95 protein-coding genes, 1 tRNA gene and 2 pseudogenes (2 of these 98 cut by a window edge) are annotated in these 114,867 nt (G+C 71.1%); 44 read left to right on the forward strand and 54 right to left on the reverse strand.

The window, feature by feature from the left end; genetic code table 11:
• Both JOD63_RS03655 and pntB read left to right on the forward strand, forming a co-directional pair.
• Positions 1-29, forward strand: the final stretch of a protein-coding gene (locus JOD63_RS03655; RefSeq protein ID WP_045274392.1) for a Re/Si-specific NAD(P)(+) transhydrogenase subunit alpha. The gene continues 1,516 nt to the left of window position 1, outside the view; 29 of the gene's 1,545 nt are visible here — the last part of the coding sequence; the start codon falls outside the window, past its left edge; it ends in the stop codon at positions 27-29.
• On the forward strand, positions 26-1,456 hold the full coding sequence (pntB, locus tag JOD63_RS03660) for a Re/Si-specific NAD(P)(+) transhydrogenase subunit beta (RefSeq protein WP_045274391.1): 1,431 nt from the start codon (positions 26-28) through the stop codon (positions 1,454-1,456). Before JOD63_RS03655 ends, pntB begins: the two co-directional genes overlap by 4 nt.
• Before the next feature lie 19 nt (positions 1,457-1,475).
• Here pntB and JOD63_RS03665 read toward each other — a convergent pair whose 3' ends face one another.
• Together JOD63_RS03665 and JOD63_RS03670 are read right to left on the reverse strand one after the other, a co-directional pair.
• Positions 1,476-1,829: a histone-like nucleoid-structuring protein Lsr2 gene (locus JOD63_RS03665; protein WP_045274390.1), complete on the reverse strand. Its 354-nt coding sequence runs from the start codon at positions 1,827-1,829 to the stop codon at positions 1,476-1,478.
• A 120-nt stretch (positions 1,830-1,949) separates the two neighbouring features.
• Positions 1,950-2,822, reverse strand: coding sequence for a LuxR C-terminal-related transcriptional regulator (locus JOD63_RS03670; RefSeq protein WP_245617930.1), 873 nt, complete (start codon positions 2,820-2,822; stop codon positions 1,950-1,952).
• Positions 2,823-2,958: 136 nt separating this feature from the next.
• Here JOD63_RS03670 and JOD63_RS03675 point away from each other — a divergent pair, with 136 nt between their 5' ends.
• A complete protein-coding gene (locus JOD63_RS03675; RefSeq protein ID WP_045274389.1) occupies positions 2,959-3,312 on the forward strand; it encodes a DUF485 domain-containing protein in 354 nt (117 codons plus the stop codon).
• Positions 3,309-4,922 (forward strand): solute symporter family protein, encoded by a 1,614-nt coding sequence (locus JOD63_RS03680; protein ID WP_045274388.1) that lies wholly within the window; start codon positions 3,309-3,311, stop codon positions 4,920-4,922. The genes JOD63_RS03675 and JOD63_RS03680 overlap by 4 nt, the downstream gene beginning before the upstream one ends.
• Before the next feature lie 79 nt (positions 4,923-5,001).
• On the opposite strand, the gene JOD63_RS03685 is transcribed toward JOD63_RS03680, so the two are convergent.
• A complete protein-coding gene (locus JOD63_RS03685; RefSeq protein ID WP_045274387.1) occupies positions 5,002-5,541 on the reverse strand; it encodes a methylated-DNA--[protein]-cysteine S-methyltransferase in 540 nt (179 codons plus the stop codon).
• 232 nt (positions 5,542-5,773) lie between these two features.
• On the opposite strand from JOD63_RS03685, the gene JOD63_RS03690 reads away from it, so the two are divergent.
• Positions 5,774-9,436, forward strand: a complete 3,663-nt coding sequence (locus JOD63_RS03690; protein ID WP_045274412.1) for an ATPase AAA — start codon at positions 5,774-5,776, stop codon at positions 9,434-9,436.
• 206 nt (positions 9,437-9,642) lie between these two features.
• On the opposite strand, the gene mscL is transcribed toward JOD63_RS03690, so the two are convergent.
• The 3 genes from mscL to JOD63_RS03705 are packed head-to-tail and all read right to left on the reverse strand — an operon-like array spanning position 9,643 to position 10,986.
• Positions 9,643-10,062, reverse strand: a complete 420-nt coding sequence (gene mscL, locus JOD63_RS03695; RefSeq protein ID WP_045274386.1) for a large conductance mechanosensitive channel protein MscL — start codon at positions 10,060-10,062, stop codon at positions 9,643-9,645.
• 32 nt (positions 10,063-10,094) lie between these two features.
• A complete protein-coding gene (locus JOD63_RS03700) occupies positions 10,095-10,379 on the reverse strand; it encodes an FmdB family zinc ribbon protein (RefSeq protein WP_045274385.1) in 285 nt (94 codons plus the stop codon).
• Between the two features lie 13 nt (positions 10,380-10,392).
• Positions 10,393-10,986 carry a 5-formyltetrahydrofolate cyclo-ligase gene (locus JOD63_RS03705; RefSeq protein WP_045274384.1) on the reverse strand — a complete coding sequence of 198 codons (594 nt, stop codon included), beginning with the start codon at positions 10,984-10,986 and terminating at the stop codon, positions 10,393-10,395.
• A gap of 113 nt (positions 10,987-11,099) precedes the next feature.
• On the opposite strand from JOD63_RS03705, the gene galU reads away from it, so the two are divergent.
• Genes galU through JOD63_RS03720 form a run of 3 tightly spaced genes read left to right on the forward strand, consistent with a single transcriptional unit; the run spans position 11,100 to position 13,575 of the window.
• A complete protein-coding gene (galU, locus tag JOD63_RS03710) occupies positions 11,100-11,987 on the forward strand; it encodes a UTP--glucose-1-phosphate uridylyltransferase GalU (protein ID WP_045274383.1) in 888 nt (295 codons plus the stop codon).
• 24 nt (positions 11,988-12,011) lie between these two features.
• The gene (locus tag JOD63_RS03715) at positions 12,012-12,641 is read left to right on the forward strand and encodes a GNAT family N-acetyltransferase (protein ID WP_045274382.1); all 630 of its coding nucleotides are present in this window, start codon (positions 12,012-12,014) and stop codon (positions 12,639-12,641) included.
• Positions 12,642-12,690: 49 nt separating this feature from the next.
• A complete protein-coding gene (locus JOD63_RS03720) occupies positions 12,691-13,575 on the forward strand; it encodes a hypothetical protein (protein ID WP_045274381.1) in 885 nt (294 codons plus the stop codon).
• A 26-nt stretch (positions 13,576-13,601) separates the two neighbouring features.
• Here the strand turns inward: JOD63_RS03720 and JOD63_RS03725 are convergent, their stop codons facing one another.
• Entirely contained in the window at positions 13,602-14,798 is a 1,197-nt protein-coding gene (locus tag JOD63_RS03725) for an amidohydrolase family protein (RefSeq protein WP_045274380.1), read from the reverse strand.
• A 90-nt stretch (positions 14,799-14,888) separates the two neighbouring features.
• Here JOD63_RS03725 and JOD63_RS03730 point away from each other — a divergent pair.
• Positions 14,889-14,964: transfer RNA gene (locus tag JOD63_RS03730), tRNA-Ala, on the forward strand.
• A 50-nt stretch (positions 14,965-15,014) separates the two neighbouring features.
• On the opposite strand, the gene JOD63_RS03735 is transcribed toward JOD63_RS03730, so the two are convergent.
• From JOD63_RS03735 to hemE, 9 genes are all read right to left on the reverse strand, one after another.
• A complete protein-coding gene (locus JOD63_RS03735) occupies positions 15,015-16,202 on the reverse strand; it encodes an IS481 family transposase (protein ID WP_045274019.1) in 1,188 nt (395 codons plus the stop codon).
• A gap of 146 nt (positions 16,203-16,348) precedes the next feature.
• Positions 16,349-17,158, reverse strand: coding sequence for a DUF6338 family protein (locus JOD63_RS03740; protein ID WP_045276060.1), 810 nt, complete (start codon positions 17,156-17,158; stop codon positions 16,349-16,351).
• A gap of 146 nt (positions 17,159-17,304) precedes the next feature.
• Entirely contained in the window at positions 17,305-17,994 is a 690-nt protein-coding gene (locus tag JOD63_RS03745) for a DNA alkylation repair protein (RefSeq protein ID WP_045276059.1), read from the reverse strand.
• 2 nt (positions 17,995-17,996) lie between these two features.
• Positions 17,997-19,310 (reverse strand): glutamate-1-semialdehyde 2,1-aminomutase, encoded by a 1,314-nt coding sequence (hemL, locus tag JOD63_RS03750; RefSeq protein WP_045276058.1) that lies wholly within the window; start codon positions 19,308-19,310, stop codon positions 17,997-17,999.
• On the reverse strand, positions 19,307-20,287 hold the full coding sequence (gene hemB / locus JOD63_RS03755) for a porphobilinogen synthase (protein WP_045276057.1): 981 nt from the start codon (positions 20,285-20,287) through the stop codon (positions 19,307-19,309). Before hemB ends, hemL begins: the two co-directional genes overlap by 4 nt.
• A complete protein-coding gene (gene hemC, locus JOD63_RS03760; protein WP_045276056.1) occupies positions 20,284-21,195 on the reverse strand; it encodes a hydroxymethylbilane synthase in 912 nt (303 codons plus the stop codon). The genes hemB and hemC overlap by 4 nt, the downstream gene beginning before the upstream one ends.
• A complete protein-coding gene (hemQ, locus tag JOD63_RS03765; protein ID WP_045276055.1) occupies positions 21,192-21,887 on the reverse strand; it encodes a hydrogen peroxide-dependent heme synthase in 696 nt (231 codons plus the stop codon). The genes hemC and hemQ overlap by 4 nt, the downstream gene beginning before the upstream one ends.
• 65 nt (positions 21,888-21,952) lie before the next feature.
• The gene (locus JOD63_RS03770; RefSeq protein ID WP_045276054.1) at positions 21,953-23,158 is read right to left on the reverse strand and encodes a protoporphyrinogen/coproporphyrinogen oxidase; all 1,206 of its coding nucleotides are present in this window, start codon (positions 23,156-23,158) and stop codon (positions 21,953-21,955) included.
• Positions 23,151-24,209: a uroporphyrinogen decarboxylase gene (gene hemE, locus JOD63_RS03775; protein ID WP_045276053.1), complete on the reverse strand. Its 1,059-nt coding sequence runs from the start codon at positions 24,207-24,209 to the stop codon at positions 23,151-23,153. The genes JOD63_RS03770 and hemE overlap by 8 nt, the downstream gene beginning before the upstream one ends.
• 72 nt (positions 24,210-24,281) lie before the next feature.
• Here hemE and JOD63_RS03780 point away from each other — a divergent pair, with 72 nt between their 5' ends.
• Positions 24,282-25,526 (forward strand): glutamyl-tRNA reductase, encoded by a 1,245-nt coding sequence (locus JOD63_RS03780; protein WP_045276052.1) that lies wholly within the window; start codon positions 24,282-24,284, stop codon positions 25,524-25,526.
• 25 nt (positions 25,527-25,551) lie between these two features.
• Here JOD63_RS03780 and JOD63_RS03785 read toward each other — a convergent pair whose 3' ends face one another.
• From JOD63_RS03785 to JOD63_RS03795, 3 genes are all read right to left on the reverse strand, one after another.
• Positions 25,552-26,313, reverse strand: coding sequence for a ZIP family metal transporter (locus JOD63_RS03785; protein WP_045276051.1), 762 nt, complete (start codon positions 26,311-26,313; stop codon positions 25,552-25,554).
• A 65-nt stretch (positions 26,314-26,378) separates the two neighbouring features.
• Complete coding sequence (locus JOD63_RS03790) at positions 26,379-27,971, reverse strand: AMP-binding protein (RefSeq protein ID WP_045276081.1); 1,593 nt, start codon at positions 27,969-27,971, stop codon at positions 26,379-26,381.
• Between the two features lie 214 nt (positions 27,972-28,185).
• On the reverse strand, positions 28,186-29,262 hold the full coding sequence (locus tag JOD63_RS03795; RefSeq protein WP_045276080.1) for a Glu/Leu/Phe/Val dehydrogenase family protein: 1,077 nt from the start codon (positions 29,260-29,262) through the stop codon (positions 28,186-28,188).
• 210 nt (positions 29,263-29,472) lie between these two features.
• Between JOD63_RS03795 and JOD63_RS03800 the strand changes: the two genes are divergently transcribed.
• Complete coding sequence (locus JOD63_RS03800; RefSeq protein WP_407664968.1) at positions 29,473-29,958, forward strand: YbaK/EbsC family protein; 486 nt, start codon at positions 29,473-29,475, stop codon at positions 29,956-29,958.
• A gap of 6 nt (positions 29,959-29,964) precedes the next feature.
• Here the strand turns inward: JOD63_RS03800 and JOD63_RS03805 are convergent, their stop codons facing one another.
• Positions 29,965-30,750, reverse strand: a complete 786-nt coding sequence (locus JOD63_RS03805; RefSeq protein ID WP_045276078.1) for an IclR family transcriptional regulator — start codon at positions 30,748-30,750, stop codon at positions 29,965-29,967.
• Between the two features lie 61 nt (positions 30,751-30,811).
• On the opposite strand from JOD63_RS03805, the gene hutH reads away from it, so the two are divergent.
• From hutH to hutI, 3 genes are all read left to right on the forward strand, one after another.
• Positions 30,812-32,455 (forward strand): histidine ammonia-lyase, encoded by a 1,644-nt coding sequence (hutH, locus tag JOD63_RS03810; RefSeq protein WP_084613558.1) that lies wholly within the window; start codon positions 30,812-30,814, stop codon positions 32,453-32,455.
• Positions 32,456-32,527: 72 nt separating this feature from the next.
• A complete protein-coding gene (locus tag JOD63_RS03815) occupies positions 32,528-34,210 on the forward strand; it encodes a urocanate hydratase (protein WP_045276050.1) in 1,683 nt (560 codons plus the stop codon).
• A gap of 16 nt (positions 34,211-34,226) precedes the next feature.
• On the forward strand, positions 34,227-35,477 hold the full coding sequence (gene hutI, locus JOD63_RS03820; protein ID WP_045276049.1) for an imidazolonepropionase: 1,251 nt from the start codon (positions 34,227-34,229) through the stop codon (positions 35,475-35,477).
• Positions 35,478-35,530: 53 nt separating this feature from the next.
• Here hutI and JOD63_RS03825 read toward each other — a convergent pair whose 3' ends face one another.
• The 7 genes from JOD63_RS03825 to JOD63_RS03855 form a co-directional block, all read right to left on the reverse strand.
• Positions 35,531-37,906, reverse strand: a complete 2,376-nt coding sequence (locus JOD63_RS03825; protein ID WP_045276048.1) for a LamG-like jellyroll fold domain-containing protein — start codon at positions 37,904-37,906, stop codon at positions 35,531-35,533.
• A gap of 163 nt (positions 37,907-38,069) precedes the next feature.
• Positions 38,070-38,540, reverse strand: a complete 471-nt coding sequence (locus JOD63_RS03830) for a SixA phosphatase family protein (protein WP_045276047.1) — start codon at positions 38,538-38,540, stop codon at positions 38,070-38,072.
• The gene (locus JOD63_RS03835; RefSeq protein ID WP_045276046.1) at positions 38,537-39,463 is read right to left on the reverse strand and encodes an arginase family protein; all 927 of its coding nucleotides are present in this window, start codon (positions 39,461-39,463) and stop codon (positions 38,537-38,539) included. The genes JOD63_RS03830 and JOD63_RS03835 overlap by 4 nt, the downstream gene beginning before the upstream one ends.
• Positions 39,418-39,783 (reverse strand): gamma-glutamylcyclotransferase family protein, encoded by a 366-nt coding sequence (locus JOD63_RS03840; protein ID WP_045276045.1) that lies wholly within the window; start codon positions 39,781-39,783, stop codon positions 39,418-39,420. Before JOD63_RS03840 ends, JOD63_RS03835 begins: the two co-directional genes overlap by 46 nt.
• An 18-nt stretch (positions 39,784-39,801) precedes the next feature.
• Positions 39,802-41,070 carry a DUF445 domain-containing protein gene (locus JOD63_RS03845; protein ID WP_045276044.1) on the reverse strand — a complete coding sequence of 423 codons (1,269 nt, stop codon included), beginning with the start codon at positions 41,068-41,070 and terminating at the stop codon, positions 39,802-39,804.
• A 42-nt stretch (positions 41,071-41,112) separates the two neighbouring features.
• Positions 41,113-41,589, reverse strand: a complete 477-nt coding sequence (locus JOD63_RS03850; RefSeq protein WP_157004012.1) for a hypothetical protein — start codon at positions 41,587-41,589, stop codon at positions 41,113-41,115.
• 100 nt (positions 41,590-41,689) lie between these two features.
• Complete coding sequence (locus JOD63_RS03855; protein WP_045276042.1) at positions 41,690-42,874, reverse strand: acyl-CoA dehydrogenase family protein; 1,185 nt, start codon at positions 42,872-42,874, stop codon at positions 41,690-41,692.
• Between the two features lie 145 nt (positions 42,875-43,019).
• Between JOD63_RS03855 and JOD63_RS03860 the strand changes: the two genes are divergently transcribed.
• Positions 43,020-44,018, forward strand: a complete 999-nt coding sequence (locus tag JOD63_RS03860) for a TIGR00341 family protein (protein WP_045276041.1) — start codon at positions 43,020-43,022, stop codon at positions 44,016-44,018.
• A gap of 76 nt (positions 44,019-44,094) precedes the next feature.
• Entirely contained in the window at positions 44,095-44,514 is a 420-nt protein-coding gene (locus JOD63_RS03865) for a hypothetical protein (RefSeq protein ID WP_045276076.1), read from the forward strand.
• A gap of 36 nt (positions 44,515-44,550) precedes the next feature.
• Here JOD63_RS03865 and JOD63_RS03870 read toward each other — a convergent pair whose 3' ends face one another.
• Positions 44,551-45,756, reverse strand: a complete 1,206-nt coding sequence (locus tag JOD63_RS03870; protein WP_045276040.1) for an MFS transporter — start codon at positions 45,754-45,756, stop codon at positions 44,551-44,553.
• 362 nt (positions 45,757-46,118) lie between these two features.
• Here JOD63_RS03870 and nrdH point away from each other — a divergent pair, with 362 nt between their 5' ends.
• The 4 genes from nrdH to nrdF are packed head-to-tail and all read left to right on the forward strand — an operon-like array spanning position 46,119 to position 49,985.
• On the forward strand, positions 46,119-46,352 hold the full coding sequence (gene nrdH / locus JOD63_RS03875; protein ID WP_045276039.1) for a glutaredoxin-like protein NrdH: 234 nt from the start codon (positions 46,119-46,121) through the stop codon (positions 46,350-46,352).
• Between the two features lie 4 nt (positions 46,353-46,356).
• Complete coding sequence (gene nrdI, locus JOD63_RS03880) at positions 46,357-46,821, forward strand: class Ib ribonucleoside-diphosphate reductase assembly flavoprotein NrdI (protein WP_045276038.1); 465 nt, start codon at positions 46,357-46,359, stop codon at positions 46,819-46,821.
• Between the two features lie 38 nt (positions 46,822-46,859).
• Positions 46,860-48,959, forward strand: coding sequence for a class 1b ribonucleoside-diphosphate reductase subunit alpha (nrdE, locus tag JOD63_RS03885; RefSeq protein WP_045276075.1), 2,100 nt, complete (start codon positions 46,860-46,862; stop codon positions 48,957-48,959).
• Between the two features lie 51 nt (positions 48,960-49,010).
• Positions 49,011-49,985, forward strand: coding sequence for a class 1b ribonucleoside-diphosphate reductase subunit beta (nrdF, locus tag JOD63_RS03890; RefSeq protein WP_045276037.1), 975 nt, complete (start codon positions 49,011-49,013; stop codon positions 49,983-49,985).
• Between the two features lie 319 nt (positions 49,986-50,304).
• On the opposite strand, the gene JOD63_RS03895 is transcribed toward nrdF, so the two are convergent.
• Positions 50,305-50,682 (reverse strand): YciI family protein, encoded by a 378-nt coding sequence (locus JOD63_RS03895; RefSeq protein WP_045276036.1) that lies wholly within the window; start codon positions 50,680-50,682, stop codon positions 50,305-50,307.
• A 664-nt stretch (positions 50,683-51,346) separates the two neighbouring features.
• Between JOD63_RS03895 and JOD63_RS03900 the strand changes: the two genes are divergently transcribed.
• Positions 51,347-51,733 (forward strand): DoxX family protein, encoded by a 387-nt coding sequence (locus tag JOD63_RS03900; protein WP_045276035.1) that lies wholly within the window; start codon positions 51,347-51,349, stop codon positions 51,731-51,733.
• A gap of 46 nt (positions 51,734-51,779) precedes the next feature.
• Here JOD63_RS03900 and JOD63_RS03905 read toward each other — a convergent pair whose 3' ends face one another.
• A complete protein-coding gene (locus JOD63_RS03905; RefSeq protein ID WP_045276034.1) occupies positions 51,780-52,913 on the reverse strand; it encodes a class I SAM-dependent methyltransferase in 1,134 nt (377 codons plus the stop codon).
• A gap of 76 nt (positions 52,914-52,989) precedes the next feature.
• On the opposite strand from JOD63_RS03905, the gene JOD63_RS03910 reads away from it, so the two are divergent.
• Complete coding sequence (locus JOD63_RS03910) at positions 52,990-53,454, forward strand: DUF3817 domain-containing protein (RefSeq protein ID WP_045276033.1); 465 nt, start codon at positions 52,990-52,992, stop codon at positions 53,452-53,454.
• Between the two features lie 38 nt (positions 53,455-53,492).
• On the opposite strand, the gene JOD63_RS03915 is transcribed toward JOD63_RS03910, so the two are convergent.
• On the reverse strand, positions 53,493-53,870 hold the full coding sequence (locus tag JOD63_RS03915; protein WP_045276032.1) for a VOC family protein: 378 nt from the start codon (positions 53,868-53,870) through the stop codon (positions 53,493-53,495).
• A gap of 172 nt (positions 53,871-54,042) precedes the next feature.
• On the opposite strand from JOD63_RS03915, the gene JOD63_RS03920 reads away from it, so the two are divergent.
• Entirely contained in the window at positions 54,043-56,601 is a 2,559-nt protein-coding gene (locus JOD63_RS03920) for an ATP-dependent Clp protease ATP-binding subunit (protein ID WP_045276031.1), read from the forward strand.
• A gap of 82 nt (positions 56,602-56,683) precedes the next feature.
• Here the strand turns inward: JOD63_RS03920 and JOD63_RS03925 are convergent, their stop codons facing one another.
• Positions 56,684-57,553 (reverse strand): LLM class flavin-dependent oxidoreductase, encoded by an 870-nt coding sequence (locus JOD63_RS03925; protein ID WP_052682526.1) that lies wholly within the window; start codon positions 57,551-57,553, stop codon positions 56,684-56,686.
• Between the two features lie 152 nt (positions 57,554-57,705).
• On the opposite strand from JOD63_RS03925, the gene JOD63_RS03930 reads away from it, so the two are divergent.
• From JOD63_RS03930 to JOD63_RS03950, 5 genes are read left to right on the forward strand one after another with little or no spacing between them, the layout of a single operon-like run.
• Positions 57,706-60,375, forward strand: a complete 2,670-nt coding sequence (locus tag JOD63_RS03930) for an FtsX-like permease family protein (RefSeq protein ID WP_045276030.1) — start codon at positions 57,706-57,708, stop codon at positions 60,373-60,375.
• A complete protein-coding gene (locus JOD63_RS03935; RefSeq protein WP_045276029.1) occupies positions 60,372-63,101 on the forward strand; it encodes an FtsX-like permease family protein in 2,730 nt (909 codons plus the stop codon). The genes JOD63_RS03930 and JOD63_RS03935 overlap by 4 nt, the downstream gene beginning before the upstream one ends.
• A complete protein-coding gene (locus tag JOD63_RS03940; RefSeq protein ID WP_084613557.1) occupies positions 63,101-64,111 on the forward strand; it encodes an ABC transporter ATP-binding protein in 1,011 nt (336 codons plus the stop codon). Before JOD63_RS03935 ends, JOD63_RS03940 begins: the two co-directional genes overlap by 1 nt.
• The gene (locus JOD63_RS03945) at positions 64,104-64,841 is read left to right on the forward strand and encodes an ABC transporter ATP-binding protein (RefSeq protein ID WP_045276028.1); all 738 of its coding nucleotides are present in this window, start codon (positions 64,104-64,106) and stop codon (positions 64,839-64,841) included. Before JOD63_RS03940 ends, JOD63_RS03945 begins: the two co-directional genes overlap by 8 nt.
• A gap of 57 nt (positions 64,842-64,898) precedes the next feature.
• Positions 64,899-66,428: an ATP-dependent DNA ligase gene (locus JOD63_RS03950; RefSeq protein ID WP_045276027.1), complete on the forward strand. Its 1,530-nt coding sequence runs from the start codon at positions 64,899-64,901 to the stop codon at positions 66,426-66,428.
• 105 nt (positions 66,429-66,533) lie between these two features.
• On the opposite strand, the gene JOD63_RS03955 is transcribed toward JOD63_RS03950, so the two are convergent.
• Entirely contained in the window at positions 66,534-67,190 is a 657-nt protein-coding gene (locus JOD63_RS03955; protein ID WP_045276026.1) for a response regulator, read from the reverse strand.
• Positions 67,187-68,989 carry a sensor histidine kinase gene (locus JOD63_RS03960; RefSeq protein WP_084613556.1) on the reverse strand — a complete coding sequence of 601 codons (1,803 nt, stop codon included), beginning with the start codon at positions 68,987-68,989 and terminating at the stop codon, positions 67,187-67,189. The genes JOD63_RS03955 and JOD63_RS03960 overlap by 4 nt, the downstream gene beginning before the upstream one ends.
• 185 nt (positions 68,990-69,174) lie before the next feature.
• Between JOD63_RS03960 and JOD63_RS03965 the strand changes: the two genes are divergently transcribed.
• Both JOD63_RS03965 and JOD63_RS03970 read left to right on the forward strand, forming a co-directional pair.
• Positions 69,175-70,722 carry a CitMHS family transporter gene (locus JOD63_RS03965; RefSeq protein WP_045276025.1) on the forward strand — a complete coding sequence of 516 codons (1,548 nt, stop codon included), beginning with the start codon at positions 69,175-69,177 and terminating at the stop codon, positions 70,720-70,722.
• A 60-nt stretch (positions 70,723-70,782) separates the two neighbouring features.
• On the forward strand, positions 70,783-71,484 hold the full coding sequence (locus JOD63_RS03970) for an NAD-dependent deacylase (protein ID WP_045276024.1): 702 nt from the start codon (positions 70,783-70,785) through the stop codon (positions 71,482-71,484).
• 67 nt (positions 71,485-71,551) lie between these two features.
• On the opposite strand, the gene JOD63_RS03975 is transcribed toward JOD63_RS03970, so the two are convergent.
• The 7 genes from JOD63_RS03975 to JOD63_RS04005 all read right to left on the reverse strand — a co-directional run bounded on the left by JOD63_RS03975 (position 71,552) and on the right by JOD63_RS04005 (position 79,576).
• Positions 71,552-72,826 carry a sugar ABC transporter permease gene (locus JOD63_RS03975; protein ID WP_045276023.1) on the reverse strand — a complete coding sequence of 425 codons (1,275 nt, stop codon included), beginning with the start codon at positions 72,824-72,826 and terminating at the stop codon, positions 71,552-71,554.
• On the reverse strand, positions 72,823-73,632 hold the full coding sequence (locus JOD63_RS03980; protein ID WP_045276022.1) for an ATP-binding cassette domain-containing protein: 810 nt from the start codon (positions 73,630-73,632) through the stop codon (positions 72,823-72,825). Before JOD63_RS03980 ends, JOD63_RS03975 begins: the two co-directional genes overlap by 4 nt.
• A 105-nt stretch (positions 73,633-73,737) precedes the next feature.
• Positions 73,738-74,820, reverse strand: coding sequence for a substrate-binding domain-containing protein (locus JOD63_RS03985; protein WP_045276071.1), 1,083 nt, complete (start codon positions 74,818-74,820; stop codon positions 73,738-73,740).
• Positions 74,821-75,093: 273 nt separating this feature from the next.
• Positions 75,094-76,341, reverse strand: a complete 1,248-nt coding sequence (locus JOD63_RS03990) for a sugar ABC transporter permease (RefSeq protein WP_084613555.1) — start codon at positions 76,339-76,341, stop codon at positions 75,094-75,096.
• On the reverse strand, positions 76,338-77,252 hold the full coding sequence (locus tag JOD63_RS03995; RefSeq protein ID WP_245243872.1) for an ATP-binding cassette domain-containing protein: 915 nt from the start codon (positions 77,250-77,252) through the stop codon (positions 76,338-76,340). The genes JOD63_RS03990 and JOD63_RS03995 overlap by 4 nt, the downstream gene beginning before the upstream one ends.
• Before the next feature lie 32 nt (positions 77,253-77,284).
• Positions 77,285-78,379: a sugar ABC transporter substrate-binding protein gene (locus JOD63_RS04000; RefSeq protein WP_045276021.1), complete on the reverse strand. Its 1,095-nt coding sequence runs from the start codon at positions 78,377-78,379 to the stop codon at positions 77,285-77,287.
• 9 nt (positions 78,380-78,388) lie between these two features.
• Positions 78,389-79,576: an ROK family transcriptional regulator gene (locus JOD63_RS04005; protein WP_045276020.1), complete on the reverse strand. Its 1,188-nt coding sequence runs from the start codon at positions 79,574-79,576 to the stop codon at positions 78,389-78,391.
• Between the two features lie 118 nt (positions 79,577-79,694).
• Between JOD63_RS04005 and JOD63_RS04010 the strand changes: the two genes are divergently transcribed.
• Complete coding sequence (locus JOD63_RS04010; protein WP_045276068.1) at positions 79,695-81,080, forward strand: FAD-binding oxidoreductase; 1,386 nt, start codon at positions 79,695-79,697, stop codon at positions 81,078-81,080.
• 4 nt (positions 81,081-81,084) lie between these two features.
• Positions 81,085-81,888 carry an alpha/beta fold hydrolase gene (locus JOD63_RS04015; protein ID WP_045276019.1) on the forward strand — a complete coding sequence of 268 codons (804 nt, stop codon included), beginning with the start codon at positions 81,085-81,087 and terminating at the stop codon, positions 81,886-81,888.
• A gap of 56 nt (positions 81,889-81,944) precedes the next feature.
• Here the strand turns inward: JOD63_RS04015 and JOD63_RS18345 are convergent, their stop codons facing one another.
• The 3 genes and pseudogenes from JOD63_RS18345 to JOD63_RS04030 all read right to left on the reverse strand — a co-directional run bounded on the left by JOD63_RS18345 (position 81,945) and on the right by JOD63_RS04030 (position 84,201).
• A complete protein-coding gene (locus JOD63_RS18345; protein ID WP_407665032.1) occupies positions 81,945-82,649 on the reverse strand; it encodes an OST-HTH/LOTUS domain-containing protein in 705 nt (234 codons plus the stop codon).
• A gap of 2 nt (positions 82,650-82,651) precedes the next feature.
• Positions 82,652-83,216, reverse strand: a pseudogene (locus tag JOD63_RS18350) (NYN domain-containing protein); the annotation flags it as partial.
• 1 nt (position 83,217) lies between these two features.
• Positions 83,218-84,201 carry a Gfo/Idh/MocA family protein gene (locus JOD63_RS04030; RefSeq protein ID WP_045276017.1) on the reverse strand — a complete coding sequence of 328 codons (984 nt, stop codon included), beginning with the start codon at positions 84,199-84,201 and terminating at the stop codon, positions 83,218-83,220.
• Positions 84,202-84,236: 35 nt separating this feature from the next.
• Here JOD63_RS04030 and JOD63_RS04035 point away from each other — a divergent pair, with 35 nt between their 5' ends.
• Positions 84,237-85,568 (forward strand): M20/M25/M40 family metallo-hydrolase, encoded by a 1,332-nt coding sequence (locus JOD63_RS04035; protein WP_045276016.1) that lies wholly within the window; start codon positions 84,237-84,239, stop codon positions 85,566-85,568.
• Here the strand turns inward: JOD63_RS04035 and JOD63_RS04040 are convergent.
• Positions 85,541-86,929, reverse strand: a complete 1,389-nt coding sequence (locus JOD63_RS04040; RefSeq protein WP_211088040.1) for an O-acetylhomoserine aminocarboxypropyltransferase/cysteine synthase family protein — start codon at positions 86,927-86,929, stop codon at positions 85,541-85,543. The genes JOD63_RS04035 and JOD63_RS04040 overlap by 28 nt on opposite strands.
• An 82-nt stretch (positions 86,930-87,011) precedes the next feature.
• Positions 87,012-91,004, reverse strand: a complete 3,993-nt coding sequence (gene hrpA, locus JOD63_RS04045) for an ATP-dependent RNA helicase HrpA (RefSeq protein WP_045276015.1) — start codon at positions 91,002-91,004, stop codon at positions 87,012-87,014.
• Between the two features lie 478 nt (positions 91,005-91,482).
• Here hrpA and JOD63_RS17685 point away from each other — a divergent pair.
• From JOD63_RS17685 to JOD63_RS04055, 3 genes and pseudogenes are all read left to right on the forward strand, one after another.
• A pseudogene (locus tag JOD63_RS17685) lies at positions 91,483-91,692 on the forward strand (ArsR/SmtB family transcription factor); the annotation flags it as partial.
• Between the two features lie 315 nt (positions 91,693-92,007).
• Positions 92,008-92,844, forward strand: a complete 837-nt coding sequence (locus JOD63_RS17690) for an aldo/keto reductase (protein WP_045276066.1) — start codon at positions 92,008-92,010, stop codon at positions 92,842-92,844.
• Positions 92,845-92,891: 47 nt separating this feature from the next.
• Positions 92,892-94,763, forward strand: coding sequence for a thioredoxin domain-containing protein (locus JOD63_RS04055; RefSeq protein WP_045276014.1), 1,872 nt, complete (start codon positions 92,892-92,894; stop codon positions 94,761-94,763).
• A gap of 48 nt (positions 94,764-94,811) precedes the next feature.
• Here the strand turns inward: JOD63_RS04055 and JOD63_RS04060 are convergent, their stop codons facing one another.
• Positions 94,812-96,437, reverse strand: coding sequence for a dolichyl-phosphate-mannose--protein mannosyltransferase (locus JOD63_RS04060; protein ID WP_052682525.1), 1,626 nt, complete (start codon positions 96,435-96,437; stop codon positions 94,812-94,814).
• Between the two features lie 40 nt (positions 96,438-96,477).
• On the opposite strand from JOD63_RS04060, the gene rsmI reads away from it, so the two are divergent.
• Complete coding sequence (gene rsmI, locus JOD63_RS04065) at positions 96,478-97,296, forward strand: 16S rRNA (cytidine(1402)-2'-O)-methyltransferase (protein ID WP_045276013.1); 819 nt, start codon at positions 96,478-96,480, stop codon at positions 97,294-97,296.
• Positions 97,297-97,362: 66 nt separating this feature from the next.
• Here the strand turns inward: rsmI and JOD63_RS04070 are convergent, their stop codons facing one another.
• The 4 genes from JOD63_RS04070 to JOD63_RS04085 all read right to left on the reverse strand — a co-directional run bounded on the left by JOD63_RS04070 (position 97,363) and on the right by JOD63_RS04085 (position 103,436).
• On the reverse strand, positions 97,363-98,283 hold the full coding sequence (locus JOD63_RS04070) for a sugar ABC transporter permease (protein ID WP_045276012.1): 921 nt from the start codon (positions 98,281-98,283) through the stop codon (positions 97,363-97,365).
• Entirely contained in the window at positions 98,283-99,905 is a 1,623-nt protein-coding gene (locus tag JOD63_RS04075; protein ID WP_045276011.1) for an ABC transporter permease subunit, read from the reverse strand. Before JOD63_RS04075 ends, JOD63_RS04070 begins: the two co-directional genes overlap by 1 nt.
• 80 nt (positions 99,906-99,985) lie before the next feature.
• The gene (locus tag JOD63_RS04080; RefSeq protein WP_045276010.1) at positions 99,986-101,230 is read right to left on the reverse strand and encodes a sugar ABC transporter substrate-binding protein; all 1,245 of its coding nucleotides are present in this window, start codon (positions 101,228-101,230) and stop codon (positions 99,986-99,988) included.
• Positions 101,231-101,375: 145 nt separating this feature from the next.
• Entirely contained in the window at positions 101,376-103,436 is a 2,061-nt protein-coding gene (locus tag JOD63_RS04085; protein ID WP_045276009.1) for a beta-galactosidase, read from the reverse strand.
• 188 nt (positions 103,437-103,624) lie between these two features.
• Between JOD63_RS04085 and JOD63_RS04090 the strand changes: the two genes are divergently transcribed.
• From JOD63_RS04090 to JOD63_RS04105, 4 genes are all read left to right on the forward strand, one after another.
• Positions 103,625-104,641 (forward strand): LacI family DNA-binding transcriptional regulator, encoded by a 1,017-nt coding sequence (locus JOD63_RS04090; RefSeq protein ID WP_045276008.1) that lies wholly within the window; start codon positions 103,625-103,627, stop codon positions 104,639-104,641.
• 99 nt (positions 104,642-104,740) lie between these two features.
• The gene (gene metG, locus JOD63_RS04095) at positions 104,741-106,315 is read left to right on the forward strand and encodes a methionine--tRNA ligase (protein ID WP_045276007.1); all 1,575 of its coding nucleotides are present in this window, start codon (positions 104,741-104,743) and stop codon (positions 106,313-106,315) included.
• Positions 106,316-106,445: 130 nt separating this feature from the next.
• Positions 106,446-107,357: a TatD family hydrolase gene (locus tag JOD63_RS04100; protein ID WP_045276006.1), complete on the forward strand. Its 912-nt coding sequence runs from the start codon at positions 106,446-106,448 to the stop codon at positions 107,355-107,357.
• Positions 107,358-107,361: 4 nt separating this feature from the next.
• Positions 107,362-107,877 (forward strand): NUDIX hydrolase, encoded by a 516-nt coding sequence (locus tag JOD63_RS04105; RefSeq protein WP_045276005.1) that lies wholly within the window; start codon positions 107,362-107,364, stop codon positions 107,875-107,877.
• Between the two features lie 12 nt (positions 107,878-107,889).
• Here JOD63_RS04105 and JOD63_RS04110 read toward each other — a convergent pair whose 3' ends face one another.
• Positions 107,890-109,191: an MFS transporter gene (locus tag JOD63_RS04110; protein ID WP_045276004.1), complete on the reverse strand. Its 1,302-nt coding sequence runs from the start codon at positions 109,189-109,191 to the stop codon at positions 107,890-107,892.
• Between the two features lie 74 nt (positions 109,192-109,265).
• On the opposite strand from JOD63_RS04110, the gene JOD63_RS04115 reads away from it, so the two are divergent.
• On the forward strand, positions 109,266-109,931 hold the full coding sequence (locus JOD63_RS04115; protein WP_045276003.1) for an SDR family oxidoreductase: 666 nt from the start codon (positions 109,266-109,268) through the stop codon (positions 109,929-109,931).
• 18 nt (positions 109,932-109,949) lie between these two features.
• On the opposite strand, the gene JOD63_RS04120 is transcribed toward JOD63_RS04115, so the two are convergent.
• Positions 109,950-111,386 (reverse strand): sugar porter family MFS transporter, encoded by a 1,437-nt coding sequence (locus tag JOD63_RS04120; protein ID WP_045276002.1) that lies wholly within the window; start codon positions 111,384-111,386, stop codon positions 109,950-109,952.
• A gap of 85 nt (positions 111,387-111,471) precedes the next feature.
• On the opposite strand from JOD63_RS04120, the gene rsmA reads away from it, so the two are divergent.
• Positions 111,472-112,314 carry a 16S rRNA (adenine(1518)-N(6)/adenine(1519)-N(6))-dimethyltransferase RsmA gene (rsmA, locus tag JOD63_RS04125; protein WP_045276064.1) on the forward strand — a complete coding sequence of 281 codons (843 nt, stop codon included), beginning with the start codon at positions 111,472-111,474 and terminating at the stop codon, positions 112,312-112,314.
• Between the two features lie 158 nt (positions 112,315-112,472).
• The gene (locus JOD63_RS04130) at positions 112,473-113,393 is read left to right on the forward strand and encodes a phosphodiesterase (protein WP_045276001.1); all 921 of its coding nucleotides are present in this window, start codon (positions 112,473-112,475) and stop codon (positions 113,391-113,393) included.
• On the opposite strand, the gene JOD63_RS04135 is transcribed toward JOD63_RS04130, so the two are convergent.
• Positions 113,341-114,867: the 3' portion of a stealth family protein gene (locus tag JOD63_RS04135; RefSeq protein ID WP_045276000.1), read on the reverse strand. The gene runs 57 nt beyond the window's last position; 1,527 of the gene's 1,584 nt are visible here — the last part of the coding sequence; the start codon falls outside the window, past its right edge; the stop codon is at positions 113,341-113,343. The genes JOD63_RS04130 and JOD63_RS04135 overlap by 53 nt on opposite strands.

Genomic DNA, 114,867 nt, shown 5'->3' on the forward strand with positions numbered 1-114,867 from the left:
CGATGTTCCAGAAGGGCGAGACCCGATGATCGCCGTCGCAGGCCAGGTGGCCGGCGCCGCGTACATCGTCGCGGCCCTCCTCTTCGTGCTGAGCCTCGCCGGCCTCAGCCGGCACGAGACCAGCCGGCGCGGCGTGACCTACGGCATCGTCGGCATGGCCATCGCCCTCATCGCCACGGTGGGGGTGGTCGCCGCCGGAGCGTGGGGTTCTTCGACCGGCTCAGCGAACGCGGGCGCGACGACGGGACTCGTGCTGCTCGTGGCCGCCGTCGTGATCGGCGCGGCCATCGGCCTGTGGCGGGCGCGCATCGTCGAGATGACGGGCATGCCCGAGCTCATCGCCCTGCTCCACTCGTTCGTCGGGCTCGCGGCCGTGCTCGTGGGATGGAACGGCGCGCTGTACGACACCGGCCTCGAGGGTGCGCTCGCCGACATCCACCACGCCGAGGTGTTCATCGGCGTGTTCATCGGCGCCGTGACCTTCACCGGTTCGATCGTGGCGTTCCTCAAGCTCTCGGCGCGCATGTCGTCGAAGCCGCTGGTGCTCCCCGGCAAGAACGCGCTGAACGTCGGCGCGCTCGTCGCCTTCGTCGCCCTCACGGTCTGGTACGTGATCACGCCCGAACTGTGGCTGCTCGTGGTGGTGACACTCCTCGCCCTCGCGCTCGGCTGGCACCTCGTCGCGTCGATCGGCGGCGGCGACATGCCGGTGGTCGTCTCGATGCTCAACAGCTACTCGGGCTGGGCGGCGGCGGCAGCCGGTTTCCTCCTGAACAACGACCTGCTGATCGTCACCGGAGCGCTCGTCGGGTCTTCGGGTGCGTACCTCAGCTACATCATGTGCAAGGCGATGAACCGCTCGTTCCTCTCGGTGATCGCCGGCGGCTTCGGGATCGAGGCGCCGACGGGCGGCGAGGAGGAGTACGGGGAGCATCGTGAGATCGACGCCGAGGCTGCCGCCGACATGCTCGCCGGAGCGTCGACCGTGGTGATCACCCCCGGCTACGGCATGGCGGTCGCGCAGGCGCAGCACGGTGTGGCCGACCTCGTCGCGCGGCTGCGTGAACGGGGCGTGGACGTGCGCTTCGGCATCCACCCCGTCGCCGGCCGGCTTCCCGGCCACATGAACGTGCTGCTCGCCGAGGCGAAGGTGCCGTACGACATCGTGCTCGAGATGGACGAGATCAACGACGACCTCGCGCAGACCGACGTCGTGCTCGTGATCGGCGCGAACGACACCGTGAACCCCGCCGCGGCGGAAGACCCGGGGAGCCCGATCGCGGGCATGCCGGTGATCCGCGCGTGGGAGGCCGCGAACGTCATCGTGTTCAAGCGATCGATGGCATCGGGCTATGCGGGCGTGCAGAATCCCCTGTTCTACCGGGAGAACGCGCAGATGCTGTTCGGCGACGCGAAGGAGAAGGTGGAGGAGATCCTCTTCCAGCTCTCGCGCTGATGAGCCGCGAGGCGGTGCGTCAGTGCGCCGCCTCGTAGGCCTCGAGTACGGATGCCGGCACCCGGCCGCGCTCCGAGACGGTGTAGCCGTTCTTCTTGGCCCACTCGCGCACGCCGCTGAAGTCCTTCTGACCGCTGCGACGACGCTTGGGTGCGCCCGACGCGGAGGAGCCGCCGCGTGATGCGGCGGAGATCCGTCGCCCGGCTGTCAGATAGGGGGCGAGGGCGCTGCGCAGCGCGGCGGCGTTCTCGTCGGTGAGGTCGATCTCGTAGGCGATGCCGTCGAGCGAGAACAGCACGGTCTCGCCGTCGCCGACTTCGAGGATGGTGCCGTCGAGGTCGTCGACGAGCTGATGCACGATTTTGCGGGCCATGAACGGAACGATACGCGGAATTCGGTGTCATCCGTCGGACGAATTGTCGCGTGTCCGCGCGGTTGCCGCATCGCGATCAGCGCACCGCGACAATTGCGCGCGAATTCGAGCCGGCTGAATTCAGGGGAGAAGTCCCATTCGGCGGGCGGTCGCCACCGCCGCATGGCGGGTGGAGGCATCCAATTTCGCCATCGCCGACTGCAGGTACGACTTGACCGTTCCCTCGCGAATGGAGAGCATCGCGGCGATCTCGGCATTCGTCGAACCGAGAGCCGCGCACGCGAGCACATCGGTCTCGCGGGGGGAGAGGCGGATGCCGGCCTCGTCAGCTGCAGCGGGGGCCGGACTGGAGAGCGCCGCCAGGCGCCGCTCGAGCCGCTCGAGCCGCCCCCGCAGTGCGGCGTCGTCGATGCCGGCGGTGATGCTCCGCAGCTCGGCGTAGCTCTCGCGCAGCTCCTCCCGGGTGCCGGCCGACAGTGCACCGCTCTCCGACGGGAGTGGGATGCGCGCGACCCGGCGCTCGACCTCGTCGCGTACGCGCAGTTCGGTGGAGAGCTCCTCGGCGACCGCGAAGGCCGGGCGTGCGACCACATCGCCGACGGGGGAGGCGTTCCAGGAGCCGCAGTAGATCACGCCGCGCGCGCGAGCGCCGACCATCACCGGCACCGCGAAGAGCGTCGCGATGCCCTCGCCGAGCACCGCGCGGTCGTAGTCGTGCGTGATGCTGCGCGAGGAACCGTAGTCGAGGGTGAGTCGCGGCCGCTTCTCGACGAGCGCGCGCCCGCCGAGGCCCCGCGACGCCTCGACGACGAGTCCGTCGAGGCTGCGCGTGCGTGCGCCGACGACGGAGGTGACGTGGATGCGCTGGTCTCGCTCGAGCCCGCCGAACGCGACGGGGAAGCGGGTGCGGCGGACGAGCTCCGACACCGCACGGGCGAGCACGGTCTCGGCGCCGTCGGCGCCGACCGAATCGACCACGGGTGCGGATGCCACGCACTACCTACTTCCGGGGGTGACGGCTGCGTCGCCGTCGTACGTAGCGTCGACCATACCACCCGTGAAACGACCGGAACCGTCCGCGGGTTTCCCCCGGCGCAGCGCTGCGCTCCCCATGAGGCAAGGAGGCCACATGTCAGATTCCGGAACCCAGACCGCTCCTCCGGGCGGCATCGATTACGTCGCGGTGGAGGAATCCCCGCGGTTCGTCGAATTGAAGAGAAAGCAACGCGGATTCGTCTTCCCGATGGCCGTAGCGTTTCTCGTCTGGTATTTCGCCTACGTCCTGCTCTCGTCATTCGCCCGTGATTTCATGGCGCAGCACGTGTGGGGTGACATCACGGTCGGCCTCCTCCTCGGGCTCGGTCAATTCGTCACCACATTCGCGATCACGATGACGTACGTCTGGTACGCGAACCGCAAGCTCGACCCCATCGCCGAGGAGATCCGCGGCGACCTCGAGAAGCAGCAGGAGGCGTCCGCATGAACGAGGTATTCGGCGCGGTCCACGCCGCGGTGCAGACGGTGGAGAACAACCCGATCCTGAACATCTCGATCTTCGGCGCATTCGTCGCCGTGACGCTGTTCATCGTGATCCGGGCGAGCCGCAACAACAAGACCGCCGCGGATTACTACGCGGCCGGCCGCTCGTTCACGGGGCCGCAGAACGGCTTCGCGATCGCAGGCGACTACCTGTCGGCGGCGTCGTTCCTCGGCATCTGCGGCGCGATCGCGATCAACGGCTACGACGGCTTCCTGTACTCGATCGGATTCCTCGTCGCCTGGCTCGTCGCGCTGCTGCTGGTCGCCGAGCTCATGCGCAACACCGGCAAGTTCACGATGGCCGACGTGCTCTCGTTCCGCCTGAAGCAGGGCCCGGTGCGTCTGGCCGCCGCGATCACCACGCTCGCGGTGTGCTTCTTCTATCTGCTCGCGCAGATGGCGGGCGCCGGCGGACTCGTGTCGCTGCTGCTCGGCATCACCGAGACGCTCGGACAGTCGATCGTCGTCGCCGTCGTCGGCGTGCTGATGATCGTGTACGTGCTGATCGGCGGCATGAAGGGCACCACCTGGGTGCAGATCGTGAAGGCGTTCCTGCTCATCGGCGGGGCCGTCGTCATGACGATCTGGGTGCTGGCGCTCAACGGCTTCAGCCTCAACACGCTGCTCGAGAGCGCGGTCGAGACCGCCGGCACGACCGACATCCTCGGCCCGGGCCTGCAGTACGGCGCGAACCCGTGGGACTTCATCTCGCTCGCGATCGCCCTGGTGCTCGGCACCGCGGGTCTGCCGCACGTGCTGATGCGCTTCTACACGGTGCCGACCGCGAAGGAGGCGCGTCGCTCGGTGGTGTGGGCGATCTGGCTCATCGGCCTCTTCTACCTGCTCACCCTGGTGCTCGGCTACGGCGCCGGCGCCCTGGTCGGCGCGGAGACGATCAAGGCCGCGCCCGGCGGCGTGAACTCGGCAGCGCCGCTGCTCGCGCTGTACCTCGGCGGTCCGCTGCTGCTGGGCTTCATCTCGGCGGTGGCATTCGCGACGATCCTCGCGGTCGTGGCGGGGCTCACCATCACGGCGGCCGCCTCGTTCGCTCACGACATCTACGCCAACGTCGTGAAGAAGGGCAATGTGCCGCCGGACGGCGAGGTCAAGGTCGCCCGCCGGACGGTCATCGTGATCGGCATCCTCGCGATCCTGGGCGGCATCGGCGTGCAGGGGCAGAACGTGGCGTTCCTCGTCGCGCTCGCCTTCGCCGTGGCGGCGTCGGCCAACCTGCCGACCATCCTGTACTCGCTGTTCTGGCGCCGGTTCACCACCCGGGGAGCGGTCTGGAGCATGTACGGGGGCCTCGCGGCCGCGATCATCCTCATCGTGCTCTCGCCGGTGTTCTGGGGCACGCCCACCAGCGTGTTCAAGGATGTCGGAACCGCGATCTGGCCGCTGAACAATCCCGGGATCGTCTCGATCCCGCTCGGGTTCTTCCTCGGCTGGCTGGGTTCGGTCACGACGCGCACCGCAGAGGATCCGAAGAAGGCGGCGGAGATGGACGTCCGCTCGCTCACGGGATTCGGCGCAGAGAAGGCGTCGAACCACTAGCCGGGGCCAGGGGGGCGAACCGGGGGGAACGCAGCGGCCCGGGTGGGAGACCACCCGGGCCGCTGTGCGCGTGGCCGGCCTACTCGGCCACGCCTTCGGCGGCCACCCGTCGCTCGAAGTCGATGAGGTGCTGCTTGACCTCGGAGTGACCGCCGTACTCGCCGAGCGAGCCGTCGGCGCGCACCACGCGGTGCACGGGCACGACGATCGAGAACGGCGTGGTGGCACACGCGGTGCCCACCGCACGGGCGGCTCGCGGGCTGCCCGCGGCGATCGCGACCTCGCCGTAGCCGGCAGTCTCGCCGTAGGGGATGTCGCACACTGCGCGGAGCGCCTCACCGGTGAAGCCGCGCACGCGGCTCCAGTCCAGCGGCAGGTCGAAGCTGCGCCGGTCGCCGGAGAAGTACTCGTCGATCTGCTCCGCCGCCGCGCAGGCGGTCGGGTCGCCGTCGTCGAAGACGGGAGCGGCACCGGTGAGCGCTTCGATCGCATGCAGGTCGGCGTCGGGAGCGCCGTGCACCGGATGGAGGGCGATGATGCCGCCTCCGTCGGTCACGATGAGGATGTCGCCCACCGGGGAGTCGTGGAGGAGGAAGCGGGGTGCGCGGGGGGCCGTCATGCGACCATCCTGCCCGTCGGTCGGCCACCGGCGGGAGGCCGACGGGTCACTGTGGACGGTGGCTCGGGATGATGAGCCTGGGGAGGAACAGAGATGCCCGCACAGCCCCAATACCGCGAAACTCGCCTTCGGTGCAAGTGCCCCGCCATGACGTGCGCTTAGTGTGGCTCGTGTGTGGCGAGCAGAGAACAGAGCGGTGGCCGGCGACGAGCCCGGTACCGTCTTCACGGTGATGCCCGGCGACCTCGGCGTCGCCGAGCCCGACGCCACCGTGGTGCACATCGCGCAGCCCGAGCGTGACCGGCTGCGCGGACAGGCTGCCGACCTCGGCGGCCGGTCGACGCTGCTCCACTACGCCGAGTCCGATGCGGCGGCCATCGAGATCACCAAGGCGCACCCCGGCAGCCTGCCGCAGTTCATCACCGGCCGCTCCACCCTCCTGTCGAACCTGTTCCGCGACGAGGTCGCGCTGCGCAACGCGCGGCTCGCGGCAGAGCGGATCACGACCAAGAACCTCGAGCTGCGCACGGCGCGCGGTCTCGACGCCGTGCGTCTGGCCGTCGGCCTCGCCTCCTGGCGCGTCGGCGACATGACCTGCGTCGCCCCGGTGCTGCTGCGGCCGCTCGCGATCCGCCGGCACCACAGCGACTTCGAGCTCAAGCTGCACGGCGGGTTCGTCGTCAACCCGCAGCTCGTGCGGGCGCTGCGCACCCACTTCGGCATCGTGGTCGACCCCGCCGCGCTCGCAGCGCTCGCCCAGGAGGGCGGCCTGTTCAAGCCGCAGCCGGTCATCGACAAGCTGCGCGCCCTCACCGCCGAGATCGGCTCGTTCTCGGTGCGAGCGCGGCTGCTCGTCTCGACGTTCGCCGACGTCGGCGAGGCGATGGCGCGGGATGCCGCCGACCTCGACCACCCCATCCTCAATGCGCTCGCCGGTCACCCCGCCGACGCCGAGTCGGTGACGATGATCCGCGAGGTCGCCGAGCGCCCCGGCCCCGATGATCGTCCGCCCGCATCCGACGACCTGCTCCTCGACGCCGACTCCGAGCAGGAGCGCGTGCTCGCGCGCATCCTCGCCGGTCAGTCACTCGTGGTGCACACCCTGCCCGGTACCGGCGGCACGCAGACCGTGATCAACGCCCTCGGCGCCCTCGTGCGCGACGGCAAGCGCGTGCTCGTGGTGAGCGCGCGCCGCTCCACCCTCGAGGGCGTGCGTCATCGCCTGGCCGGGGTCGGGCTCGCGGGCATGCCCGTGTCTCCCGCCACGCTGCAGCGCGATCTCATCCGCGCGATCGGCCGCAACGAGAAGGCCGAGCAGCCGAAGGTCGCCGACATCGATGACGCCCTGGTGCGTCTGCGCGGCGTGCTGCGCGACTATCGGGGAGCGGTGACCGCGCGTCATCCCGGCCTGGGCGTCTCGGTGGTCGAGATCCTGCGTCACCTCGCCACCCTGTCGGCGCGGCGCCCTGCTCCGACCACGGTCGCCCGCCTCGACGCAGCCACGCTCGAGCGCGTCGCGCCGGTGCGCGAGGAGGCAGCGGCCAAGCTCGCGGCCGCCGCGCGCCTCGGCGAGTTCCGCTTCGGTCCCGATGACTCGCCGTGGTACGGCGTCACGTTCACGACGACCGAGCAGGCCCACGCCGCGCACAGCCTCGCCGGCAAGCTCCATCGCCAGGACCTCCCGGCGCTGCTCGAGCGCGGCTACGAGCTCATCGGCAAGACCCGCATGCGCCCGTTCGCGACGGTCGGCGAACTCGGTCTGTACCTCCGGCTGCTGCTCGGCATCCGCGACTCGCTCGACCGCTTCAGCCTGACGGTGTTCGAGCGGCCGCTCGGCGAGCTCATCCAGGCCCACGCCCCCCGCCGCGATTCGTCGACGATGTCGGGCGCCAACCGCCGCCGCCTGCGGCGCCTGTCGAAGGAGTACGTGCGCCCAGGGGTGCACGTCGCCGACATGCACGAGGCGCTCGTGCGCATCCAGCAGCAGCGCACCGAGTGGCAGCGTCTGGTCGACGTGGGCGTCGCGCCCGAGGTGCCGATCGGCCTCGGCGACGTGCACATCGCGTGGCAGCGTGTCGATGCCGAACTCGCCGAGCTCGACACCGTCCTCGGTCGCACCGGAGCCGACCGCCTGAGCGCGATGCCGGTCGCCGACCTGGTGCGCACCCTCGCCTCGCTCGCCGCCGAGTCCGACGTGTTCACGAACCTCCGCGAGCGGGCGACCCTGCGCACCGATCTCGCCGCCCTCGGCCTCGAGCCGCTGCTGGCGGAGCTGTCGGTGCGGCACGTGCCCGAAGACCGCGTCGCCGCGGAACTCGAGTTCGCCTGGTGGCAGTCGGCCCTCGAGCACCTGCTGGGTGCCGATCGCGCGCTCCTCGGGGCCAACACCGCCGTGGTGGATCGACTCGAGCGCGACTTCCGTCTCGTCGACGAGGCCCATGCCGCGGCATCCGGTCCGCTCCTCGCCGCCGCCCTCGCGACGCAGTGGCGCATCGGCATCGTCGACGCACCCGCCGAGGCAGCCGCGCTCAAGGGTGCGCTGCGCAACGGCGCGATCACCGCCGCCGAGCTCGAGACCGCCGCGCCGACGCTGCTGCGCACGCTCGCGCCGGTCTGGCTCGCGACACCGTACGAGGTGCCCGAGATCCCGGCGGGTACGCCGTTCGACGTGGTGATCATCGCGGATGCCGCCGCCCTCTGCCTCGCCGAGGCGGCGCCCGCGCTCCGCAGATCGCGCCAGGTCGTGCTCTTCGGCGACCCGGTGACGCAGAAGCCCACCCCGTTCCAGGTCTCGTCCGGCGCGCCGGCCGAGCCCGAGCCCGTGCGGGAGCCGTTCGACGGTGAGAGCGTGTTCGTGCGGATGGCGCAGCTGCTGCCCGTCGAGACGCTCACCCGCAGCTACCGCGCCGGCGGCGAAGACCTCGCCGAGCTCGTCAACGATGCGTTCTACGGCGGCGAGATCGCCTCCTTCCCGTGGGCGGGCTCGTACCTCGGGCGCGGCAGCCTCGGCGTCGACTACGTCGAGGGCGGCACCGGAGCCCCTGACCCGATCTCCGGCGCTGTCGAGAGCCCCGACGCCGAGGTCGCGCGCGTCGTGACGCTTGTCGTCGAGCATGCTGTCAACCGCGCGAGCGAGTCGCTGATGGTGGTGACCGCGAGCGCGCGGCACGCCGAGCGCATCCGCGCCGCGGTGGTGGCCGCCTTCGCCGGACGCTCCGACGTCGCCGACTTCGTCTCGCGCGACATCGCCGAGCCGTTCACGGTGCTGACGCTCGAGGAGTCGGTGGCCGAGAGCCGCGACCGCGTGATCTTCTCGCTCGGCTTCGGCCTCACCAAGCACGGCCGTGTGCTGAGCGATTTCGGCGACCTCTCGACCCCCGACGGCGAGCGGCTGCTCACGGTCGGGATGACGCGCGCGCGTCGCTCGATGGTGATCGTGTCGTCGATCCGGCCGTCGGCCTTCGACGACGGCCGCCTCGAGTACGGCGCCGCGACCCTCATGTCGATCCTCGGCGGCCTGGCCGCCCGCGCGCGCGAGGCGCGGCTCGAAGACCTCGCAGATCCGCTCACGCTGGCGCTCGCACATGAGCTGCGCAGCCTCGGGCTCGCCGTCGACGTGCACTACCGCGGCACGCTTCCCCTCGTCGCCCAGTACGACGGCAAGGCGGTCGTCGTCGAGAGCGACCCCGAGACGATCGGCGAGTCGCTGCGCGAGTCGCTGCGGCTGCGTCCGCAGATCCTCCGCCGTCTCGGATGGCACTACATCCGCGTGCACTCCTTCGACCTGTACTCCGACCCCGCCGGCGTCGCGGTGCGCATCGCGGCGATGCTCGGCGTTGCCGCAGAGGCGCCGCGTGCCGACACCGACACGCAGCCCATCGATGTCATCGAATGATCGGCAGCGGGTCGAGCGGGTCCGCGGCGCACGACGCGCGAAGCTGACCCCCGCGCCCGGCACGACCGCGGAGCCCGTTCCAGGCGATGAGACGACGGATGCCGCGCCCGCAGTGGACGCGGCCTCCGGGACGAGCACGGAGAGCAGCGGGCCGAACGACGACCGGCTGCGGCGAGACGTGCCGCCGCACTACTAGTCGTTCGGCGTCAGGGCTTGGGCGCGGCGTCGGCCTGCTTCCCGAGCAGGTCGCGGATCTGCACGAGCAGCTCGGCCTCCGACGGGAGCGGCTCGGGCTCTTCGGGCACGCCCTGCTTGCGCGCAGCGCGCTCCTTCATCACGTTCATGGGGTGCACGAACACGAAGTAGACGACGATCGCCACGGCGAGGAAAGCGATCACGGCATTGATGAGGTCGCTGATCGGGAAGGTGACCTGGCCGTGCAGGCCGTTCACCGTGATGCCCACGACGCCGTCCTCGTCGGGCTTCCACACGAGCTCGATCAGCGGGTTGATGATGCTGGAGACGATCGCGTTCACCACGGCGGTGAACGCCGCGCCGATGACCACCGCGACAGCGAGGTCGATGACGTTGCCCCTGAGGATGAATTCCTTGAAGCCCTTGATCATGGTGATTCCCTCCTGCCCGGCGTGTTACCGGATCACGACCCCGACGACGCGGGTGCGGCCTTCTTGGCCTCGGACTTCGATGATGCCGAAGACGCGCCGGAGTCGCCACCTGCCGTGCCGGTGCCGACCGAACCCGACGAGGAGCGCGAGTCGGTGCGGTAGAAGCCCGACCCGTTGAAGGTCACGCCGATCGAGCCGTACTCCTTGCGCAGCGCGCCGCCGCATTCGGGGCACTCGGTGAGGGTCGGGTCGGCGAAGGACTGCACCGCGTCGAAGCGGTGGCCGCAGTCCTTGCAGGCATAGGCGTAGGTGGGCATGGTTCTCTTTCGTTCAGTGCGCGCGGGCGAATTCGACGATCCGCGCGGGAGTCACGGCGCCGGTCACCGGCTGGTCGTGGAGGTCGCGGGGGACCTCCACGAGGATCTCGCTGTCGTAGACGAGGGCGTACACCGGCGGGCAGCCCTCCATCGACCCGATGGTCTTGTCGAAGAAGCCGCGCCCCCAGCCGAGTCGCATCCCGCTCTCGTCGACGGCTGCGGCGGGGATGATGAGCAGGTCGACATCGTTCACCGCGATCGGACCGAGCAGTTCGCCGACCGGCTCGGGAACCCCGAACAGGCCCTCGCCGATGTCGCCGTCGGCGGTCGCGACCGCCCAGTCGAGCAGTCCGTCGGCGCGCGAGACGGGGAGGAGCACCCGGATGCCGCGCTCCACGGCGGCCAGGATGAATGCGCGCGTGCCGGGCTCGGTGGGCCGGGCGAGGTAGCACGACATCGATCGCACTCCGAGGCGCGCGACCAGATCGTCGAGGTGGAGTCGGATGCCGTCCTCGGCGGTCGCGATGCTCTGCGGAGACATCGACTGGCGGCGCTCCCGCAGCTCGGCGCGAAGCGCGCGCTTCGCGTCGGCGATGGCGTCGGACATGACCACGATTCTACGTCGGCGCGGCGCGCCCGGACGCGTGCTTGTAACCAACCTGTCACGTGGTCGGTTCACAGACGACAGATGCGCGACGATCGGATCGATAGACTCCTGAAATGCCTCAGCACCCCTTCAAAGCGGTCATTCCTGCCGCGGGTCTCGGTACCCGCTTCCTCCCGGCGACCAAGGCCATGCCGAAAGAGATGCTCCCGGTGGTCGACAAGCCGGCCATCCAGTACGTGGTCGAAGAGGCCACTGCAGCGGGCATCCGCGACGTCCTGATCATCATCGGACGCAACAAGAACAACCTCTCGAACCACTTCGACTCGGTCCCCGAGCTCGAGAGCACGCTGCTCAAGAAGGGCGACGCGGACAAGCTCGCCAAGGTGCAGCAGTCCAGCGATCTCGCCGACATCCACTTCGTCCGTCAGGGCGAGCCCAAGGGCCTCGGACACGCCGTCCTCCGGGCACGCGCCCACGTGGGCGAATCGCCGTTCGTCGTGATGCTGGGCGACGACCTCATCGACGAGCGCGATGAGCTCGTGACGACCATGATGGCCGAGCGCGAGCGCACCGGCGCGAGCATCATCGCGCTCATGGAGGTCGATCCCGACAGCATCCACCTGTACGGCGCAGCCGCGGTCGAAGAGACCGGCACCGACGGTCTGGTGCGCGTCACCGGTCTTGTCGAGAAGCCCAAGAAGGAGGATGCGCCGTCGAACCTCGCGGTCATCGGGCGCTACGTGCTCGGGCCCGAGGTGTTCGACATCCTCGAGCGCACCGAGCCGGGCAAGGGCGGCGAGATCCAGCTGACCGACGCGCTCCAGGAACTGGCCGCTGACCCTGAGGGGCCCGGCGTGTACGGCGTCGTGTTCCGCGGGCGCCGGTACGACACCGGCGATAGGGTGGACTACATCAAGGCCATCGTGCAGCTCGCCGCCGACCGCGACGATCTCGGTCCCGAGCTGCGACCCTGGTTCAAGGAGTTCGCGGCGAACCTCTGACGCCGCCCGATCGAGGGGGTCACGGTGGATCTGACGGCCCCTCGTCGGCACGGCCCCATCTCGATCCGGCTGGTGCGCCAGCGCGATGCCCGCACACTCCAGACCGAGCTGCTGAGCAACCGCGCCTGGCTGCAGCCGTGGGAGGCGACGAGCCCCGACGGCCCGGTGTCGTTCGACATGCGCATCGGCGTCCGGCGCCTGCTGCAGCAGTATCGGGACGGATCGGGCGTGCCGTTCGTCATGGAGTATGACGGCGAGGTCGCCGGTCAGCTGAACGTGTGGGGGATCGCGCGCGGTTCCCTCGCGTCGGCCACGATCGGCTACTGGGTGAGCAAGCGATACGCCGGCCGGGGCATCACCCCGACGGCGGTGGCCATGGCGACCGACGTGTGCTTCACGCAGCTGCGTCTGCACCGCATGGAGATCTGCATCCGCCCGGAGAACCGTGCGAGCCTGCGGGTGGTCGAGAAGCTCGGCTTCCGCTACGAGGGGCTGCGGAGGCGGTTCATCCACATCGACGGCGACTGGCGCGACCACTACGCGTTCGCGCTCGTGCGTGAAGACGTGCCCGACGGGGTGCTGCAGCGGTGGGTGTCTGGCCGCGTGCCCCAGGACGCCGCCGTGGTTCCTCCGGCCGACAGACTTCACGCCTGACGCGCGCCGCTGCCCGGATGCGGGGCACCCCTCGCATACCGTGGACGCCATGGGTGGGCAGGTGTTGGGTGGGGGAGTCATCGTCCTCGTGGCGGTGGCGCTGTGGCTCGTGTACCTGATGCCGACGTTGCAGAGCAGGCGCCAGTACGACGCCGCCGAGCGCAACGCGGTTCGCCTGAACCAAGCGCTCCGGGTGCTCGCCGAGACGAGTGAGACCCCCGAAGAGGTACGGCTCGAGCTGAACACCCGCACCGCGCTCGCGCAGCAGAAGCTCGCCCGCCGCGCGATGGCCGAGCGGGAGTCCGCCGCCCTCGAGGGTGCGCGCGTCGACCTCGAGCGGGCACGCATCGAACGCGCCGTCGCCCGCAACGCGGCCCCGGCGCGGCAGGCCCGCGCACGTCGCCGGCTGCGGCTGACCGCGACGATCCTCGCGCTGGCCGGCATCGGCATCGCGGTGTGGGGCGTGGTCGAGGTGCTGACCGTGGGGGCGCAGGCTCTGATGTGGTCGGGCGTCGCCCTCACCGGACTGTCCGCGCTCGTGCTGCACCGCATGGCACGGGTCGCTGCACGCGCCGCCCTTCCCGCGACGGAGAGCGTCGAACGCGTCGCCCGTGAGGTGCAGGACGTCGCGCTCGAGCCGCAGAGCCGCGAGTGGGCGCCGCGTGAGCTTCCGCGTCCGCTCACCGCCTCCGCCGGATCGCGGGCAGCCGCGGTGCTCGACGTCGAGGCGGCGCGCGATGCGCTGCGTCAGGCGGCGATGGAGGAGGCCCTGCGCTCCCGCGTCGAGGAGCAGGAGCCCACGCGGATCGAGACCGCTCGGGTCGCACGCTCGGCCGCAGACGGCCCGGACTTCGCCAGCATGGGCTATGTCGACGACGAAGAGATCGAGGCGCACGTGCGCGGCCTCCTCGCGCGTCGCGCGTCGGGACAGTAAGCACGCCGGGACAGGGCGCGCCCGGTTCAGGCCTCGAAGAGCAGACGGCCTCCGCCGAGCACCGCCGACCGAGCCGGCGTGCGCACGAGCACATCCATCGCGTTCTCCGCGTCGACGATCATCAGGTCGGCACGGGCGCCGGGTGCGATCCCCGCCGCGCCGATGCCGGCGAACGGAGCAGCGCCGGCGGTGGCGATCTCGACCACTCGACGCAGGTCGTCGTCGCGCACGACGCTCGACGACCGGGCGTACTGCCAGGCGATCCCGAGCAGGTCGCCGGTGCCGTACGGACTCCACAGATCGCGGATGCCGTCGGTGCCGAACGCGAACCGCACACCCGCGGCATCCATCTCGTGCAGCGGCAGCTGCGGCAGGCGCAGCGGTGCGACCGTCGTCATCGTCACGTCGAGGTCCGCCATGCGCTGGAGCAGGTCTCGCCGACGCGCCGTGTCGACCTGGGCGATGGCGAAGCCGTGGGCGATGTTGACGCGGCCGACGAGGCCGAGCGACTCGGTGCGATCGAGGATGAGGTCGAACTGGAAGGCGCCGAGCTCGGCCGGATCGTGCAGGTGGATGTCGATGCCCGCGCCGGTGTCGGCGGCGATCGCGAACAGCGCATCGAGCTGGCCGACGGGGTCGCGGTCGATGCTCGCGGGGTCGAGTCCGCCGATGTGCTCGACGCCCTGCTCCGCGGCCTGGCGGAGCAGTTCGATCACGCCGGGGCGTCGGAGCACCCCGTCTTGCGGGAACGCGACGATCTCGGCGGTGATCGCACCGTCGTACTCGGCGACCGCCTCGCGCACGATGTCGATGCCGCGCAGCCCCAGGCCGAGATCGACGTCGACGTGCGTGCGGATCGCGGTCGTGCCCGATGCGACGAAGGCGGCCAGCACCCGCCGGGTGATGTCGAGGCCGGGGATGCCGAGCTCGTCTCGTCGTGCCCGCTCGTGGCGGATGCGCCCGTCGGTGCCGCCGTCGCCGCCGTACGACTGCCAGGGGTGGCCGATCCACGACTTGTCGACGTGCGCGTGGGCGTTGACGAGCCCCGGAAGCACGAGGTGGCCGCGCGCGTCGAGCTCGCCTGCGGCGACCGTGCCGCCCGCTGCGGGGAGGATGTCGACAATCGTTCCCGCGGCATCGAGCTGGAGGTCGTGGGTGCCCGCGAGGTCGTCGAGGCGGGCGTTTCGGACGGCGCTGATGCGGGGGAACGAGGTGTGGAGCATCCTTCCATCCTCACCCATGATCCGGCCCGTCCAGGCCCCTCCGTCGATTCGGGAGGGTGGATCAACCGTGATAGTGTTGCTGAGGTTTCCGGGCCTGTGGCGCAGTTGGTAGCGCGCCTCGTTCGCATCGAGGAGGTCAGGGGTTCGAATCCCCTCAGGTCCACCATGTGATGAGTCGCGACATAGATGACATCTGAGTCGTGACATAGGAGACATTCAAGAAAGAGAGCCCGGCCATCGGCCGGGCTCTCTTTCGTTGTTTCGCCAGTAGGTTCGGGTGGGTTCGATGGTGTTGGTCGCGATGATTTCGCCGGTGTCGAGGTGGACGACGGTGACGGTGTGTTTGTCGGCGATGAGGATGCAGCGTTTTCCGCGGTGTTCGACGCCGATGCCGAGGTGATGCATGCGAGAGGCTCTGCGGAAGCTGATCTTCCCGTTGGTGCCGACGTGGTCGTAGCGGATCCGGTAGTGGACGGCGTCGGTGCGGGCGCCGGCGGGTAGGGCTTTCGGGGTGGCGGCGTAGGCGGTGGCGGGGGTGCTTCCCTCGCGCGCGCGATGCGGGCGTGCCGTGTTGTAGTGGTCGCGGAATGTGTCCAGCTGGGTTTGCAGCTCGACGATGTCGCGGGCGCGTGGGTGGGCGGTGAGCCAGCGTTTCAGGGTCTGGTGGAAGCGTTCGATCTTCCCTTGGGTCTGTGGGTGGTTCGGGGCGCCGTTCTTCTGTCGGATGTTCAGGGCGGCGAGGACGTACTCGAATTCGTTGCGTCCCCCGCCGTGGCGGGCGGTGTAGACGCGGCCGTTATCGGTGAGCGTGGACGCGGGCGGCCCGTAGCTGTCGACGGCGGTGAGGAAGGTGTCGACCACGTGTCTGCCGGTGACGGGCCGGTGGGCGGTGCACGACAGCAGCAGACGGGAGTGGTCGTCGAGCCAGTTCAGGATCTCGACGTCGGTGCCGTCGGCGAGGCGCCAGTGGGTGAAGTCGGACTGCCAGGTCTCATTAGGCTGGGCAGCCTCGAACCGGACGTACGAGCTTCTGGGGCGTTTGCGGGGTTCGGGAGCGATCAGTCCGGCAGCGTGCAGGATGCGGCGGATCGTAGACGTCGATGGTGCCCGCAGCCCTTCTTGCTCGAGGTGCCACGCGATCGTGACCGGGCCTGCATCCGTACCGGCCGCGGTCAGCGACTGCCGCAGCTGCACGACCCGATCCCGGACCTGTTCGGTGGTCGCGTGCGGGCTCGTCAACGGGGCGCGCGAGAGCGGGTCCAGCCCGTCGAGGCCGCGGTCGCGGTATCGGGCGAGGAGTTTATGCAGATACTGGCGCGAGATCCCGAACTCGGCTGCTGCCGCGGTGACCGACAGTTCTCCCGCGACGATCTTCAACACCACGACCCGATGCTTCGACGACATGCCCGAGTGTCGCCTATGACGCGACTCATGTGTCGCCTATCAACTGTCGCCTATGTCGTGAACCCAGACACCCTCAGGTCCACCAAATGAGTAACGCCCCCGCTTGTCGGGGGCGTTACTCATTTCCGCGGGCGTCACAGTCGGGTCTAGGCGGGCGGCGGCTTCGCCCCTCCGCCGCTGCCTCCCCCTACCGATGGAAGCTGGTGCGTCTCCTCGGGCTTCTCTTCCTCGTTCCCGGATCCGATGCGACTGCGCTCCATGTATGTCATCTCCTTCACGTGCTCCTCCGTGTCCTTTCCCGGTCGCTCCCACGAGACGACGTCGCCGTCCGCGAGGAGCACCCACACAGCGGAGTCGGGTTTCGGCCGCCCCCGAGCTCCGTTCGGGCCTATCTCGTACTGACGGTTGATGTAGATGCTGGGCGACTCGGGGTAGGAGGAACTGATCGAGCCGTCGGTCACCCACCCCCCGACCCAGTGGCCGTCTGCTTTGCGGATGCTCACCCAGCAGTCCTTGTTGTGGCGGACCGCTTCATCCCAGGGCGTCGGCGTGTCGAGATAGCCGTACTTCGAACGCGGCAACGGCCACTTCTCCGTCCTGCTGCCCGGGATGCCGGTCCAGCGGATGTGTCTGTGGTGGACGAGCAGGGCGATGAGGAGAGGAACGAGCAGGTAGAGGAGGATCACCCAGATCGCCAGCAGTCGAAAGTCGGTGACCTCCATGACCTCGTCGGTGACGGAGAGTCCGAGGTTGCGGGCGAGGAGGTCTCCGCCGACGAGAAGGTAGACCGCAGTCAACCCGATCGAGAAGATGATCCCGCGCGCGATCGCCTGCCCGACACTGCGATCGCCGGGAAGCTCGCCCAGGTATCGCCTTCGCACAGCCGCATAAACGAAGCCCGGCAGCGCGAGCACGACGAACAGCGCGAGAGAGAGTCCACCTTCGGGCGTCCCCATGATCCCCCAATCACGCTCCGAACCGCCGCGGCCCGACGCGTCGAGCGCTGCGCAGCCGAGTTGCGCTGCAGTCTAGCGGTGATGCGACGGACGAAGTCGCGCGTGTGTTCGGGATGCGGTGACGGAGGCCATCGCCGTCACCCCGGTCAGCCGCGCGCGGCGCCCCGGCGCACGATCTCGGCGATCCAGCTCGGGGCGAACGGCGAGGTGCAGTTCGGCGGCGTCGGGTAGTCCTTGAGCACCTCGAGCTCTTCGCCGATCGCGAGGGCTCGCTCCCGCAGGGCCGGGTGGTGGATGCCGATCATGGCGAGCGTGGTGTTCATCTCCCACTGCTCGCGCTCGGGCGCATCCTTCATCTCCGCCTCGATGCGATCGAGGAGGGCGTCGAGGTCGAGGACCTCGGGCCCCTTCTCGACGGCCTCGGCGGTGAGCGCCCAGCCCGCACTGCGCACCACGGGGTCGGCGTCGTCGATCCAGGCCATGCGCAGGTCGTCTGCGTGCGGACCCTTCTTGACGATGTAGTTGACGAGCCAGTCGTGCACCTTGCGGGCGCGCGCCTCGCGGATCATGGTGTCGAGTTCTGCAGCGGAGTACAGCTTCGGCCGGCTGATCAGGATGGCGACGAGCCGTGCGGCGGTGTCGTCGGTGGCCCAGAGCTCGAGCGCGAAGTCGTGGTTGGTCTTGAGCGTCTTCGCGACCGCCCGCAGCTTCGTGAGGTTCACGCCGTGGTCGTCGCCGTGGCGCTCGTTGACGGCTCGCATCTTCGGGTCGTCGAGCGCGGCGAGCTCAGCGAGGACGTCGGGGACGGATGCGCCGACCGCGGGAACCGCTGCCATGGTCACTCCGCCGTCGCTTCGGCGGCTGCGCGTGCCGCGGCGGGGAGCGCTTCGACGATGCGCGACACGGCGGCGTCGTCGTGGGCCGCCGAGACGAACCACGCCTCGAACACCGACGGGGGCAGCGAGACGCCCTGCTCGAGCATCGCGCGGAAGAACGGCGGCCACCGGAACGCCTCCTGCGCCTTCACCGTGTCGTAGTCGTGCGGTGCGGTCTCGGCGAACTGGATCGAGAAGAGGCTGCCGGAGCGCTGCACCACGTGCGTCACGCCGGCATCGGCGAGTGCGGCGGACGCGGCGTCGGCGATGGTCGTCGCTGCGGCGTCGATGCGCGCATAGGCTGCCGCATCCATCAGGTCGAGCGTGGCGCGTCCGGCGGCGACTGCGAGCGGATTGCCGCTCAGTGTGCCGGCCTGGTACACGGGGCCGAGCGGCGCGAGGAGCTCCATGAGCGCCGCCGAGCCGCCGAGTGCCGCGAGGGGGAGGCCGCCGCCGACGACCTTGCCGAACGTGATGAGGTCGGGGGCGAAGGGCACCGGGTCGATGCCGTACCAGCCGGCGGGGCCGACGCGGAAGCCGGTGAGCACCTCGTCGAGGATGAGGAGCGCGCCGTGCGCGTGCGCGATGTCGGCGATCGCCGCGTTGAAGCCGTGCGCCGGCGGCACGATGCCCATGTTCGCGGGCGCGGCCTCGACGATGATGGCGGCGATGTCGTCGCCCCGGGCGGCGAACACCTCGCGCACCGCGTCGAGGTCGTTGTACGCGATCACCAGGGTCTGCGCGGCGATCGCCGCGGGCACGCCGGCGGAGCCCGGCATCGCGAGCGTCGCAACTCCCGACCCGGCCTCGGCGAGCAGCCCGTCGGAGTGGCCGTGATAGTGCCCGGCGAACTTCACGATGAGGTCGCGGCCGGTCGCCCCGCGAGCCAGGCGGATCGCGGTCATGGTCGCCTCGGTGCCGGTCGACACCAGGCGCACCCGCTCGATCGGGCGCGCCCCGTCGCGGGTGACCCGCGCCTCGATGAGCTCGGCGAGAGCGGTCTCGCCCGGAGTGGAGGCTCCGAAGCCGAGGCCGCGGGCCGCGGCATCCTGAACCGCCTGAACGACGGTCGGATGCGCGTGACCGACGATCGCCGGACCCCACGAGCCCACGAGGTCGACGTACTCGCGCCCCTCGACGTCGGTCACGTACGGTCCCGACGCCGACACGAAGAAGCGCGGTGTGGTGCCGACCGAGCCGAAGGCGCGGACGGGGGAGTTGACGCCGCCGGGCATGGCGGCCCGGGCGCGCTCGAATTCTGCGGCGTTGGTGGTCATCGGATCCATCCTGCGAGTTCGGTCGCCCAGTAGGTGAGCACGGCGTCGGCGCCGGCGCGACGGATTCCGAGCACCGACTCCTCGATGGCACGTCGGCGGTCGATCCAGCCGTGCGCGGCGGCGGCCTCGATCATCGCGTACTCGCCCGACACCTGGTACGCCCACACCGGGACGGGGCTGGATGCCGCCGTGTCGGCGAGCACGTCGAGGTAGCTCATCGCGGGCTTGACCATGACGATGTCGGCGCCCTCGGCGATGTCGAGGTCGACCTCACGGGCGCCCTCGCGGCGGTTCGCCGGGTCTTGCTGGTACGTGCGGCGATCGCCCTCGAGCGAGGACTGCACGGCCTCGCGGAACGGACCGTAGAACGCCGATGCGTACTTCGCGGCATAGGCGAGGATCGGCGTGTTCGCGTACCCGGAGCCGTCGAGGGCGTCGCGTACGGCCGCGACCTGGCCGTCCATCATGCCGCTGAGGCCGAGCAGCTGCGACCCTGCCGCAGCCTGGGCGAGGGCCATGTCGCGGTACCGCTCGAGCGTGGCGTCGTTGTCGACGTAGCCGTTCGCGTCGAGCACACCGCAGTGTCCGTGGTCGGTGAACTCGTCGAGGCAGAGGTCGGTCTGCACGACGAGCGCATCGCCCGCCTCTTCGGCGGCGATGCGGGTGGCGACGTTCAGGATGCCGTCGGCGTCGGTCGCTCCCGACCCCGTCGCGTCCTTGTGCTCGGGCACGCCGAACAGCATGACTCCGCCGATGCCGGCGGCCGCCGCATCCGCGATCGCGCGCCGGAACGACTCGGTCGAGTGCTGAACGACGCCGGGCATCGACGAGATCGGCACCGGCTCCCTGGAGCCCTCGCGGACGAACATCGGGAGGATGAGCTCGGCGGGGTGCAGGCGGGTCTCGGCGACGAGGCGGCGCATCGCGGGCGAGGCGCGGAGGCGCCTCGGGCGGTCGACGGGGCTGAACGCGGTCATGGGCGGGCTCCTGTCAGGTCGGCGGCGCCGGCATCGAGCAGCTCGCGGGCCGCGGCCGCGCCCACGTCGTGCGGTGCGTCGGCGTCGGGCCAGCTCGCGGCGTGCGACGAGGTGAGCACGACGGTGCCGTCGAGGCTGTAGACGCTCGCCGAGAGCAGGAGAAGGCCGGCGTCGACGACGGCGCGGGCGCCGACCGGCGCCGAGCAGCCCGCCTCGAGGAGGGCGAGCACGTGGCGCTCCGCCTCGACGGCGGCGCGGGTCTCGGCGTGGTCGAGCGCGCGCACGAGGTCTTCGTCGCCGCGGCGCACCTCGATCGCGAGTGCACCCTGGCCGGGAGCGGTCGGCCAGGCGTCGGCGTCGAGCCAGTCGGTCACGACCTCGGTGCGACCGAGGCGGCGCAGGCCCGCGCCGGCGAGCACGACGGCGTCGAGGTCGCCGGGGGCGACGCGGCCGAGGCGCGTCTCGACGTTGCCGCGGATGTCGACGACCTCGAGGTCGGGGCGGCGGGCACGCAGCTGCGCCATGCGCCGCGGCGACCCGGTGCCGACCCGGGCGCCCGCGGGAAGGGTCTCGAGGGTGAGGCCGTCGCGCGCGCACAGGGCGTCACGCGGGTCTTCGCGCGACGGGATCGCCGCCACGATGAGCCGGTCGTGCGGCGCCGTCGGCAGGTCCTTCAGCGAGTGCACGATGACGTCGCACTCATCGGCGAGCAGCGCGTCGCGGAGCGCGCCGGTGAACAGGCCGGCTCCGCCCGCGCGGGAGAGCGGCTCGTTGGAGCGGTCGCCGTCGGTCGTGATCGTGACGAGCTCGGTCGAGACGCCGGTCGCGTCGGCGAGGTCGGCGGCGACCATGCCGGTCTGCGTGAGCGCGAGCGCGCTGCCGCGCGTGCCGATCCGCAGCGTGGTCATGCCAGCACCTCGGCGATCTCGTGCGGCTCGATGCGACGGCCGGTGTAGAACGGGATCTCCTCGCGCACGTGGCGTCGAGCCTCGGTCTGTCGGAGGTGGCGCATCAGGTCGACGAGGTCGACCAGCTCGGGTGCTTCGAGCGCGAGGATCCACTCGTAGTCGCCGAGGGCGAAGCTCGCGACGGTGTTGGCGAGCACCTGGCGGTACTCGGCGCCCTTGCGGCCGTGGTCGCCGAGCATCTGACGGCGCTCGGTCTCGGGCAGGAGGTACCAGTCGTACGAGCGCACGAACGGGTAGACCGTCAGCCAGGTCTCGGGGTCCTTGCCGCGGACGAAGGCGGGGAGGTGGCCCGAGGTGAACTCCGCGGGCCGGTGCACGCCCATGGCGTTCCAGACCGGGATGAGACCGGAGAGGGGTGCCGCGCGCCGGAGGGTCCGCAGCGCGGCCTGCAGCGCTTCAGGGGCATCCGCCTGATCGGGCTGGGCGTGCAGCCACACCATCAGGTCGGCGTCGGCGCGCATGCCCGACACGTCGTAGAAGCCGCGGACGGTGATGCCGGCGGCCTCCACTGTCGCGAGCGCCTCGGTGAGGTCGCCCGACGGGGCGGGGGCGGCGGGGTCGCGCCGGAAGACCGCCCACAGCGTGTAGGCGAGGGGTTCGCGTTCGGACTGGGGGGCGGCCGTTTCGCTCATCCCTCCATCTTTCCACCTGCCGCACCGGTCGGCGGTCGGCGCAGTGGGCCGGGAGGGAGGTCGGGTCAGCGCGCGAGGAGAGCAGCCGCGGTGCGCTCTGCGTGGCCGATGATGCCCGCGAGTCCGGATCCCGCGACGGTCTCGCCGACGACGACGAGATCGGATGCCGCGGCCGCAGCCGGACGGTGCCAGGTGACGTGAGCCGCGTCGACGACCACCGGAAGCCGCACCCCGAGAAGCGTCTCGGCATCGGTCCGGGCGGTCGCTACGGGGTCGGTCGGCACCGTGTCGTACGACAGTCGCACCACGTGGCGTCCCTCGGCGGCGTCGCGCAGCCACTCCCATTTGGCCGTCGCGTGGGTGAGTGCCCGGGCCGCGACCGGGGCGCCGTGCGCCACCAGCAGTCCGCTGCCGCGCGGCGCGGCATCCAATTCACCCTGTTCGACGACGAGCGTGACGAGGTCGATGCGACGGGACGGGCCGGCGGGCGCAGCGATGCCGGGCGCGGCGATCACCACCGTCCCGGGCAGAGCACCGGCGTCGTCGACGCGAACTCCCAGCCGGACGTCGACGCCGCGGCTGCGCGCGTCGTCGGCAAGGGAGGAGACGAGCCGGTGCATCCCGCCGCGGATCCCCGCCACCGCCGAGCCGGGGGGAGCAGCCGCCCGCAGCCGTGAGACGGCTCCGGTGATCGACCCGGCTGCGGCGAGGGCGTCGGGAAGACCCGGGTGGGCCCGGGTGAGGGCGAGGTCGTCGGGATGCTGCGAGTGCACGCCGTGCACCACGGGCGCGACGAGCCGGTCGAGCACGTCGTCTCCGAGGCGCTCGCGCACGAACGGGCCGAGGCGGGTGTCGGCGCTGATCTCGGGGAGCGGCAGGGCGTCGAGTTCGACCGCGCGCTCGGCGGCGGCGATGCCCACCACCCGCACCACATCGGGTGCCAGCGGATCGGCCGGGATGCCGAGGAGCGCGGTCGCCGGCAGCGGCACCGCGTCGCCGGAAGCCGGCTGCAGCCAGGCGGGTCCTGGGCGCGGGGCGACGATGTCGCCACTGAGACCGAGCTCGCCGAGGAGCACGGCGACGGTGCCGCCGCGCACGGCGAAGCTCTCGGCTCCGGCGTCGAGCGCGATCCCCGCCACGTCGTGGCGGGCGACCGGGCCGCCGAGGCGCTGCGTCTGCTCGAAGAGCACGACCTCGGCGCCCGCCGCCGCGAGACGGCGCGCGACCACGAGGCCCGCGACGCCGCCGCCGACGACCGCGAAATCAGCCATGCGCGTGGACGAACTCCACGATGCGCGTCAGCACGGTCGGGTCGGTGTCGGGGGGCACGCCGTGGCCGAGGTTCAGCACGTGCGCCCGCGCCGCCCGGCCGCGTGCGAGCACGTCGGCCACATGAGCCTCGAGCACCGGCCAGGGCGCCTGCAGGAGCGCGGGGTCGATGTTTCCCTGCAGCGTGACGTCGTCGCCGACGCGGTGCGCCGCCTCGTCGAGCGGCAGTCGCCAGTCGACGCCGATCGCGTCGACGCCGATGCCGCGCATGGCGCCGAGGAGCTCGCTCGTGCCCACGCCGAAGTGGACGAGCGGCACGCCGAGGTCGCGGACCCGGTCGAGGGTGGCCGAGGAGTGCGGGGCGACGCTGCGCGTGTAGTCGGCCAGGCTCAGCGAGCCCGCCCACGAGTCGAACAGCTGTCCGGCCTGGGCGCCCGACTCGATCTGGGCGGCGAGGAAGGCGCCGGTGATCTCGGAGCACCACGAGAGGAGCGCGTGCCAGGTCTCCGGATCGGAGTGCATGAGCGCACGGGTCTTCAGCTGCTCCTTCGAAGGCCCGCCCTCGACGAGGTAGGAGGCGAGCGTGTACGGCGCGCCGGCGAAGCCGATGAGCGGGGTCTCGCCGAGCTGCGCCACCGTGAGGGCGACGGCTTCGCGGATCGGACGCAGTGCCTCGGGGTCGAGCGGGGGGAGCGCGCGCACGTCGGCGGCCGAGCGTACGGGGTTTTCGAGCACCGGACCGCGTCCGGCCACGATGCGCACGTCCACACCGGCGAGCCGCACCGGGATCACGATGTCGCTGAAGAAGATGCCGGCGTCCACACCGTGCCGGCGCACCGGCTGGAGGGTGATCTCGCTCGCGAGCGCCGGATCGAGGCAGGCGTCGAGCATGTCGGTGCCCACGCGAAGCTCGCGATACTCGGGGAGCGAGCGCCCGGCCTGGCGCATGAACCAGACGGGCGTGGATTCCGGCCGGTCGCCGCGGTACGCCTGCACGAGCGGGGGAGCGGTGTATCCGGGACGGAGCATCGGATGCGTGGGGGAGAGCGGCACGCCACCAGCCTATGCGGCCGTGCGTGACGGTCGCTGGGACCCGCCTCGCCGGCCGTCGCGTACGATGGAGAGGTGCTCCTGTGTCTTACCGCGAACCATCGGAACGCGAGCCTCGACATCCTGGAGCGTCTCTCGGTGGGGGCGCCCTCTGCGACGCGCGCCCTCGTGGACGAGGAGCTCTTCGTGTCGGGCGCCGTGGTGCTCGCCACGTGCAACCGCTTCGAGGCCTACCTCGACATCGACGAGCCCCTCACCGGCGGCGAAGCCGTCGCCCTCGAATCCGTGGTCGAGGCGATGTCGTCGGCCGCAGGCGTCTCGCCCGAGCACCTGCGCGCGTCGGTGACGGTTCACCAGGGCGCAGCCGCGGCCGAGCACCTGTTCGCCGTGACGAGCGGACTCGAGTCGATGGTCGTCGGCGAGGACGAGATCTCGGGCCAGGTGCGCCGCGCCGTCGAGACGGCACGGGCCGACGGACTCACCAGCGGCGAGCTGGAGCGGCTCTTCCAGAAGGCCACCCACACCAGCCGCGGCGTGCGCAACAGCACCCGGCTGCGCGGCGCGCACCGCTCGCTCGTGCGCTTCGCCCTCGAACTCGCCTCCAGCCGCGTCGCCGACTGGGCCGCGGCGCGCGTCGTCGTCGTCGGCACCGGCCGCTACGCCGCACGCACCGTCGACGCGCTGCGTGCCCGCGGCGCCCGTGACATCGCGGTGTTCTCGCCGTCGGGCCGGGCCGCCGCGTTCGCCGCGCAGCACGCGCTCGCGCCGGTGACCGACTTCCGCGTCGCGGCAGCCCGCGCCGACGTCGTCATCACCTGCACGGCCGATGCGCTCGTGCACGCCGAGGCCTTCACGCCCGGTCATCGCGTGCTCGTCATCGACCTGGGCCTGCCCCGCAACGTCGACCCCGCGGTCGGCGACGTCGAGGGGGTCGAGCTGCTCGACCTCGAGACGATCCGCCTGCACGCCCCGCTCGAGGAGTTCAGCGCCCACCAGGACGCCCGCGACCTCGTCGGCGTCGCGGCCACAGCGTTCGCGGCCGACCGCGAGGCAGCGCCGGCCATCACGGCGCTGCGCGGCGACGTCCTGAGTACGCTCGAGGACGAGATCGCCCGCGCCCGGTCGCGCGGTGCGGGTCCCGAGGTCGAGGCGGCCCTCCGCCACCTCGCCGGGGTGCTGCTGCACCGCCCGTCGGTGCGCATCCGCGAACTCGCCGTCGACGGCCGCATCGACGAGGTCAACGCGGCGCTCGAGCTGCTCCACGGTCTCTCGGTCGCACCCGCCGAAGACGAGTGGGAATCCGGCGCCGCGACCGCGTGACGCGCTGACTCCGCGAGGCCGGAGGTCAGCCCGCCACTTCGTGGAGGACGAAAGCTCCGAGGAACCCGAGCGTCGCCCACAGTCCCGTCAGGGTGCGCTGCTCGTCGAACGCCTCCGGGATCATCGTGTTGCAGATCATCGCGAGCAGACCGCCTGCCGCGATCGTCGTGATGACGGCGATGAGGCTCACCGGCGCGGACTGGAACGCGACGTAGCCGAGCACCGACGCCACGACCGTGACGAGGGCGATCCCGCCCCACAGCAGTGCCACCGAGCGCCCGCCCGACCCGGAGCGCTTCAACTCGGCAGTCGATCCCAGCCCCTCCGGGAAGTTGCTGATCGCGATGGCGGCGACGATCGGGATGCTGATGCCGCCCTCCAGCACCGACAGGCCCATCACGATCGACTCGGGGATGCCGTCGATCAGGGCGCCGATCGCGATCGCGGCACCGGCACCTCCGGCCAGACGCGCACCCGAGCGGCGGGCGACGATGTTCGCGGGCGACGTGGCCACGGGCTTCGGCGGGCGTGAGACGAGCCAGTCCGCCACGATGTAGATGACCGCACCCGCGAGGAACCCGAACGTCGTCGGCAGCAGCCCGCCGGCATCCGCCGCCTCTTCGACGAGCTCGAACGCCAGCGTCGAGATGAGCGTTCCCGCGCCGAACGCCATGATCCCCGCCACGAGGGTCTTCGGGATGTCGACGAACCACGCCAGCGCGGCGCCGATGAGGAGCGTCGCCGCTGCGACGATCCCGCTGAGCGCGGCGAGCCACAGGCCGTCCATGCGCTCAACCTAGCGCGTCGGGGCGGCGGCGGACCGCCCCGACGCGGCGGGCGTGGACGGGGGGCTCAGACGGCGGCGGCCTCGCGGGCGCGGAGGTCCTTTCGCAGGATCTTGCCGGCGCTCGACTTCGGGATCGCGTCGATGAACTCGACCCTGCGCACCTTCTTGAACGGGGCAACGTGCTCGATGACGAACGCCATGACGTCGTCGCCGGTGAGCCCCGAGTCGGGTGCCGCGACGACGAACGCCTTCGGGATCTCCTGCTTGTCGTCGTCGAGCACGCCGATGACCGCGGCATCCATGATCTTCGGGTGCGACAGGAGGAGCGCCTCGAGCTCGGCGGGCGCGATCTGGTAGCCCTTGTACTTGATGAGCTCCTTCACCCGGTCGACGATCGAGAAGTAGCCGCCCTCGTGGTAGACGGCAACGTCACCGGTGTGGAGGAAGCCGTCGGCGTCGATGGTCTCGGCGGTCGCCTCGGGCTTGTCGAGGTAGCCGACCATGATGTTCGGCCCCTTCACCCACAGCTCGCCGGGACGCGAGACGCCGTCCTCTCCGACCTCGGTGATCTCGTCGCCGGTCTCGGTGTCGACGAGCTTGACGATCTCGTTCGCGAGCACGACGCCGGCCGACGAGGCCGGGATCTCGGGCCGGTCGGCCGGGATGACGAGCGCCGCCGGGCTCGTCTCGCTCATGCCGTAGCCCTGCACGACGTGCGCGTTGATGCGCTGGGCGGCGAGCTCGGCGGTCTCGCCGTCGAGGGGCGCGGCGCCCGAGAAGAGGGTGCGGACGCTCGAGATGTCGAACTGGTCGACGATCGGGTGCTTCGCCAGGGCGACGGCGATCGGCGGCGCGACGTAGAGGTAGGTGCACCCGAAGGTCTGCGTGATGCGCAGGAACTCGACCAGGTCGAACTTCGGCATCGTGACCATGCTCGCGCGGCGCTGCAGTGCGAGGTTCAGCAGCACGGTCATCCCGTAGATGTGGAAGAAGGGGAGCACCGCCAGCACCCGGTCGTCGGTGGTGAGGTCGATGACGCTGCGGCACTGTTCGACGTTCGCGACGAGGTTGCGGTGCGTGAGCATCACGCCCTTGGGGACGCCGGTGGTGCCCGAGGAGTACGGCAGCACGGCGAGGTGGGTCGCGGGGTCGATCGAGATCTCCGGCGCCGGGGCGCCCGCGACGAGCAGGTCGCGCAGATTCGCGTGGCCGGGTGCGCCGTCGAGCACGATGACGCGGTCGTGGGGGATGCCGACGGCTTCGGCGGCGGTCTGCGCCTGCGGCAGCAGCGGGCTGACGGTCACGAACCAGGTCGCGCCGGCGTCGCGGAGCTGCTTCTCGATCTCGCCCGCGGTATAGAGCGAGTTGATGGTCGTGACGGTGGCGCCCGCGCGGAGCGCACCGTGGAACACGGTCGCGAAGGCGGGCACGTTCGGGCACAGCACCGCGATGACCGTGCCGGGAGCGACGCCGCGCGCCGCGAGGGCGCCCGCGAAGGCGTCGACCTGGGCGCGCAGTGCTCCGTACGTGGTCTCGGCGCCGGTCGCCGGGTCGATGAGCGCCACGCGGGTGAGCTCGTCGGAGGTGAGGCCGCCGAACAGGTAGTCGTAGATGGTGACGGCCGGGATGTCGATGTCGGCGTACGGGCTCGTGAACACGGAGCGTTCTCCTCGGATCGTGCTGGCCGCGTCCTTGCGGCGACCGGCGTCGTCGCCGGGTGCCTCCATTGTGCCACCGCGATCCGAGTGTCTGCGACGCGATCTCAGCTCCTGTGGAACTCGGTGCCGCCTTCTGTCGCGCGCGGCGGTTGCGCTCGGGAGTGTGGACCGATGCGGGATGCGGCTGCGCGGAGCCGCATCCCGCCGTCCACGATCAGCCGGCCAGGGCGGGGCTGCTCGTCCGTGCGGCCAGCCGCTGCGCGGCGAGCGACTCGGCAGCCTCGAGCGCGGTGACGCCGCGCTCGTCGGCCTCGTCGAACACGCGGCGGAGCGTATCGCCGATGTGGGCGACGCGGTCCATGATCTCGCCGCGCGTGCCGATCCGCTTCGCCTCGAGGTCGAGGTAGATCACTCCGCCCGCGTTGACGACGAAGTCGGGGGCGTAGAGGATGCCGCGACCGGCGAGTCGCTCGGCGCCCGACCGGTCGGCGAGCGGGTTGTTCGCCGGGCCGCACACCGCGCGGGTGTCGAGGGCGTCGATGACCTCGTCGGTGAGGAGTCCGCCGATGCCGGCGGGCACGAACACGTCGGAGGCGACGAGGTGCTCCTCGCCGGGGGTGGCCCACGCCGCGCCGAGCTCGGACGCGAGATCGCGCTTGGCAGGGTTCACGTCGGTCACGGTGAGCACCGCGTCCTCCGCGGACAGGCGCACGGCGAGTCGGCTTCCCACCTGGCCGAGGCCCGAGATGGTGATGCGCCGGCCGGCGACGTCGCCCGATCCGGTGACACGCTCGAGTGTCGCGCGCAGCGACTCGTACACGCCCAGGCTCGTGGGGCCGGCTGGCTCACCCGAGCCGCCGACGGCGTCGGGGAGGCCGACCACGTGCTCGGTCCGCTCGCTGACGACGAGCATGTCGTCGGTCGTCGACCCCACGTCCTCCGCCGTGCGGTAGAGGCCGTGCAGCGACTCGACGGCGTCGCCCAGATCGAGGAAGGCGGCGCGGCGGCGATCGGCGTCGAGCACCGTGCCGGGAGGAAGAGCGATCACCGACTTGCCGCCGCCCGCGTCGAGGCCGGCCGCCGCGTTCTTCAGGGTCATCGCGGCGGAGAGGCGCAGCGCGTCGCCGAGGCCGTCGCTCCAGTGCGGGTACGTCCACAGCCGTGCCCCGCCGAGTGCGGAGCCGAGCACCGACGAGTGGAGTGCGACGGCGATGAAGAGGCCGCTGCGCCGGCCGGTGATCACCTCCACCCGTTCGTGGGTGAAATCGGGCAGGGGCAGGGTGTGCGTCATCGCGGTTCCTTCGTCGGCGGCCTTGTGGGCTGTGCGCTGCGGATGCTGCGGCGTTGCTGCATCCGTCTCCATTGCACACCGTCGGGGCGCTCTGTTCAACCGACGCGCGCGAGAAGCCGCACATTGCGCCGTCCGGGGCCGACCCACGGGTCTGCGCCGGGCACACTGCGCAGTTCGACCGGGTCTCTCGTGTGGTCGTAGGCTGAGCGGGTGAGCGTGCCCCCCGAGAACCTCCACCCCCGCAGCCGTCTCGTCCACGACGCGCTGCGCGCCGCCGGCATCCTCGGAGAGATCGTCGTGCTCCCCGATGCCGCCTCCACCGCGGCGCTCGCCGCGGCAGCGCTCGGCATCGAGGTCGGCGCGATCGCGAACAGCCTGGTGTTCTGGTCGGACGACGAGCCCCTGCTCGTGATGACCAGCGGCGCGCACCGGGTCGACACCGCGGCCCTCGCCGAGCGGCTCGGGCGCGGGCGCATCAGCCGCGCGAGCGTCGAGCAGGTGCGTGAGGCGACAGGGCAGGCCATCGGCGGCGTCGCGCCGACCGGGCATCCGGCGCCGATCGTGACCGTCGTCGACGAGGACCTCGCAGCGTTCGACCAGATCTGGGCTGCGGGCGGCACGCCTCACACGGTGTTCCCGCTGACCTACGACGAGCTCGTGCGCCTCACGGGCGGAACCGTCGCCAAGGTCGACTGACCTGCGTCAGCCGCGGCCGATGCGGCGCTCCAGCTCGCCCGCGGCCGAGCCGGCCGCCGCGGCGAGGTCGTCGGCGTCGCGCTGAGCATCGCCCGGCCACGTGACGGCGATGGCTGCGGCCGGCCACCCGGTGTGGTCGCGCACCGCGACGCCGACCGAGCGCAGGCCGACGGTGACCTCGCCGTCCTCCTCGGCGTGACCGGCTGTGCGGACCGCGCGCAGCAGTTCCCGCAGCTCGCCCGGGCGGGAAGGGCCGCGACCCGTGCGGTCGGCGAAGGCGGAGGCATCCGGATACAGCGCCCGCACCTGCTCGCGGGGGAGTGCCGCGAGCATCGCTCGGCCGGTCGCCGTGAGATGCGCCGGGAGCCGCACGCCGACGTCGGTCACGAGTGCGGGCCGCCTCGGCGCGCGCTCCTCGACGATGTACAGCACGTCGCGCCCGGTCATCACCGCGAGGTGCGCGGACTCGCCGACCCGGTCCACGAGCGCCGCGACGAGCGGGCGTCCGAGGCGGGCGAGCGGCTGCTGCCGCGAGAAGCCGCCGGCGAGTTCGAACGCGGCGGTGCCGAGGCCCCACCTGCGCTCGCCGGTGAGATGCACGACGAAGCCGTGCTCCTCCAGCGCTCCGAGCAGGTGGTACACGCTCGAGCGCGGGATGGCGAGCTGGGTCGCCAGCGTCTGCGCCGCGACAGGGCCGCGCTGACGCGCGAGGAACGACAGGATCCGCAGTGTCTGGTCGGCCGCGGGAACCTGCGCACGCGGCGTCGTGGCGGCGGAAGGCTTGTCTGACATACCAGACACAGGATGCCACGGATGCCTGTCGGCGGCGACCGGCGGGGTGTGGAATCGGACCATGACCACCCTCACCGAGACCTCGGCGCGCGACGTCGCGGTCGTCACCGTCGGCTCCGGCGTGCTCAGCCCCGCCGACGTCGTCGCCGTCGCCCGCCACGGCGCCCGCGTCGTGATCGACGCCTCCGCGCTCGAGCGTGTCGCGGCATCACGAGCCCTCGTCGAGGGCCTCGCCGACGACCCGGAGCCGCACTACGGGATCTCGACCGGGTTCGGCGCACTCGCGACGACCTTCATCGCCCCCGCCCGCCGGGCGCAGCTGCAGGCGAGCCTGATCCGCTCCCACGCGGCCGGCACCGGCCCCGAGGTCGAGCGCGAGGTCGTGCGCGCGCTGCAGTTGCTGCGGCTGCAGACCCTCGCCACCGGCCGCACCGGCGTGCGCCCCGTCGTGGTCGAGACCTACGCGGGCATCCTCAACGCCGGCATCACCCCCATCGTGCGCGAGTACGGCTCGCTCGGCTGCTCGGGCGACCTCGCCCCGCTCTCGCACGTGGCTCTCGCCGCGATGGGCGAAGGGCGCGTGCGGGGCGCCGACGGGGTCGAGGTCGACGCGGCCGACGCGCTGGCCGCGGCATCCCTCGCCCCTCTCGTACTGCGCGAGAAGGAGGGCCTCGCCCTCATCAACGGCACGGACGGGATGCTCGGGATGCTGCTGCTCGGCATCCATGACCTGTCGATGCTGCTCGACACGGCCGATGCGGCCGCCGCGATGTCGATCGAGAGCCAGCTGGGCACCGACGCGGTCTTCGCTGCCGACCTGATGGCGCTGCGCCCGCAGGCCGGGCAGGCGGCATCCGCGGCGAACCTGCGTGAGTTCCTCGCCGGCTCTGCGATCATGGCGAGCCACCGCGATCCGGCCGTGTGCACCCGCGTGCAGGACGCCTACTCACTGCGCTGCTCGCCCCAGGTCCACGGCGCTGCGCGCGACACCGTGGACCACGCGGCGCTCATCGCCTCGCGCGAGCTCGCGTCGGCGGTCGACAACCCGGTGATCACGCTCGACGGCCGCGTGGAGTCCAACGGCAACTTCCACGGGGCGCCCGTCGCGTACGTGCTCGACTTCCTCGCGATCGCTGTCGCCGACGTCGCATCGGTCTCGGAGCGCCGCACCGACCGCGCCCTCGACGTCGCCCGCAACCACGGACTGCCGCCGTTCCTCGCCGACGAGGTCGGGGTCGACTCCGGCCTCATGATCGCCCAGTACGCCGCTGCCGGCATCGTGTCCGAGCTGAAGCGGCTCGCCGCACCGGCGTCGGTCGACTCGATCCCGTCGTCGGCGATGCAGGAAGACCACGTGTCGATGGGGTGGGCAGCCGCGCGCAAGCTCCGCCGGGCGATCGACGGCCTCGGCCGCGTGCTCGCCATCGAGGTGCTCACCGCCGCCCGGGCACTCGACCTGCGGGCGCCGCTCACGCCGGCGCCCGCCACCGCCGCGGTGCGCGACCTGCTCCGGGGTTCCGGTGTCGCCGGCCCCGGGCCCGACCGCTTCCTCTCACCCGAGATGGAGCGGGTCGCCGACCTCGTGCTCACCGGTGCCGTCGCCGGCGCCGCCCGGGGTGCCCGGGACGCGGCATCCGCCCGCCCTGCAGCATCCGACCTCCCGGATCCGGAGGAGATCCCGGATCCGGAGGATGCCACGGCCTGAAGCATCCTCCGCAACGCAGATCTCCTCCGAAATCGATCCCACCGCACGTCCCGCCGACCCCCAGGAGCACGCATGACCGCCCAGACCCGCACCGTCCGCGCCGCACGCGGCGCCGAGCGCACCGCGAAGAGCTGGGGTGCCGAAGCCGCCAAGCGCATGCTCATGAACAACCTCGATCCCGAGGTCGCCGAGCATCCCGAAGACCTCGTGGTCTACGGCGGCACCGGCAAGGCGGCCCGCAGCTGGGAGGCCTTCGACGCGATCGTGCGCACGCTCGACGAGCTCGAGCCGGACGAGACGCTGCTCGTGCAGTCGGGCAAGCCCGTCGGGGTGTTCCGCACCCACGAGTGGGCGCCGCGCGTGCTCATCGCGAACTCCAACCTCGTGGGCGACTGGGCGACGTGGCCCGAGTTCCGACGCCTCGAGCACCTCGGCCTCACGATGTACGGGCAGATGACCGCCGGATCGTGGATCTACATCGGCACCCAGGGCATCCTGCAGGGAACCTACGAGACGTTCGCCGCCGTCGCGCGATCGCTTGCCGCGAAGTCGGGAGCGGATGCCGCGACCGCGACGCTCGCGGGGACGCTGACGCTGACTGGCGGATGCGGCGGCATGGGCGGGGCGCAGCCGCTGGCCGTGACCCTCAACGGCGGCGTCGTGCTCATCGTCGACGTCGACGAGTCGCGCCTCGCCCGCCGCGTCGAGCACGGCTACCTCGACGAATACACCGCCGACCTCGATGAGGCTGTCGCCCGCGTCCTCGCCGCCAAAGACGCCGGCGAGGCACTCTCGGTGGGGGTCGTCGGCAACGCCGCCGACGTCTTCCCCGAGCTGCTGCGCCGCGGCATCCCGGTCGACGTCGTCACCGACCAGACGAGCGCGCACGACCCGCTCGCCTACCTGCCGGTCGGCGTCGCGTTCGACGACTGGAAGGCCGAGGCATCCCGCGATCCCGACGGCTTCACCGTCCGCGCACGCAGCTCGATGGTGGCGCACGTGGCGGCGATGGTCGGATTCCAGGACGCCGGCGCCGAGGTCTTCGACTACGGCAACTCGATCCGCGCCGAGGCGGAGCTCGGCGGCTTCGACCGGGCGTTCGCGTTCCCCGGATTCGTTCCCGCCTACATCCGCCCGCAGTTCGCCGAGGGCCGTGGGCCGTTCCGCTGGGTGGCGCTGTCGGGAGACCCCGAAGACATCCGCAAGACCGACGAGGCGGTGAAGGCGCTGTTCCCCGGTGACGCCGGACTCGTGCGCTGGCTCGAGAAGGCCGGCGAGGCCGTGCACTTCGAGGGGCTCCCCGCCCGCATCTGCTGGCTGGGCTACCAGGAGCGCCACCTCGCCGGACTGAAGTTCAACGAGATGGTGGCCTCGGGTGAGCTCGCGGGCCCGATCGTGATCGGACGCGACCACCTCGACGCGGGCTCGGTCGCGAGCCCCTACCGCGAGACCGAGGCGATGGCCGACGGGTCGGATGCGATCGCCGACTGGCCGCTGCTGAACGCCCTGTTGAACACCGCGTCGGGAGCATCCTGGGTGTCGATCCATCACGGCGGCGGCGTGGGCATCGGCCGCAGCATCCACGCCGGGCAGGTCACCGTCGCCGACGGCACCGCGCTCGCCGCAGAGAAGCTCGCGCGCGTGCTCGTGAACGACCCCGGCACCGGCGTCATGCGCCATGTGGACGCGGGCTACGATCGCGCCAAGGAGGTCGCGCGGGAGCGCGGCCTCACCGTGCCGATGCTCGACGCCTGACGAGGGGACGGATGCCGTGAGCACGACGCTCATCACCAACATCGGCGAACTGACCACCAACGTCGAGCAGGGCGGCGACCCGTGCGGCACGCTCCGTGATGCCGCCGTGCTGATCGCCGACGGTCGCGTCGCCTGGGTGGGTCGCGCCGCCGACGCGCCCTCGGCGGCCCGAGTCGCCCAGGCGCACGCAGGCGCCCGAGACTCACCGGAGTCTGGGGCGAGCGTGCGCGTCTCGACAGTGGGCGCGGAGCAGATGACGACGGTGGATGCCGCAGGGCGGGCCGTGATCCCGGGGTTCGTCGACTCGCACACCCACCTGGTCTTCGGCGGAGACCGGGCCGACGAGTTCGAGGCCCGCATGAGCGGCACCCCCTATGCCGCCGGCGGCATACGCCGCACGGTGGCAGCCACGCGTGCCGCGTCCGACGATGAGCTGCGCGCCCGCCTCGCCGGGTTCGTGGCCGAGATGGCGGCTCAGGGGACGACCACGTTCGAGGTGAAGACCGGCTACGGGCTCACCGTCGCCGACGAGGAGCGGGCGGCTCGCATCGCCGCCGAGGTCACCGACGAGGTGACCTTCCTCGGGGCGCACGTCGTGCCCGCAGAGCACGCTGACGACCGCGAGACCTACGTCGACCTCGTGTGCGGCGAGATGCTCGACGCGGTCGCGCCGCACGCGAAGTGGATCGACGTGTTCTGCGAGCGCGGCGCGTTCACCGCCGACGAGAGCCGGCGGGTGCTCGAGGCCGGTGCCGCGCGGGGGCTCGGCCTCCGCGTGCACGGCAACCAGCTCGGCCACGGCGAGGGGGTCACTCTCGCGGTTGCGGCGGGCGCGGCATCCGTCGACCACTGCACCTACCTCGACGATGCCGACGTCGCGGCGCTCGCGGCATCCGACACCGTGGCCACGCTCCTTCCCGGCGTCGAGTTCTCGACCCGGCAGCCGTACCCTGATGCGCGCCGGCTCATCGACGCCGGCGTGACCGTCGCGCTCGCGAGCGACTGCAACCCGGGGTCGAGCTTCACGAGCTCGATGCCGCTGATGGTCGCCCTCGCCGTGCGCGAGATGGGGATGACGCCGGCCGAAGCGGTGTGGGCATCGACCGCCGGGGGAGCGCGGGCGCTCCGCCGCGACGACGTGGGTGTGATCGCCCCGGGCGCGCGCGCCGACCTCGTGCTGCTCGACGCCCCCACCCGCGTGCACCTCGCGTACCGCCCGGGCGTTCCGCTCGTGCACACCGTGTGGCGGGGCGGCGAAATCCTCTGAGCGGTGATCGGCCGGCCGGCGCCTGAGCAGGCGGCCGACCGGCCGGGGTTCCGCTAGGGCGCCGCCAGGGCGGCGATGTCGGCGTCGGTGAGGGCCGAGCTCCACACCGTCAGCTCGTCGACGTCGCCCTGGAACGGGGTGTCCCACCAGTTGACGCCGACCCCGAACACGCCGCTGTCGGTGTCGAGCACGGTGGGGAACCCGGTGCCGGTGAACAGCCGCTCGCCGTCGATGTAGACGGATGCCGCGGCCCCGTCGACCACGAAGGCGACGTGGCTCCACTCGCCGACCGGGATCGTCCGACCCGTGCCGGCGTCGTACCACTGCGCACCCGACCACAGCATCGTGGAACCGCCGACGCCGTCGTGGCCGCGCGGTACGAGGCTGACCCACGAGTCGGGGCTCTTCGCGGCGAAGAACGCCGTCGTGTACGCGGTCAGCGCCTCGGGCCGCAGCCACATGCTGACCGAGTAGCTCGGGCCCTGGACGAGGCCGTCGGGCAGGCGCACCCCCGACGCGCCGTCGAGGTGCAGGGCGCTGCCGTCGACGCCGTCCTCGACGAACGCGGCGGTGCCTCCGGGCGCGTCGATGCGCGCCCCCGTCGGCGACGCGTCGGCGTGGGCGCCGGTGTCGTCGGCGAGGTCGCCGTCGAAGGTCCACGACGCGGCGAGCACTCCTGCGGTGCGGGCCGGCACGACGATCGCGAACGACTTCGTGGACTTCGCCTTGCCGTTGGTGATCGTCGCCGTGAGGGTCGCCGCGCCGTCGGGCTCGCCCACCCCGGGGCGGGTGACGGTGCCGTCTGCCGCGACGACGCCCGCGTCGGTGGTCTTCCACGTGATCGTGGTGCCACCCGTGCCGCTCGTCGGCAGCGCGAGGTCGGCACGCACGTCGGAGGTGTCGCCGAGATCGAGGTCGGCGGCGACCGCCGCCACGGCCTTCTTGCCGGTGAGCTCGACGGACTTGCGGCCCCACAGCGTCACGCCGTCTTTCGAGACGGCGGTGAACCCCACGGTCCACTTCTCGAGCGCCGCGTCCCAGGTGGGCGCGAACACTCCACGGTAGGTCTTGCCGTCGATGCGGAACTTCGCGCTGCTCTTGCCGGTCTGAACCCACACACCGCGGGCTTCGCCCGAGATGAGGCCGAGTGCCCCGAGGGTGACGTCGACGTCGGTCGCTGCCGTCGCGGTGATGTCCTTGCCCATGTCGACGAGTTGCCACGTGCCGGCGATCTCGGAGCGGTCGATCCTGCCGATGCTCTCGCCGGCGTACCGAGCGGGCGAGACGACCGGCCAGCCGTCCGAGTTCATCCACATCTGGTGCACCCGCACCTCGTGCGTCTCACCAGTGCCCGGGAAGCGCGAGTGGAACACCAGGAACATCCGACCCGTCTTCGGATCGCGGTACCACGAGGTGTGGCCGGGCGAGACGTAGCCGGTGCCCGGACCGGAGCCCGGCTCGCCGAGTTCGCGTTCGAACAGGTGGCCGCCCATGATCTTCACGCCGTACGGCTGGATCGACACGTCGTCGAAGAGGGGCAGGGCGGGGTCGGACTTCACCTCGGCCATGTCGTTGCCCTGGGCGTCGAGGTACGGGCCGTCGGGAGACGTCGACCGGGCGACGCGCACGTCGTATCCGCCTGTCACCCCGAGCCCGCCGAACGACAGGTACAGGTAGTAGTACCCGGTCTTCTCGTCGTACTGGATCGTCGGCGCCTCGATGCGGCTGTGGTTGCCGCCGACGAGATGCGTGCCGTACCCCTGGCCGGGCAGCGGCACGCCGGTGGCGGGGTCGAGCTTCAGGATGAAGATCCCGCCCGAGTACGAGCCGTAGACCATCCACATGTTGCCGTCGGCGTCATAGAACGCGTCGGGATCGACGGTGTTCGGGTGGATGCGGGCGTCGTACACCTCGCCCGGGTTCTCGGACTCGCCCTCCATGCCGCTCTTGAGGAGGATCCCCTGGTTCTCGTAGGGGCCGTCGACGGAGTCCGATGTGGCCAGGCCCAGCGCGGACCGCGGCGAACTGCCCTCGCACGCGTTGTAGTACATCGCGAAGCGCCCGTCGGGCAGCTCGATCACGTCGGCCGCCCAGAGCGTGCGCGTCTTCGCCCACGCGAACGTCTCGGCGAGCTCGGTGTAGATGTCGTCGAACAGGGCGTTGTCGGCGTCCTGCGAGAGGTCGACGGTGTGCTGCTCCCACGCCATCAGGTCGGTGGTGTGAGCGGATGCGCCGTGCGAGCCGAACACCCAGATGTCGTCGCCGGAGGTGACGATCGACGGGTCGTGCACGGTGACGTCCTCGAACTGTGGGGGCGGAGGTTCGGTCGGTGCGGGCTTCGCCCACGCGGCACTCGGGACGAGGGCGCCGGCGGCGAGGATGCCCGCCGTTCCCAGTGCGATCGCTGCGCGTCTCGCGCGATGGTTCATGGAGGACTCCTGTTCGACGTCGGACGGGATGCTGTCGCTCAGCAGTGAGCGTCGGACAGAATCTACAACGATGAATAACTGATGTGCAACGTTGTAAATGACCGGCATCCGATTCGAGGTAAATCCGACGCGCTGGCACCCCGCGTCGCCTCGCCTCCCGCCGTTACCGCGGCGAGTCGAACGACCACTCGTCGGGATCGAGGGCGGTCGCCACGTTCCAGTCGTCCTGCTTCCAGATGAAGGAGGCGACCGCGCACGTGGGCATGTGCTCGATGCCGCCGTCCGACAGCGCTCCGGCGAGCGCGCTCATGCCGGGGTCGTGCGCGACCACGACGACGTTCGAGCTGCCGGACGCCGTGGCAGCCGCGAGCAGCGTGCGCGCCGAGGCGCCGTACAGCTCGGGATCGAGCGTCACCTCGACGCCGAACGCGTCGCCGAAGGCTTCCGCGGTGGTGCGGGCGCGCAGCGCGGTGGAGGCGAGGATCGTGTCGGGACGGACGCCCAGGTCGGCGAGACGCTCGGCCATCATCGGCGCGTCGCGTCGGCCGCGGTCGTTGAGGGGGCGGTCGTGGTCATCGAGCCCGGGGTCGCCCCAGTCCGACTTCGCGTGCCGGACGAGTACGAGCGTGATCATCGGCTGACCGCCTTTCCTGCGAGGAGTTCCAGCACGCACAGCGCGGCGAGGCGCACGGTGCGCCCGTCGGGAGCATCCGCCGTCGCGTCGACCTCGGCGATGTCGGCCGAGCGCACCCGGGCGTCGGCCGCAGCCCGGCGCACGAGTGCCCGCAGCTCCCACGCGGCGAGCCCGCCGGGCACCGAGGCGGGGCAGCCGGGGGCCACCGAGCGGTCGCACACGTCGACGTCGACGTCGAGGTGAACGTCGCCGTCGACGCCGGCGATCTCGAGAGCCTCGGCCATCACGTCGTCGGCGCCCCGGCGGCGCACCTCGTCCATCGAGACGACGGTGATGCCGAGGTCTGCCGCGCGCTGCGCGTACGCCGCGGAGTTCGCGAAGTCGGCGATGCCGAGCTGCACGATGCGACGCGGGTCGAGGCCGTCGTCGACGAGCCGGCGCACCGGCGAGCCGTTGGAGACGCCGTCGCGCAGATCGAAGTGCGCGTCGATGGTGATGAGCCCCCGTGCCCCGGCGCCCTGGGCGACCGGGTACGTGAGCGAGTTGTCGCCGCCGATCGCGACGACGAGCCGGGTGCGCGCGCGCAGACCGGCCACCGCGGCGCGGACGGATGCCTCGCCCTCCGCGCCGTCGGGCTCGGTGACGTCTCCGGCATCGACGATCCGCAGCGCCTCCGACAGATCGACGGGCGGCGGGCCGAGGAGCGTCGGCGAATAGCGCGCCAGCGCGTCGCGCACGGCGGCCGGGGTCGCGTGCGCTCCGGTGGAGGAGAGCGAGGTGCGCCAGGTGGGGACGCCGAGGATCGCGGCATCCGCCTCGCCGCCGTCGTCGACGGGCCAGGAGCCCGCGCGGGGCCAGAGGGGGTCGTGCGTGAGGGTCACTCTCCGACGGTACCCGCCGGGCGCGAGGCCACGTAGACCCATGCGCCGCGTCCGCTGCTCAACTGCACCCGCCCGCGCCGGTACGGAGCGACCTCGTATTCGTCGGCGGCTTCGAGCTCGTCCTCGGTGACGCGCAGCACCTGGCCGACGACCTTGTCGAGCGGATTGCCGGTCGCACGCACGATGGGGTGCACGCTCGTGCCCGACACGTCGATGACGCGGGTGTCGGCGATCTCGGCGTAGTCGACCGTGTAACCCGGGAGCACGTCGGGCTCGGCCTCGAGAAGGCGGCCGAAGGTGTCGCGTTGAACGTCGGGATGTTGGAGCGTCCCGTAGCTGAAGAGGAGCTCGTCGGCGACCACGCCAAAAGAGTACCGGGTTCAGCCCAGCAGCGCATGGGCTGCGGCGAAGATCGCGAGGCCCGCGAGCGCGCCGACGAACGTGCCGTTCAAGCGGATGTACTGCAGGTCGCGTCCGACCATGAGCTCGATCTTCTCGGTCGTCTCCTGGGGATCCCACCGCTCGACCGTGTCGGTGATGATCGAGGCGATGTCGTGACGGTAGCGATCGACGAGGAAGACCGCCGCGTCGGTGGCCCACGTGTCGACGCGGTGCTGCAGCGCGGCATCCGTCGTCAGCCGCGACCCCACCTCGGCGAGCGCCGCGGCGGCCCGTCGGCGCAGCCCGCTGTCGGGATCGGCGAGCGAGGTGATGAGTCCCTCCTTCGCCGTCGTCCACACCTCCCCGGCCAGCGCGCGCACACGCGGGCTGTCGAAGACCGAGGTCTTGGCGTCTTCGAGGCGGCCGATCATGGCCGGGTCGTGCTGCAGGCTCTCGGCGAGACGGGCGAGGTAGGCGTCGATCGCGCGGCGGGCCGGATGCTGCGCGTCGGCCTGCACCGCTGCCACGAACTTCACGGCCTCGTTGTAGACCGTGTCGTCGACGAGCCGGTGGGCGATGCTCGGCACCCAGCCGGGGAGGCGGCGCGAGACGAGTCCGGTGAACGCGGTCTGGTTGGCGCGCAGCCACGCGGCGAGGCTGTCGAAGCCCAGGTCGACCGCGCCGCGGTGGGCGTCGGCCGCGACGACCCGCTCGAGCCACCCGCCGAGCGGCGGCCCCCAGTCCGGCGAGAGGAGGTGCTCGCGGGCGAGGTCCTCGATGAGGTCCTGCACGTCGTCGTCGCTGAGGGCACGCAGCACGCCCGTGGCCATCGCCGACGCCTCGCCCACCACCCGCTCCGCGTGCACGGTCTGGCCGAGCCATTCGCCGAGGCGGGCGGCGAGGTGCGCGCGCTGCAGGCGCTCGCGCACCACGTCTCCCCGGAGGAACTCGGTCTCGACGAACTCGCCGAGGGTACGGCCGATCTCGTCTTTGCGCTTGGGGATGATCGCGGTGTGCGGGATGGGGATGCCGAGCGGATGCCGGAACAGCGCGGTGACCGCGAACCAGTCCGCGAGCGCCCCCACCATGCCGCCCTCCGCCGCAGCTCGCACGTAGGCGAGCGCGGGAACCTGCTGCTGGAAGGCGAACGACACCGCGAAGACCACGGCCATGAACACCAGCGCCCCGAGCGCCACCGCCTTCATGCGGCGGAGGCCCCGCCGCCGTTCCTGGTCGGCCGGACTCAGCAGGGTCGGAGGCGATGCCATGGCGTCATCCTGTCACGCCCGGCCGACGGGGCGGACGCGGCGTCAGGGAAGGTCGTCGAGCGCCCAGGAGCAGTACATGACGATCGTCGTGCGGTAGGCGACGATCTTCGCCTGCGACGCCGGAACGCTGCGCGTCTCGTCGTCGGGCCACAGTTCGCTGGCCGCATCGACTCCGGGCGGCAGGCACGTGCCCGCCGACAGGCTGACCGTGGGCCTGGTCGGAGCGATCCAGGTGCCCTTCGACTCGCCGATCCCGCCGTCGGGTGCCTCGACGCGGGCCGGCACGGTGAAGGTGCACACCAGATGCAGGCGCCCCGCCTTCTCGACGAGGGTGTATCTCGACGTGTAGATGTCGACGGGCGGGGTGCCCTCGGTGATCGCTCCCGCGTAGCACTGGTCGGGGATGTCGGGGTTGTACAGCTCGGCCCCGGCGTTGTGGTCGGCGAGGGCCGGCGCCGCTGTGCCGAGGACGAGGGCCGCCGCGGCGGCCAAGGCGAGGATGAGGCTTCTGGAACGCATGGTGGAGCTCCTCCGGTGACGGTGTTGTGACAGGGGAGCGGCCGATGACGCGTAGTGGCCGGAGTCGAAGGCTACCGCGCGGGGCGGCACCGCCGTAAGGTCACTGCTCGAGCGGACCCAGCCATGCAGTAGCGACGGTGGAGTGGGCCGACTCCGGATCCGACGGGTGGTACAGCCCCGCGAGCACGTCGCGGTAGAGCCGCTGCAGCTCGCTGCCGGAGAAGTAGCCCGATCCGCCGGCCACGAGCATCGCCTGGTCGACGATCGCCTTGGCCGACACGACGGCGCGGTGCTTGAGACCGGCGAGCAGCGAGAACCACCGCGTGCCGTGGTCGGCGCCGGCATCCACATCCGCGGCGATCGCGGCGATCTGGGGGACGATCGCGTCGTACGCGAGAGCCATCTCGGCGATCCGCCAGCGGATGTCGGGGTCCTGGCTGTAGGCGGCGCCGGTGCGCTGCGAGCGGCGCCGGCCGGCAGTCTCGACGGCGAGGTCGAGGGCGCGGCGCGCGATGCCGGTGTAGACCGACGCGAGGAGCACCTCGAACACGCTGAAGATGCCGAATACCAGCGGGTCGGGGTTCGGGCCGGGGGCGATCCGGCGCACCACGCGGTCGGCTGCCGCGACCGCACCGTGCAGCTCGGTGGTGCGCGACTGAGTGCCGCGCATGCCGAGGGTGTCCCAGTCGTCGCGGGTGACGATGCGCCCGGCATCCGCTTCCTCCCGCGAAACGAAGGCGTAGACCATCTGGGGGGCGTCGGATGAGGTGGTGTCGAGACCATGGAGCCCGAGCCGCGTCCACACCGGTGCGAGCGACGTGAAGATCTTGGTGCCGGTGAACGCGTAGCCGCCATCCGGGCGGGGGGAGGCATCCGTGGTGCTCCCGAACAGCACCAGGTCGTTGCCTGCCTCGCTGATGCCGAACGCGAACAGCTCGCCGGCGGCGGCGTCCTCCTGCACGAACCGGAGATCGTCGATGCCGCGCTCCGCGAGCACCTGCGCGACACCCGTCCATACGAGGTGCATGTTGATCGCGAGCGCGGTCGCGGGGGCGGCTCCGGCGAGCCGCTGCTGCAGGACGGATGCCTCGGCGAGGCCGAGTCCCGCTCCGCCGAGCGAAGTCGGCACCATGATCGCCAGGTACCCGGCGTCGCGGAGGTCGGCGAGGTCGTCCTCGGGGAAGGTGTTCTCGCGGTCGTGCACGGCAGCACGCGACCGGATGCGGTCGAGGAGGTCGCCGGGCAGGTGGGCGGACGGATCGAAGGCGGGGACGGATGCGCTCACGCGGCCATTCTGCCGTGCCCGCGCAGCGTGCGGACCGAGCCGCGACACGTGCACCGCGCATACCGTCCGTGCACCGGGCTCGGCGCCGTGGGGTGGGACGATGAGCGGGTCGCGCACGCCGACACACGCACGAGGAGCCGCACCGATGTCCCGACTCACGCAGACGCTGATCCCGCCCGCCCAGCGACAGACCGCCCGGGAGCTCACCGACGCGCTCGACCTCGGCTTCGGCGACACGACCGCCAAACGCAGCGGCTTCCTCATCATGCTGTTCCTGTCGGGCGTCATCGCGATCTGCGGCGTGCTCGCCGACTCGACGGCCACCGTCATCGGGGCCATGATCATCGCCCCGCTCGGCACACCCATCCTCGGCATCGGCCTGGGGATCGTCGTGGGGAGGCTCAGCCTCGTGATCCGGTCGATGCTGTGGGTGCTGACCGGCCTCGCGATCGTCGTGGGACTCGGCATCGCGTTCTCCTGGGTCGTGGCCGACCCGGCGAGCCTCGCGACGAACTCGCAGGTCGAGGGGCGCACATCGCCGGATCTCATGGATCTGCTCGCCGCGCTCGCCACCGGCACCGCCGGCGCATTCGCGATGTGCCGCAAGGATCTGAGTGCCGTGCTTCCCGGCGTCGCCATCGCGATCTCGCTGGTGCCGCCCCTGGGCGTCGTCGGCGTCTGCGCGGGCGTCGGCGACTGGGCCGGGGCGTTCGGGGCACTCATGCTGTTCCTCTCGAACGTGTTCGCGCTCGTGATCGCGGGCAGCATCGTGTTCACCGTGGCCGGCTACGCGCGGGACCCCGAGTCTTCGGCGACGGCGAACCGACGGCGCGCGTACGGCGTGGTCGCCGTGCTCTCGGTGCTCGTGGTGCTCCCGCTCGCCGCGAACAGCCTGTGGTCGCTCGCGGTGGTGTCGTGGAGCAGCACGATCACCGACTCGACGTCGGTGTGGCTCGAGGACGAGCCCGGTGCGCGGATCGCCGGCGTGGAGTGGCGGCTCGGCACGGCCACGGTGACGGTGATCACCGAGGACGGCACGGTGCCGCCGGTCGACGACCTCCGCGACGACCTCGCGGGCGGCATCCCCGACTGGATCGGCGTGATCGTCTATGCCGGTCCGGGGTCCGAGATCGTCGTCCAGTAGCGGGCGAGGCGATGCCGCGGCCGGCGGGATGACGGCGTTCGGCCTCGGGGCGGCGCATCCGGGCGAAGATGGGGAGATGATTTCGACCGACCTCGCCGTCGCACTGCGTGACGGAGGCCTCGTCTGGCACCCGCGCTCGGGCGACCGCTTCCAGCTCGACGAGCCCGAGTTCGAGGCCGACGTCTTCACCGTCAGCGAGATGACGATCGAGCCCCGCGAGTACCCGACGGGCCGCATCCTCGCCTTCAACGGCACGACCGAGTGGGCGCTGGACTCTGTCGCGCTCGAGGACGCGCTGTGGCTGCCGCACGAGCACCAGCTGCGCGCGCTGCTGCAGAGCGCCTTCCGCGCACTGCGCCGGCTTCCCGACACGTACGAAGTCGAGCTCGAGCTGCGGGGACCGGATGCCGCGGCCGAGCGCCTCACGTTCGAGCATCCGGAACCCGCCGACGCGTATGCGCTCGCGCTCCTGGAGGTGCTGCGCCGGCTGGCGTGAGGCCCACCGGCGGGCCGGGCGCGGGCGCCGCGGGCGTCAGCGGATCGTCTGGACCGGTTCGGTGTCGGGGATGGGGCTCGCGTCGCGGCCGCGGAGATCGGGGAAGCCGCGGACGAACACCACCGACACGGCGAGTGCGGCGACAGCGAACGCGGCCGCCGCGACGTACGCGCCCTGCGCGCCCACGCCGTCGATGAGGAAGCCGGCCACCGCCGATCCCGCCGCCGCGCCGATGAGCTGCCCCGTGCCGATCCAGCCGTACGCCTCGGCCGTCTCGCTGAACTTCACGCTCACAGACGTCATCGCGAACATCACCGCGAACGCGGGCGCGATGCCCACGCCGGCGAGGAAGAGCGTGCCGCCCAGCCACCAGATGTCGAGCGAGAACATGGTCAGGGTGAGGCCGGCCGCGACGATCGCCATGCGTCGGGCCATCGCCCAGGGCCCGATCGGGATGTGGCCGAAACCGAGTCCGCCGGCGAGGCTGCCGACCGAGAAGACGGCGAGGACGATGCCGGCCTCGAGTCCGCCGTGGTCGAAGGTGGCGACGACGCCCGCCTCGACGGCGGCGCACGCGCCGATCAGGAGGAAACCGACACCGGTCGCCAGCACGACGGGGGGCTTGGTCAGTACCAGCCCGATGCGGCGGCGGCTGCGCGGGATGCGGACGCGCCCGACCTCGGGCGAGAGGATGAACCACGCACCGCCGGCGACCAGGATGACGACGATGAGCACGAGCGCCTCGACCGTGCCCACCTGCGTGGCGACGAACGTGATGAGCACCGGGGCGATGATCCAGATGATCTCCTGCAGCGATGCGTCGAGCGAGAACAGCGGGGTCAGCTGGCGGGAGTTCACGAGCTTCGGGTAGATCGTGCGCGCCGCCGACTGCACCGGCGGGGTCGACAGGCCCGCGATCACCCCGAGCGCGATGTAGGCCGGCAGCACCATCGGCACCAGGGCGATCACCGCGATCGTGATCGCGCAGAAGGTGAGCGTGATGGTGAGCACCTTGCGCATGCCCCAGATGCCCATCCAGCGGCTCGTGACGGGGCCGGCGATGGCCTGCCCCACCGACACGGCGGCGAGCACGAGTCCCGCGGCTCCGTACGAGCCGGTGACGTGCTCGATGTGCAGGAGGACGGCGAGACTCGTCATCCCGTTCGGGAAGCGAGCGGTCAGCTGAGCCGCGATGATGCGCCCGACACCCGGAGTTCGCAGAAGTTCCCGGTATCCCGCCACCCGTCAAATCTACGCCGCGCGCGGGGGAGGCGTGATGCGCACGCGCGACACGCCGGGGGTGCAATCCACAGGCAGATCGGATGTCTGTGGGCCGGCGTACCGTGCGACCTGTGGATGGATCTCGTCTCCGCCGCAGAAAGTCCGCGCGATCCAGGCGTTTTCCGATCTCGAGACACGCCGAGGGGGTGTGGATGAAACGGTGGAGAACCTGTGTTGAACATGGGGAGAGCGGTGGATAATCACACGGATGTAACTACTAGTCCTTGTGGTGCTGGGCAATGTCCGTACCCATATGTAGTATTGGTCTCCCGGCGGGGGGCCTGCTGGAGAAGTCACCGGATGTGAGGGGAGAACCGATCGATATGACGATCACGGTCTACACGAAGCCTGCATGCGTGCAGTGCACTGCGACGTACCGAGCGCTGGACTCGAAGGGCATCGATTACGAGGTCCTCGACCTCTCGCAGGACCCTGCGGCACTCGAGCAGGTCAAGGCGCTGGGTTACCTCCAGGCGCCCGTCGTCATCACCGACGAGGACCACTGGTCGGGCTTCCGTCCCGACAAGATCGACGAGCTCGCTTCGCGGCTGGGTTGAGATCATGGCAACCGCGGTCGCTGAGCGAGGCGCGGTTGCCGGCAGTGCGGCCGCCGCGCCGCTCATCGTCTACTTCTCGAGCGTGTCGGGCAACACCGCACGCTTCGTCGAGAAGCTCGGACTGAGGGCGCAGCGGATTCCGCTCCATCAGACGGATGCCGCACTGCAGGTGGACGAGCCGTTCGTCCTCGTCACACCCACCTACGGCGGAGGCCAGGGGCGGGGTGTCGAGAAGGGCGCCGTCCCCAAGCAGGTCATCCGATTCCTCAACGACGAGGGCAACCGGAGCCTGATCCGCGGAGTCGTCTCCGCCGGCAACACCAACTTCGGCGAGCATTTCTGCATCGCCGGCGACATCATCAGCCGCAAGTGCCGCGTGCCGCACTTGTACCGGCTCGAGCTATTCGGCACGCCTGAAGACGTAGACACCGTGAGAGAAGGATTGGAACGACTGTGGAAGCTGCCGTGACCGAAGCGCACTTCAAGACCGAGGCCCGCTTCGAGGGGATGGATTACCACGCCCTCAACGCGATGCTGAACCTGTACGACGCCGACGGGAAGATCCAGTTCGACGCCGACAAGCGTGCGGCGCGGGAGTACTTCCTGCAGCACGTGAACCAGAACACGGTGTTCTTCCACTCGCTCAAGGAGCGTCTGGACTACCTCGTGGAGAAGGAGTACTACGAGGGCGCCGTGCTCGAGCAGTACCCGTTCGAGTTCATCCAGAAGCTCAACGACCGCGCCTACGCGAAGAAGTTCCGGTTCGAGACCTTCCTCGGCGCGTTCAAGTACTACACGAGCTACACGCTCAAGACCTTCGACGGCAAGCGCTACCTGGAGCGCTTCGAGGACCGCGTCGTGATGACCGCCCTCGCCCTCGCCGACGGCGACCAGAAGCTCGCGACGAACCTCGTCGACGAGATCCTCTCGGGCCGATTCCAGCCGGCGACACCCACGTTCCTCAACGCCGGCAAGGCTCAGCGCGGCGAGCTCGTCTCGTGCTTCCTGCTGCGCATCGAAGACAACATGGAGTCGATCTCGCGCGGCATCAACTCGTCGCTGCAGCTCTCCAAGCGCGGCGGCGGCGTCGCGCTCCTGCTCTCGAACATCCGCGAGTCCGGCGCCCCGATCAAGCAGATCGAGAACCAGTCGTCGGGCATCATCCCCGTGATGAAGCTCCTCGAAGACAGCTTCAGCTACGCGAACCAGCTCGGCGCGCGTCAGGGAGCCGGTGCGGTGTACCTCAACGCGCACCACCCCGACATCATGCGCTTCCTCGACACCAAGCGCGAGAACGCAGACGAGAAGATCCGCATCAAGACGCTCTCGCTCGGCGTCGTGGTGCCCGACATCACGTTCGAGCTCGCGAAGAACGGCGAGGACATGTACCTCTTCTCGCCGTACGACGTCGAGAAGGTGTACGGCGTGCCCTTCGGCGACATCTCGGTGTCGGAGAAGTACCGCGAGATGGTCGACGACTCGCGCATCAAGAAGACGAAGATCAATGCGCGCGAGTTCTTCCAGACCCTCGCCGAGATCCAGTTCGAGTCGGGCTACCCGTACATCATGTTCGAAGACACGGTGAACAAGGCCAACCCGATCAAGGGCCGGATCAACATGTCGAACCTCTGCTCGGAGATCCTCCAGGTCAACACGCCGACCACCTACAACGAGGACCTGTCGTACGCCGAGATCGGCAAGGACATCTCGTGCAACCTGGGTTCGCTCAACATCGCGCTCGCGATGGACGGCGGCGACCTCGGGAAGACCGTCGACACCAGCATCCGCGCCCTGTCCGCCGTGAGCGACCAGAGCCACATCGCCTCGGTGCGCTCGATCGAGAGCGGCAACGACCGCTCGCACGCGATCGGCCTCGGCCAGATGAACCTGCACGGGTACCTCGCTCGCGAGCACGTGTACTACGGCTCCGAAGAGGGCATCGACTTCACGAACATCTACTTCTACTCGGTGCTCTTCCACGCGCTGACCGCATCGAACCGGATCGCGATCGAGCGCGGCGAGACGTTCGACGGGTTCGCCGACTCCACGTACGCGTCGGGCGAGTTCTTCGACAAGTACATCGACCAGGAGTGGGTGCCGGCGACCGCCAAGGTCGCGGAGATGTTCGCGGGTCACCACATCCCCACGCAGGACGACTGGCGCGCGCTGAAGGCCTCGATCCAGCAGCACGGCATCTACAACCAGAACCTGCAGGCGGTGCCGCCGACCGGCTCGATCTCGTACATCAACAACTCCACGTCGTCGATCCACCCGATCGCGGCGAAGATCGAGATCCGCAAGGAAGGCAAGCTCGGCCGCGTCTACTACCCGGCGGCGTTCATGACGAACGAGAACCTGGAGTACTACCAGGACGCCTACGAGATCGGCTACGAGAAGGTCATCGACACGTACGCCGCGGCGACGCAGCACGTCGACCAGGGCCTGTCGCTGACGCTGTTCTTCAAGGACACCGCCACCACGCGTGACATCAACAAGGCGCAGATCTACGCGTGGCGCAAGGGCATCAAGACGATCTACTACATCCGCCTCCGCCAGATGGCGCTCGAGGGCACCGACATGAGCGAGTGCGTCTCGTGCACGCTCTGATCACGGGCCGTTGAGCGGGCGCAGCGAGAAGAAACGCGAAGAGAGAAGACGATGAGCGAGAAGCTCCAGCTCCTGGACCACGTTCAGGCCATCAACTGGAACCGCATCCAGGACGACAAGGACCTCGAGGTGTGGAACCGCCTCGTGAACAACTTCTGGCTGCCCGAGAAGGTGCCGCTGTCGAACGACATCCAGTCGTGGAACACGCTGACCCCCGAAGAGCAGACCCTCACGATGCGGGTGTTCACCGGGCTCACCCTGCTCGACACGATCCAGGGCACGGTGGGCGCGGTCTCACTGATCCCCGATGCGATCACCCCGCACGAGGAGGCCGTCTACACGAACATCGCGTTCATGGAGTCGGTGCACGCCAAGAGCTACTCGTCGATCTTCTCGACCCTGTGCTCGACCAAGGAGATCGACGAGGCGTTCCGCTGGTCGATCGAGAACCCGAACCTTCAGAAGAAGGCTCAGATCGTCATGGAGTACTACCGCGGCGACGAGCCCCTCAAGCGCAAGGTCGCCTCGACCCTGCTCGAGAGCTTCCTGTTCTACTCGGGCTTCTACCTGCCGATGCACTGGTCTTCGCGCGCCAAGCTCACGAACACCGCCGACCTCATCCGCCTCATCATCCGTGACGAGGCAGTGCACGGGTACTACATCGGGTACAAGTTCCAGAAGGGACTCGAGAAGGTCTCCGAGGCCGAGCGCAACGACATCAAGGACTACACCTTCTCGCTGCTGTACGAGCTCTACGACAACGAGGTGCAGTACACGCAGGACCTCTACGACAGCGTCGGTCTCACCGAAGACGTCAAGAAGTTCTTGCACTACAACGCCAACAAAGCGCTGATGAACCTCGGCTACGAGGCGATGTTCCCCGCGACGGTCACCGACGTGAACCCCGCGATCCTCTCGGCGCTCTCGCCGAACGCCGACGAGAACCACGACTTCTTCTCGGGCTCGGGTTCGTCGTACGTCATCGGCAAGGCCGAGGCCACCGAGGACGAGGACTGGGACTTCTGACCACCCAGATCTGACTCCGACCCGAAACGGCTGGTGAGAGGCCCGGATTCGCAGGATTCTGCGGAATCGGGCCTCTCTTGTGCCTTCTCTCGGGAGACAGAGGAGGACAGCAGCTGCCGCAGAGTGCGCGCTCGGTTTCGACGCCGACCCGTGTTCAGGATGTGGCCGCGCGCAGCAGCCATCGTCGCTCGAGGTCGTTTCGAGTGAGCTGGGCTGCGAGGGCGTACGAGTCCAGCGCTTGTGCGCGTCGACCGGCGCGCGCAAGGAGGTGCGCTCGCACGGCGGCGACCTGCACTGCCGGGCCGCCGGTGACCAATCGTCACGTTGTGGAGGCGAAGTCGGCGTCGGTCCACACCCGAGCCACGCGCATCCCCCCGCTCACCGCCGCTTCGGGGAATCGCGCGGCGATCTCGGCGGCGCGTGCCTCGTCGGCGACGTCGACGAGGTAGTAGCCGGAGACGACCTCGGTGATCTCGGGCAGCGGAGCATCGGTGACGACCGTGCCGTCGGCCGCGCGCATGACGAGTTTCTGAGCGTCGGTGTCCAGTGCTTTCGAGTCGACGAGCTCGCCCGTGGACTCGAGGTCCGCTTCGACGTCCCAGTAGATCTGGAATGCGGCCGAACGCTCGGCATCGGTCATCTCGGCGAACAGCTCGATGACGGCCGGGCTGTTGTGGATAAGGATGAGGTACTTCATCTTCGCTCCTGTTCCGGCCGCTGAGCACGGCCTTCTCAGTGTGTCGGAGACGGGGCGAGGATTTCGACACGCCAGGCGAATCGGGTGGGTGCCTGTGCTGTTCCCGGGCTGCCGGGCCGAATCGGCGGAGGAGCTGCATGTTCCTCGGCGGGGAGAGCGGTTGCCGTGATTCACACCAACCTGTCAGCCTGGCGCCGGTTCCGGGCGGTGTCGGGTCTGCGAATCGTTTCGGAAATCTGCCGCTTCGGTTTGAATCCGCGCGGATGATTACGTACCCTGGGTAATGACCGGTCGGCCATGTGTCCCCAGCGCATGTGCGGCGGTGCCCCCCAGCACCGAGTCTGTCCCCAACAGACGACTCCGCTTCAGCCCACCGGGTTCGGGTCCCCCCGGGCGCTTCAGCTCTATCTGAGGCGGCCGGGGGGACCCTCTTCGTGCACACGGCACGGGAGGTTGAGTTTCCCCAGACCCCAGTTGTCTTCCGCGGGTTATGCGAGTCGATGCCCCCACGGCACCTGGTGAATCGCACACCGGGGGGTTGAGCCCGCGGTCGATGCTTAAGACCTTACCGTGTCCACCGTTTGGGGGACAACATCGGTGGGAAATGTTTCTTCGGCGCGTCGCCGTGCTGGCGTCGATCGGCGGTGTCTGAGAGCGTAGGGGGATGCTCGAGACGCTCAGAACGCTGTCCCGCTGGCTGCTCGCGGCGGGGATGATCTTCGCCGGCATCAGTCACCTGTTCTGGGCGCGGCGCGAGTTCCAGAACCAGGTTCCGGATGCCGTCTCCGAGATCCTCGACAAGGACGCGGTCGTGGTCGCCTCCGGTGCGGTCGAGGTCATGCTCGGCGCCTCGCTCGTCGTTCTGCCGGGGTCGCGCCGAACGATCGGGGCGATCCTGGCGGCCTTCTTCGTCGCCGTCTTTCCCGGGAACATCGAGCAGTGGCTGCGCCGTCGAGACGGCTTCGGGCTCGACACCGACCGCAAGCGTCTCGTGCGACTGGTGTTCCAGCCGGTTCTCGTCGCATGGGCGCTGTGGTCGACGCGCCGGTGAGGTGACGACGCCCGCCGGCTGACGATCGCGGCGACGCCCGCGGGTGTCAGCGTCGGGTGGAGACGGTCACCGTGAACTTCGCATCGCGGGCGACCTGGCGCGTCGGTCCGACGATGCGCTCCAGCGCGCCACGGTACTGCAGCGGGGAGTTCCACACGGCCCACAGCTCGCCTCCCGGCCGGAGCACGCGCGCAGCCTCGGCGAACATGCGCGGGGCGATGCCCTCGTGCACGGCCGCGCCGCTGTGGAACGGCGGGTTGAGGGTGATGAAGGATGCGCTCGCGTCGGCGCGTGCGGCCAGCATGTCGTCGCGCGCCACGGTCATGCGGTCGGCGACGCCGTTCGCCGCGGCAGTCGCGCGCGCGGACGCCACGCCTGCCGCCGACTGGTCGCAGGCGTAGACGCGGAGGCTCGGATGCCGCAGCGCCAGCGTGGCCGCGATGACGCCGGTGCCGCACGCGAGGTCGATCGCCTCATCGGCGTCCTGGTGGTCGTCGACCAGGGCGGGGACCTGCTCGGGCAGGTGCGCGAGGAGCAGCCGTGTGCCGATGTCGATGCCCGCACCGGCGAACGCGCCGCCGAACGCGCACACGACGAGGTCGCCGACGTCGGCTCTCGCCGGTGTCGGGTCGCCGCCGTCGCGCGGGCCGCGGGCGACGAGCACGCGTGACTTCTGGCGGGCGTGGGTGACGTCGACGCGATCGAACCGCTCGCGCAGCACATCGTTCATGGTCACCGTCATGTGCTTGATGCGGCCGCCGGCGAACACGACGACATCCGGGTGCGCGTGCGCGGCGAGGAGGCCGGCGATGTCCCGGAGGGCGTCGAGTGAGCGGGGGAGTCGGAGCAGCACGACCCGCGCTCCGGCGACGAGCGAGCGGTCGAGGGGATGCGACGTGAAGGCGCCGCGGTCGAAGCCGAGGTCGGCCGCGTTGGCGATGAGCGCCTGCTCGCCGGTGAGTGGATCCTGATGCACGCGCACGAGCGCGGCGCCGTCCGCCGCGGCGCCGAGGGTCAGCGCGCCGTAGGCGTCGCCGATGACGACGACCGTGCCGGGGACGGCATCCGCGCGTGCGCCCGCCGACTCGTCGAGGATCAGGCGATCGGCGGCATCGGCGGCGACCAGGCCCGGCGCCTCGACGTCGGGTCGGCGTCGCAGGGCGTCGAGCGAGAAGTCCACCGCTCCACGCTAGCCCGGCGCCGGCCGGCGCGTCGCCGGAACGTAGGGTGGAGGCATCCCCACCCGAAGGAGACCGGTGTTCCGCACGCCCCTGAACCTCTTCCGCACGCTGGCGATCGCGGAGGCGATCTCGTGGACCCTCCTCATCGGAGGGTTGATCCTGCGGGCGACCGCGGACCTCGCGATCGCAGTGACGATCGGCGGCGGCATCCACGGATTCGTCTTCCTGGCCTACGGCGCGACGGCGATCCTCGTGGCGAAGAATCAGCGGTGGGGTGCGCTGCCGACGGTCGTCGCCATCGGCAGCGCCATCGTGCCCTACGCGACCATCCCCACCGAGCTGTGGATCCACCGCTCGGGTCGCCTCGCGGGCGACTGGCGGCTGACGGCCACCGACGATCCCCGCGACGCCGCCTGGCACGACCGACTGATGCGCTGGTTCCTCCAGCGTCCGTGGGTGCTGGCAGTCCTCATCGCGGTCGCCGTCGTCGGACTGTACGTCGCCCTGCTCGTCGTCGGCCCGCCCGGCGGACGCGACTGACCAGTCAGCCCGGCGGCCGCGCCTGACCGGCCGCCTCGTCAGGCGTTCGACCGGTCGGGGAGCTGCTGCAGCGTCCACCTGTTGCCGTCGGGGTCGGCGAAGCTGACGAACCGACCCCACGCCTGCTCGTCGACGCCGTCGGCCTCGACTCCGAGCCCGCGCAGGTGGGCGAGGGCCTCATCGGCGTCGGGCACGACGACCTGGATGGTGTTCTGCCGCCCGGGCTCGAGGTCGATGCCGAGACCCGTTCCCAGCGCGATGGAGCAGGCGGAACCCGGCGGCGTCAGCTGCACGAAGCGCAGCCCGTCGAACGGGGTCTGGTCGTGGTCGGGGTTGAAGCCGATCTTCACGTAGAAGTCCTTCGCGCGGTCGACGTCGGTGACCGGCACGAAGATGAGCTCGATCTTCCAGTCCATGTCTCTGCCTCCTGGGCGGGCCGCTCGGCCCTCGCCGCCGACGTTACGCCGCACCCCGGACGTCCGCTGTCCGCGAACGGGACGGGGGAATACCGATCACCCACAGTCGTTGAACTTGACACGGATGCACTCAACTTGGTGACGAGGCATCCCTCGATGTTCAGGAGAACGAATGCCCGAAGACTTCACCCCCCAGCCCGGCGCCGACGACAGCGGGAGCGCCTTCGACGACTTCCTCGCACGGTACCTGGCGGGGGAGCGTGCGCGCGAGCAGCGCTCGATCGACCTCAGCAGATTCCTCGGCGCCCGCACGCAGGAGATCCTGCAGCGCGCCGGACGGTTCGCGCTCGAGCGCGGCCAGCACGAACTCGACGCGCTGCACGTACTGCGCGTGCTCGTCGGCGAGTCGCCCGCGACGGATGCGGTGACTCGCATCGGCGCCGACCCCGCCGCGATCGCCCGCGCCGCCGAGGAGCGCCTCCCGGCCGCGTCCGCGCCGGCGAGCGTCGATGCCGCCGTCATCACGCAGTCCGTGCAGCGGGCGCTGTTCCACGCATTCCAGGTGGCGCGCTCATCGGGTTCGACCTACGTCGACCCCGAGCACCTCTTCTTCGCCCTCGTCCTCGCGCAGGACACCCCCGCGGGCCAGGTGCTCGCGAACGCCGGGGTCACCGCCGAGGCGCTCACGCAGGGCGCCCGCGAGACCGTGACTCCGGCCGGCGTGCAGGCCCAGGAGACGGATGCCGCGGCATCCGACACCCCCCTGCTCGACCAGTACGGCACCGACCTCACCGCGCGTGCCGAGAGCGGCGGACTCGATCCCGTGATCGGCCGTGCCGACGAGATCGAGCAGACGATCGAGATCCTCAGCCGCCGCACCAAGAACAACCCGGTGCTCGTCGGCGAGGCGGGCGTCGGCAAGACCGCCATCGTCGAGGGGCTCGCGCAGGCGATCGTCGACGGAGACGTTCCGGAGCAGCTCCTCGGCAAGCGGGTCGTCGCGCTCGACCTGCCGGCGATGCTCGCCGGCACCCGGTACCGCGGCGACTTCGAGGAGCGCCTGACCAAGACGATGGACGAGATCGCCGCCCAGGCCGGTCGCATCATCGCGTTCATCGACGAGGTGCACACCGTCGTCGGCGCCGGAGGCGGGGGCGAGGGCTCCATGGACGCGGGCAACATCCTCAAGCCGCGACTCGCTCGCGGTGAGCTGCACCTCGTCGGTGCGACCACGCTCAAGGAGTACCGCCTCATCGAGAAGGATCCTGCGCTCGAGCGGCGCTTCCAGCCGGTACGCGTGGGCGAGCCCTCCGTGGAGGACGCGATCCGCATCCTGCACGGCCTCAAGCCCGCCTACGAGGAGCACCACGGCATCGTCTACACCGACGCCGCGCTGCGCTCCGCCGTGGAGCTCAGTGACCGGTACCTGAGCGACCGGGTGCTGCCCGACAAGGCGATCGACCTCATCGACCAGGCCGGCGCCCGCCTGCGGCTGCGTCTCGGCGTGAGCGTCGACGCGGCCGGCCTGGTCGCCGAGCTCGCGACCCTCGAGGCGGAGAAGAACGCCGCGGTGTCGGGCGAGCACTACGAGGAGGCGTCGCGCATCCGCGACCGCATCGCCGACGTGCAGGCCCGCCTCGAGCGGGCCACGACGTCGGGGGCGGCCGCGCGCGGCGAGGCCATCGTCGACGAGCCCGAGATCGCCGCCGTGATCAGCCGGGCCACCGGCATCCCGGTCAACCGCCTCACCGAGACCGAGCGCGAGCGGCTCGCCGTGCTCGAGGACGAGCTGCACGATCGCGTGATCGGGCAGGACGACGCGGTGACCGCGGTGGCGAAGGCGGTGCGGCGTGGCCGGACCGGCATGGGCGATCCGCGGCGTCCGGTCGGCTCGTTCCTGTTCCTCGGCCCGACCGGTGTCGGCAAGACGGAGCTGGCGAAGGCTCTCGCGGCATCTCTGTTCGACGACGAGGGCGCGGTCATCCGCTTCGACATGAGCGAGTTCGGCGAGCGGCACACGGTGTCGCGCCTCGTCGGTGCCCCTCCCGGATACGTCGGCTACGACGAGGCGGGTCAGCTCACCGAGCGCGTGCGGCGCAACCCCTACTCGATCGTGCTGTTCGACGAGATCGAGAAGGCGCACCCCGACGTTTTCAACCTGCTGCTGCAGGTGCTCGACGACGGCCGCCTCACCGACGGTCAGGGTCGCACGGTCGACTTCCGCAACACCGTGGTCATCATGACCTCGAACCTCGGCTCGGAGTTCCTCGCGTCGCGCGGCGGCGGCATCGGCTTCCTGGCCGACGGCGGCGGCGCGACCGGCTTCGGATCCGAGAAGGACCTGCGGGACCGGGTGTTCGGCAAGCTCCGCGAGGCGATGCGGCCCGAGTTCCTCAACCGCATCGACGAGATCGTGCTCTTCCGCAAGCTCGAGAAGCCGCAGCTGCGTCAGATCGTGCGGCTGCTGCTCACGGCGACCGAGGCCCGCCTCGACCGTCGTGAGGTCGCCCTCGTGGTGACCGATGCCGCGGTGGACTGGATCGCCGAGCACGGCTACGAGCCGGAGTACGGCGCCCGGCCGCTGCGTCGTCTCATCCAGCGCGAGGTCGACGACCGCATCGCCGACCTGTTCGTCACCGGTGCGATCGCCGACGGCGGTGCAGTGACGGTGGATGCCGGGGCGGCGGGCATCGCGGTCGCTCCGGGCGTGCCGTTCACGGTCGCCGCCTGAGCACACGCCACCAGGCGCGACACGCCGTCTCGGGAGACCGGGGCGGCGTGTCGGCGTCTGCGGTCGGGATGCCCCGCCCGAATCAGCCGGCGGCGAGGAGCCGCGTGACCTCGCCGGCGGCGTCGTAGAACTCGGCGAGGTCGACGCGTGACGCCGGCAGCAGCACGACGTCGTCGACGCCGGCCGCGAAGTACCGGCGAGCGCCTGCTGCGACGTGCGCGGGTTCGCCCCAGATCGCGCGCTCCAGGGGATCGGGCTTCTCACTGAGGTCGGCGCTCACGCGGGCCTCGGCGTCGGCACCGAACGCGGCCACGACGTACGCGACGATGTCGTGTCGCCCGCCGCGCCCGGCATCGCTGCGCGCGCCGCGCACCGACGCGGTGAACCCTGCGACCTCGTCGGGCGTGTATCCGCTGTTGAGCACCGTGCCGTCAGCGACCTCGCCGCTGAGCGCGAGGGTCTTCGGCCCTTCGGCCGCGGCATAGACGGCGGGGGCCGATGCCGGTGGCCACACGAGCTGCACACCGTCGAGCGTGACGTACCGGCCGCTCGTCGAGACCTCATCTCCGGAGAGGAGCGCGCGGACGGCGGGCACGTACTCGCGCATGAGCGTGAGCGGCGAGGCGGCGCGGGCGCCGATCTGCCCCATCCACGGCAGCACCCCGTGGCCGAGCCCGGGCAGCAGCCGGCCGGGGAACAGCTGCTCGATCGTCGCGATCTCCATCGCGGTCGCCGCTGCATTGCGCATCGGGAGCGGGGCGATGCCGATGCCGATGCGCAGCCGCTCCGTCCACGCGAGGGCGGCTGAAGCGGCCGCGAACGCCGAGTGGCGGAAGCAGTCCTCCCAGATCCACAGCTCGTCGACGCCCGATCGCTCGGCGGCGGCGACGGCATCCGGGAACTCGTCGAGGTCGTGCGTGTACGGGTTGAAGATCGCTCCGATGCGGGCCATGGCGCCACTCTGCCACGGCCTGCCGACACCCGACACGGGTTCGGGGCGGCGTCGCCACGGCCCGTGCGGGCGCGATGCGCGCGTCCTTGTGCACAGGCGCCGATCGTCGCGCCGGGCATTGGTTAGAGTGACGGGATGCATGGGGCTGTGGCGTGATCGGAGGATCGCGCTTCGCGCTCGCCCGCGCACGCGCCGCCCGTGCGCCCCTCGTCACCCTCGCGGTCGTCGCGGCCCTCGCCACGGCCCTCATCGCCGGGGTGGCCGTGCTCGTGGCGAGTGTCGATGCGGGCGAGGTGCGCACCGCTCTCGCCGGGGCGACCGGCGATCGCGGCCGCGTCGTCGTCACGGTCGATGCGGATGCCTCGCCCGAGGACGTCGCCGCCGCCATCGACGCGGAACTCGCCGCGCGCGGAGCCGGCGGTGCGCTCGTCGCGTCCATCGACGGCGGCACGGTGGTGCTCAGCCCCGATCTCGGCCGCATCGACGGCTCGCACGCGGTCGCACTGGTGGAGGCGCTCCCCGAGCTGCGCGACGCCGTCGACGAGCGCGCCGGCACCCGGGTGCAGGTCGCCGGGGGTCTGCGCGACACCCTCGTGACGATCTCGGCCGGGGTCCAGGCGCGCTCCGGCCCGACCGCGGTCGCCGTGGCGATGCTCGGCCTGATCTCGGCCGTCGTCGTGGGCGCCGTCGCCCTCGAGGCCGTCCGCGCGCGGGAGACCGAGACGCGCCTGCTCCGGGCGCGCGGCGTACGTCGCCGCCAGCTCTTCGCGCTCGCCGGTGTCGAGGCTGTCGTCGTCGCGGGCCTCGGCGCCGCGCTCGGCGGCGGCGTTACCGCGGTGCTCGCCCGGGTGCTCGGCGGCGTCCAGCTGCCGCTCCTGAGCGGCGTCGCCGCGCTGGCAGTGGCCGCCACAGCGTTCCTTGCGGCCGGTGTCGCCACCGTGCGCGGTGCCGATCGCGCCGCGTCGCGCGGACGAGCCGTCGCCGACATCGGCGTCGTCGTCGTGCTCGCAGTGGTGACCGGCCTCGCGCTGTGGCGCTTCTCGCAGGACGGCACTCCGGTGGTCGCGCGCGCCGGGGGAACCAGCATCCTCGACCCTCTCGTCGCGATCGCCCCGGCACTCGGCCTCGCGCTCGCCGCCGTGATCGGGGTCGCACTTGCCACCCCGATCGCCCGCGTCGTCGCCGCGTCGCTCGCGCCGACCCGCGGCGTCGCGCCGGTGACACCGCTGAGGCTCGCAGCGCGTCGACCCGGGCGTCACGCGCTCCCGGTCGCGGTCGTCGCCTTCGCGGTCGGCGCCGTCACCGTCGCGGTCGCCTACCAGGGCACGATGGCCGCCCTCGGGGACGCGCCGGAGGCGCTGCGCGTCGGCGCCGACGTCCGCGCGATGTCGATCCCCGACGACGTCGAGGCGGCGGCGGTCGCGGCGGCCGGCGATCCGGACGCGTCGATGCTCGTGCGGCCGATGTCGGCGAAGTCGTCGGACGGACGCGTCCCGGTGCTCGCCGTCGACGCCGCCGGACTCGGCGACGTGATGAGCGACGCCGGTGGCAGCATCGATCCGTGGGCGCTCGGCGAACTGCTCACTCCGCCCCCGCTCGGCGTGCCGGTCGGCGGATCGAGCCTCACCATCACGATCACCGCTATGCCGAACGACGGGATCGAGTTCGAGGGGGAGGCCTCCGAGGAGCCCGACCCTGCGGCAGTCGTCGTCGCGACGCTGGTCTCGGCCGACGGCGCGGTGCAGCGCGTCGAGTCGTCGAACACCGACGTATCGATCCGCGAGGACGGCGATGTCGTCTTCACCGAGGTCGACATCCGCGAGGTGTCGACCGAGACGTTCGACCTCGGCCCTGGGGACTGGGCGCTCGCAGCCGTCGACGCCCGGATGCATGACTCGATATGGACGTACGGCTCGGTGCGCGTCGACATCGCCGGCGCCGAACCGATCGACATGAGCGGCTTCAGCGCCGCGTTCGGCACCCCAGGCACCGTGTTCGCCGACCTGACCTCGCTGGTGTTCACGCCCGAAGTCGGAGAGAACACCACGCCGTCGACCCACGCGGTCGCCCCGGGGGTCGCGTCCAGCGTCCCGATCGTCGTCACCTCCGACGTCGCCGATGCGCTCAGCCTCGACGTCGGTGACAGCACCGCGTTCGACGTGTCTTCGCCCGACGTCTCCCTCGAGGCGGAGGTCGTGGGAGTCGTGCCCGTGCTGCCGGGCACGCCGTCGGGACGAGGCATCCTGTTCGACCGGACGACCGTCGGTGTGGTCACCGGCGTCGGCATCCCGGCGAACCAGGCCTGGCTGAGCACCGGAGACCCCGGTGCGACGGCAGCGGCCGTGGCCGACGAGTTCCCCGACGTCGTCGTGGCCGTGGCCGATCCCCGTGCAGCGCAGAGCGCAGCCGGCACGGTGCTCGCGTTCGCCCTCGCGGCGCTCGGCGCGACGGCCCTGGCGATCGTCGTGCTCTTCCTGCGGCGCACGCGTTCGCGGGCGGATGCCCGTGAGCTGGCGCTCCTGGCGGTGCTCGGCCTCGGGCGGCGGCGCGCGGCACGCACCCGGGCCGCGGAGGACCTGTTCGCGGTCGCGCTGGGTGTGCTCGCCGGCGTCGCAGCGGGGCTCGCCACGGCGTGGCTCGTCGTCCCGACCCTGGTGCGGGCGGCCTACGGCACCGTTCCCGAGTCGTACCCGGTGCCGCTCGCGATGCCGTGGGTGCTGCTCGGCGCATCCGTCGTCGTCGCCGCCCTCGTGTTCGCCGCGATCATCGCCTCTGTGCGCGCTCCGGCGCACCTCGCCGCGCTGCTGAGGGAGGACGAATGACGCCATCTCCCGGCCTGTTCGCGCTGACCCGGCGTCGCTTCGCCACGCCCCGCAGCGCCGCGATCGTGATCGTCGTGCTCACCGCGTTCGCCGCCTTCGTCATCGCCGCTGCTCCGCGGGCGCTCGTCGGCGTGGTGCGCGCAGAGGTGTCGCACCAGATCTCGGGCATGGCGGCATCGAGCCGCGACCTCACCGGAGACTTCCTCGGCCTGCCGATGCTCGGCGATGCGGGGGCGGGCGACGACATCGTGGGCGAGTGGGATGCCGGGGGCGCCCTGGCGTTCGGTGACCTGGGCGCGGGACTCGCCGCCGTGCGCGACGACTTCGACCCCGCCCTGCGCGAGCTCACCGGCACCGCCGAGTTCGCGGTGTACGGCGAGCCCTTCCTCGTGGTGCCCGAGGAACAGCCCGCCGACGACCCGTTCAGCGTCGTGCAGCTGCTCAGCGAGCCCGACGCGACCGCGCACGTCGAGGTCGTGGAGGGCCAGTGGCCGCGCGACTGGTCGGTCGATGAGGACGTGCTCGAGATCGCTTTGAGCGCGGATGCCGCGCAGACGATGGGCTGGCCTGTGGGTCAGGAGCGCGGCGTCCCGGCGCCGGGCAGCTCGCCCACCGACGGCGTGTGGGACGAGGACTTCCCGGTGCTACGGCTCGCGGCGGTCGTCGAGGCGATCGACCCCGACGACGATCGCTGGACGCACCTGCCGACGGCGTTGACGGCGACCGTCTTCGACGACGGCAACAGCCGCCCGCGGGCGACCGCCGCGGCCTGGGTGTCGCCCCTGTCGCGGTTGGCGCTCGACATGATCGACTCGCCGCGCATGGTGGTCTGGTATCCCGTCGACGGAGCCGGCGCGCAGCGGGAGGACCCGGCGGAGCTGCTCGCGGCGCTGCGGGCGGCGACGTCGAGCTCGGTCGCCGTCGAAGCGAGCGGTGAGACCCGGGTGCGGTTCGCGAGCGAGGTGCAGGACGTGCTCGCGACGGCGCTGTCGCGTGCGAACTCGGCGAGCTCGATCCTCGCTGTCGCCGCTGTCGGGCCGCTCGCCGTCAGCGTCGCCCTCGTCGTGCTCGCCGCGACCCTCGTGATCCGTCGTCGTCGCACCGACCTCGCACTGATGTCTGCGCGCGGCGCCCCGCTCGCACGCCTGCGCGGTCTCCTCCTCGCCGAGGGCCTCATCCTGGGTGTGCCCGCGGCGGCTCTCGCGACCGCGGCCGGAGTGGCACTCACGCCGAACGACGCGGGGCCGCTGCCGACCCTTCTCGCCGTCCTGGTCGGCGTCGTGCCGGCAGTCGCCCTCGCGATGACCCTGCGTCCGGCGCTCCTCGAGCGGGGCCGCAGCGACCTCGACTCGCCCGTGCGTTCGCGCGCGGCGCGCATCCTCGGCGTCATCGTGGTGATCGTCGCAGCAGCCGCCGTCGCGCAGCTGCTCGTGCGCGGCATCGGCCGGGGAACCGAGTCGATCGACCCCCTGGTCGTCGTGGCGCCGCTGCTCGCGACCGTCGCCGTCGCGCTCGTCGTGGTGCGTCTGCATCCGCTCCCCATCGCCGCGGCGCTGCGCGTCTCGCGACGGGGCCGGGGAGTCGTCGGGCTGGTGGGCGCCGCGCGCAACCTGCGCGATTCGGCTGCCGGCACCACCGCCGTTCTCGCCATGCTCGTCGCCGTGGCTGTCGCGGTGTTCTCGTCGGTCGTGCTGGCCACGGTCGACCGGGGTGCGGTCGTCGCCGCCCAGCGCGACGTCGGCGCCGACATCCGTCTGTCTGGTCCGTACTTCGATCCCGACACGATCGAGCGGATGCGCGGGACCGACGGGGTCTCCGACGCTGTCGGCATCCTCGCGGGGGACTACCTCGGTGTCCAGGGGCCGGACGGCTCCGCGAGCGTGCAGATCATGGTCACCGAGGCCGATCGCCTCGCCGACATCCAGCGCGGCATGGTCGGCGCATTCCCGGTCGGCGCGATCACACCGGAGTCCGACCCGATCGAGGTGGTGATGTCGACCGAGCTCGGCGCCGACGTCGGCACCGAGGGCGTCACGCTCGCCGGCACCCCGGTCGAGGTGACGGCGACGCTCGACCGGCTGCTCGGCATCTCGACGTCGACCAGCATCATCGTGATGGACGAGGTCGACTACACCGCGCTCACCACGCGCGGGTTCTTCCCGCGTTCGGTCTACGTCGACATCGACGCGGACGCCGACCCGCAGGTCGTGGCAGCGTCGCTCGACGAGGTCGTCGGCGCCCCGCACTCCACAGCGCTCCTCGAGGAGTCGACGGCCGAGATCCAGGCGTCTCCGGCGGTCACCGCCCTGCGCTTCGTGCTGTTCGCGGCGCTCGTGATCGCGGTCGGCCTGTCGGTGGTCGCGCTGCTGCTCGTGGCCGGCGTCTCGCAGGAGTCGCGCTCGCGCGCCGTCGCACTGCTGCGCACGCTCGGCCTCGACCGTCGCCGTGCGCGCGGGATCGTCGCGTGGGAGTTCGTGCCGCTCGGCATCACCGCGCTCGTCGGCGGCGTGCTGCTCGGGGTGGTGCTGCCGCTGCTCGTGGTCGGATCGATCGACCTGAGACCGTTCACCGGCGGAGGCGGGCAGCCGAGCCTCGCCGTCGACCCGCTGCTGAGCGGCATCCTGATCGCGGCAGTCGTGGTCGCCCTCGCCCTCGCCGTCGTCGGCGGGGTGCTGAGCGCGCGGACCACCTCGATGGCCGCCGTCCTGCGAACCGAGGAGGACTGATGGACGAACCCGACATCGTATGCGAGGGCCTCGTGCGCATCTTCGCCGTCGCCGACATCGAGGTGCAGGCCCTGCAGGGGCTCGATCTCACCGTCGACCGCGGCGAGCTGGTGGCGCTGGTCGGGGCATCCGGCTCCGGAAAGTCGACCCTGCTGTCGATCCTGTCGGCGCTCGACAGCCCCACCGCGGGCGTCGCGCGGGTCGCCGGCCGCGACCTGCCGTCGCTGTCGGCGCGCGACCGCGTGACCTATCGGCGCGAGATCGTCGGGTTCGTCTGGCAGCAGACCGCGCGGAACCTCCTGCCCTACCTCTCTGCGAAGGAGAACGTGCAGCTCGCCCGGGCGATCGGCGGCGACCGCTCGCATCCGGAGCGCGCGCTCGACCTGCTCGATCTGGCCGGGGTGGCGGATGTCGCAGACCGCCGCCCTGCCGAGCTCTCGGGAGGCCAGCAGCAGCGCGTCGCGATCGCCGTGGCCCTCGCGAACGACCCGCGGGTGCTGCTGGCAGACGAGCCGACGGGCGACCTCGACGAGCACGCGTCGGCCGAGGTGCTGGCGACGTTCGAGGCGGTGAACCGCGAGCTCGGCACGACCGCGCTCATCGTCACCCACGACCCCGCGGTGTCCGACCACGTGCAGCGCACGGTGCAGATCCGCGACGGACGTACGTCGACCGAGGTGCTGCGCTGGACCCACACCGACGACGAAGGCCAGGAGCACGCGATGGCCGAGGAATTCGTCGTGCTCGACCGCGTCGGACGCATGCAGCTGCCGACCGACTACATGGAGTCGCTCGAGCTGCGCGACCGCGTGCGGCTCGAACTCAACCCCGACCATGTCGGCGTCTGGCGCGGCGACACGCGTGCGCCGGCACCGGGTGGCGGGGCGGCGACGGATGCTTCGGCGGAGACAGCGGATGCCGGGGGTGCGCCGGCCGCCGCCGGCGACGCGCCGGAGCCGCCGACGCGTCGCAGTCTCCGCGACGCCGAGAAGGGATCGAGCGATGAGTGACACGCAGACGCACTCGGCGCGGCCGGTGCTCGAGGCATCCGGACTCTCCGTCGTGCACCGCACGCCCGCCGGCGACGTGCACGCGCTCGTCGATGCGTCGCTCGACCTGCATCCCGGCGAGCTCGTGGTGCTGATCGGCCCGTCGGGGGCCGGCAAGACGACGCTGCTGCACGTGCTGGGCGGTATCGAATCGCCGACGACCGGAACCGTGCGCGTCGGCGATGTGACGGTGACCGACGCTCCGGAGCGCGACATCGATCGGGTGCGTCGCGACGACATCGGCTACGTCTTCCAGTCCTTCGGGCTGATCGCGGCGCTGTCCGCGGAGGAGAACGTCGAGCTGCCCCTGCGGATCGCCGGTGCCGATCCCGCGGAGCGGAGCGCGCAGGTGTCCCGACTGCTGGAGCGCGTCGGTCTCGCCGGGCACGCGAAGCAGCGCCCGAACGAGCTCTCGGGAGGTCAGCAGCAGCGCGTGGGTATCGCCCGGGCCCTCGCGGCGGCGCCCCGGGTGCTGCTCGCCGACGAGCCGACCGGTCAGCTCGACTCGCACACGGCCGCGGCGATGATCGACCTCATCGCCACGATCGCGCATGAAGACGGTCTCGCCGTGCTGCTCTCGACGCACGACCCGTCGATCGTCGCTCGCGCCGACCGTGTGCTCGAGTTGCACGACGGTGTGCTGCGCGCCGGCGCGGCGTTCGAGCCGGCCGTTCCGCCCCGCGCCTCCTGACCCGCGGGCCCCCGCCCCGGGGTGGGCGGTGTCGCAGGCCGGTGCGAGAATGCGAGGATGCTGCTCGCCGACGTCGTGCGCGCGACCGAGGAGGTCGCGGCCACCTCGTCGCGCCGGGCCAAGACAGACGCGCTCGCCGCACTCCTGAGTCGGCTCGCACCCGACGAGGTGGCGCCTGCGATCGGGCTCCTCACGGCCAAGCCGCGTCAGGGGCGGCTCGGGGTCGGGTGGCGCACGCTCGCGGCGGTCGATGTGCCGCACGCGCATGAACCTGCGCTGAGCGTCGGCGAGGTCGACGCGGCGTTCACCGGGCTCGCCACCGCCGAGGGCGGACCCGGGTCGGTCGCCGTCCGGCGGGCGGCGCTCGATGCCCTCGCCGGCGCGGCCACGGCGGTGGAATGGGACTTCCTCATGCGCGTCATGCAGGGAGAGCTGCGCACCGGCGCGCTCGAAGGCGTACTCCTCGATGCAGTCGCAGCGGCCGCCGATCGCCCCGCCGCCACCGTGCGACGAGCCGCGATGCTCTCGGGCGACCTCGGCGAGACGGCTCGGATCGCCCTGTTCGCCGCGGCCCACGAGCTCGAGGGCGTGGGGCTCGCCGTCGGGCGGCCGGTGCTGCCGATGCTCGCAGCGACCGCCGGCTCGGTGGCCGAGGCCATGGAGAGCATCGGGGGAGCGGCATCCGTCGAGTACAAGCTCGACGGCGCGCGCATCCAGGTGCACCGTGACGGCGACGCGGTGAGCGTCTACACGCGCAGTCTCGCCGACATCACTGCGCGGGTGCCCGAGATCGTCGAGGCGGTGCGGGCGCTCCCGGCTCGACAGCTGATCCTCGACGGCGAGACCCTCTCCCTCGACGAGGATGGCGGGCCGCGGCCGTTCCAGGACACGATGGCGCGATTCGGGTCGGATGCCGCAGCCGAGGGCATGCTGCGCCCCTGGTTCTTCGACATCCTCCATCGCGACGGCGTCGACCTGCTCGATGAGCCGCTCGCCGTGCGCCTCGAAGCGCTCGAGGAGGTCGTCGGCGCGCACCGGATGCCGGGAATCGTGTCGTCCGATCCGGCCGAGGCCGAGGCGCTGTCGGCGGCGGCGCTCGCCGCAGGGCACGAGGGGGTCATGGTGAAGGCCGCCGACTCGCCGTACGCGGCGGGGCGGCGGGGGAAGAGCTGGCTCAAGGTGAAGCCGGTGCTGACGTTCGACCTGGTGGTGCTCGCCGTCGAAGCAGGGTCGGGCCGCCGCACCGGTCTGCTGTCCAACCTGCACCTCGGGGCGCGCGATCCTGACGGCGCCTACGGAGAGCCCGGCGGCTTCGTGATGGTCGGCAAGACCTTCAAAGGTCTCACCGACGAGTTGCTGCGCTGGCAGACGGCGCACTTCCCGACGATCGAGACGCATCGTTCGGCGTACGCCGTGCATGTGCGGCCCGAGACCGTCGTCGAGATCGCCATCGACGGCGTGCAGCGATCGCAGCGCTACCCGGGCGGCGTCGCGCTGCGCTTCGCGCGGGTGAAGGGCTACCGTCCAGACAAGCGCCCCGACGAGGCTGACACGATCGACGCGCTGCGCGCCCTGCTGCGCGGGTGAGCGGCGGGAGGACCGGGGTGACTGAGCGCGATCTGCCGCGCGCAGGGCGGCGAGACGAATCTCGTCAGGGGAGGCTGCTTCGCGCGGGCGGTGGGGGCGCCGGGGCTACGAGCGAGCTATCGCGTACCGGTGCTCGGGTCGGCCCGTCGATCCGTACCGCAGCCGCACCTCGACCTGACCGCGGGTGGCGAGGGCGGCCAGATGCCGCTGCGCCGTCGCTCGCGAGATGCCCACCCGGTCGGCGATCTCGATCGCGGATGCCTCGTCGGCGCCGAGACCGTCGAGGATGAGCTGCTCGGTCGCCGAGCGCGACACCGTCGCCGGCTCCGCGCCGCCGTGCAGGATCGACAGCGCGCGATCGATCTGGTCCTGTTCGAGCGGCCGGTCGGTCTGCAGCACGTTGCGCATGCGTGAATAGCGGTCGAGGCGGTCGGCGAGCGACCGGGCCTCGAAGGGCTTCGTGAGGTAGGTGAGGGCCCCCGCCCGCAGCGCCCGGCGCACCGTCTGGGCATCCGTCGCCGCCGACAGCACGAACGCGTCGACCGGGGTCGCGTCGACGAAGTCGACCCCGTCGCCGTCCGGCAGGAACGCGTCGACGAGCAGCAGGTCAGGCGTCTCCGTACGCACCGCCGCACGCGCGGCGCCGAGCGAGTGCACCGGCTCGAGCGCGGTGAAGCCCGGCCGCGCCGCGACGAGATCGCGATGCAGGCCCGCGACGCGGAAATCGTCGTCGATCACGAGCACGCGGATGCTGTCGGTCATGGTTCCTCCTCGGACCGCGCAGTCGCGGTCTCGGTGTCGTGCGGCGCGGCGGGTCCGGGGTGATCAGGCGTCCCGTCGCGGTCACGGGGTGCTGTATCCGACAGGCGGAGTGCGGCGGGGATCCTCGCCCCGAACACGGCCCCGCGCCCATCGCCGCCTCCGTCGATGAGCCAGACCTCGCCGCCCACACGCCGCGCCAGGTCTCGCGAGAGGGGCAGCCCGAACCCCCGGCCGTGCACGGCGTCGTCCGGGACACGCTCGACACGATCCACGTCGGCGCCGGCATCCGCTCCACCCGCGACTTCCGCGCGCCCGCCGGCATCCGACCGCGCCGCGCCGCCTGCGCGTGCGAACGGATCCGTGCCCGCGGGCACGCCGTTCCCCGAGTCGGAGACGGTGACCACGAGCTCGTCGGCGTCGCCGAGGAGGGCGACCTCGATCCACGCGGCGCCCGCGCCGTCGGACGCGACGGCTGCGTCGACGGCGGCCGTGAGCGCGTTGTCGACGAGGTTGCCGACGATCGCCGCGACGTCTTCGACGGCCTCGAGCGTACCGAGGAGCAGGGTGTCGTCGGAGATCCGCAGTGCGACCCCGCGCTCGCGGGCGGTCAGCGCCTTTGCGCCGAGCAGCGACTGCAGGAACGGGTCGGTGACCCGCTCGATGCCGACGACGGCGAAGTCGACGGAGCCCCGGGCGAGCAGATCGCCGAGGAAGGCGCGGGCGTCGGGCACGCGCTCCGCGTCGAGCAGACCGGCTGCGACATGAAGCCGGTTGGCGAATTCGTGCCGCTGCACCCGCAGCGCCTCGGTCATGGCGCGAACCGAGTCGAGGCGCGTGGCGAGCGCCTCGACGTCGGTGCGGTCGCGGATCACGATCACCTCGCCGAGTGCCGTCGCGTTCCGTGTCACCGGGCGCGCATCGATGTACAGCACGCGGTCGCCGACGACGACGCCGTCGGTCGCGCGTCCGGAGCGGATGTCGGCGACCACCGCGCCGCCGAGGCCGAGCCCGTCGAACGCCCGGCCGAGCGGAGCGTCGATGCCGAGCATCCGTTCGGCTGCGTCGTTGCAGACGCGCACCGTGCCGTCGGGGTCGAGCGCGATCACGCCGTCGCCCACCCCGTCGAGCACGGCCGCCTGATTCTGCACCAGCGCGACGAGCTCCTCCGGCTGCACGCCGAGGGTGAGCCGCTCGAAGCGCCGACGCAGCAGCAGCGTCGCGAGGGCGGCGAGGGCGACCGCGCCGCCGGCGACGATCGCGATCGAGGCGATCACAGCGGGAAGGTCGTCGAAGACGCTCGCGCGCTCGAACCCGACGCTCACCTCGCCTACGGGCGCGCCGCCGTCCGCAGGGAAGACGGGAACCTTGGCGCGCGCCGACTCGCCGAGCGTGCCGACCTCCCAATCGACCACCTCGTTGCCCGCCAGCACCTCCTCGAACGGCGTCGAGACGACCTGCCCGAGGATCTCGGCGTTCGGATGGGCCAGGCGGATGCCGTGGTCGTCGGTGATGACGACGAACAGGGCGTCGGTGCGGGCGGCGACGTCGGCCGCGAGTTCCTGCAGGGGGCCGACGCTCAGGCCTGCGGCATCCGGTGTTCCTGGATCGGCCGAGTACTCGGCGACGAGTGCCTGCACGTCGGGATCCTCCGCGACCGTGCGAGCGATGTTGAGGGCGGATGCCTCGGACTCAGCGCGCAGCTGGCGCACGGCCAGCCAGCCGAAGACGGCGGTGCACACGGCGACGACCGCGACGACGGTCACGAGCTGCACGAGCAGGAGTCGCGTGGCGAACCGCATGCCACCTCCTCTTCGTCGCCGGCATCCGAGCAGAATGCGCAGAACACACGCTACGCGCAGAACGTGCACCAATGCGAGATAGCGCGCGGGGGAGCGACCCGCGCCTCTATGGTCACGGGAGCGCATCCGGCCCGGGCGCGCACCACAGCAGACGCAGCAGACGCACAGACGACGAAGGAGTCGACATGAACGCGGCAGCATCCCTCCCGCTCGCGGGGCAGTTCCCGGTCTTCGCGGCCGCGGAAGACGGTTACGACGTCGCCTTCCTGCCGCCCGAGGGCGTTCTCGTCGCGCTCGGCTTCACCATGGTGCTCGTGTTCATGGCGCTCATCATGACGCGGCGGATGACGCCGATGGTCGCCCTCATCCTCGTGCCCACGGTGTTCGGCCTGTTCGCCGGTGCGGGTCTCGGGCTCGGCGAGATGATCATCGACGCGATCACGACGATGGCTCCGACGGCGGCGCTGCTGATGTTCGCGATCATGTACTTCGGCATCATGATCGACGTCGGTCTGTTCGATCCCCTGATCCGCTTCATCACCCGTCTGCTCGGCGACGACCCCGCGAAGGTCGTGCTCGGCACCGCCCTCCTCGCCGGAGCGGTGTCGCTCGACGGCGACGGCTCGACGACCTTCATCATCACGACCTCGGCCATGCTGCCGATCTACCTGCGTCTGGGCATGAGCCCGGTGGTGCTCACGTGCGTCGCGGGACTCATGAACGGCACGCTCAACATCGTGCCGTGGGGCGGTCCCACGGTGCGAGCCGCGACCGCCCTGGGCCTGCAGCCGACCGACGTGTTCGTGCCCATGCTCCCCTCCCTCGCCGCCGGCATCGTGATCGCGCTGACCTTCGCGTGGTTCCTCGGGCTCGGTGAGCGCAAGCGCATCGGACAGCTCGACTCGTCGCGGTTCGACAGCGAGGGCGTGCTCGCGGCTCCGCGCATCTTCCGCGGCGCCGGCGCGAAGCCCGGTGCCCGCGCGACCCTCCGCACCGGCAACATCGTCACGCTGACCGGCGGGCGCGGGGGAGCACCCGCGGCGACGGCCATCGTCGACCGCGAGGACACCGCGATGGCCGACACGATGCTCGACCCGAACCGTGCGACGCTGCGTCCGAAGCTGATCTGGTTCAACCTCGTCCTCACCGCCGCGGTGATGGTGCTCCTCGTGCTCGACCTGTTCCCGCTCGCCTACGTCTTCATGGTCGGCGCGGGAATCGCGCTGGTGGTCAACTTCCCGAAGCTCAAGAGCCAGGCCGACGAGATCGTGGCACACGCTCCGAGCATCGTCGGAGTCGTGTCGATGGTGCTCGCGGCCGGGGTGCTCGTGGGCGTGCTGGGCGGCACCGGGATGGTCGACGCCATGGCGGCGTGGATCACGACGGTCATCCCCGACTCGCTCGGGCCGTTCCTCGCGGTGATCACCGGCGTGCTGTCGATCCCGTTCACCTTCTTCATGTCGAACGACGCCTTCTACTACGGCATCCTCCCGGTGCTCGCCCAGAGCGCCGAGCACTTCGGCATCGCACCCGTCGAGATGGCGCGCGCATCGATCACCGGCCAGCCGGTGCACCTCCAGAGCCCGCTCGTCCCCGCGATCCTGCTGCTCGTCTCGCTCGCGAGCGTGAACCTGGGCGACCACCACAAGAAGGTGCTGTGGCGCGCGTGCGTGGTCTCCCTCGCGATGCTCGCCGTCGGCGTGCTCGTCGGAGCGATCCCGCTCATGGCCTGACGCAGACGGCACCGCCGGCGGGCGGACCGGTGCGCGATGCGCATGCGACAGACTGGTCGCATGCGCATCGTCGTGCTCACCGGCGCCGGCATCTCGGCCGAGAGCGGCGTGGCCACGTTCCGCGGCGCCGGCGGCCTGTGGGAAGGGCATCGGGTGGAGGATGTCGCGACACCGGAGGGCTTCGAACGCGACCCCGCCATGGTGCAGCGCTTCTACGACGCGCGGCGCCGCGCCGTGGCATCCGTGCACCCGAACGCCGCCCACCGCGCGCTCGCCCGCCTCGAGGACGCCCTCGGTGACGAGCTGCTCATCGTGACGCAGAACGTCGACGACCTGCACGAGCGCGCCGGCAGCATCCGCCTCGTGCACATGCACGGCGAACTCCGGCGCGCGCTCTGCACGGCGTGCGATGCGCGGCCCGCCTGGTCGCGGGATCTGGTGGACCTGCCGCCGTGCCCGGTGTGCGGTGAGCGGATGCTCCGCCCCGACGTCGTCTGGTTCGGCGAGATGCCGTACGAGCTCGACCGCATCGAGCAGGCGGTCGTCGCGTGCGACGTGTTCGTGTCGATCGGGACTTCGGGGGCCGTGTATCCGGCTGCGGGCTATGCCGCGCTGGCATCGGCGTTCGGTGCCCGACTCGTGGAGCTCAACCTCGAGCCCAGCGATGCTGTCGTGCCATTCGACGACGCGCGAACGGGCCCGGCGACCACGCTCGTCCCCACCTGGGTCGACGAGGTGCTGGCCGGCGCCGGCGCCGACTGAGCCGAACGCGGCGACGGCGCCGAGGCTTCCGCCTCGACGCCGTCATCCCGCGGCACGGTGGACTGCGCTAGACGCGCATCCCACCACCGGAACGAAGCCGCGAGAGTGCATCCACGGTCGCGGCGAGGATGAGCACCGCTCCCGTGACGAGCAGGTTGATGCCACCGCCGAGGTTCAGCAGGCCGAGGCCGTTCGTGATCACGGCGATCACGAGGGCGCCGATGGCGGCGTGCACGAGGCGGCCGCGCCCGCCGAACAGGCTCACGCCGCCGACGACGGCCGCCGCAACGCCCGACAGGACGATGTCGCGGCCGACCGTCGCGTCGACCGCGCCGACGCGCGACACGCTCAGGAGCATGGCGGCGACGGCCAGGCTGGAGCAGATCACGAACGCCCACCACTTCACCCAGCGCACCTTCACGCCCGAGCGGCGGGCGGCTTCGGCGTTGCCGCCGATCGCGTAGATGTAGCGGCCGAACTTGGTGCGGTCGAGCACGAACGTGCCGATCCAGAGGATCGTGAGCACGACGGGGACGATGATCGGCACGCCGGCGACCTCGACGACCGACTGCCCGCGGTTCTGGTTGAGCACGTAGACCGCGGCGCCGCCGACGAGGGCGATGGTGCCGAGCTTGATCCACACCAGCGAGATCGCGCGGTTCGGGACGCCGGCGCGGGTGCGGCGCGAGCGGTCCCAGAACGAGGTCGCGGCTGAGATCGCGAGCATGATGGCGAGCATCGCCCACCCGGCCCAGACGGGAAGGTTGCCGTTCTGCAGCGCGATGAGCTCGGGGACCTGCACGCGGAACAGCCCGCCTTCGCCGATCACCAGGAGCGCGAGGCCCTGATAGCCGAGGAAGAGACCGAGGCTGACCACGAACGACGGTATGCCGACCCTCGCGACGAAGAATCCGAGGGCGGCGCCGGTGAGGAAGCCGAAGCCGAACCCGATGAGCAGCGCCAGCGGCCACGGCACGCCGTACGTGGCGTTGAGCACGACGAACAGCGCCATGCCGACACCGCCGGTGACGCCGGCGGACAGGTCGATCTCGCCGAGCAGCAGTACGAACACGAGCGCCATGCCGAGCACGACGAGGGTCGCCGCCTGGTTGAGCAGGTTGGCGAAGTTGCGCTCGGTCAGGAAGAACGGGCTGAGCGTGGCGAACAGGATGCTGAGCACCACGAGGCCGCCGACGGCGGGGAGTGCGCCCATGTCGCCGCTGCGGACGCGCTGCCACCAGGCGGCGATCTGGTCGGTGAGGCCGCCCTCGACGCCGCTGCCGATGAGATCGGAGGACACGGGGTCGGGTGCTGCCGCGGTACGGGTGACGTCGGCGGTCATGCCGTGCCTCCTTCGGTGCGGATCGTGGATGTCTCGACGATCGTGACCCCGGCCGGGGTCTTCGTGCCGGTGATGTAGCCCACGACGTCGTCGCGGGTGGTCTCGCTGGTCGGGATCTGCGCGACCATCTGGCCGAGGTAGAGCACCGCGATGTCGTCGGCGACGGCGAAGACGTCGGCGAGGTTGTGGCTGATGAGGACCACGGCGACGCCCTGGTCGGACAGGCGACGCACGAGATTGAGCACCTGCTCGGTCTGTGCGACGCCGAGCGCGGCGGTCGGCTCGTCGAGGATGACCACACGGGCCTTCTTGAGCACGGCGCGGGCGATCGCGACGGTCTGGCGCTGGCCGCCCGAGAGCGACGACACCTTCTGGCGCACCGACTTGACCGTGCGAACCGAGAGGGAGCGCAGCGTGTCGGACGCCTCCTTCTCCATGCGGCCCTCGTCGAAGGTGCCGGCGGAGGTCTCTTCGCGCCCGAGGAACATGTTCTGGACGATGTCGAGGTTGTCGCACAGCGCGAGGTCCTGGTAGACGACCTCGATGCCGAGGCCCGAGGCGTCGCGCGGTGCGTGGAGGTCGCGGTGCGCGCCGTCGATGCGCACCTCGCCCTCGTCGTAGGGCTGGACTCCCGCGAGCCCCTTGATGAGGGTGGACTTGCCGGCGCCGTTGTCGCCCACGAGGGCGGTGACCTTGCCGGGGTGGACCTTGAGGTTCACGCCCTTGAGGACGCTGACCGGGCCGAACGACTTCTTGACGCCGATCAGCTCGATGATCGGCTCTGTCGCGATGGTGGTGTCTGTCATGCTCGCTTCCTTGCGATGTGCGGGTGGGTGCACCCGAGTCGTGCCGGATGTGCCGCGAGGGCGTCGCGCCCGATGACGCGACGCCCCCGCGGTGACCGCGGAGTGTTACTCGGTGACGCCGAACTCCTCGCACGCGGCGAGCACGTCGGCCGTGCACACCTCGTCGTAGGATGCGTCGCCGGCGGCGATGACGTCCTTGACCTGGTCCGGTCCGACGAGGATCGGGGTGACCTGGACGTACGGCGTGCCGTCTTCGAGCTCGGCACCCGCGTCGGGGGTCTCGCTGTTCAGCAGGGCCACCGCGGTGTCGACGGCGGCAGCAGCCTCATCGGCGACCGGCTTGTAGACCGTGGCGGTCTGCCAGCCGAGCAGGATGTTCTGCAGACCCGCGACGTTCGCGTCCTGGCCCGAGACCGCGACACCCTCGAGGTTGTTGTCCTGTAGCACCTTGATGACACCGGCGGCGTTCGTGTCGTTGGCCACCCACACGCCGTCGACCTTGCCGTCGAGCGAGGTCAGAGCCTGCTCGAAGTTGGTCTGCGACTTGGCCTGGTCCCAGACCCCGGGGGGCTCGGCGGCCGCGGTGATGCCGGCGCCTTCCATGACCTCGACAGCACCCTCCTTGAACATGGCCGCGTTGCCGTCGGTCGGGTCGCCGCCCATGTAGACGACGACGGCGTCGGCGGGAGCCACGCCCTTGGTCTCGAGACCGTCGAGGACCGTCTGGCCCTCGAGTCGGCCGACCTCGACGTTGTCGAACGAGACGTAGTAGTCGGCGCCGGTGAAGGGGCGGTCGTAGGCGATCACGGGGATGCCCTCGGCCGTGGCCTTGGCGGCGACGGCCTCGGCCGCGCCCTGGTAGTCCACGAGCAGCATGACGCCGCAGCCCTGGGTGAGCTGCTGGTCGGCGATCGTCGAGTACTTGTTGACGTCGCCCTGGGCGTTCTGGATGTCGACCTCGAAGCCGGCCTCGGTCAGGCCCTCTTCGAGGTACTTGCGGTCGAAGTTCTCCCAGCGCGGCGACGAGGCCGCGTCGGGGAGGATCACGCAGGCGCGGCCGGCCATGGTCTCGCCGCCGTCGCCGCCGTCCGTGGGAGTCGTGCCGCCGCCACCGCCGGCACAGCCGACGAGCAGCAGAGCGGCGCTGCCGCTGAGTGCTGCTGCGGCAAGGAGAGAAGACTTCTTCATCATTCGCCTTTCATCATCGAAATCGAGCGAGCCCCGGATCGTCCCGGGGCGGATCGCGCTGGAATGATCATCGAACCGCGACGTCCTTGTCGTCAAGTCTTGAACATAACGTTTGGGAAACGGCGCGGCGCGGGTTCATCGACCTTGTTCCTGCGCGCAACAAATGCCAAGAATGTGAGCATAATCACGCCAAGAGTCGCACATTGAGAGCAGTATGCTCACCCGGTCATGATCGAGCAGATGTCGCGATGGTTGCGCGTTCGGTGAATGAACTCAGGCGAGGCCGGTCGCCGCACGCGTCCGGCGCGACAGCGAGTCGACGATCACGGCGAGCACGAGCACGACCCCGGTGATCATGAACTGCACCGACGCGTCGAGACTGAGCAGCGTCAGGCCCGAGGAGATCGACTGGATCACCACGATCCCGAGGAGTGCCGAGAACGCCGTGCCGCGCCCGCCGAAGAGGCTCGCGCCGCCGATCACGGCCGCCGCGATGGCGTTGAGGTTGGTGTCGCCGGTGCCGGAGGCCTGCGAGGCCGACCCGAGCCGTGCGGCGGCGAGGATGCCGCCGATCGCGGCGAGGGTGGCGCAGAGCGCGAAAACCGACAGGTAGATGCGGTCGACGCGGATGCCGGCGCGGCGGGCAGCCTCGACCGACCCGCCCACGGCGTAGACCGCGCGTCCCCACCGGGTGCGGGTGAGCACGGCGTTCATCGCGACGACGAGGCCGATGAAGAACAGGAACATCAGCCCGACCCCGCGGTAGAGGCCGAGGTACCAGGCGGCGACGAGCAGGAAGACGAGGAGCGCGCCCGATCGCACGGCGATCTCGGCGTAGCCCTGGCTGACGAGGTTCGCGGCGGTCCGTCGCTGTGCGCGCCGCACTCGCGACCACGCATAGGCCCCGACGGAGGCGACGACGACGATGTACGACGCCCAGGGCGGGAGGTACATCTGCTGTGCGAATCGCACGAGCCACGAGTCGAACCCGAGGCTCACGGTGCCGGTGTCGCCCAGCACCCACAGCTGCACGCCGAGGAAGCCCAGGAGCCCCGCCAGGGTGATGACGAAGCTAGGGAGTCCGAACCGCGTGTACAGGAACCCGTAGAGCAGTCCGGCGAGGCATCCGGCCGCCACCGCCGCCACGATCGCGAACACGAGGTTCCATCCGAGCTGCACGAACGAGACGGCGAGCACTGCGGCAGCGAGTCCCGAGATCGAACCGACCGACAGATCGATCTCGCCGACGAGGAGCACCAGCACCACGCCGAGGGCGATGGTGCCGATCGCGGCGCACTGCATCGTGAGGTTCGACAGGTTCTCGGCCGAGAGGAACGCCGGGTTGAGGATCTGGAAGACCGTCCAGATCACGACGAGGCCGAGGATCACCGGCACTGCCCCGAGATCGCCCCCGCGGATGCGGGCGGTGATGAGGGCGGCCGTCGCCCGCAGGCCCGCGACGCTGAGCGCGGGCGCCTCTGGCGCGGTCGGGATCGTGTCGGTGCGGAGGGGATCGCTCATGGCCGTCGCCCCTTCTCGCGCCGTCGGTGGGTGAGCGGTGTGATCCGCGCGTCGCCGGGGTCGGGGGTGTGGCTCGGCGGGGGCCCGGTGAGCGGCGGATGCCCCGCGTGCGCGGGCGGCGCAACCGGCGGTGTCGCCGATCGGCCGTTGTCGTCGACCGCGCCCGTGATCGCGGCGATGAGCTTCTCGCTCGTCACCTCGGCCGCGTTGTACACGCCGTTGTTGCGCCCGAGCCGCAGCACGACGACGCGGTCGGCGACGGCGAGCACATCGGCCATGTTGTGACTGATGAGCACGACGCCGTGGCCGCGTTCGCGCAGCCGCTCGATGAGGTTCAGCACCTCGGCAGTCTGCGCCACGCCGAGTGCCGCGGTCGGCTCATCGAGGATGACCACCCGAGGATCGCCGATGAGCGATCGCGCGATCGCGACGGTCTGCCGCTGCCCGCCCGAGAGCGAGGCGACCGGAACGCGCACCGACGGGATCTTCGCCGACAGCTCGCGCAGCAGGGCCCAGGTGCGCTGTTCCATCTCGACCTCGTCGAGATAGCCGCCGTCGCGCAGCTCGCGGCCGAGCCAGAGGTTCGCGACGACGTCGAGGTTGTCGCACAGCGCGAGGTCCTGGAAGACGGTCTCGATGCCGAGGTCCTGCGCGTCGGCGGGGCTGGCGATGTCGACGGTCTCGCCGTCGAACTCGATGGTGCCCGCGTCGGGCGGATGCACGCCGGCGAGGAGCTTCACGAGCGTCGACTTGCCGGCGCCGTTGTCGCCGATGAGTGCGACCACCTCGCCCTCATTCACCCAGAAGTCCACGTCGGTGAGCGCTCTGACCGCGCCGAAGCGCTTCGCGACCCCCCGCATCGTGAGCACGCGCTCCCGGGGGCGCCCTGTTCGCGCCTGCGTCGAAGACATCGCCGTCCGTTCTCGTGGTGTCCGTGTGGACACTACTCGATGCCCGCGGCCGCGCACGCATCGGCGTAGGCGGGCGTGCAGATGTCGTCGGCGGTCCAGAAGCCATCGGCGATGACCGTCGCGGCGATGTCGTCCACCGTGACCGCGACGGGATCGAGCAGGGTGGTGGGCACGCCGTCGATCTCCATCGGCGCGGTCACCTCCTCGCCGTGCAGCAGCGCGACCGCCACCTCGGCGGCGAGCTCCGCCTGCGGCCTGATCGCCTTGTACACGGTCATGTACTGGTCGCCGGTGAGCAGGCGTTGGATGGCCGTGAGCTCGGCGTCCTGCCCGGTGATGATCGGCCAGTCGGGCACGTTCGCCGCCTTCAGCGCTGCGACGGCTCCGCCCGCCGTGCCGTCGTTCGCCGCGTAGATCCCGGCGATGTCGTGGCCGTGCTGGGCGAGCTGCCCGGCGACCCACTGCTGCGCCTTCTCCGGGCTCCACCCCGGGGTGTCGTACTCGGCGAGCACGTCGAGGTCGCTGTCGTCGAGGATGCTGCGGGCGCCGGTGCGGAACAGCTCGGCGTTCGAGTCGGTGGGCGAGCCGTTGATGACGAGGATCGAGCCGTCGCTCTCGCCGGCGGCGTCGAGCGCCGAGACGAAGGCGCTCGCCTGCAGTTCACCGACCTTCTCGTTGTCGAACGAGACGTAGTAGGCGAGGTCGCCGCCGGCGATCAGACGGTCGTAGGAGACGACCGGGATGTCCTGCGCGTTGGCGACCTGGACGATGCTCACCGCCGCGGTGGCGTCGACCGGATCGAGCACGAGTACGTCGACCCCGGCGGCGAGTGCGGATTCCGCCTGCTGCTGCTGCTTCGCGGCATCCTGATCGGCGTTCGAGTACAGCACGCGGTAGTCGCCGAGTTCTTCCACGCGGGCCTCGAAGAACGGTCGGTCGAAGGTCTCGTAGCGTGCGGTCTTCGCCTCGGGGAGGAGCAGGCCGATGGTTCCCTCGCTGTCGCTGGGGCCGGTCTGCGGCACTCCGGCACCGCAGCCGGCGACGCCGAGCGCTGCCGCGGCGACGGCGATCGCCGCGGCAGCGCGCGCGAGCGACTTCGGCAGACGACGTCGTCGGGGAAACGGCACCGGACGAGCCTAAGCCGTGATCGGCATGGACTGGCTGTCGACCGTCACATGGTCGAGTGCGATCGCGATCGCCCCCCGCGTCTCGGCCCATTCGCCGAACGAGGCTCCGACGATCTCGGGCAGGCCGCCCGCCGAGGCGAGCGCGCTCCGCTCCAGCGAGTGCCGCATCGGCGCCATGAGGATCTCGCCCGCCTGGGCGAGCTCGCCGCCGACGACGATCAGCTCGGGATCGAACAGATTGCACAGGCTCGCGGCGGCGATGCCGATGTGCCGGCCGGCGTCGGCGATGACGCGGCGCGAGCTGCCGTCGCCCGCCTCGGCCGCCTGCAGCAGGTCGCCGAGGCGCTGCATCCCGTCGCCGGGCGGGAAGAGCGACAGCAGCGCCGGGCCGCCCGCGTACGTCTCGAGGCAGCCGCGGTTGCTGCAGCGGCAGATGGGCCCGTTCTCGTCGATGGTGACGTGCCCGATCTGCCCCGCCTTGCCGTTCACGCCGCGGAAGAGGTCGCCCCCGACGATGAGACCGGCGCTGATCGTGTGGCCGACGCGGATGAACACCGACGAGGATGCTTCGCGCCCGCTGCCCTCGCGCGCCTCGGCGAGACCTCCGAGGTTCGCCTCGCTGTCGACGTGCACCGGGCGGCCGATGCGCGCGGTGAGGGCGGCCGCGACGTCGATGCCCTCCCAGCCGCGGAGGAGGCCCGGGGTCGACACCCGGCCGGTGCGCGGATCGATCGGCGCGGGGAGGGCGAGGCCGACGGCGAGGAGATCGGAGATCTGCCCGCCGAGGGACTCCATCATGTCGCCGAGCAGCAGACTCAGCCGGTCGAGCTCCGCATCGTGGCGGTGGTCGAGGGCGAGGGGGAGCGAGGACTGCGTCACGATCGCTCGGGTGACATCGGCGATGGCGATGTGAAGCTGCCGCGAGCTGAAGTGCGCTCCGGCGACGAGACCCAGCTGACGAGACAGCGAGACGAGAGTCGCCCGGCGACCGCTGCGAGAGGTGAACGACGTGTGCAGCAGCCCCGACGCGGTCAGCTCTTTGACGATGTTCGACACGGTGGCCGGCGACAGCCCGGTGCTGCCGGCGAGCTCCACCTGGGTGAGGCGGCCGTGGCGCTTGAGCGATTCGATGACACGCGCGCGATTGGCCTCGCGAAGCGAGGTCTGCGAGCCCGGAGGGGCGCCACGGCGTGCCATGCGCTCACTGTACCCGACGGCGTGTTTCGGCTGGTCGGCCGGGACAACGGGCTCGCCGCGGCGCACACCGGTGGGGGCGGAGCGACGCATGCCGCGGCGCGGCGTAGCATCGCAGGCGATGAAGACCCTCGTCGAGGCCCTGCTGGCCGTGCTTCCCGCCGATTCCGTTTCGGTCGATCCCGAGACGCTCGGCCGGTGCAGTCACGACGATGCCGAGTGGGCGCCGATCGGGTCTCCCGCGGTCGTGGTCTTCGCCGCGACCGTCGACGAGGTGGCGGCCACGATGCGCGTCGCCGCGGAACGGGGGACGCCCGTCGTCCCGCGCGGCGCCGGCACCGGCCTCTCGGGCGGCGCGAACGCCGTCGACGGATGCATCGTGCTGTCGCTCGAGCGGATGACGCGCATCGTCGAGGTCGAGACGGCCGAGCGGTACGCGGTCGTCGAGGCCGGCGTGCTCAATGACGACCTCCGCCGCCACGTCGCCGCATCGGGCCTCTGGTACCCGCCCGACCCGGCCAGCCAGGCGATCTCGACGATCGGCGGCAACGTCGCCACGAACGCCGGCGGCATCTGCTGCGTCAAATACGGGGTCACGCGCGACTACGTGCTGGGGCTCACGGTCGTACTGGCCGACGGGTCGGTCGTCGAGCTCGGGCGCACCACCGCGAAGGGCGTCACCGGGTACGACCTCACCGCGCTGATGGTCGGCTCGGAGGGGACCCTCGGGATCGTCGTGGAGGTCACGCTGAAGCTGCTGCCCCTCGGCGGTCGCGAGGAGCGCGCCGTCGTCGGGTACTTCCGGTCGCTCCCCGAAGCGGGGGCGGCCGTGGCGGCGGTGACGGCAGCCGGCATCGTGCCGTCGGCGCTCGAACTCATCGACCGGACGTGTCTCGACGCGGTGAGCGCTTGGCAGGGATGGGACCTGCCGGTGGGCGCGACCGCTCTGCTCCTCGCGAAGGTCGACGAGCCGGGGGAGCGCGGCGAGATTCTCGCGGCGCAGATCGCCGACCTGTTCGCCGGCGCGGGCGGCGACCGCATCGAGCGGGCCGACGACGCCGACGAGATCGACCGGCTGTTCCGTGCCCGCCGACTGGCGTACCCTGCCCTCGAGCGTCTCGGTCCGGTGCTCACCGAAGACGTGTGCGTGCCGCGCGCGATGGTGCCCGAGATGCTCACGCGCATCGAGCAGGCGGCGGCCGACAACGACGTCGTGATCGCGAACATCGCCCATGCCGGCGACGGCGACCTGCATCCGCTGATCATCGCCCCCGAGGGCGACGACGCCGCCCGGGCGCGGGCGAAGACGGCGTTCGACCGCATCGTCGCCGACTGCCGCGCCCTCGGCGGCACCGTGACCGGCGAGCACGGCGTAGGGCTGCTGAAGCTCGACGGCGCGGCGGCGGAGCTCAGCCCCGCTGTGCTGCGCCTGCACCGGGCGGTCAAGTCGGCACTCGACCCGCAGGGCATCCTCAACCCCGGCAAAGCCTTCCCGAACGGAGACTGATCCCGTGACAGCACTTCGCGCCGACGACGGCGTGCGCATCGAGTACACCGAATCCGGCGATCCGCGGGGACGCCCCGTCGTGCTGCTCGCGGGGTTCACCGCGCCGGCCACGAGCTGGCTCTATCAGTTGAAGCCGCTGCGCGAGGCCGGATACCGGGTGATCGCGGTCGATCTGCGTGGGCACGGCGCGAGCGAGCGCCCCGCGTCGGGCGTCGACATGGATCGGCGCGGCGCAGACGTGCGCGATGTGCTCGACGGTCTCGACCTTCACGACGCGGTGCTCGTGGGCGCGTCGATGGGCGGCAACACGGTCTGGTCGTATCTCGCACAGTTCGGCGCGAGCCGCGTCGGGGCGGTGGTCGTGGTCGACCAGACCCCGAAGATGCTCAACACCGATGACTGGCCGCACGGGTTCTACGGCTACGACGAGGCGAACGTCGACACGTACTTCGCCGAGAAGATCCCCGACACCGACCACGGCACCCCGCTCGGACGGCGGGGGCTGCGGCTCGTGCGACTGCTGCGCGCCATGAAGGGTGCCGAGCGCGGACTGACGCCGGGGGAGCTCGCGCTGCTGAACGACCATGCGCGGCGCGACTGGCGCGACACGATCGCGACGACGGACGTGCCGGTGCTGTTCGTCGCGGGCGCCGAGAGCGAGTTCTGGCCGAGTGCGCACGCCGCCGCGGCGGCGGTGCTGGCGCCGCGCGGCGAAGCCGTGGTCATCCGCAACGACGGGCACGCCGCCAACATCGAGCAGCCGAAAGCGTTCAACGCGGCTCTGCTCTCGTTCCTCGGTCGCGACTGACGCATCCAGCCGGCTCGCCGGCGGCGCGCGCCGCCGCGGCCGCCGGTCGGGTGCGCCTACTCGCGCAGGCGCACCAGTCGCTCGTGGCCCGTCTCCTCGAGCTCGGCGATCGACTCGCGCGCCTTCACGAAGTCGTTGAACGACCGGTAGCCGAGCGCCTTCTCGCTGAACGACGGATCCATGCGGCGCATGTGCTGCTTCACCGCCGAGCTGTGCAGCCACTCCGAGTCGTCGTTCTTGTCGTGGCCGAGTCGCAGCGCCCGCTCGAGCAGGCGGGTCGCGGTGTCGTGCGGATCCTCGGTGGGCTCCTCCGCGGCCTGATCGGCTTCGGCCTCGGGCGTCTCGGCTCGGGCGGCGACCGTCTGCGAGGTCGCGCGCCGGTTGGTGCGCTTCGCCGGCGGGGAGGCGGGGGTGCCGAGCGCCTCGTTGAGCGCCGCCTCCACCGCTGCCGCGTCGCCCACAGGGTCGGCGGCGGGTGCCGCCGCGGCGTCGGCGTCGGCCGCAGCAGCCGCGGTCTTGCCACCGCGGCGGCTGCGCGTCGGCGTCGTCGCGGGCGCCTCGGCGGGAGTCTCCGCGGCGGCGGCGGCATCCTTCGCCTTCGTCGACCGTCCACGCGCCGCGGTCTTCGCCGGGGCCTTCTCGGGCTTGTCCGCCTTCTCGGCCTTCTCGGCTTTCTCGGTCGTCTTCTCGGTACCCGACGGTGCGGCCTGCGCCGCGCTCTTCTCGGCGGGCTTCGCGGTCTTCGCGGGCTCGCGCACCACGCGGGGGACGCCGGGGAGCGAGTCATACGCCTCGAACTCGTCGCAGGCGGCGGCGAGCGACTTCGCGGTCGAGCCGGCCACGCCCACGCCGACCACGTACCGGCCGAGGCGCTTGCAGCGCTGCGCGAGCGGGACGTAGTCGGAGTCGCCCGCGACGATGACCACGTGGGTCAGATCGGGGAGACGGAACATGTCTTCTACGGTGTCGACGGCGAGGCGGATGTCGGCGCCGTTCTTCGCGTACGCGGCCGCCGGGAACAGCTGCACCAGGTCGACGGCGCGGGCGACGAGCTGCGACCGGTAGATCGCGTTCACCGGCGACGACCAGTCGGCGTACGCGCGGGTGAGCACGAGCGTGCCGAAGGATGCCGCGAAGTCGATGATCGCGCCGACGTCGATGGTCGCCGCCTTGAGCCGTTCCGCGATCTCGGGATCGGTCGGATTCTCGGCGATGCGCTGGCGGTCGCGCGAGTAGGAGTTGCGGCCGTGAACACGGTCGTACCAGCTCATGACGATGTTGTCGAAGTCGAGGTACACCGCCACGCGGGCGTTCTGGAGCTCGGGCACGTCAGGCCTCTCCGGGGTAGCGAACCCCGATCTGGTCGCGGATCTCGTCGAGCGACTCCATGATGGCGACTGACTCGTCGATGGTCAGCAGGTCGGTGGCCGTGGCACCCGCGGCGATCGCGCGCTCGGCGGCGACGGCTTGGTACTGCATGCCCCGACCCTCGATCTCGGAGCGGTACTCCTCGATGATCGTGCCGTCGGGGGCGGTGACCCGGAACGAGGTGGCGCTATACCAGACGCGGTCGATCTCGATGCGGGCAGCCGTGCCGATGACGGCGGCGGTGTTCGGCCCGGCGGCACGCGACGACGACAGCGACGTCGACACGGCGCCGTTCGCGTGCACCATGATCGTCGCGACCTCGGTGTCGGCGCCGGTCTCGCCGAGGCGGCCGGCCGACGTGATCGACAGGGGCTCGCCGAGGATGTCGTAGGCGAACGAGACGGGGTAGACCCCGAGGTCGAGGAGTGCTCCGCCGCCGAGGTCGAGGGCGTTGAGTCGGTGCGCCGGGTCGCTCGAGATCAGCTGCGTGTGGTCGGCGGTGACGGCGCGCACCTCGCCCAGCGTGCCGTCGGCGATGAGCTCGCGGATGCGGGCCATGTGCGGGAGGTACCGCGTCCACATCGCCTCCATCGCGAGGAGGCCCTGGTCCTCCGCGACTTCGCGGACGGCGGCCGCCTCGGCGGCGGTGAGGGTGAAGGGCTTCTCGACGAGCACGTGCTTGCCGGCGCGAAGCGCGAGGATCGCCTGCTCGGCGTGGAACGGGTGGGGCGTGGCGATGTAGACGATGTCGACGTCGGGATCGGCGACCAGGTCGTCGTACGAGCCGTGCGCCCGGGCGATGCCGTGGCGCTCCGCGAACTCCGCGGACTTCTCGGCGCTGCGCGATCCCACCGCGGTGACCTCGAGACCTGCGGCGATGATGTCGCTGGTGAACGCATGGGCGATTCCGCCCGGCCCGAGGATGCCCCATCGAAGTCGTGTCATGCTTCCGAGGGTAGCGGCCGACGTAGGCTCGGACGGTGACCGATCCTGCCGTCGAGCGATTCCGCGAACTGCTGCGCATCCCCACCGTCTCGCACGCGGACGAATCCCTCGTCCGGTGGGAGGACTTCGATGCATTCCGGGCGGCGCTCGTGCGGCTGTACCCCGCCGTGCACGCGGCGCTCGACCTCGAGATCATCGACGGGCACTCGCTGCTGTACCGCTGGCGCGGTGCCGACCCGGCGCATCCGCTCGTGCTGATGGCGCACATCGACGTCGTGCCCGTCGTCGCGGACGAGTGGTCGACCGACCCGTTCGCCGCCGACATCGTCGGAGAGGGGACGGATGCCGCGATCCACGCCCGCGGCGCCATCGACGACAAGGGGTCGCTGGTGGCGATCCTCGAAGCCGTCGAGCAGCTCGCCGCCTCGGGCTTCACGCCCGCACGCGACGTGTACCTGGCGTTCGGCCACAACGAAGAGACGGCGGGCGGCGGTGCCCGGGCGATCGTCGCGGCGCTGCGCGACGCCGGCGTGCGCCCCGGCCTCGTCCTCGACGAAGGCGGCGCGGTGGTCGACGGGGTCATCCCCGGGGTCACGGTCCCGACCGCCATGGTCGGCGTCGCCGAGCGCGGCGTCATGACCGCGGTGCTCACCGCCCGCGAGGGCGGCGGGCACGCCTCGACGCCGCCGGCGACACCCGCCACGGCCCGCCTCGCGCGGGCGATCACGCGGCTGCACCGGCATCCGTTCCCCACCCGGCTCGCACCGCCCGTGCGGGCCATGCTCTCCACCGTCGCACCGCACGCGCCGCAGCCGCTGCGCGCCCTGCTGCGAAGCCTCGCCGTGACGGGTCCACTCGTGGCCGCCGTGTTCTCGAAGCTCGGCCCCGAGATGAACGCGATCGTGCGCACGACCGCGGTCGCCACCGAGCTCGCGGGCGCGCCCGGCGAGAACGTGCTCGCGACGACGGCGCGGGCATCCGTCAACATCCGCCTGCTCACGGGCGACACCGTCGACGGCGCCGCCGCGCGCGTGCGCCGGGTGATCGGCGATCCCGAGGTGGAGGTCGAGGTGCGTCACGGCTCCGACCCGTCGCCGGTGTCGCCGTGGCGGGGTGAGGCGTGGCGGCGCATCGCGAACGCCGTGGCCGAGACCCTCGGCGACGACGTCGTGACGACGCCCTATCTGCAGCTGGGCGCGAGCGACAGCCGGTGGTTCACGGCGATCTCGGGCAACGTGTACCGCTTCACACCGTTCCACCTCACGCGCGCGGAGCGCGATGCGCTGCACTCGCACAACGAGCGCATCCGCATCGACGTGTGGCTGCGGGGGATCGGCTTCTACCGGGCGCTGGTCGCGGCGAGCTGACCGTCCGCGGCCTGCGCGCCGGCGGCGGCGATCTGTCCCGCCTCGATCGGCGCGAGCGCCGCGGCGAGGTCGCCGATGATGTCGTCGATCGCCTCGATGCCGATAGAAAGACGGATCGTCGTCGAGCCGATGTGCGCCTCGGCGAGCTGCGCGGGGGACATGTGGCTGTGGGTCATCGACGACGGGTGGGCGATGAGGCTGCGCGCGTCGCCGATGTTGGCGACCAGCTTCACCACGCGCAGGCGCGCGATGAGCGCCTCGACGAGCGCGAAGTCCTCGTCGGCGGAGCCCGACGGGTGCAGGTCGAACGAGAAGACCGAGCTCGTGCCGCGAGGCAGGTAGCGCTTCGCGTTCTCGTGCCAAGGGCTCGACTCGAGTCCGGGGTGGTGCACGCGGGCCACGGCGGGGTGGGACTCGAGGAAGCGCGCCACGGCGAGCGCGTTGGCGGTGTGGCGCTCGACGCGCAGGTCGAGGGTCTCGATGCCCTGCAGCAGCTGCGCGGCGTTGAACGCCGACAGCGACGGGCCGAGATCGTGCACGTACTTGGTCTTCACTAGGGCGATGTACGGCGATCCCGAGGCGCCGTAGCGCTCGACGAGGGTGGCGCCGGGCACGCGCTTGTACGGCTGCGTCAGCTGCGGCCAGCGCTCGGGCTCCGCGGTGAAGTCGAAGGTGCCGAGGTCGACCACCACGCCGCCGAGCGATGTGCCGTGGCCGCCCAGGAACTTGGTGGCCGAGTGCACGACGATGTCGGCGCCGAAGTCCTTGGCGCGCTGCAGGTACGGGGTCGCCACGGTGTTGTCGATGACGAGCGGGACGCCGGCCGACTTCGCGACGGCGGAGACGGCCGCGAGGTCGAGCACCTGCGCGATGGGGTTCGAGATCGACTCGGCGAACAGCGCGCGCGTGGTCGGGCGGACCGCTGCGGCCCATGCCGCGGAGTCGTCCTGGTCGACGAAGGTGACGTCGATGCCCCAGTCCGCGAAGGTGTCCTGCAGCAGATCGATGGTGCCGCCATACAGCTGGCGGGCTGCCACGATGTGCTCGCCCTGCTGTGCGAGGGCGAGGAGCGCGACGGCCACAGCGGCCTGGCCCGACGAGACGCCGGCGGCGCCGATTCCGCCCTCGAGCTCGGCGACACGGCGCTCGAGGACGAGCACGGTCGGGTTCGCGGCACGGCTGTAGATGTTGCCGTCGCGACGGAGCGCGAACAGATCGCGCGCCTCGCTCAGCGAGCGGAACTCGAAGGCGTTCGACTGGTGGATCGAGGGGACCGCGGTGCGTTCGGCGATGGCGGGGTCGTACCCCGCCTGCACCTGCGCCGTGGCGAAAGCGCGCGAGGACTCGGACATGCGATCCATTGTCGAGCCGGAGGCGCCTCGAGCGGCATCCGTGTGTCGAACTGTTGCAGTCAGCGGCGCGCAAGGCCTCCTCGGCGGACCGTCACGCCGAGAGGGCTTTGCGGATGCGCTGCGGCGACACCGGCTCGGCGGTGCCGAGCTGTTGGGCGAACAGGCTCACCCGGTACTCCTCCAGGAGCCATCGGGCGTGCGTCAGGGCGGGCGCGGCGTCGGGCGCAACGGGCAGGATGCCACCCGCCTCGCTGTACACCGCGGCGGCCTTCTCGAACTCGGTGAGGCGCTGCCGGTCGCGTCCGGGGCTGTCCGACAGTCCGTCGACGCGGAGCTTCGCAGCCTGCAGGTAGCGGGGGAGATGCGCCAGCCGCGCGGTGCCGGTGCGCGAGACGAACCCGTCGTAGACGAGTCCCTTCAACTGCGACCGCACATCGCCGAGAGCGCCGAGGAGCGCCATCGACGTCTGACGGCCGATGGCCCGGTCGACCTCGCGCTCCGCGGTGAGGATCCGCGCGGCGAGCGAGACGCACGCGAAGACGTCGTCGACCACGACCGCCGACAGTGCATCGCGCACCGCCTCGAACTGCGCGCGGGTGCGCACGCCATCCGGTGCCGTCCGCGCCATCACGGCGTCCGCGACGGCGGCGCGGCAGTCCTCGACAAGGGCCTTGGCGGAGCGGTAGGGCGATGCGGCGAGGGCGAGCTTCTCGGTGCTCGTCAGGTGCTCGAGCACGTAGCCGGCGGGGGAGGCGACTCCGAGCAGCAGCAGCCTGCGCACACCTGCCCGCGTGAGCCGGCGCGCGTCGTCGGGGTTCGCCTGCACGCGCAGCGACACGGTGTCGCCGTCGTCGACGAGCGCCGGGTAGCCGCGCACCACGCCGCCGGGCACTGTCGTGTCGACGACCTCGGCGAGCACGTCGAAGTCCCACGTGGTCAGACCCGTGCGCTCGGCCAGCGCAGGGGCGCTCGACGCCGCGGTCGCGCCCGGGGCCGGTCGCCGCGAAGCCGGGCCGGCACCGGTCGGGGCGGCGAGCGTGCGGGCGACCGAGTCGCGTGCGCGGTCGCCCAGCTTCGTCTGCAGCGCGGCGAGGTCGCGGTCGGTGCCGATCGGGCGACCGCGGTGGTCGACCGCGCGGAACGACACCCGCAGGTGGCCGGGCACCCGGTCGAGGTCGAAGTCGGCGGCGGTGACGGGCTGGTTCGCCAGCGGCTGGATGCGCGCGGCGAGCGCATCGCGCAGCGACAGCGGGGGCAGGCCGGCGTGCGACTCGGGGCCCGCGCCGGCGAGTTCGTCGGCGAACCGCGCGGCGAAGTCGGCAGCGGGCACGACGTGGCGCCGGATCGTCTTGGGGAGCGAACGGATGAGGCCGGCGATCAGCTCGTCCCGCAGCCCAGGCACCTGCCAGTCGAAGCCGTCGGGCCGCAGCTGCGCGAGGAGGGCGAGCGGCACGACGGCAGTCACGCCGTCGTCGGGGGCCCCCGGCTCGAATCGGTACGAGAGTGCCAGCACCTGGTCGCCTTGAGTCCACCGGGCGGGGAAGTCCCGCTCATCGCCGCGGCCGGCCTCGTCGAGCAGGTCGGCCTCGGTCATGTCGAGGAGGCGCGGTGTGCGGCTCGACGCATCCTTCCACCACGTCTCGAACGAACGGACGTCGAACACGTCGCGGGGGATGCGGGCGTCGTAGAAGCGATAGACCGCCTCGTCACCGGCGAGGATGTCGCGGCGACGCTCGCGCTCCTCGATCTTCTCGAGACGGCGGCGCAGTTCGAGGTTGCGCCGCTCGAATGCGGTCAGCCGCTTGTCGAGGGCCGTGGCGTCCCATTCGCCCTCGACCAGCGCGTGCCGCACGAAAAGCTCGCGTGCGAAGGGCCGATCGAAGCGGGCCAGGTGCACCCGGCGGCGCGGGATGATCTCGACGCCGAACAGCGTGACCTTCTCGTAGGCGGATGCTGCGCCCGCAGCCTTCGACCAGTGCGGCTCGCTGAGCTGACGTTTGGCGAGATCACCGGCGAGGCTTTCGGCCCACGCCGGATCGATGGCGGCGACGGTGCGGGCGAACAGCCTGCTCGTCTCGACGACCTCGGCGGCCATGACCGCGGTCGGACGCTTCTTCTTGAGTCCCGAGCCGGGGAAGATCGAGAATCGCGCGCCGCGCGCGCCGAGGTACTCGGCCGCGGCGGGACGGCTCTTGGCAGGAGTGGAACCGCGCCCCCCGCTCGTGGCGGGCTTCGTGCGCTCGTCGAGGATGCCGATCTGCGAGAGGAGCCCCGAGAGGATCGCGCGGTGCACATCGTCGGGGTCTGCGGCACCGGCGTTCGCACGGTCGCGCGGGGCGCGCACGAGCTGGGTGAGCTGTCGATGCACGTCGGCCCATTCGCGCACGCGCACATAGTTCAGGTGTTCCTGGCGGCACAGCCGCCGGAACGCGCTGGAGCCGAGTTCGGCCTGCTTCTCCTGCAGGTGGTTCCACAGGTTCAGCAGCGAGAGGAAGTCGCTCGTCGGGTCGGTGAAGCGCGCGTGCAGACGGTCGGCCTCTTCGCGGCGCTCCTCAGGTCGCTCCCGCACGTCGGGGATCGACATGCCGGCCACGATCGGCAGCACGTCGGCGAGCACGCCAGAGCCCCGCGCTTCGACCAGCATGCGGGCGAAACGCGGGTCGATCGGCAGTCGCGCGATCTCCCGCCCGCGCTCGGTGAGGCGTGGCCCGCGGTCGCCGCCGGCGTCCCGCGATGCGGTCGTCGTGACGCATCCCAGCTCGACGAGCAGATCGAACGCCGCCTTCACGCCGCGGGAGTCGGGCGGGGTGAGGAACGGGAACGAGGAGATGTCGCCGAACCCGAGCGCGAGCATCTGCAGGATCACCGCGGCGAGGCTGGTCCGCAGGATCTCGGGCTCGGTGAACTCGTCGCGCGTGGTGAAGTCGTCTTCGCCGAAGAGGCGGATGGCGACACCGGGGCTCGTGCGACCGGCGCGACCCGAGCGCTGCTGGGCGGAGGCCTGCGAGATCGCCTCGATCGGCAGCTGCTGGATCTTGGTGCGGTTGCTGTAGCGCGAGATGCGCGCCGTGCCCGTGTCGATGACGTAGCGGATGCCGGGGACCGTGAGGCTCGTCTCGGCGACGTTGGTGGCGAGGATCACGCGGCGACGGACACCGGCGACCGCCGACCGCTCGAACACGCGGTGCTGCTCGGCAGCGGACAGTCGGCCGTAGAGGGGGAGGACTTCCGTGGGCGCAGCATCCTTCGCGTACATGCCGCGGACGGCATCCATCGCGTCGCGGATCTCGGCCTCACCGGGAAGGAACACGAGCACGTCGCCCGCCGGCTCGCGGTCGAGCTCGCGGAGCGCCGCGACGATCCCGTCGACGTCGTCACCCTCATCGGCGTCCTTGCCCCGCGCACGGGTTCCCGAGCCTGTCGGGGTGGTTCCCGAGCCTGTCGGGGTTCCCGAGCCTGTCGGGGTTCCCGAGCCTGTCGAGGGACGGTACCGGATCTCGACGGGGAAGGTGCGTCCCGAGACCTCGATGATCGGCGCCGGCTTCCCGTCGCGGTCGGCGAAGTGCCGCGCGAAGCTCTCGGGGTCGATCGTGGCGCTCGTAATGATCACCTTGAGATCGGGGCGCCGGGGGAGGATCCGCGTCAGGTAGCCGATCAGGAAGTCGACGTTCAGCGACCGTTCGTGGGCTTCGTCGACGATGATCGTGTCGTAGCGGCGCAGCAGTCGATCGCGGTGGATCTCGTTGAGGAGGATGCCGTCGGTCATGAGCGCGACGCGGGTGTCTTCGGTGACCTTGTCGGTGAACCGCACTCGATAGCCGACCGTGCTTCCGAGCGGGACCTGCAGCTCTTCGGCGATGCGCTCTGCGATCGTGCGTGCGGCGATGCGGCGCGGCTGCGTGTGCGCGATGCTCGTGCGGCCCAGCTCGAGGGCGATCTTCGGCAGCTGCGTGGTCTTGCCCGAGCCGGTCGCGCCGGCGACGATCACGACCTGGTGATCGCGGATGGCGCGCGCGATCTCGTCCCGCGCGGCGCTGACGGGCAGCTCCGGCGGGTACGAGATGACGGGTTCATGCGCGGACACAGCCTTCGATCGTACCCCGCGCAGCGACCCGTGCAGCCGCCGACGGCATCTGGGCGGTCTGGGATCTGAACCATCTCGATTTCGGTGATGAACTTCCCGCTCACACCGCCTCGATCAACTTCCCGCTCACACAACCCCCGGGCTCGAGGCAGCTGGCGTGTGAGCGGGAAGTTCCCTGGGGTCGTGTGAGGAAGCAGTTCCGCGGGGGAGTGTGAGTGGGGAGTGTGAGCGGGGAGTTCCGTGGGGAGTGTGAGCGGGAAGTTCCGTGGGGAGTGTGAGCGGGAAGTTCCGTGGGGAGTGTGAGTGGGGAGTGTGAGCGCCAAGTTCATTCGGGCAGTGTGAGCGCGAATCTCATTACGGAAACCGGAGAACGTCCGCGCGCCCGGCGACTCCTCCACACCTCCCGAACAGACCGTCGCATGCACAGGCCGGGGCGCGCGGTCTCCCCGCCGGGGCGCGCGCGGCCTACGGTGACGCGATGGACCCCTTCGAGGCGCTCGCCGAACCGGCACGGCGGCGGATCATCGACATCCTCGCGAGCGGCGAGCACACCGCTGGACAGCTCGCGGACGTCGTCGGGTGGGAGTTCCGCGTCAGCCGGACGGCGGTGTCGAAGCACCTCCGCGTGCTCCGCGACGCTCTTCTCGTCGACGTGCGGGCCGATCTCCAGTGGCGGTGGTACCGCATCGATCGCCGGGGGTTCGAGATGCTCGAGACCGCCGTCGCCGATCTGCGACACAAGCTCGACGCAGCGACGGGCTGGGATGCCGACAACGGCGTCGAATACGATCCCCTCGCCGCCTGGGCACGGCCTCAGGCGGTGCCGTTCCGCGGTCCGGGGCGTCCACCGGCTCGAGGCAGGCGCGGGCGACAGGTGACCTTCACCTTCTCGCGCGACCCCGACTGGGGCCTATACCCCATGGAAGGCAGCCCGAACGATCCCGACACCATCGTGCTCGACCCGCACGCCTGGAGGGCGCGGACCGCGCCTACGCTGGAAGACATGACAGTTCCCAGCATCGTGCTCAACGACGGCAACTCCATCCCCCAGTTCGGCTACGGCGTCTTCAAGGTGCCGCCGGCGGACACCCAGCGCGCCGTCGAGGAAGCGCTCGAAGTCGGCTACCGGCACATCGACACCGCGGCGATCTACGGAAACGAAGAAGGCGTCGGCGCCGCGATCGCGGCGAGCGGCATCGCGCGCGACGACCTGTTCATCACGACGAAGCTCTGGAACGATCGCCACGACGGCGATGAGCCCGCTGCCGCTATCGCCGAGAGCCTCGCGAAACTCGGACTCGATCAGGTCGACCTGTACCTCGTGCACTGGCCGACGCCCGCCGCCGACAACTACGTGCACGCGTGGGAGAAGATGATCGAGCTGCGCGCAGCCGGCCACACCCGCAGCATCGGCGTCTCGAACCACCTCGTGCCGCACCTCGAGCGCATCGTCGCCGCCACCGGCGTCGTGCCCGCGGTGAACCAGATCGAGCTGCACCCCGCCTACCAGCAGCGCGAGATCACCGACTGGGCCGCCGCCCACGACGTGAAGATCGAATCGTGGGGGCCGCTCGGTCAGGGCAAGTACGACCTCTTCGGCGCTGAGCCCGTCGCTGCGGCTGCCGCCGCCCACGGCAAGACCCCGGCGCAGGCCGTGCTCCGTTGGCACCTGCAGAAGGGTTTCGTGGTCTTCCCGAAGTCGGTCCGCCGCGAGCGCCTCGAAGAGAACCTCGATGTGTTCGACTTCGACCTCACCGACACCGAGATCGCCGCGATCGACGCGATGGATCCGGGCGACGGTTCGGGTCGCGTGAGCGCACACCCCGACGAGGTCGACTGACCCCGCCGAACACCGGGATGCCACGGGCGCGGGACTAGCCTGGCCTCGTGGCATCCCGGCTCTCCGAAGCGACCAGCCCCTACCTGCGCGCCCACGCCGACAACCCGGTCGCATGGTGGCCGTGGGGCGAGGCGGCCTTCGCGGAAGCCCGTCGCCGCGACGTGCCCGTGATGGTCTCGATCGGCTACTCGACATGCCACTGGTGCCACGTGATGGCGCGGGAGAGCTTCGAGGATGCCGCGGTCGCTGCCGACCTCGACGCGGGGTTCGTCGCCGTCAAGGTCGACCGTGAGGAGCATCCCGAGGTCGACGCGGCTTACATGGCGACCGCCGCCGCATTCACGCAGAACCTCGGCTGGCCGCTGACCGTCTTCGTCACACCTGCGGGGCGGCCTTTCTTCGCGGGAACCTACTTCCCACCCGAACCGCGCGGCGGACTGCCTGCGTTCCGGCAGGTGCTCGCCGCCGTCGACGAGGCCTGGACCGAACGCCGCGACCAGATCGAGGGCACGGGCGGCGCGATCGTGGATGCCCTCGCCGAGGTGCGGGGCGTCGCCGGTGCCGAGGAGCACGTGTTGCCGTCCGTCGACGACCTCGCCGCTGCCGCGACGGCGCTCGCCGCCCGTGAAGACACGGAGTTCGGCGGGTTCGGCGCAGCGGGCGGAGCGCTCGAACAGCCCAAGTTCCCCGTCGCGACCGCACTGCGGTTCCTGCAGACGCGCCTCGTGCGCACCGCTGCACCGGATGCCGCCGACGTCGCGGTCCGCGCGCTCGCCGCCATGGCCGGCTCCGATCTCGCCGACAGGGAGGAGGGCGGGTTCTTCCGCTACGCCACCCGTCGGGACTGGACGGTGCCCCACTACGAGCGCATGCTCACCGACAACGGGCAGCTGCTCGACGTGGCGACGGATGCCGGTGACCGTGCGACCGCGCAGGGCATCGCCGGGTTCCTCCTGCATGTGCTCGTGCAGGATGCCGGCGGCTTCGGCGCCGCGCAGGACTCGGAGTCGTGGATCGACGGCGCGCGCAGCGAAGGCGGGTACTACCGCCGCTCTGCGGGGGAACGGTCCGAACTCGCGCCGCCCGCCGTCGACGGCAAGGTCGTCACCGGATGGAACGGGCTGGCCATCGCCGCGCTCGCGCGCGCGGGTGCCCGCTTCGATGAGCCGGACTGGGTCGTCGCGGCCGAGCGCGCCGCCGCCGCGGTGCTCGGGGCGAACGTCCTGCCGGACGGAACGCTGTCGCGCGCGTCGCTCGACGAGATCCCCTCACGGGCGCCCGCGACCCTGGCCGACTACGGGGCGTTCGCAGCCGGCCTCGTCGCGCTCGCCGTGGCGACCGGAGACCCCGCGCACGCGCGCGCCGCGCGCGGCCTCGTCGATGCCTGCCTCCCGGCCGAGCCGACCGCAGCCACGCCCGCAGCGACCCCGAGCGCGCCCGGCGGTCCCGACCGCGTGCTCGCCGCGCAGGGGATGCTCGCGCCCGACTCCTCGGGCGACGGAGACGAGCCGTCCGGACCGTCGGCGCTGGCGGAGGCCGCCATCGGGCTCTGGCTCCTCGGCGCCGGTGAGACCTACCGCGCGACAGCCGAGCAGCTCGTCGCGCGCCACGGCGCGGTCGCCGTCGCGCAGCCGCTCGCGCACGGCGCGCTGCTGCGGCAGGCGGCATCCCTTGCCCTGCCGCCGCGTCAGGTGGTCGTCGTCGCCGCCGATGCGGGCGACCCGCTCTCCGTCCGCGCTCGCGCGCTCGACGCCGACATCGTGGCGGTCGTGACCCCCGCGCAGGCTGCCGACTGGGTGGCGGCCGGGTTCGCGCTGTTCGAGGAGAAGACCCTGCGCGGCGAAGCCGCCGTCGCCTACGACTGCACCGCGTTCACGTGCCGGCTGCCCGTGACCGAGCCCGACGGTCTCGCGAACTGAACCCGCACCGGCGCGCGACCTCTCGACGCGGCGACGGTCCGCCGCGCGTCACGCCCCCCAGGACGAGAGCCACATGTGGCTGTGCCAGAACTCATACGGCACGCTCATCGCCGTCGCGAGCGGGTACCAGAAGGCGGCGACGAGGGTCGCCACCGCGAGGAACACGATCACCAGGCGTTGGCCGACCAGCCGACGATAGGCGTCCGGCGGATCGGGCACGGCGATCTCGCGCAGCGAGAACGTGAGGGCGAGCAGCACGAACGGCAGCATCAGCACCGTGTAGAACTGGAACGTCGTGCGCTCGGGGTAGAACAGCCACGGCACGTACGCGACCGCGATGCCGGTGAGCACGAACGCGTGGCGCCAGTCGCGCGCCACGACGAAGCGGTAGGCGATGTACACGACCGCGACCATCCCGGCGTACCAGACGAGCGGGTTCGGGATGCTGGTGATCGCCGACGAGCAGCCGCCGACCGACGTGCATCCGTCCGCGCCGAAGGCGTCGGAGTGGAAGTACATCGTGGTCGGTCGCAGCAGCAGTGGCCACTGCCACGCGGGACTGCCGTAGGTGTGGGGCGACGTGATGTTCGCCGCCGAGTTGTACATGGTCAGGTGGTACTGCCACAGACTCTGCAGCGGCAGCGGCACCCACGACCAGAAGCCGGAGGCGGGATTCGCGTCCGCGACGTGCCGGTCGTAGCCGCCGTCAGTGGCGAGCCAGCCCGTCCACGACACCAGGTACACCGCGAAGGCGACCGGCACCAGCAGCACGAAGCTCGCCACGCCCTGACGCAGCGCATCCGCCGGCCACAGCTGGATGCCCGCGCGCCGCCGGGCGAGAGCATCCGTCACCACCAGATACACGCCGAGCCCCGCGAGCACCCACGCGCCCGACCACTTGACGGCGGATGCCGCGCCGAGGGCGGCGCCGGCGGCGATGATCCACGGCCGGTTCCAAAGCACCGGACCCCACGACGGCAGCGGATCGCCGTCGGCGCGGGCGGCCACCGTCGCGGCGATGCGCGTCATCGTGCGCTCGCGGTCGAGGAGCACGAAGAGGAAGCCGAGGAGCACGAAGAAGGTGAGCGGCCCGTCGAGCAGCGCGACCCGGCTCATGGTGATCGCCAGGCCGTCGATCGCCATGAGGAAGCCGGCGACCACGGCGACGTTGGTCGATCCGGTGAGCCGCCTCGCGATGAGCATGAGGAGGAGCACCGAACCGATGCCGAGGAGCGCCGTGGTGATGCGCCAGCCCCAGCCGTCGCCCGGGCCGAACACCATCATCCCCAGCGCGATGATCCACTTGCCGAGCGGCGGATGCACGACGAACGCCGGGTCGGTGGTGAAGACGTACGGATCGCCGCTCAGGAAGCTCTCGCTGCCGCCCTCGGGCCATGCCGCCTCGTAGCCGAGGTTCAGCATCGTCCACGCGTCCTTGACGTAGTACGTCTCGTCGAACTGCAGCATCAGGTCGTGCGGGCGGGCGAGCGCCGGCAGCCGCAGGAGTGCGGCGAGCAGCGTCACGAGCGTCGGAGCCAGCCAGTCGTACAGCCGGGCGCGTCGCGGGTCGACTCTCAGCCGAGCCTGGAACCGGTCGTACAGGCTCGGCTTCACCGCGAACGGCGGGAGCAGCGGCTCTGCGGGCGCGGCGACGGCAGGGGGGTCGGTCGTCACCCGGCCCAGTCTAGGCGGGGTCGACGCGTAGTCTGGGGCGGTGATCATCCTCGCGGCCACGCCGATCGGAAACCTGGGGGATGCCTCGCGGCGGCTCATCGAGGTGCTGGAGCAGGCGCCCGTCGTCGCCGCCGAAGACACGCGCACCGCGCAGCGGCTCTTCGCCGCCCTCGGCATCGCCAATCGCCCGCGGCTGATCGCGCTCCACGACCACAACGAGAAGGACCGCGCTCCCGAGCTCGTCGAGCTCGCCCGCACCGGCGACGTGGTGCTGCTCAGCGACGCCGGGATGCCGACCGTCAGCGACCCCGGCTACGGCGTGGTCGCCGCAGCGGCGGCCGCCGACGTGCTCGTGACAGCGATCCCGGGCCCGTCGGCGGTGGTGACGGCACTCGCCGTGTCGGGGCTCGCGACCGACCGATTCACCTTCGAGGGCTTCGTGCCGCGCAAGCAGGGAGAGCGGTCCTCGGTCTTCCGCGCACTCGCCTCGGAGCCCCGCACCATGGTGTTCTTCGACGCGCCGACGCGCGTGGCGGCGACGCTCGCCGACATGGCTGCGCAGTTCGGCGACGACCGCCGCGCCGCCGTGTGCCGCGAACTCACCAAGCTGCACGAGGAGGTCGCCCGCGGCACCCTCGCCGAACTCGCGGCGTGGGCGGCGGACGGCGTTCGCGGCGAACTCGTGGTCGTCGTCGCCGGCGCCGCGCCGCGCGAGGTCGACTTCCCCGACGCCGTCGCACAGGTGACCGCACTCGTCGCCGCCGGCACGCGCCTCAAGGATGCCGCCGGCGAGGTCGCCGCGAACACCGGGCACTCCAGCCGCGAGCTGTACCAGGCGGCACTCGCCGCGCGCAGCTGAACCGCGGCTGCGCGCAGCTGAACCTCCGCCGCGCGCGGCCTGATCGCAGCCGCGCGCGACGCCGGCTCAGCCCTTGACGGCGCCGGCGGTGAGACCGCCCACGATGTAGCGCTGCAGCAGCAGCGTCAGCACGAGGATCGGGATCGCGCCGATGACGGCGCCCGCCGTGAACAGACCCCAGTTGGCGCTCAGCTGATCCGACACCCAGCCGTACATCCCGACGGCCAGCGTCCACTGGTCCTCACCGGTGAGCACGATCCTCGAGATGATGAACTCCGAGTAGGTGCCGATGAACGACAGCAGCGCGACCACCGCGAGGATGGGGGTCACGAGCGGGAAGATCAGGCGCCAGAAGATCTGGGCGTGGCTGGCGCCGTCGATCTTCGCGGACTCATCGATCTCGATCGGCACGGTGTTGAAGAACCCGTAGAGCAGGAACGTGTTCGCACCCAGCACGCCGCCGAAGTAGATGCAGATCACCGCGATCTTCGAGTTGAAGCCGAGCGCCGGCACCACCTCGCCGAGCGCGAGCAGCATCAGGAAGATCGCGATGAACGCGAGCGCCTGCGGGAACATCTGGATGATGAGGAGGCCCGACAGGCTCGCGCGCCGACCGGAGAAGCGGAAGCGCGAGAACGCGTACGCGGCGGCCGCGCCCATCAGCACCGATCCGACCGAGGTCGCGATCGAGATGATGAGCGAGTTGCCCATCCACGTCCAGTACTTCGTCCCGCCGAGGGCGGCGAAGTTGTCGAAGCTCACGCTCGAGAAGAGCCCGGATGCCGCCGACAGCGTGCCGAAGGGGTTGAGGGCGGCCGACAGCGTGTACACGATCGGGAACGCCGCGTAGAACACGATCACTGCGGCGAACAGGTACTTCCAGCCCACCTCGGCGAACCACCGGCGGCGGCGGGTGCGGGTGCGGGAGCGATCCGGCGACCCGGTCGAACCGGCCCCGGTCTGCGTGGTCACGGTCTGCGTGGACATCACTGGAACTCCTCCAGGCGTCGGGTCTGACGGAACGAGATAGCGGCGATGACGCCGACGACGATGAACACGACGATCGCGAGCGCGCTGGCGAGGCCGAAGTCGGCAGCACCGCCCGAGACGCCCGAGATGTCGTAGATCGCCGAGATGAGGATGTCGGTGTACCCGAGCGCGTACGGGGCGCCGGGGATCGACGGTCCGCCGTTGTTGAACAGGTAGATGACGGTGAAGTTGTTGAAGCCGACGGCGAACGACGAGATCGCGAGCGGCGCGGTCGACACCAGCAGCAGCGGCAGGATGATCGATCGGAAGCGTCGGAACCTGCCGGCGCCGTCGATCTCGGCCGCCTCGAGCGCGTCGCTCGGGATCGCCTGGAGGGCACCCGTGCAGACCAGGAACCAGTAGGGGAAGCTCAGCCACACGTTCACGAACAGCACCGCGAACCGGGCGAGCCAGGGGTCGCCGAGCCAGTTGATGTTCGCCCCGAAGAAGAACAGCTCGTTCACGACGCCGAACTCGGCGTTGAACATGCCGCGGAACACGAGCGCCGAGAGGAACACCGGGAACGCGTACGGGAGGATGAAGAGCGTCCGTAGCACCTTGCGGCCGCGCACGCGCGGGTCGTTGAACACGAGTGCGAAGAGAAGGCCGAGCCCGAACGGCACGAGCACCGACAGGATCGCGAACGCGAAGGTCCACGCCGCCACGATGAGCAGGGGCTCGGCGAGGCGGGGGTCGGTGAAGATCTTGACGAAGTTGTCGAACCCGACGCTGACGAACCAGCCCGTCGGCAGGCTCGAGCCGTCGTCGGCGGTGAAGCTGCCGGTGTCGGTCGCGTGGTAGACCGTGCCGGTCGAGGTGTCGGTGATGGTCTGCGCCGCCTCGTCCCAGACCAGCGTGGACTGATAGACGGCACCGCTCGAGCCGTCGCGGGTGCGGATCGACCCGTCGTTCGGGTCCTCCGACACGGCGACGCGCAGGTCGATGACGGTCTGCTGCAGCTCCTGATCGCTGAGCAGCCGGCTGCGGTCGACGATCGTCCACCCGGGGACGTCGGTGGGGGCGCCGGCGGTCATCTCGCCGACGACCTCGAGCGGCTCGAGCTCGGAGCCGACCTTGACGACGCCGTCGTCGTTGATCGCGAAGCCGAGCTCGCCGAGGCCGCGTTCGACGACCGTGAGCGGGTAGGTCGGCGAGCCTTCGACACGACGCTCGCCCTGGATGAGAGCTGCGTCGACGGCCTGCTCCTGCGACCCGGCGTGACCGGTGCCGTAGTTGGTGAAGGCGATGTAGGCGGTGTAGCCGAAGATGAAGATCTGGAACGTGAACAGGAAGATGAGTCCGGGGAGCAGGTACTTCATCGGAAGCGCGCGCTTGGAGAAGTAGACCCAGTCGACGGCGATGAGGATGATCACCATGCCGCCGAGGATGACCCACGACTCGACGCGGAACGCCGAGATGATGATCGCGATCCCCAGGGCGTTGACCAGCGCGACGAGGATCAGCTTGACGATGAAGCCCCACCCGATTCCGTTCCACCGGCGGGCATGGGACTCGCCCGTCGCCCGCGGCTTCTCGTCATCCGGCGGCGCCACCGCGGATCCTGCTTCCTGCACCGACATCTGTCCTCCTGTTCGACGGCGTCTGCGTGTGTGGACGGTGACCGGGGGCGGACGACGATCGTCCGCCCCCGGTCGGGTCGTCAGCCCTCCAGAGCTGCGGTGAGCTCGTCGATCATCGTGTTCCAGGTCGACACGGGGTCGGCACCGGAGATGATCTGAACCTCAGCGGCGTTCCAGTAGTCCCACACCGAACCCATCTCGGGGATCGAGGGCATGGGCACTCCGGTCTTCGACGAGGCGAGGAAGCCCGCGATGATCGGGTCGGATGCCACCTCGTCGGCGAGGTCCGACCACGCCGGGATGCGGGGGTCCGCCTCGTACAGGGCGCGCTGGGCGTCCTCGGTGCCGATGTAGTTCACGAGGAACTCGTTGGCGAGGAGGGTGTTGGCGCTCTGCGAGCTCAGGTAGAAGCCCTGCACGCCGACGAACGGCGCAGCATCCTCGCCACCGGCCGACGGGATCGGGTTCACCGCGACCTCGACGCCCTGGGCGGTGAGGTCGGCGATGGCCCACGGGCCCTGGACGGTGAACGGCGCCTTGCCGGTCGCGAACAGCTCGTTGTTGATCGCGTAGTCGACGGTCGTCGAGATGTAGCCGGTGCCCTTCTCGCCGTTCTCGCCGAGCCAGGTCGCGAACGCCTCGCCGGCCTCGCCGCCCATGCCGACCTCGCTGGTGTACGAGCCCGACTCGTCCTGCACGAAGACCGGAGCGCCGAACGACGTCTGGAATCCGTACATCGTGTAGCCGTCACCGGTCTGACCGGCCGTGTTGATCACGAACGGACGCTCGGCGCCCGAGTCGAGACCGGCCTGGATCATGTCGTCCCACGTCGCCGGAGCCTCTTCGCCGACGAGGTCGACGTTCTGGATCAGGGCGATGGTCTCGAGCGAGTACGGGAGGGCGTAGAGCTGTCCGTCGTACGTCATCGCGTCGAGGGCCACCTGCTCGAACTGCGACGCGGTGTCGCCGAGGTCGATGGTGTTCACGACGCCGGCCGCGACCAGCGCGCCCAGCCAGTCGTGCGCGCCGACGGTGATGTCGGGTCCGTCACCGGTGGGCACCTGGGCGATGAAGTCGTTGCGGATGTCATCGAAGTTCTTCTGGACGAGCTCGACGGTCGCGCCGGTCTCCTCCTCGAACGTCGCGGCAGCCGCCTCGACCGCGGGCATGCGGTTCTCGTCGACCCAGACGGTGAGCGTCTGCCCGGCGCCGTCGATGGGTGCGGCCTCGGTGGGCTCGGCTTCGCCGCCCGTGCCCGAGCTGCAGCCTGCCAGTAGTGCCGCGGTCGCAAGAAGTGCGACCCCGGCGCCGATGTGCTTGCGCATGGTTTTCCTTCCAAGGAAGGGCCGATCCGGCGCTGTCTCGTTGATCGCGCCGTCACGACCGTTTGGTTACTCTCAGTGCCCGGGATGGGTGGTGCTGGGTGTTCGAGCGCCTCGCTCTGACGGTATCCCGGAACCTGGGGCGAGGCTAGGGATTGCCGCCTGTGGAGCGACCACCCCCCTGGGTGTCCGCGATCGGCGTGCGCAACACCGCGACGCCGCCGGGTTCTACGGTGACGGAGCCGTCGACGACGGTCCCGCCCAGGATCTCTTCGCCCGAGCCGGCGAGCTGTGCCGGGGTGTCGCGGTGGTTGACCGCGATCACGTACCGGGCGTCCTCGCCGTGGCGGACCATCACCTCGAGGCCCTCGGGGTGGCCGGGCAGCTCGACGCCGGCATCGGCGTAGACGGCGCCGAGCAGGGTCGACAGGCCCGCGGCGTCGAGGCGGGTGCTGACGTACCAGCCGGTGCCCTCGCCGTGGGTGTTGCGGGTGATGGCCGGCTTGTCGGCGCCGGGACCGTCGACGTAGGTCGCGACGACGTCTGCGCCCTCCAGGGCGATGTCCTCGGCCCAGGCGTCGGCGGAGAGCGCGTGCGGGTCGTCGCCCGCGGCGCCCGTCCACGACACCGTCACGCCGTCTCCGTCGCGGAGCGGCAGGAACTCCTCGACCGTCAGGCCGAGTGCGTCGCGGAGCGGAGCCACGAAGCCGCCGGGGTGCACGGCGTCGTTCTCGTCGACGATGGCCGAGAAGAACGACACGAGCAGCGTGCCGCCGGCCTCGACGTAGCGGGTGAGGTTCGCGGCGTCCTTCGTGCTCAGCAGGTACTGCGCGGGGGCGACGACCAGCTTGTACTTCGACAGGTCGTGGCCGGGGAGGGCGAAGTCGACGGCGACGCCGTCGCGCCAGAGCTGCTCGTAGAACGCGCGTATCTGGTCGGCGTGGGTGATGTCCTCCGACGGGCGCCATTCGAGGTCCTGGGCCCAGAACGACTCGAAGTCCCAGAGGATCGCCACCTCGGGCTGCACGGTCGACCCGCGGACGCCCGCGACGCGCTGGAGCGCGCCGCCGAGCTCGACGACCTCGCGCCAGACGCGCGATGTGGTGCCGGCGTGCGGCACCATCGCGGAGTGGAACTTCTCGGCGCCCGAGCGCGAGGCGCGCCACTGGAAGAACATGATCGCGTCGGCGCCGCGGCCGAGGTGCGTGAAGGAGTTGCGTGCCATCTCGCCGGGGCGCTTCGCGATGTTGCGGGGCTGCCAGTTGACCGCCGAGGTGGAGTGCTCCATCAGGATCCACGGCTTGCCGCCGCCGACCGAGCGGGTGAGGTCGGCGGCGATCGCCAGGCCGATCTCGCCCTCGGGGTCGGCCGCCCACAGGTAGTGGTCGTCCGAGACGATGTCGACCTCGCGCGCCCAGGCCCACATGTCGGTGGTCCAGCTCTGGTTGGCCATGAAGTTGGTGGTGACCGGGAGCGACGAGTGCGCGCGGATGGCGTCGCGCTCGGCGATGAAGCAGTCGCGCAGCTGGTGGTCGGTGAACCGCGCGAAGTCGAGGCGCTGCGCCGGGTTGACCACCGACGGGGCGGCGGCGGGCGCGCCGATGTGGTCCCACTCTCCGTACCGCTGGCCCCAGAACGTGGTGCCCCACGCGGCGTTGAGCGCGTCGAGCGTGCCGTACCGTGCGCGCAGCCACTTACGGAAGGCGGCGACCGACTGCGGCGAGTAGTCCTCGCCGACCGGCACGCCGTACTCGTTGTGGACGTGCCACATGACGACGGCAGGATGCTGCGCGTACCGCTCCGCGAGGGCCGAGGCGATGCGCACGATGGCCTCGCGGAACACCGGCGACGAGTGCGACGCCATGCCGCGGGCACCGAAGCCCTGCACGACGCCGTTGCGGTCGATCACCCGCGCGTCGGGGTGGTTCGCGAAGAACCATGCCGGGGGCGAGGCGGTCGGGGTGCCGAGGTCGACACTGACGCCGTTCTCGTGCAGCAGGTCGAGGAGCTCGTCGAGCCACGCGAAGTCGAACACGCCCTCGCTCGTCTCCAGCAGCGCCCACGAGAAGATGCCGACGCTGACCAGGTTGACGCCGGCCTCGCGCATGAGGGCGGCGTCTTCGCGCCAGACCTCGCGCGGCCACTGCTCGGGCGTGTAATCGCCGCCGTAGGCGAGGCCGTCGATCGCGGGCCAGGGGAGGGACGTCATGACGCTCCATCGGGTCGGAAGTGTTGCGGTTTTCATCTCAGTGCACGACTGGGACCGGTCACAGTTCTACCTCACCGAGGTGACGATCGCGCATCGTTCGCACGGAACCGTTACCCAACTGTGACCGGTCCCAGATTCGCGCCCGGAAAGCTCCCCAACGCGTGCCGCGCGGGGTAGAGTCGCTGGTCGTGGAGGAGACGACGAGCGTCCGGCGAAAGCCCACGATCCGCGATGTCGCCGCCGCGGCAGGCGTGTCGCGGGGCACCGTGTCGCGTGTGATCAACGGCGGTCACTGGGTCTCGCCCGACGCGCGCATCGCCGTCGAAGACGCCATCCGGCGCACCGGCTACACCGCGAACCACGCAGCGCGCAGCCTCGCGACCGGCCGCGCGAACTCGCTGGCGTTCCTGCTCACCGAGCCGCAGCACCTGCTGTTCGCCGATCCGACGTTCGCCCTGCTGCTGCGCGGCGCGGCCGAGGCGCTCGCCCAGCGCTCGATGACGCTGGTGCTGCTCGTCGCCGGAACCCCTGCCGAGCGCGCGAGCGTCACGCACTTCGTCAGCGCCGGCCACGTCGACGGCGTGCTGCTCATCTCGTCGCACGAGTCCGACCCCCTGCTCGAGGAGCTGCTGGGCGCCGGGGTGCCGACGGTGAGCTGCGGCATCCCGCTCGGCCACGACGTGCAGCTGCCGACGGTCTCGGTCGACGAAGAGGGCTCCGCCCGCACGATGACGCGATACCTGCGCGAGCAGGGGCATCGCCGGATCGCCATGATCGCCGGCCCCGCCGACACCCCGGGCGGCCGCTACCGGCTCGTGGGCTTCCAGAGCGAGATGGGGGATGCCTTCGATCCCGCCCTCGTGGAGGTCGGCGACTACTCCCAGGAGTCCGGCGCCGTCGCGATGGGCCGCCTCCTCGAACGCGGGGGTGACATGGACGCCGTGTTCGCCGCCAGCGACCTCATGGCGGCAGGCGCGATCGCGGCGGCGCGACGCGCCGGGCTGCGCGTGCCCGAAGACATCGCGATCGCCGGCTTCGACGACTCGGGTCTCGCGGCGACGCACGAGCCGCCGCTCACCACGATGCGCCAGCCGTGGGAGCAGCTCAGCGAGCAGATGGTGTCGCTCGTGCTCGAGGTGATCGCCGGGCGCAGCCCCGCCGCGGTCACGCTGCCGACGACGCTCGTCGTCCGCGCGAGCGCCTGAACGCCCGCGGAATGTGACGAAACGGCGTCCCGGGGCGCCGGCATCCGTCGGTTCCGTCACGGCGCCGGAAGGCGCATCCCGCGCAATTAGACTTCACGGGTGACTTCTGGCCGCTCCTTCTACATCACGACGCCGATCTACTATCCGAGCGACGTCCCCCACATCGGCCACGGCTACACGACCGTGGCGGTCGACACCCTCGCGCGCTGGCACCGCCAGGGCGGCGACGACACGTGGATGCTCACCGGCACCGATGAGCACGGCCAGAAGATGATGCGCGCCGCGTCGGCGAACGGCGTCACCCCGCAGGAGTGGGTCGACAAGCTCGTCACCGAGGCGTGGTTCCCGCTGCTCACCTCGCTCGACGTCGCCAACGACGACTTCATCCGCACCACGCAGCCCCGCCACGAGGAGCGCGTGCAGCAGTTCGTGCAGGCCATCTACGACCGCGGGTACATCTACGCGGGCGAGTACGAGGCGCTGTACTGCGTGGGCTGCGAGGAGTTCAAGCCCGAGTCCGAGATCGTCGACGGCACCGGGGCGTTCGAGGGCCTCAAGGTCTGCGCGATCCACTCCAAGCCGCTCGAGCTGCTGCAGGAGAAGAACTACTTCTTCAAGCTGTCGGAGTTCCAGGACAAGCTGCTCGAGCTGTACTCGAGCGTGCCCGACTTCGTCCGCCCCGAGTCGGCGCGCAACGAGGTCGTGTCGTTCGTGAAGAACGGGCTGAAGGACCTGTCGATCTCGCGGTCGGCGTTCGACTGGGGCATCCCGCTCCCGTGGGACGAGTCGCACGTCATCTACGTCTGGGTCGACGCGCTGCTCAACTACGCCACCGCCATCGGCTACGGCACCGATCCCGAGGACTTCGCCCGCCGCTGGCCCGCCTACCACGTGGTCGGCAAGGACATCCTGCGCTTCCACGCGGTCATCTGGCCGGCCATGCTGATGGCTGCGGGCGTCGAGGTGCCGCGCGGCGTCTTCGCGCACGGCTGGCTGCTCGTCGGCGGCGAGAAGATGTCGAAGTCGAAGCTCACCGGCATCGCCCCGACCGAGATCACCGACGTGTTCGGCTCCGACGCGTACCGGTTCTACTTCCTGTCGGCGATCGCGTTCGGCCAGGACGGCTCGTTCTCGTGGGAGGACCTGTCTGCCCGCTACCAGGCCGAGCTCGCCAACGGCTTCGGCAACCTCGCATCGCGCACGATCGCCATGATCGAGCGCTACTTCGAGGGGATCGTGCCACCCGCGGCGTCGTACCTGGAGGGCGATCTCGCGATCCAGAAGACGGTGGCGGATGCCGCGGCGGCGGCCGACGCGGCGATGGAGAAGTTCCGCATCGACGAAGCGATCTCCTCGATCTGGACGATCGTCGACGCGCTGAACCTGTACATCACCGAGAACGAGCCGTGGGCCCTCGCCAAGGACGACGCCCAGCGCGCGCGCCTGGGCACGGTGCTCTACACGGCGGCCGAGGGGCTGCGCGCGTTGGCCGTGCTGCTGTCGCCGGTCATGCCGGCGTCGACCGAGAAGCTGTGGATCGCGCTCGGCGCGGCCGAGACGATCGGGCGCCTGCAGGACCAGAACGTGCGCGAGGCCGGTGCGTGGGGTGTGCTGCGCCCGGGCTCGTCGGTGAACGGTCTCGCCCCGCTGTTCCCGCGCATCGAGCAGGCGTGATGGCGCGTTTCGTCTCGCTGCGCTCGCTCAACGACCGGATGCGCGGCGCGCTCACCCCCGGTCGTTGAGCGACGAGCGAAGCATCATCACCCCGGTCGTTGAGCGACGAGCGAAGCGAGGAGACGAAACGATGACCCACCCGCCTGTGCCGTACCCCGCCGAGGGCACCGATCCGTCCGCGTACGTCCGCACGCGCGAGAAGGGGTCGCGCGACGTGTCGTACCCGGCGGCGCCCGAGCCGCTCGCGGTGCCGGTGTACGACAACCACTGCCACCTCGAGATCGAGGACGGCGTCGGCCTCTCGCTCGGCGAGCAGCTGACCCGTGCCGGCGAGGTCGGCGTGGTCGGGGTGGTGCAGGCAGGTGGCGACATCGACTCGAGCCGCTGGTCGGCGTGGGCGGCGGCATCCCACCCCCGTGTGCTCGCCGCGGTGGCGATCCACCCGAACGAGGCGCCGGCGTACGCCGCCGCCGGGCGCCTCGACGAGGCGATCGCGGTGATCGACGAGCTTGCGGCGCAGCCGCGCGTGCGTGCGATCGGCGAGACGGGCCTGGACTTCTTCCGCACCGAGGCAGACGGCATCCCGGCTCAGTACGAGAGCTTCGAGGCGCACATCGCGCTGGCCAAGAAGCACGCCGTCGCGATGCAGATCCACGATCGCGATGCCCACGACGCCGTGCTCGAGACCCTCCAGCGCGTCGGGGCTCCGGACCGCACGGTGTTCCACTGCTTCTCGGGCGACGCCGAGATGGCGCGGATCGCGGGGGAGCGCGGGTACTGGCTCTCGTTCGCGGGCAACGTCACGTTCAAGAACGCGCAGAACCTGCGCGACGCGCTGGCGGTGATCCCGCGCGAGCGGATCCTGGTCGAGACGGATGCTCCGTTCCTCACTCCCACGCCGCACCGCGGCCGGCCGAATGCGCCGTACCTGATCCCGGTGACGGTGCGGTTCATCGCTGCCGAGCTGGGTGTCGACGTCGACGAGCTGTGTGCGCAGATCGCCGCGAACACGCTCGAGGTGTACGGCGCCTTCGAGGACTGACGACATGGCCGACGACGAGCTGTGGGACGTGACGGATGCCGCGGGCGTGCCCACGGGCCGCACGCATCGCCGGGGCGACCCCGGCTTCCCCGTCGGACTCTTCCACGTCGTGGCGTCGGTGTGCGTCGTCCGCGGCGACGGTCTCGTGCTGATGACCGAGCGGGCCGCGGCGAAGGACTGGCCGCTGTGCTGGGAGTTCCCGGCCGGTTCGGCCCTCACCGGCGAGACCAGCGCCGAGGGTGCGGCGCGCGAGCTCGCCGAGGAGGCCGGTGTGCGGGTGGACGCCGACGAGCTGACCCTCGTCGGCCGCGTCCGGGAGCGGACCGCCCTGTTCGACCTCTACGCCGTGCGCGTTCCGGGTGCCCCGCAGCTCACGCTCGACCCCGAAGAGGTGCGCGACAGCGCCTGGGTGACCTTCGCCGAGGCGATGCGTCGCTGCGACGCCGGCGAGATGGCAGGCCCGTGGGTGCCTCGGCTCGCCCAGCTGGGCGAGCGCCTCGCCGCCTTCGTCGCGGCGTAGCCCGCGCCCCCGTCAGTCGACGAGGGGACGGCCGCCCTCGCCCGGCTCCTCCGGGAGGTCGTCGACGGCTTCGTCGCCGAGCACCGGCTTCGCCGCGGCGATGTGCGAGATCGACCGCCAGACGAGCAGCAGGGTGATGGCCGAGCCGGCGAACGCGAACCACCACGGCGCCGTCAGGCCCCAGGTCTGGGCCAGCACGCCGCCGATGAACTGGCCGATCACGAGGCCGCCGAAGACGCCGACCATGTTGACGGAGGCGATGCGCCCCTGCAGCTCCATGGGCACGAGGCGCTGACGCACGGTCGTCGAGATCGTGCCCCAGACGAACGCGTACAGGCCGAACCCGAACATGATGACGAACGCCACCCACTCCGATGTGGTCAGCGCGAACGCGAGGTGCATGAGCACCTCGCAGCTGAGGCACACGCGCATGAGCGTGGCGAACGACACGTGCTTCTCGAGCCAGCCGAAGCCGAAGACGGCGATGAATCCGCCGAGCGCCGACGCGGTCGTCAAGGCGCCGTAGCCGACGGGCCCCATCCCGAGGTGCTCGGTCGCGTAGAGCACGAGCACGCCCCACGGCGCCGCCCAGGTGACGTTGAAGACCAGGATGATGATCACCAGCGTGCGCACCGGCGCGTTGCCCCGCAGCCACCGGAGGCCTTCGCGGATCGCGTGGGTCTTCGACCCGGTGCCGTCCGCCGACGCATGCTCGGGCACGGGAGTCCGCGTGATGCGCGAGATGAGCAGCACGGCCAGCGCGACGCACAGCACCTGCAGGAGGAACGGCCAGAACGAGCCGAGCGCGAAGAGGAACGCGCCGAGCGGGGGGCCGGCGAGCTGGTTCGCGACGAGGTAGCCCGCCTGCATCCGGGCGTTGCCGATTCCGAGGTCGGCGGGCCCCACCACCATCGGCAGCAGCGTGCTGCCGGCCGAGTCGGCGAACACCTCCGCGGTGCCGTAGAGGAACGCGGTGGCGAGCACCATCCACACCGTCGCGTGGCCGCTGATGAGGAACCCGACGAGGGCGAGCACGATCACCGCGCGCACGCCGTTGGCGAGCATCACGAGCCGCCGGCGGTCGTGGTGGTCGGCGACGGCGCCCGCGAGGAGGCCGAACAGCAGCCACGGCAGGAACTGCATCATGGCGCCCGCGGCGACGAGGATCGGCGACGAGGTGAGCGATGCGATCAGCAGGGGAGCGGCGGCGAGGGCGATCCCGTCGCCGAGGTTGCTCGTCCACGAGGCCGACATCAGCCAGCGGAAATCGGTGCCCATGCGGCGGGGCGCGATCATCTCGCCGAGGGAGGGCATCCCGACATCCTATGCTTGCGACTCCGGTCGCGTCACGACGTCCGCCGGCGTCCGGGCACCGCTACGATCGTCGGATGCCCGTCGCACTCGTCACCGGATCAGCCCGCGCGAACAGCATCGCGGCGGGCATCGTGCCGCGGCTGCGCGCCGACGGCTGGACCGTCGTGACGAGCGATCTGACGGATGCCGACGTCGTGTGCGACCTGTCGGACCCGGATGCCCCGGCCCGGCTGATCGCCGAGGTGGCGGCTGCGCACGGCCCCGTCGCCGCGATGGTGCTGAGCCACGCGCACGACGTCGAGACCGGCGTCCTCGACACCACCGCAGAGAGCTTCGACCGCCACGTCGCGGTGAACGCCCGGGCGAGCCTGCTGCTGATCGCGGCGTTCGCGGGCCAGGTGCCGGCATCCGGCGGTGCGATCGTCGCGCTCACGAGCGACCACACCACCGGCAACCTGCCCTACGGAGCGTCGAAGGGAGCGCTCGACCGCATCGTGATCTCCGCCGCGCGCGAGCTGGGTCCGCGCGGCATCTCGGCGAACGTGCTCAACCCCGGTCCGATCGACACGGGGTGGATCACCGAGGACTTCCATCGCGAACTCGTGCCGATGCATCCGCTCGGGCGTCTCGGCACGCCCCGTGACATCGCCGCGTACGTGAGCTTCCTCGTCTCCGACGAGGGCCGCTGGGTCTCCGGGCAGCTCCTGCACGCCGACGGCGGCTTCTCCGCGCGGTACTGACCGCCGTGGGTTCCGGGCCTACTTCGTGAAGAGCGTCTCGGTCTGCTCGATGTCCATGCCCTTGGTCTCGGGGATCCGCAGCAGCACGTAGAAGAACGACAGCGCCGCGAATGCCGCGTACATGCCGTAGGTGAGCGGAAGCGACCACGCCGACATCGCGGGGAACGAGATCGTGATGAGGAAGTTCGCGATCCACTGCGCTGCTGCGGCGACGCCGAGCGCCTTGCCGCGGATACGGCTCGGGAAGATCTCGCCGAGCAGCACCCAGACGAGCGGCCCCCACGATGCGCCGAAGCCGATCACGAAGACGTTCGCCGCGACGAGCGCGATCGGTCCCCAGGGAGCCGGGAGCGTGACGTCCTGGCCGGTGCCCTCGCCGAACATGAACGCGATCGCCATCACGCCGAGCGACACGGCCATCATCACCGAGCCGGTGAGGAGGATGGGCTTTCGGCCGACGCGGTCGACCAGGAAGATCGCGATGAGGGTGACCAGCACGTTCGTGACGGAGGTGGCGACGCTGATCGTGAACGAGTCGGTCTCGTCGAAGCCGACCGATTTCCAGAGGCTCGTCGAGTAGTAGAAGATCACGTTGATGCCCACGAACTGCTGGAACACCGACAGGATGATGCCGACCCACACGATGCGCTGAAGGCCCAGAACCGGGCCGCGCAGCGACACACCCGCGTTCTTGCGATCGGTCTCGATGGCGGTCTGCAGGTCGCGGATCGTGTGCTCGAGGTCGGCCTCCGGCACGAGGCGGCTGAAGATCGTGCGGGCCTCGTCGATGCGCCCCTTCGCGATGAGGAAGCGCGGCGACTCGGGGAGGGTGAACGCCAGGATGCCGTACACGGCCGACGGGACGACGCCGACGATGAACATCCAGCGCCACGCCTCGAGGCCGAACCACAGCGGCTCATCCGCCCCGCCCGCCGCGTTCGCGAGGAGGGCGTCGGACAGGAGCGCGGCGAAGATGCCGAGGGTGATGGCGAGCTGCTGCAGCGAGGCCAGACCGCCGCGCACCTGGCGCGGTGCGATCTCGGCGATGTAGGCCGGGGCCACCACCGAGGCGATGCCGATGCCGAGGCCGCCGATCACGCGCCACAGGGCCAGATCCCAGACCGCGAAGGCGAGACCGGCGCCGAGCGAGCTGACGAAGAACATGATCGCGCCGAGGAACATGACGCGCAGGCGCCCCCAGCGGTCCGACAGGTTGCCGGCGATGATCGCGCCGACCGCGCAGCCGAGGAGGGCGATCGCCACGACGAACCCGGTGAGGACGTCGTTGATCTCGAAGTCGGCCGAGATCGAGTCGACCGCGCCGTTGATCACCGACGAGTCGAAGCCGAAGAGGAACCCGCCGACGGCCGCCGCGACTGCGAGGCCGATGGCGCGACGCCCGTAGGGGCTGCGCAGTGAGAAAGCGTCGGCGGGGATCGAGCCGGTCGTGTCCATGCCCGCCACGCTAGCGGCCCGTGCGGCGCCGTGCGAGTGCGCGCGCCGCAACGCCACCTCGTCGGCCCTGCGTACAGTGGACGTCATGCCCGTCACCCTGCTCGGAGCCGCCGAGATCCGCGCGCTCGCCGCCGAACTCGATGTCACTCCGACCAAGAAGCTCGGGCAGAACTTCGTGGTCGACGCCAATACGGTGCGCAAGATCGTGCATGTCGCCGGGGTCACCGCGGGCGAGCGGGTCGTCGAGGTCGGGCCCGGGCTGGGGTCGCTCACGCTGGCGATCCTCGAGGCCGGGGCATCCGTCACCGCCGTCGAGATCGACCATCGCCTGGCGGCGCGGCTGCCCGCCACAGCCGCCGCGCACGGCGTCGCCCCCGAGGCGCTCACCGTCGTCGATGCCGACGCGCTCCGGGTCGCCGAACTGCCGGGCGAGCCGACCGTGCTGGTCGCCAACCTGCCGTACAACGTGTCGGTGCCCGTGCTGCTGCACTTCCTCGAGAGCTTCCCGTACCTCGAGCGCGGGGTCGTCATGGTGCAGTCCGAGGTCGGCGAGCGCCTCGCCGCGCCCCCCGGATCGAAGACCTACGGCGCGCCGAGCGTCAAGGCCGCCTGGTACGGCACGTGGCGACTGGCGGGTACCGTCTCGCGGCAGGTGTTCTGGCCGGTGCCCAACGTCGACAGCGTGCTCGTCGGCTTCCATCGCGACGCCGAGGCGCGCGGCACGGAGGAGGAGCGCCTGCGCACCTTCCGGATCGTCGACGCCGCGTTCCAGCAGCGCCGCAAGATGCTGCGGCAGGCGCTCGCGGCGGTGCTCGGCGGATCGGCGGCCGAGGCATCGGCGGTGCTCGAGAGCGCCGGGGTCGCTCCGACGGCGCGCGGCGAGGAGCTGCGCGTGGAGGACTTCCTGGCGATCGCGCGCGTCGTCTGACGTCGACCTCGTCGGGCGCCTGGCACCGCCGGTTCCGTGTCGTTCCGTGACTGTTCACCGCGGCGCACCGGATCTTCACGAAACATGCCGGTAACATTCGAAGGTCCGCCGTCCCGTTCCACGGGCAGCTCGCCTCGCGGCGGACCGGAGAACCCGCCATGCGCACCGCCGAGTACCCGGCTCCCGACCGCATCCTGCTCCACATCAGCGACACGCACCTGCGTGCCGACGGCACGCGCATCTTCGACGTCGTCGACGGCGCCGAGCGTCTCGAACGGGCGATCTCGGCGATCGAGGCGAGCGGTGCCCGCCCCCACGCGATCGTCTTCACCGGCGATCTCGCCGACCACGGCGAGCCGGGTGCCTACGCGACGCTGCGCACGATGGTCGAGCCCTTCGCGGCGCGCCTCGGCGCCCGCATCCTGTGGGTGATGGGGAACCACGACGACCGCGCCGCGTTCCGCGCCGGGCTGTACGACGACCTCTCGGCCGACATGCGCCCGATCGACCGCGTGGACGAGCTCGACGGGCTGCGCATCGTCACGCTCGACAGCACGGTTCCCGGCGAGCACCACGGCGAGCTGCGCGACGAGCAGCTCGCCTGGCTCGCCGACGTGCTCGCGACGCCGGCCCCGCTCGGCACCGTCCTCGCGATGCACCACCCGCCGGTGCCCGCCGTGCTGCCGCTCGCGGCGAGTGTGGAGCTGCGCGATCAGTCGCGGCTCGCGCGGGTGCTCCGCGGAACCGACGTGCGCACCATCATCGCGGGGCACCTGCACTACTCGACGTTCGCCACGTTCGCCGGCATCCCCGTCTCGGTCGCGTCGTCGACATGCTACGCGCAGGACCTCACCGTGCCCGTCGGCGGCACCCGGCCGCAGGACGGGGCGCAGGCGTTCAACCTCGTGCACGTCTACGACGACACCGTGGTGCACTCGATCGTGCCGGTCGAGGCACCCCGCGTGATGGAGTACATCGACCCGGTCGAGGCGCAGCGGCGCCTGCGCGCAGCGGGGATCGCGCCGGTCAGCGCCTCCCGGACGGATGCGCCGACCGAGCCGATCGCTCTCGTTCGCTGAGCTCGTCGCGCTCCCAGGGCGCCCGCACCGGGAACATCCGCTCGAGGGCGGAGCGCAGCGCGCGCACGCGCAGCTCTTCGGGCACCTCCGCGTCGCCGCCGTCGTTCAGGCAGAACATGTCGACGTCGCGGCGCGCCACGAGCTTCTCCATCCCGCGCAGCGACCCCGCCTGCGTGGTCTGCACGTACGCCACGCGCGGCTGGCGGGTGGCGATCGCGCGCCCGGTCATCAGCGCGTAGTAGTGGTAGAGGCTGTTGGTGACCGAGATGTCGGTGGCGGAGCGGAAGCGGGATGCCGCGGTGCGGGCGAAATCGTCGGGGAAGGTCTGCTCGAGCTCGGCCATCACGCTGCGCAGCAGCGGCGTCGCGCAGTGGTCGAGGTCGCGGACGATCTCGCGGCCGAACCTCTCGTGGAGGAGGGCGCGGTTCACGCGGAGTCCGTTGTCGTGACCGCTGCGGTGCGGGGCGGGGGAGCCGGACCCGATGCGCACGTGGCACTCGACGAACTTGGTCACCCCGCCGGGCGTGAAGAACATCGACGGGTCAACGAGGCGCCCGAAGAACATGTCGTCGTTCGAGTAGAGGAACTTCTCGGCGAGTCCGGGGATGCGGTGCAGCTGCGCCTCGACGGCGTGCGAGTTGTGCGTGGGGAGCACCTCGGGGTCGGCGAAGAATTCCTCGCTGCGCACGATCGTCACCTTCGGGTGGTCGAGCAGCCACGCGGGGGCGGGCGAGTCCGTCGCGATGAAGATGCGCCGGGCCCAGGGTGCGTACATATGGACGCTGCGCAGCGCATAGCGCAGCTCGTCGACGTGCCGGTAGCGCGCGGGGCCGTCGTCGCCCTCGCCGACCACGTACTCCGACATGCGGGCGGCGCGCTCGCGCTGGAAGGCGCTGGACGAGCCGTCGACCCAGGAGAACACGATGTCGATGTCTCCGGTGACCTCGTGCGGATGCGGGTCGAACATGCCCGCGACGGTGCGCCAGGTGCGTCCATAGCGCTCGACCGTCGCGGAGGTGAGGTCGGAGGCGGCGGTGATGCGCCGGAGGAGCGCGTTGTCGTGCGGCGCCTCCACGAGGTCGTCGCCGAAGCGCCAGAACTCCAGCCGCGCGGCCAGCGAGGCGCCGTAGCGCAGCCCGCCGGTGCGGGTGAGGCGCGGGCGGAACACCTTGACGGATGCCGGCGATCCGGTGGCGCGCGCCTCGGTCGCCGGAACCACGGGGGCTCGGCGGGGCTTGAGGTAGAACGGCTCGTGCGCGCCGAGGGCGGCGATCGCATCGTAGGCGCGGGCCTCGTCGGCGAGATCCACGACGAGTGCGGGCACGTCGCCGTCGTGACGCACGAGCATCACGGCGACGCCTGCGTCGCCCAGCGCGTCGGCCACGGCGAGGAGGTCGTCGATGCGCGCCTGAACTGGCGTGACGTCATCGTGGAGCAGGTGCAGGATGCCGCCGTCGAGTGCGATGTCGGGGCG

Origin of the sequence: Microbacterium terrae, assembly GCF_017831975.1 — a bacterium.
GTDB classification, from domain to species: Bacteria; Actinomycetota; Actinomycetes; order Actinomycetales; family Microbacteriaceae; genus Microbacterium; species Microbacterium terrae.

What these genes read in the sequence shown, in the direction of transcription:
- pntB (WP_045274391.1), top strand. Translation starts at nt 26, where the DNA reads ATGATCGCCGTCGCAGGCCAGGTGGCCGGCGCCGCGTACATCGTCGCG.
- JOD63_RS03665 (WP_045274390.1), bottom strand. Translation starts at nt 1,829, where the DNA reads ATGGCCCGCAAAATCGTGCATCAGCTCGTCGACGACCTCGACGGCACC.
- JOD63_RS03675 (WP_045274389.1), top strand. Translation starts at nt 2,959, where the DNA reads ATGTCAGATTCCGGAACCCAGACCGCTCCTCCGGGCGGCATCGATTAC.
- JOD63_RS03680 (WP_045274388.1), top strand. Translation starts at nt 3,309, where the DNA reads ATGAACGAGGTATTCGGCGCGGTCCACGCCGCGGTGCAGACGGTGGAG.
- JOD63_RS03685 (WP_045274387.1), bottom strand. Translation starts at nt 5,541, where the DNA reads ATGACGGCCCCCCGCGCACCCCGCTTCCTCCTCCACGACTCCCCGGTG.
- JOD63_RS03690 (WP_045274412.1), top strand. Translation starts at nt 5,774, where the DNA reads ATGCCCGGCGACCTCGGCGTCGCCGAGCCCGACGCCACCGTGGTGCAC.
- mscL (WP_045274386.1), bottom strand. Translation starts at nt 10,062, where the DNA reads ATGATCAAGGGCTTCAAGGAATTCATCCTCAGGGGCAACGTCATCGAC.
- JOD63_RS03700 (WP_045274385.1), bottom strand. Translation starts at nt 10,379, where the DNA reads ATGCCCACCTACGCCTATGCCTGCAAGGACTGCGGCCACCGCTTCGAC.
- JOD63_RS03705 (WP_045274384.1), bottom strand. Translation starts at nt 10,986, where the DNA reads ATGTCCGACGCCATCGCCGACGCGAAGCGCGCGCTTCGCGCCGAGCTG.
- galU (WP_045274383.1), top strand. Translation starts at nt 11,100, where the DNA reads ATGCCTCAGCACCCCTTCAAAGCGGTCATTCCTGCCGCGGGTCTCGGT.
- JOD63_RS03720 (WP_045274381.1), top strand. Translation starts at nt 12,691, where the DNA reads ATGGGTGGGCAGGTGTTGGGTGGGGGAGTCATCGTCCTCGTGGCGGTG.
- JOD63_RS03725 (WP_045274380.1), bottom strand. Translation starts at nt 14,798, where the DNA reads ATGCTCCACACCTCGTTCCCCCGCATCAGCGCCGTCCGAAACGCCCGC.
- JOD63_RS03735 (WP_045274019.1), bottom strand. Translation starts at nt 16,202, where the DNA reads ATGTCGTCGAAGCATCGGGTCGTGGTGTTGAAGATCGTCGCGGGAGAA.
- JOD63_RS03740 (WP_045276060.1), bottom strand. Translation starts at nt 17,158, where the DNA reads ATGGGGACGCCCGAAGGTGGACTCTCTCTCGCGCTGTTCGTCGTGCTC.
- JOD63_RS03745 (WP_045276059.1), bottom strand. Translation starts at nt 17,994, where the DNA reads ATGGCAGCGGTTCCCGCGGTCGGCGCATCCGTCCCCGACGTCCTCGCT.
- hemL (WP_045276058.1), bottom strand. Translation starts at nt 19,310, where the DNA reads ATGACCACCAACGCCGCAGAATTCGAGCGCGCCCGGGCCGCCATGCCC.
- hemB (WP_045276057.1), bottom strand. Translation starts at nt 20,287, where the DNA reads ATGACCGCGTTCAGCCCCGTCGACCGCCCGAGGCGCCTCCGCGCCTCG.
- hemC (WP_045276056.1), bottom strand. Translation starts at nt 21,195, where the DNA reads ATGACCACGCTGCGGATCGGCACGCGCGGCAGCGCGCTCGCGCTCACG.
- hemQ (WP_045276055.1), bottom strand. Translation starts at nt 21,887, where the DNA reads ATGAGCGAAACGGCCGCCCCCCAGTCCGAACGCGAACCCCTCGCCTAC.
- JOD63_RS03770 (WP_045276054.1), bottom strand. Translation starts at nt 23,158, where the DNA reads ATGGCTGATTTCGCGGTCGTCGGCGGCGGCGTCGCGGGCCTCGTGGTC.
- JOD63_RS03785 (WP_045276051.1), bottom strand. Translation starts at nt 26,313, where the DNA reads ATGGACGGCCTGTGGCTCGCCGCGCTCAGCGGGATCGTCGCAGCGGCG.
- JOD63_RS03795 (WP_045276080.1), bottom strand. Translation starts at nt 29,262, where the DNA reads ATGACGCACACCCTGCCCCTGCCCGATTTCACCCACGAACGGGTGGAG.
- JOD63_RS03805 (WP_045276078.1), bottom strand. Translation starts at nt 30,750, where the DNA reads ATGTCAGACAAGCCTTCCGCCGCCACGACGCCGCGTGCGCAGGTTCCC.
- hutH (WP_084613558.1), top strand. Translation starts at nt 30,812, where the DNA reads ATGACCACCCTCACCGAGACCTCGGCGCGCGACGTCGCGGTCGTCACC.
- JOD63_RS03815 (WP_045276050.1), top strand. Translation starts at nt 32,528, where the DNA reads ATGACCGCCCAGACCCGCACCGTCCGCGCCGCACGCGGCGCCGAGCGC.
- JOD63_RS03825 (WP_045276048.1), bottom strand. Translation starts at nt 37,906, where the DNA reads ATGAACCATCGCGCGAGACGCGCAGCGATCGCACTGGGAACGGCGGGC.
- JOD63_RS03830 (WP_045276047.1), bottom strand. Translation starts at nt 38,540, where the DNA reads ATGATCACGCTCGTACTCGTCCGGCACGCGAAGTCGGACTGGGGCGAC.
- JOD63_RS03835 (WP_045276046.1), bottom strand. Translation starts at nt 39,463, where the DNA reads ATGGGTCTACGTGGCCTCGCGCCCGGCGGGTACCGTCGGAGAGTGACC.
- JOD63_RS03845 (WP_045276044.1), bottom strand. Translation starts at nt 41,070, where the DNA reads ATGGCATCGCCTCCGACCCTGCTGAGTCCGGCCGACCAGGAACGGCGG.
- JOD63_RS03850 (WP_157004012.1), bottom strand. Translation starts at nt 41,589, where the DNA reads ATGCGTTCCAGAAGCCTCATCCTCGCCTTGGCCGCCGCGGCGGCCCTC.
- JOD63_RS03860 (WP_045276041.1), top strand. Translation starts at nt 43,020, where the DNA reads ATGTCCCGACTCACGCAGACGCTGATCCCGCCCGCCCAGCGACAGACC.
- JOD63_RS03865 (WP_045276076.1), top strand. Translation starts at nt 44,095, where the DNA reads ATGATTTCGACCGACCTCGCCGTCGCACTGCGTGACGGAGGCCTCGTC.
- nrdH (WP_045276039.1), top strand. Translation starts at nt 46,119, where the DNA reads ATGACGATCACGGTCTACACGAAGCCTGCATGCGTGCAGTGCACTGCG.
- nrdI (WP_045276038.1), top strand. Translation starts at nt 46,357, where the DNA reads ATGGCAACCGCGGTCGCTGAGCGAGGCGCGGTTGCCGGCAGTGCGGCC.
- nrdE (WP_045276075.1), top strand. Translation starts at nt 46,860, where the DNA reads ATGGATTACCACGCCCTCAACGCGATGCTGAACCTGTACGACGCCGAC.
- nrdF (WP_045276037.1), top strand. Translation starts at nt 49,011, where the DNA reads ATGAGCGAGAAGCTCCAGCTCCTGGACCACGTTCAGGCCATCAACTGG.
- JOD63_RS03895 (WP_045276036.1), bottom strand. Translation starts at nt 50,682, where the DNA reads ATGAAGTACCTCATCCTTATCCACAACAGCCCGGCCGTCATCGAGCTG.
- JOD63_RS03900 (WP_045276035.1), top strand. Translation starts at nt 51,347, where the DNA reads ATGCTCGAGACGCTCAGAACGCTGTCCCGCTGGCTGCTCGCGGCGGGG.
- JOD63_RS03915 (WP_045276032.1), bottom strand. Translation starts at nt 53,870, where the DNA reads ATGGACTGGAAGATCGAGCTCATCTTCGTGCCGGTCACCGACGTCGAC.
- JOD63_RS03920 (WP_045276031.1), top strand. Translation starts at nt 54,043, where the DNA reads ATGCCCGAAGACTTCACCCCCCAGCCCGGCGCCGACGACAGCGGGAGC.
- JOD63_RS03925 (WP_052682526.1), bottom strand. Translation starts at nt 57,553, where the DNA reads ATGGCCCGCATCGGAGCGATCTTCAACCCGTACACGCACGACCTCGAC.
- JOD63_RS03935 (WP_045276029.1), top strand. Translation starts at nt 60,372, where the DNA reads ATGACGCCATCTCCCGGCCTGTTCGCGCTGACCCGGCGTCGCTTCGCC.
- JOD63_RS03940 (WP_084613557.1), top strand. Translation starts at nt 63,101, where the DNA reads ATGGACGAACCCGACATCGTATGCGAGGGCCTCGTGCGCATCTTCGCC.
- JOD63_RS03945 (WP_045276028.1), top strand. Translation starts at nt 64,104, where the DNA reads ATGAGTGACACGCAGACGCACTCGGCGCGGCCGGTGCTCGAGGCATCC.
- JOD63_RS03950 (WP_045276027.1), top strand. Translation starts at nt 64,899, where the DNA reads ATGCTGCTCGCCGACGTCGTGCGCGCGACCGAGGAGGTCGCGGCCACC.
- JOD63_RS03955 (WP_045276026.1), bottom strand. Translation starts at nt 67,190, where the DNA reads ATGACCGACAGCATCCGCGTGCTCGTGATCGACGACGATTTCCGCGTC.
- JOD63_RS03960 (WP_084613556.1), bottom strand. Translation starts at nt 68,989, where the DNA reads ATGCGGTTCGCCACGCGACTCCTGCTCGTGCAGCTCGTGACCGTCGTC.
- JOD63_RS03965 (WP_045276025.1), top strand. Translation starts at nt 69,175, where the DNA reads ATGAACGCGGCAGCATCCCTCCCGCTCGCGGGGCAGTTCCCGGTCTTC.
- JOD63_RS03970 (WP_045276024.1), top strand. Translation starts at nt 70,783, where the DNA reads ATGCGCATCGTCGTGCTCACCGGCGCCGGCATCTCGGCCGAGAGCGGC.
- JOD63_RS03975 (WP_045276023.1), bottom strand. Translation starts at nt 72,826, where the DNA reads ATGACCGCCGACGTCACCCGTACCGCGGCAGCACCCGACCCCGTGTCC.
- JOD63_RS03980 (WP_045276022.1), bottom strand. Translation starts at nt 73,632, where the DNA reads ATGACAGACACCACCATCGCGACAGAGCCGATCATCGAGCTGATCGGC.
- JOD63_RS03985 (WP_045276071.1), bottom strand. Translation starts at nt 74,820, where the DNA reads ATGAAGAAGTCTTCTCTCCTTGCCGCAGCAGCACTCAGCGGCAGCGCC.
- JOD63_RS03990 (WP_084613555.1), bottom strand. Translation starts at nt 76,341, where the DNA reads ATGAGCGATCCCCTCCGCACCGACACGATCCCGACCGCGCCAGAGGCG.
- JOD63_RS03995 (WP_245243872.1), bottom strand. Translation starts at nt 77,252, where the DNA reads ATGTCTTCGACGCAGGCGCGAACAGGGCGCCCCCGGGAGCGCGTGCTC.
- JOD63_RS04005 (WP_045276020.1), bottom strand. Translation starts at nt 79,576, where the DNA reads ATGGCACGCCGTGGCGCCCCTCCGGGCTCGCAGACCTCGCTTCGCGAG.
- JOD63_RS04010 (WP_045276068.1), top strand. Translation starts at nt 79,695, where the DNA reads ATGAAGACCCTCGTCGAGGCCCTGCTGGCCGTGCTTCCCGCCGATTCC.
- JOD63_RS04030 (WP_045276017.1), bottom strand. Translation starts at nt 84,201, where the DNA reads ATGACACGACTTCGATGGGGCATCCTCGGGCCGGGCGGAATCGCCCAT.
- JOD63_RS04040 (WP_211088040.1), bottom strand. Translation starts at nt 86,929, where the DNA reads ATGGATCGCATGTCCGAGTCCTCGCGCGCTTTCGCCACGGCGCAGGTG.
- JOD63_RS17690 (WP_045276066.1), top strand. Translation starts at nt 92,008, where the DNA reads ATGACAGTTCCCAGCATCGTGCTCAACGACGGCAACTCCATCCCCCAG.
- JOD63_RS04070 (WP_045276012.1), bottom strand. Translation starts at nt 98,283, where the DNA reads ATGTCCACGCAGACCGTGACCACGCAGACCGGGGCCGGTTCGACCGGG.
- JOD63_RS04075 (WP_045276011.1), bottom strand. Translation starts at nt 99,905, where the DNA reads ATGTCGGTGCAGGAAGCAGGATCCGCGGTGGCGCCGCCGGATGACGAG.
- JOD63_RS04080 (WP_045276010.1), bottom strand. Translation starts at nt 101,230, where the DNA reads ATGCGCAAGCACATCGGCGCCGGGGTCGCACTTCTTGCGACCGCGGCA.
- JOD63_RS04085 (WP_045276009.1), bottom strand. Translation starts at nt 103,436, where the DNA reads ATGACGTCCCTCCCCTGGCCCGCGATCGACGGCCTCGCCTACGGCGGC.
- JOD63_RS04100 (WP_045276006.1), top strand. Translation starts at nt 106,446, where the DNA reads ATGACCCACCCGCCTGTGCCGTACCCCGCCGAGGGCACCGATCCGTCC.
- JOD63_RS04105 (WP_045276005.1), top strand. Translation starts at nt 107,362, where the DNA reads ATGGCCGACGACGAGCTGTGGGACGTGACGGATGCCGCGGGCGTGCCC.
- JOD63_RS04110 (WP_045276004.1), bottom strand. Translation starts at nt 109,191, where the DNA reads ATGCCCTCCCTCGGCGAGATGATCGCGCCCCGCCGCATGGGCACCGAT.
- JOD63_RS04115 (WP_045276003.1), top strand. Translation starts at nt 109,266, where the DNA reads ATGCCCGTCGCACTCGTCACCGGATCAGCCCGCGCGAACAGCATCGCG.
- JOD63_RS04120 (WP_045276002.1), bottom strand. Translation starts at nt 111,386, where the DNA reads ATGGACACGACCGGCTCGATCCCCGCCGACGCTTTCTCACTGCGCAGC.
- rsmA (WP_045276064.1), top strand. Translation starts at nt 111,472, where the DNA reads ATGCCCGTCACCCTGCTCGGAGCCGCCGAGATCCGCGCGCTCGCCGCC.
- JOD63_RS04130 (WP_045276001.1), top strand. Translation starts at nt 112,473, where the DNA reads ATGCGCACCGCCGAGTACCCGGCTCCCGACCGCATCCTGCTCCACATC.